A 111,941-nucleotide genomic window follows, 5' to 3' on the forward strand; every position below is an offset into this window, starting at 1 on the left:
CGGCATCCGCGTGATGCCGCAGGACGGCTTTCCGATCTACGACCAGTCGGAGACGCATCCCGGCGCCTTCGTCGCCTGTTGCCATTCCGGCGTGACGCTCGCCTCCAACCACGCCTTCGAGATCGCGCGCATGGTGGCGCAAGGCGCGCTCGAGCCGGAGTTGGTCGGTGCGTTCTCTGCAAGCCGCTTCGGCGGCGCGGGCGCTGCGAACAACAGCGGATATTAGAGATACTGAAGGAGCCAAGAGGCATCCCATGTTTAGACGATCCGAACAGGACAAGCGCCCGCAAGTGCAGATCTTCGTCGATGGCGTCGCCGTCGCGGCGCGTCAGGGCGACACCGTGTCCGCCGCGCTGCTGGCGTCCGGTCAGGACGCGCGGCGCTCGACGGCAGTGAGCGGCGCGCCGCGTCTGCCCTATTGCATGATGGGGGTGTGCTTCGATTGCCTCGTCACCATTGACGGCGTCGGCAATCGGCAGGGCTGCCTCGTGCCCGTCGCCGAGGGCATGCAGATCGAGATTCAGAAGGGCAAGCGGGAGATCGGAAGATGACTGTGGCTCCCAAGCGCGAAGACTACGACGTCGTGGTCATCGGCGCAGGACCTGCCGGTCTTGCCGCTGCCGCGACATCCGCCGAAGCTGGCCTCTCGACGCTGTTGCTCGACGAGAACATCGGCCCCGGTGGCCAGGTGTTCCGAGCCATCGCCTCGACACCTGTGACAGACCGCAATCAACTCGGTGCCGACTATTGGGTCGGTGCCGATCTTGTGCAGGCGCTACGCGCGAGCAGTGCCGAGGTCATTCACCGCGCCACCGTCTGGAGCCTCGATCGCAACCTCGATATCGCTGTCTCGGTCGGCGGCGCGTCCGCTTTCGTCAAGGCCAAGCGCGTAATCCTCGCGACCGGCGCGCTGGAGCGGCCGTTTCCGATTCCCGGCTGGACCCTGCCGGGCGTGATGACCGCGGGCGCGGCGCAGACAATGCTGAAATCATCAGCCCTCGTGCCGGACGGCCGCACCGTGATCGCGGGGCAGGGACCGCTGCTCTGGCTGCTCGCCGCACAGATCCTGCGCCTCGGCGGCCGCATCGACCGCATCCTCGACACCACCGAGCGCGGCAATTATTTCGCCGCGCTGCCCCACGCGTTCGCGTTCCTGACCTCGCCCTATTTCGCCAAGGGCCTGTCGATGATGCGTGAGGTCAAGGCCAAGGTGCAGGTCGTCTCCGGAGTCACCGAGCTTGCGGCATCTGGCGACGGCCAGCTTGCGAGCGTGAGCTATGTTGCGGGCGGCAAACGCGAGACCATTCCTGCCGATCTGCTGCTGCTGCATCAGGGCGTCGTGCCCAACGTTAATCTGGCAATGTCGGCGGACGTCGAGCATCGCTGGGACGATCTGCAATTGTGCTGGTCGCCCGTGCTTGATGCGAGCGGCAATTCATCGATCGCGGGCATTGCGATTGCCGGTGATGGCGCGGGTATCGGTGGTGCCAATGCCGCCGTGGTCCGTGGCCGCATCGCGGCGCGCGCAGCGGTGGAAGCTCTGGCGCCCGTGGCTGCCGCAAAGCTGCCGGCGATGGCAACGCTCCGCGCCGACCTTGCCAAGGCTGAACGCGGCCGGGTCTTCCTCGATACGCTGTTCCGCCCTGCGTCTCAGTTCCGCATTCCCTCAGGCGAGACCATCGTCTGCCGCTGCGAAGAGGTCACCGCCAAGGACGTTCTCGATTCCGTCGCGATCGGCGCGACCGGGCCGAACCAGCTCAAGGCCTATCGCCGCACCGGCATGGGCCCGTGCCAAGGCCGGCTCTGCGGCCTCACCGTCACCGAGCTGATGGCGCAGGCGCGTGGCAAGACTCCGCAGGAGATTGGCTATTACCGGCTGCGCGCGCCGGTGAAGCCGATCACGCTTGCCGAGCTCGCCGCCGTCCCGAAGAGCGAGGCTGATATCAATGCCGTGGTGCGCGGGTGAGCCGAAACGTGGATGCGATCGTCATTGGCGGCGGCATCCATGGATGCTCGACAGCGCTGCATTTGTGCCTTGCCGGCCTGAAGCCGGTGCTGATCGAGAAGGACTATGCCGGCCGTCACGCCTCCGGCGTCAATGCCGGCGGCGTTCGCCAGCTCGCGCGGCACGTCCCCGAGATCCCGCTGTCGATCCGCTCGATGGGGATCTGGGAGAAGATCAAGGATCTCCTCGACGACGATTGCAGCTTCGAGAGCCACGGCCAGGTACTGGTTGCGGAGAATGAGGAGGAGCTCACCGTCTGCCGCACGCGCGTCGCCGAGCTCAACGCGCTCGGTTTTACCCATGAAGAGCTGATCGACGCGGCTGAACTGCGGCGCCTCGTGCCCGCGGTGGCCGAGACCTGTCCCGGCGGCGTGGTCTCGCGCCGCGACGGCGCAGCCAATCCGGCGCAGACCACGACGGCGTTCCGGCGCAAGGCCCAGCAGCTCGGGGCGATTGTGCGCGAGGGCGTCGCGGCCAGCAACATCCGCTATAGCGATGGCCTCTGGTACGTCGATGCCGGCACGGAGACCTTTGCCGCGCCGGTGCTGGTCAATGCCGCGGGGGCCTGGGCCGGCAGGATCGCGGCTGCGCTCGGCGAGCCTGTGCCGGTCGAGACCGTGGCGCCGATGCTGATGATCACCTCGCGCGTGCCGCACTTCATCGATCCCGTCGTGATCCTGCGCGGGCGAAAACTCTCCTTCAAGCAATTCTCCAACGGCACCGTGCTGATCGGCGGCGGCCATCTGGCAACGCCCTATCAGGATCGCAACGAGACAGTGCTGGACTGGCAGAGCCTCGCCGTCAGCGCGCGCACCGTGTTCGAGCTGTTCCCGGTGATGCGAAGTGCCACGATCGTGCGTGCCTGGGCCGGCATCGAGGCGAAGATGAAGGACGACATTCCCGTGTTCGGGCCGAGTAGCCGCCACAGGGGGCTCTACCACCAGTTCGGCTTCTCGCTGCACGGCTTCCAACTCGGCCCCGGCGCCGGCGCCGTGATGGCGGAGCTGATCGTCAACGGCGGCACCCAGACGCGCGTCAGCGATCTCGGTATCGACCGCTTCCATCCCTCCACACTCTAAGAAGAAGACATCATGAGCATCATCCGCAGCATCCGTACGCCCATCATGCACCGCGCGGTCGAAGCCAACGGATTCGTCTTCGTCGGCGGCACCATCGCCGACGATACCTCGGTCTCGATGGGCGACCAGACCCGCAACATCCTCGGCAAGATCGCCGGCTACCTGAAGGAAGCCGGCACCGACAAGAGCCGCGTTGTCAGCGCCTCGATCTTCGTCACGCATCTCTCCAAGAAGAAGGAGATGGATGCAGCCTGGACCGAGTTCTTCGGCGACAATCTGCCGACCCGCGCCACCGTCGGCGTCGCCGATCTCGGCGGCGGGGCGCTGATCGAGGTGGTCGTCACCGCGCTCAAGGGCTGATCCGGTCAGGCAGTTCTGGCGAACATTCCAACCAGGGTCTCGCGCAGCCAGCGCTGCGCGGGAACGGTATCGTTGCGCTGGTGCCAGAACAGGCTGACGATGCGCGCCGGTGCCTGGAGCGGAAGCGGCATCGCGTGCAGAAACGGCGCATGGCGCGACTCGGAGCGGAGGTCGCGCGGCAGGACCGCGATGAGATCGGATTGCCGCACGGTCTCGTAGGCGGCGCTGTAATGGTTCACGGTTGCCACCAGATTGCGCGACATCCCGCGCGAGGCGAGGAACAGATCGTAGGACGGCTGCGTCTTTCCTGCCAGGCTCACATCGACATGCCGCGCGTTGAGAAAGGCGCGCGTGCCGAGCCGCTTCCCGGCGGCGAGCGGATGGCCGCGCCGCATGAAGCAGGCATAATCGACGGTCCAGAGCGAGCGTGAGCGAATGGAGGCCGGCTGCTGCGCCTCGTTGACATAGACGCTCAAGACGCAATCCACCCTGTTGTCCTCGAGTTGGTCGGCGATCTCCACGACGGTGTTCGGGACGGTGTGGACGCGCGACTTCGGTGCGACCTTGTCCAGATGCTTCAGCAGGTCCGGCATCACCAGCGAGGCCACATAGTCCGACATCGACAGGGTGAACTCGGTCTGGGCGCGGCCGGGATCGAACACCTGCTCGTCGAGCGCGCTGCGCATGCTTTCGAGCGCTTCGCCGATCGGCTCCCACAGCACCACGGCGCGCTGCGTGGGGCGGATCCCGGTGCCTGATCGCACGAACAAGGGATCGCCGAGCGCATCACGCAAACGCGCGAGCGCGTTGCTGACTGCGGGTTGGGTCATCGTCAGCGCGCTTGCGGCGCGCGTGACGCTGCCCTCGGTCATCAGCGCCTCGAAGACTTTCAGGAGGTTGAGGTCGAGCGCGCGAAACGACACACATTCACCGTGGTGATATATTAGATCAAGATTATAAATTATGACGATAATGTCACCTTGTCTATGGTTCCCTCCCGAGCGAGGCGCGGCGTACCGCATTCAAGGGGGATTTTCATGTCAATGATCTCGGCGCGCATCGAGCGCCTTCCGTTTGCACGCTTCCACAAGCACCTGCTGCTGATGGGCGGGCTCGGCTACATGTTCGACGCGATGGACGCGGCGGTGCTGGCGTTCATCCTGCCCGTGTTGCGCACGGCGTGGAATCTGTCGAGCGTCGAGATCGGTGTGCTCGGCAGCAGCACCTATATCGGCTTTCTCTTTGGCGCCCTGTTTGCCGGCACGCTCGGTGACCTGATCGGGCGGCGTGCGGTGATGATGTCGGCCCTGGCTCTCTACTGCGTGGCATCCATCGTCAGCGCGATGGTCGATACATGGTCGTCGTTCTTTGTCGCTCGCATCATCGCTGGTATGGGGACCGGTGCCGAGAGCGCGATTATCGCGCCCTATCTCGCGGAGTTCGTGGCGCGGCGTTACCGCGGCAGCTTCACCGGTGCCCTGGCCGGCTTCTTCTCCTTCGGCTTTGTGGCGGCGGCCCTGCTCGGCTACTTCATCGTGCCCTCCTACGATAATGGCTGGCGCATCGTGCTCGTGATCACGGCCGTGCCGGTCGTCATGCTGCTGTGGTGGCGGCGGGCGCTGCCGGAATCGCCGCGCTGGCTCGAAAGCCGCGGGCGGGAGAAGGAAGCTGAAGCCGTGCTGGATCGAATCGAGGCAGGCTTTGCCCGCGAGGGCCGTGTGTTGCCGCCGCCGGTCGTCGAAGCCGCGGCGCCCACCGGCACCGGCGGAACGCTGCTTGCCAATTTCGCCGCACTTTTGGCCGCACGTCAGGCACGCATCACCATCATGACCTGGATCATGTGGCTCGCGATCACCTTCAGCTATTATTCCTTCTTCGTCTGGATTCCCGGCCTTCTGGTCCAGAACGGCATGAGCATCACCAAGAGCTTCGGCTATTCGATCGCAATCTATTGCGCGCAGATCCCCGGCTATTTCAGCGCGGCGTATTTCAACGAGCGTATCGGCCGGCAGGCGACCATTGCGACCTATATGGTGCTCGGCGGCATCAGCGCGCTTGGCCTCGCCTTCGCCCAGACGGATCAGCACATCATACTGGCGGGAATTCTGTTGTCGCTGTTCATGAACGGCACCTATGCGGGCGTCTATGCCTACACTGCCGAGGTGTTCCCGACACCGATCCGGACCACCGGTGCCGGGCTTGCTTCGGCGATCGGTCGCATCGGTGCCATCGTGTCGCCAATCCTGGTCGGCTACCTCTATCCCAATTTCGGCTTCGCCGGCGTGTTCGGCGTCACCACCACGGTGCTGCTGTTGGGAGCTGTCACCGTCGTCTTGATGGGCGTGCCGACGCGGGGTCGTTCTCTGGAAGAGATTGCGACGGGTGAGGTTGCATGACGCGGACCAAAGCCAAGGCCGATCCGGGGCTCTGTGCCGTCGCGGCGGCGCAGAGCAAGGTGGACCAGCCGGGCGCGCTGTTTGCAGCGCTCGACCGGGCCCTCAAGTCGGCGATTGGGCACAAGCTGTTCACGATCCTGACTTATGACGGCGAGGCCGGTGAGGCCGCGCGGATCTATTCCAATCTTCCCGGCTCCTATCCCACGGGCGGACGCAAGCGCCTGGCGCCGGGACCGTGGACAGAAGCCGTGCTTGACCGCGGCGAAGCCTATATCGGCCGCACGCAGGACGATTTGCGCAGCGTATTTTCTGATCACGAACTGATTGCCTCGCTTGGCTGCGCCAGCGTGCTCAACATGCCCGTGCGCTGGCGAGGACGCACGCTTGGTTCACTCAATCTGCTGCACGAGGCGGGCTGGTATGACGAGGACGACGTCGCCGCCTGTCTCCCCTTTGCCCAGATGACATTGCCGGCACTCCTTGCGCCGGCTCTCTGAGAGGAAACCACCATGCCCAGCATCCTCTTCAAGAATGCCGCTCTGCTTGACCCGCTCCAGCCGGAATTGTTGACGGACCATGACGTGCTGGTCGAGGACAATCTGATCAAGGAGGTCTCGGACCGGCCGATCAAGGTCACCGCTGATCGAACCATCGATCTGGAGGGCAAGACGCTGATGCCCGGCCTGATCGACCTTCACGTGCACACCATCGCCATCGAGCTCAACCTGGCGCAGCAGGTCCACATTCCCAACGTGCTGGTGACGCTGCGCTCGACGCTACTGCTGCGCGGCATGCTGCGGCGAGGCTTTACGACCGTCCGCGATGCCGGCGGCGCCGGCCATGCGATGAAGCAGGCCATCGAGACCGGCCTGACCGACGGCCCGCGGCTGTTCGTGTCCGGCCGCGCGCTCAGCCAGACCGGCGGGCATGGCGACATGCGGGCGCGCTCGGATTATCTCGCCAGCGACACGACGTGTCCCTGCTGCGTGCGCGTCGGTGCGCTGGCGCGTGTTGCCGACGGTGTCGACGGCGTGCGCAGGGCGGTGCGCGAGGAGCTGCAGATGGGCGCCGACCAGATCAAGATCATGGCGTCCGGCGGCGTCGCCTCTCCGACCGATCCGGTCGGCGCCTTCGGCTACTCCGAGGACGAGATTCGCGCCATCGTCGAGGAAGCGCAGGGCCGCCAGACCTATGTGCTCGCCCACGCCTATACTGCAGCGGCGATCGCGCGCGCGGTCCGCTGCGGGGTGCGCACCATCGAGCACGGCAATCTCGTCGACGAGGCGGCCGCGCGGCTGATGGCCGAGAAGGGCGCCTATGTGGTCCCGACGCTCGTGACCTATGAGGCTCTCGCCAATGAGGGGGCACAATACGGCCTGCCGCCGGAAAGCGTCGCCAAGATCGCCGACGTCCGCGATGCCGGCCTGCGCTCGCTCGAGATCTATCGCAAGGCCGGGGTGAAGATGGGCTACGGCAGCGATCTGCTTGGACCGTCGCAGCGGCTCCAGAGCGATGAATTCCGCATTCGCGCGGAAATTCTCGGCGCGCGCGAGGTCATCACTAGCGCGACATTGATCGGTGCCGAAGTGCTCGGCATGCAGGGCAAGCTCGGCCGGATCGTGCCCGACGCTCTTGCGGATCTGCTGGTCGTCGATGGCAATCCACTGCGCGACGTTACGTGTCTGCTCGGTCAGGGCGAGCACATTCCGCTAGTGATGAAGGCGGGCAAGGTTCAATTCGACAGGCTGGCCGCGTAGCTGCCGTTTGCGCCAGGTGCGGCTTGATCTCCAACCTCAGCAGGGCTAATTAACAGTTCTCAATCAGGATACTTACAGCCATGGATTTTACCCCCGACCGCAACGCCCACTCGCTTTGCTCACGGGGAATTCCATGCCTGCTTCGATTATCCTGTCGCGCCTGTCGCTGTCCACACCTGACGGCCGCTCGCTTCTCTCCAACATCGATCTGACCTTCGGCGCGGAACGCGCCGGCCTCGTCGGCCGCAACGGCGTCGGGAAGACAACGCTGCTTGCCGCAATCACGGGCGAGCATGTTCCGCGGTCGGGGCGCGTGATTGTCAATGGAACCGTCGGGCTCCTGCGCCAGGACGCTCAACTTCGTCCGGATGCGACGGTCGTCGACCTCTTCGGCGCGCGTGATGCACTGAACGTGCTCCGCCGTGCTGTGCGCGGCGAAGCCTCGGCAGATGAAATTGCCGAGGTCGACTGGACCCTCGAGACGCGGCTGGCATCCGCCCTTGCCCGCGTCGGCTTCGATATCGCGCCCGACACCGCATTGGACCGCCTGTCGGGCGGGCAGGTGACCCGCGTTCGTCTCGCCGCACTGCTCTTTGCGGAGCCTGACTTTCTGCTGCTGGATGAACCCACCAACAATCTCGATCGGGACGGGCGCCGTGCCGTGATCAATCTGCTGGCGAGCTGGCGCGGCGGCGCGATCGTCGTCAGCCACGACCGGTCTTTGCTCGAGACCATGGACGCCATTGTCGAGCTGACTTCGCTCGGAGCCACGCGCTATGGCGGTCATTGGAGCAGCTATCGCGCGCAGAAGGCTGTCGAGCTCGCCGCCGTCAGGCATGACCTCGCGCATGCCGAGAAACATCTGTTCGAGATCGACGGCAAAGCGCAGGAGGCGGCCGAACGCAAGGCCCGCAAGGACAGCGGCGGCAGGAAGAAGGGCGCCAGGGGCGACATGCCGCGTATTCTGGCGGGCGCGCGTAAGGATCGCAGCGAAGACAGCGGCGGCAAGACCGCGCAGATCACCGAGAGGCGGCGCGCGGAGGCGGTCGATGCGGTCGACACCGCTCGCCGGCGCATCGAGATCCTTCAGCCGCTATCCGTAAAGCTGCCCTCGACGCAGCTGCCGGCGGGGAGGGAAGTCGTCCGGCTCGATCGCGTCAGTGCCATCTATCAGCCCGAGCGGCCGGTGTTGCGTGATCTGTCGCTCACGATTGTCGGTCCGGAGCGCGTCGCGATTGTCGGGTCCAATGGCTCCGGCAAGACGACGCTGCTGAAGCTCGTCGCGGGCGAGCTCCGCCCCGTTGCGGGCACCGTGCGGGTCAGGCCGGACTTCGCGCTGTTCGACCAGAAGGTCAGCCTGCTCGATCCCGCGATCTCGATCCTCCATAATTTCGAACGCCTCAATCCAAGAGCCGGCGCGAATGAATGCCATGCCGCCCTGGCGCGCTTCATGTTTCGCGCCGATGCGGCCTTACAGATCGTCGCCAGCCTGAGCGGAGGGGAGCTGTTTCGCGCGGGGCTTGCCTGCGTGCTGGGTGGATCGACGCCGCCGTCACTTCTGATCCTGGACGAGCCGACCAATCATCTGGACCTCGAATCCATCGCAGCCGTCGAAGCAGGCTTGAGCGCCTATGACGGCGCTCTGCTTGTCGTCAGTCATGACGAGACGTTCTTGCAGACCATCGGGATCACGCGGCGGCTCGATCTCAGCGACGCCGTGCTGCGCGCCAATGGCGGGATCACCTGATCCCGCCGCGTCGTTCGTGTAAGGCTCAAAAACCCGACGCTCTGCCCCCAGCGCGCCGGGTGGAATGGATGAATATCAATCGGTGATCCCAACGTCATTGTTGTGACGCGTGCCTCACCAATTTACTACTCCGGGAAACTACCGCGTTGGAACCACGCTGCGACGACGTGCGGCCATCGTTACGCGCTGCCGCCAGGCTCCAGCGCTTCGCCGATCTCCAGCGGATGCGCCAGGGTCTCGTGCAGCGCTTCGCGATCGAGCTCGCCTTCGGAGATGCTGATGACGACACAGGCGACGCCGTTGCCGATCAAATTGGTCAGCGCACGGCACTCGCTCATGAACTTGTCGATGCCGACCAGGATCGCGATCGACTGGATCGGGATATCAGGAACGATCGAGAGCGTCGCGGCCAGCGTGATGAAGCCGGCGCCGGTTACGCCGGAGGCGCCCTTCGACGTGATCATGGCGATGCCCAGAATCCCGAGCTCCTGCCAGATCGTGAGGTGCGTGTTGGTCGCCTGCGCCAGGAACAGCGTCGCCAGCGTCATGTAGATGTTGGTGCCGTCGAGGTTGAAGCTGTAGCCGGTCGGGATGACGAGGCCGACCACCGAGCGCGAGGCGCCGAGACGCTCCATCTTCTGGATCATCTGCGGCAGCACCGTCTCGGACGACGAGGTGCCGAGCACGATCAGCAGTTCGTCCTTGATGTAGGCGATGAAGCGCAGGATCGAGAAGCCGGCGAGGCGGGCGATCGCGCCCAGCACGATCAGCACGAACAGGATGCTGGTGAGATAGAACGTGCCGATCAGGGCGGCGAGGTTGAGCAGCGAGCCGAGGCCGTAGGCGCCGACGGTGAACGCCATCGCGCCGAACGCACCGATCGGTGCCACGCGCACGATGATGCGGATGATGCCGAAGAACATCTTGGCCGCCTTGTCGACGGCCTCCGCGATCGGCTCGCCGGCCTTGCCGAGGAAGGCGATGGCGAAGCCGGAGAGGATCGAAACCAGGAGCACCTGGAGCAGGTCGCCGCGCGCGATCGCACCAAAATAGCTGTCGGGAATAATTCCCATCAGGTGGGCGACGATGCCGTCCTCCTTGGCCTTGGTGACGTAAGTCGCCACCGACTTCGGATCGATCGTGGCCGGGTCGATGTTGAAGCCGTGCCCGGGCTGGAGCACCTCGCCGACCAGGAGGCCGACCGCCAGCGCCACCGTCGAGACCGTCTCGAAATAGATCAGCGACTTCAGCCCGACCCGGCCGACGCGCTTGAGGTCGCCCATCGACGAGATACCGTGCACCACGGTGCAGAAGATCACCGGCGCGATCATCATCTTGATCAGTGCTATGAAGCCGTCGCCGAGCGGCTTCAGCGCCTTGCCGAGATCCGGATAGAAGTAGCCGATCAGCACTCCGAGCGCGATCGCGATCAGCACCTGGACATAGAGAATCTTGTACCAGGACTGGTGCCGGCGGCGGGCGGCTGGCTGGATCGCGATCTGTGTCATAAGCTAAGTCTCGGCGCGCATTGATCTTGCCCGATTTACATCATGTGATGATCGCAGCATAAGCAACAATCACATTTTTGTCGGATCGCACGAAGTTCGATCGCTGCGCTGCAAAGGGGGGAATATGTCGAACGCAACGGGCGCGGACGAGCAGGCGCAGAGCTATTTTCCGCATTGGAAGCTCAAGACCTCGGGCGTGATCATGCCCGAGGAGCGGCTGTCATGGGGCCAGACCATCGTCTCCGGTCTCCAGCATTGCGTCGCGATGTCGGGATCAACGATCATCGCGCCGCTGCTGATGGGGTTCGATCCCAATGTCGCGGTCCTGTTTTCCGGCATCGGCACGCTGATCTTCTTCGTCATCGTCGCGGGACGCGTGCCGAGCTATCTCGGCTCGAGCTTTGCGTTCATCGCCGTCGTCCTCGCCGCCACCGGTTACGCCGGGCAGGGGCCGAATCCCAACATCTCTGTTGCGCTCGGCGGCATTGTCGGCGCCGGAGTGCTGTACGGCGTGATCGCGCTGGTCGTGATGTGGTCGGGGATCGGTTGGGTCGAGCGCTTGATGCCGCCGGCCGTCACGGGCGCCGTGGTTGCCGCGATCGGTCTCAACCTCGCACCTGTTGCGGTCAAGGCGGTGAGTGCAAATGGATTCGACACCGGAATAGGGCTCGCGACCGTCCTGATCATCGGTGTTGTCGCCGTCGCCGCTCCCGGCCTGTGGCGCCGGCTGCCGATCATTCTCGGCGCGATCGGCGGATATCTCTTGTACCTGCTGTTCGCGAACGGCCTCGGCTTCGGCAAGCCGATCGACTTCGCGCAACTCTCGGCCGCGCCGTGGTTCGGCCTGCCGAACTTCACGACGCCGACCTTCCACGCCGACGCAATCTTTCTGATCGCGCCGGTTGCGGTCATCCTCGTCGCCGAGAATCTCGGGCATATCAAGGCCGTCGGCGCGATGACGGGCCGGAGCCTCGATGCCTATCTCGGCCGCGCCTTGTTCGCCGACAGCCTCGCGACCATCGTGGCGGCCTGCGGCGGCGGCACCGGCGTCACCACTTATGCCGAGAACATCGGGGTCATGGCGGCGACGAAGGTCTATTCGACCCTGCTGTTTGCCTTCGCTGCCACGGTGTCGATCCTGCTCGGCTTCTCGCCGAAATTCGGCGCGCTCATCCTCTCGATCCCCGGGCCCGTCATCGGCGGCCTTTCGATCGTGCTGTTCGGTTTGATCGCGGCGATGGCGGGCCGGATCTGGGTCGAGAACAAGGTCGACTTTGCCAGTCCCGCAAATCTGATCACCGTCGCCGTGGCGCTGACCGCGGGTGCCGGCGATCTCACGCTCAAATTCGGTGCGTTCACGATTGGCGGAATCGGCACCGCGACCTTTGGCGCGATCATCCTGTATCAGCTCCTCACCTCCCCGCTCGCGCGCCGCGCGGAATGAATCCCAGCGATGCGCCAGCGGGATGGAACAAAATCTCGGTTCCATCCATGATGAGGCATCCCGGAGAAAACTCATGCCACAGACTGAACTCTCGCTCGCCTTTCCGTCACGCCTCGTCGGCCGACATGCCCTCGTGACCGGTGCCTCCCAGGGCATCGGCCGTGCCGTCGCGATCAGGCTCGCCCAGGAAGGTGCGACTGTCGCCATCAATTACGTCGATCATCCCGAGAAGGCGGAGGAGACGCTTGCGCTTGCCAGGACAGGATCGAGCGATCGTGGCCATGGCAGGCTCGACCATGTCATCGTCAAGGCCGACGTCAGCAATGAACAGGAGGTCGCTGCGATGTTCGAGACGATCCTGGCGCGCTGGAAGCGCCTCGACTGTCTCGTCAACAATGCCGGCTTCCAGCGGGAATCGCCGAGCGAGGCGCTCGACATCGAAACATACCGTCGCATCATCGACGTCAATCTCAGCGGCGCCGTGCTTTGCGCACAGAGGGCGCTCGCGCATTTCGTCACCCGCGGCGGAGGTGGCAGCATCATCAACTGCTCCAGCGTCCATCAGATCATCCCGAAGCCCGGCTATCTCGCCTATTCGATCAGCAAGGGCGGCATGGCCAACCTGACCCGCACGCTGGCGCTGGAGTTCGCCAGCCGCGGCATTCGCGTCAATGCGGTCGGTCCCGGCGCGATCGACACGCCGATCAACGCGGCCTGGACCGGCGATGCAGACATGCGCGGCGTCGTCACCAGCCACATTCCGCTCGGCCGTGTCGGCTCGCCGGAAGAAATCGCCGCGGTGTTTGCTTTCCTCGCTTCCGATGATGCCAGCTATATCACCGGGCAGACCATCTATGCCTGCGGAGGCCTGACGCTGTTCCCCGAGTTCCGCGAGAACTGGGCGAGCTGATTCCCAGCGACGCAGTCTGAGCCCGGCGCCGCGGAGCCGGGTGATCTCAGCCGAACGGTTGATGTGCGATCTGGCCTCCTGTCTCACAGTCCTTGCGGTCTAATACAGTGGTCTTCGAAGGCGCAAATGCCCCGCATGCCGTTTGGAATAATGAAGGTCGGCCGTGAGCTCTGAAGCCGCTTTGCTGTCAGAGCTGATCGGCCTCGTCTACGACGCCGCGCTCGATCCCACCCTGTGGCCGCGCGCGCTGGCGCAGGCCTGCCTGTTCGTCGGCGGCTCCTCCGGAAGCCTGTTTTGGCACGATGCGGCTACGGAGCAATCCGCGGCGCTCCATATGTTCAATGAGGATCCACACTACACGAAGCTCTATTTCGAAAAATATCTGCCGCTCAATCCCTGTTTTCCCGCCGGCGCGTTCATCGAGGCCGGTCTCGTGTGGGGATCCACCGACCTTATTCCCTTCGAGGAAATCGTGGAGACGCGGTTCTACAGGGAGTGGATGAAGCCGCAGGGCATCATCGATGCTCTCGGAGCGAACCTGGAGAAAAGTGCGACGAGCGCCTCAGTCCTTGCCGTCCGAATGCACGAGAAGGACGGCCTCGCCGATGCCGATGACCGCCGTCGTCTCGGGCTGATCGTCCCGCATTTCCAGCGCGCGGTCTCAATTGGACGATTGTTCGACCAGAGCAAAGCGTCGCAGGCGATTCTGACCCAGACGCTCGACAATGTATCGGCGGCCGTCTTCCTGGTCGGTCCCGGCGCCCGCCTCGCCTTTGCCAACGCGCCGGGCCGCCTCATGCTGGATGAGAGCACGCTCCTGACGCAACGGAACGGAGCGTTGGCTGCAACGGCGCCCGAAGTGCAACGTGCGCTGCGCGATGCGCTTCTTGCCGCCGAGAACGGCGACAGCGCGGTCGGAGCGGGCGGTCCGATTCTGATCTCGACGCCTCTCGGCCGCTGGCTGGCCAATGTGCTGCCGCTGACTTCGGGCGACCGGCAGCGCACCGGTGAGCTGCATTCCGCCGTGGCCGCGGTCTTCATGAGCAGATCTTCGCCTGCAAGTCCGCCTCCGCTGGAGGCGCTCGCCAAGCTCTACAAGCTTACGGCGAGCGAAATCCGGGTGATCGACGCCGTGATGAAGGTGAGCGGAGTGAGGGCGCTCGCCGAGCTGCTCGGCTTGACGCAGGCCACCGTCAAGACCCATCTCCACAACGTCTTCCGCAAGACCGGGACGGCGCGGCAGAGCGAGCTCGTCAAGCTGATCGGCGGGTTCGAGCCGTCGGCGCGGGTGTGATCTGGCAAAATGCCGCGACGCAGACTACATCTGCGCCATGGCATACTCTCCGGCGGCAAACCCTCTCCTCCAGGATTTCGTCGGCCGGCACGAAAAACTGTTCGTGCTGACCGGCGCGGGCTGCAGCACCAATTCGGGCATTCCCGACTACCGCGACAGCCATGGCAATTGGAAGCGGACCCAGCCGGTCAACTTCCAGGCCTTCATGTCGGAGGAGCATACCCGCCAGCGCTACTGGGCGCGCAGCCTGATCGGCTGGCGGCGGTTCGGCCAGGCGAAGCCGAACGATGCGCATCGCGCGCTGGCCCGGCTCGAGGCCGGCGGCCGCTGCGAGATGCTGCTTACCCAGAATGTCGACCGGCTGCATCAATCTGCGGGCCACCGGCAGGTGATCGATTTGCACGGGCGGCTCGACCTGGTTTGTTGCATGGGTTGTGGCCGCAAGACGCCGCGCAACGAATACCAGGATGCGCTCGGCCGTGCCAATTCGGAATGGCTGACGCTCGACGCCGCTGATGCGCCCGATGGCGATGCCGATCTGGAGCATGCGGATTTCTCGTCGTTCAGGGTGCCGGCTTGCGAAGCCTGCGGCGGCATTCTCAAGCCTGACGTCGTGTTTTTCGGGGAGAACGTCCCACGCGACGTGGTCGCGACCGCGCAGGACCATCTGTCGCAGGCCGATGCCATGCTGATCGTCGGTTCGTCGCTGATGGTCTATTCCGGCTTTCGCTTCGTGCAAGCGGCGGTGCGCCGGCAGATCCCCATTGCCGCCGTCAATCTCGGGCGTACTCGCGCCGATGATCTTCTGACCCTCAAGGTCGAGGAGCGCTGCGAAGCAGCGCTTGCATTCCTGCTCTGACCGCGCTGGCGGCGAACACGCCTTGCCTATTGCATAGGTGCCAAGCAGAATAGCCGGGCGCGGTGCCGTCCTCGTCGTCCATGGCATGGAAATTGCTGCGTTTTCGCCCTGAGTCTTGACGATCAGCACGGAGAATTCTGGAATGCTTGAGGGAGCCGAGGTGCGGCTTGCCGTTGATATCGGTGGCACGTTCACCGACATTGTGCTGGACGTTGGCGCAGTGCGCAAAACCCGCAAGGTCCTGACGACGCCGCAGCGTCCCGAGCAGGCGGTGCTGGATGGGATGCGTCTCATTCTCACGGACGCACGCGCGCATATCAGCGACATCGACGTCTTCATTCACGGCACTACGCTTGCGACCAACGCCATCATCGAGCGCCGCGGCGCCAAGACTGCGCTGATTGCGACGGACGGTTTTCGCGACGTGCTCGATATCGGCACCGAGAGCCGTTACGACCAGTATGATCTCACAATCGACAAGCCGAAGCCGCTGGCGCCACGCAGCCTCCGCTTCACCGTGCCCGAGCGCGTCGATGCGCACGGTGCCGTCCGCCTCCCGCTCGACGAAGCGGCGGTGCGCGCGCTCGCGCCGAAATTGCGGGAGCTGAAAATCGAGAGCGTCGCGATTGCCTTCCTTCACTCCTATGCCAACCCCGAGCACGAGCGCCGCGCGGCCGCGATCATCAGTGAGGAGTTGCCGGGCATCTCCGTAACTGTTTCGTCGGCCGTGTGCCCGGAGATCCGCGAATATGAGCGGACCTCGACGGCGGTCGCCAACGCCTATGTCCAGCCGCTGATCGACGGCTATCTCGCGCGCATGGCGGATGCCCTGCAGGTCGAGCAGTTCCGCGGCGCCATCTATCTCGTGACCTCCGGCGGTGGTGTCACCTCGATCGAGACGGCGCGGCGCTTTCCGGTGCGCCTCGTCGAGTCCGGTCCTGCCGGTGGCGCGATCTTCTCGGCGCAGATTGCCGCGCGTCTCGGCGAGAGCAAGGTGCTATCCTTCGACATGGGCGGTACCACTGCAAAGATCTGTCTGATCGAAAAATACCAGCCTGAGACCTCGCGCGTGTTCGAAGTCGATCGCGCGGCGCGTTTCCTGAAAGGCTCCGGTTTGCCGGTGCGCATTCCCGTGATCGAGATGGTCGAGATCGGCGCCGGCGGCGGCTCGATCGCCCATGTCGACGCGATGAAGCGCGTCACTGTCGGCCCCGAGAGTGCCTCGTCTGAACCAGGGCCCGCTTGCTACGGCCGCGGTGGCCAGCGCCCGGCTGTCACGGATGCGGACGTGGCGCTCGGCATGATCGATCCCGACGCCTTTGCAGGCGGCACGATCAAGCTTGATCCGGAGCTTTCGAGAAAGGCTTTGCTCGGCAGCGTGGGGGAGCCGCTGGGCATGTCGGCGGAAACCGCGGCCTATGCGGTGCACGAGGTCGTCTGCGAGAACATGGCGAGCGCGGCGCGCGTGCACGCGGTCGAGCGCGGCGAGATCGTCGGCCAGCATACGCTGATCGCCTTCGGGGGTGCCGCGCCGCTGCATGCGGCGCGTGTCGCCGAGAAAATCGGCGTGTCGCGCGTGATCGTTCCGTCGAATGCCGGCGTTGGCTCGGCCGTCGGATTCCTCGCAGCTCCGATCGCCTATGAGCTCGTGCGCAGCCGTCACGTCCGGCTCGATGATTTCGACACCGGGGCAGTCTCCGACCTCTTGCAGGAGATGGTGACCGAGGCGCGTGCGCTGGTCGAGCCCGGCGCGGCCGGAGCGCCCGTGCGCGAACGCCGCGCCGCCTTCATGCGTTACGTCGGCCAGGGCCACGAGATCACCGTCGAGCTGCCGAACCGGCCGCTGACCACGGCCGATCTCGCCGGCCTGCGCCAGAAGTTCGAGGCGGACTATTCTGCGATGTTCGAGCGGCCGATCCCGGGCGCAGCGATCGAGGTGCTGAGCTGGTCGGTGCTTGCCACAACCGAGGCACGCAATCCTCCTGCGGTCGCGGCCGTCGCGCGCAAGCCTGCAGCCAAGGCCTCCGGCAGCCGAAAGTTTTTCGACGGAAGGGCAGGCGAGGTGATCGACATTCCGCTCTATCGCCGCGAGGACATGGCACCGGGTGCGACGATCGCGGGTCCTGCGGTGATCGCCGAGGACGAAACCTCCACCTTCGTCTCGAACAGTTTTGACGCGCATATCGACGGTGCCGGCAGCATCGTCATGGAACGGAAGGCGGCCTGATCATGACCAAGGCAAAAGGCGCGAGCCTGATCGACCTTCAGATCATGTGGCACCGGCTGATCGCCGTGGTCGAGGAGCAGGCGCAGGTGCTGCTCCGCACCGCGTTCAGCCCGATCGTGCGCGAATGCGGCGACCTCTCGGCCGGTGTGTTCGACCTCAAAGGGCGGATGCTGGCACAGGCAGTGACCGGCACGCCCGGCCACGTCAACTCGATGGCGGAATCGGTCAAGCACTTCATCAACCATTTCCCGTTGGAGACGATGAAGGAGGGTGACGCCTACATCACCAATGATCCCTGGATGGGTACCGGCCATCTCAACGACTTCGTGGTGACGACGCCCTGCTTCAAGGACGGCAAGGTCGTCGCGCTGTTCTCCTGCACCAGCCATCTCATGGACATCGGCGGCATCGGCTTCGGCCCCGATGCCACCGACGTATTCATGGAGGGGCTCTACATTCCCATGCTGAAGCTGATCGACCAGGGCGTCGTCAACGAGACGCTGATGGCGATGATCCGCACCAACACGCGTCTGCCGATCGATACCGAGGGCGATACCTATTCGCTGGCCGGCTGCAACGACGTCGGCTGCGAGCGCCTGGTCGAGATGATGACCGAGTTCGGCATCGACACGCTCGACGAGCTCGGCGACTACATCTGCGACCGTTCGCGCGAAGCGGTGCTGTCCGAGGTCGCCAAGCTGCCGAAGGGCAGCTGGCGCAACACCATGGTGGTCGACGGTTATGACGCGCCGGTCAAGCTCGCGGCCACGCTGACGATCTCGGACGAAGGCATCCACGTCGATTTCGACGGCACCTCGGCGGCCTCCAAGTTCGGCATCAACGTGCCGCTGTCCTACACCACGGCCTACACCGTGTTCGGCCTCGGCTGCGTCGTCGCCTCGCAGATTCCGAACAATGCCGGCTCGCTCTCGCCACTGACGGTGTCGGCGCCTGCAGGCGCGATCCTCAACGCGCCGAAGCCGGCGCCCGTCGCCTCGCGCCACATCATAGGCCAGATGCTGCCTGACGTCGTGTTCGGCTGCCTGCGCCAGATCATTCCCGAGCGCGTGCCGGCGGAGGGCACGTCGTGCCTGTGGAATCTCAACGTTCGCGGGCAGACCCGCAGCGGCGTCGGTGGCAACTACGGATTCTCGATGGCGGTCACGTCCAACGGCGGTACCGGTGCGCGTTTCAGCAAGGATGGACTGTCGGCGACCGCCTATCCCAGCGGCGTGCGCGGCACGCCGGTGGAGATCGCGGAGACGCAGACGCCGCTGATCTTCTGGCGCAAGGAGCTGCGTCCCGATTCCGGCGGGGCAGGGCGCACCCGCGGCGGCCTCGGCCAGATCATCGAGGTCGGCAGCGGTGTCGATGCCCCGTTCGACATCCTGGCGGCGTTCGATCGCATCGATCATCCGCCGCGCGGCCGCGACGGCGGCAAGAACGGCGAGGCCGGCTATGTCGGTCTCAAGTCCGGCAAGAAGCTGCGCGGCAAGGGCTTTCAACAGGTGCCGCCGGACGACCGACTGATGGTGCATACGCCCGGCGGCGCCGGCATAGGGGCGCCCGGTGAACGCGATCGTGCCGCGGTTAGGGACGACGTCGAGAGCGGGCTGGTGTCGTCGGACAACGCGGCCGCGGTATACGGCTACACGCGCTGAGGCGCTGAAAAAGTCGTCCCGGTCTCATCGGCCGGGACGATGTCTTGATGAACCGACGTTACGCCGCCGCCTTCTTTCGCGCCTGCTCGGCCTCGTACAGCTCGAACTCCTCCGCGATCGCCTTCGCGACCGACGGCCGCTGGCGCAGGCGCTCGTAATAGGCCTTCACGTTCGGCCATTTCGAAAGCTCGATCGGCGGCGTCGCCATGGTCCAGTTGATGACCGTGACGAGATAGGCATCGGCCACGCTGAAATGGTCGAGCAGGAACTCGCGTCCCTTCAGGTGGTTGTCGAGATAGTCGAGCCGCGACAGATTCTTCTCCAGCGCATAGGCCTTGGTCTCCTGCGGCGCCTTGCGATCGAGCACGGGGATGAACAGGCCCTTGTGCAGCTCGGTGCCGATGAAGCAGAGCCATTGATGCAGCCGGGTGCGATCGATGCCCTGCGCCGCGCCGAGGCCCGATTGCGGGAAGCGGTCGGCGACATATTGCAGGATCGCCGCGTTCTCGGTCAGCACCACGCCCTCGTCGGTACGCAGCGTCGGCACCAGGCCGATCGGGTTCACGGTGCGGAAGTCGGTGCCGTCGTTTAGCACTTTCTTGGTCGGCGGATCGACTTCGAGATAATTCGCCTCGGCACCGGCTTCATAGAGCGCGACGCGCGTCGCCATGGAGCAGGCGAGCGGCGAGAAATAGAGATCCATCTGTAGCCTCCTTGGGCAATTCCTCTTTGGGTGTCGCTCAACCTGGCCAGATTGATTTTTGTACTGTGTTGCATAATATGGACTGGGTCAAGGATTAATTTGCGATATGGTACAAAAATCGAAGCCGCCAGCTGCTGCCAATGAGCCCGAGCGCCGCGGCGAGCCCAAGCGCCGCGGCCGGCCGCGCACCTACGAGCCCGATGTCGCGCTTGGCAAGGCGCTCGATTTGTTCCGTAGGCAAGGCTTTGCCGCGACCTCGCTCGACGATCTCAGTGAAGCGACCGGGATGAATCGCCCGAGCCTCTATGGCGCTTTCGGCGACAAGCGCGAGCTCTACATCAAGAGCTACCAGCGCTATCGCGAGGACGCGCGCGCATCGATGGTCGAGATCTTTCGCGAAGAGATGCCGTTGCGTCAGCGGCTGGAACGCATCTATGCCGCTGCGCTGAACATCTATCTCTCCGGCGAGACCGGCCCGCGGGGCTGCTTCACCGTGGTGACGGCGGCGTCCGAAGCGGTGGGCGACCCGGAGATTCGCGCCATGGTGCTGGAGGGGCTCGCGGAGCTCGACAAGGCGTTCGCGAATTGCTTCCGCCGCGCCAAGGAGAAGGGCGAGCTACCCGCAGGCGCCGATCCTGCCGCGCTGGCGCAACTTGCGTCCGCTACCGTCCACACCATCGCCATCCGCTCCCGCGCGCGCGTGCCGCGCAAGGAGCTGGAGGGAATCGTGAAGGGCGCGATCGATGTGATGGTGGGCGCGGGTACAAGATCCTGAGCTGCCTCCTCGATGCCTTCTTGGGTGCGCCAAGCGCCGGGCGCGGGGCACGTAACCCCAGGAGGCCTCAGGCGACGACCTCGAATTAGGGCTTCGCCCTAAATCTTCTTTGGCGTCATGCCTCCCGGCCGAGTGCCGGCGCCAATGTCGCGGCTTCCCGGAAGGCATCGCGCAGAGAGCCCAGCAGTGTCTGCACGCGAGCGAGGTTGGAGCGCGTTGCGGGAACAAGTGCTTTGACCCAGAGATCGGGGACCTGGAGTTGCGGGAGCACCTCGACAAGCGCGCCGGACTTGAGCCGATCGGCCACAGCTGTGCGCGAAGCAATTGCTATTCCGCTGCCTGCGCACAGGCTGTCGATGACGAGCGCGCCGTTGTTGGTCACGAGGTGCGGCCGAACCGTAACCGTCGTCACGCCGTTGCGCCCTTCGAAGGTCCAGGCCGGCCCGATCGGCGAAAACACGATGCAATCGTGATTGACGAGATCGCGAGCGTGCCGGGGATGGCCGCGCCGCGCCAGATAAGAGGGCGCCGCACAAAGCACGCGTTCGAAGACGTGCAAGGGCTCCTCGAGCACGCCATCGAAGGATGACGGCATCATGGTGAGCACGATGTCGAAGCCTTCCTCGACCGGGTTGACCGTGCGGTCCACCAACACTGCGTCGAGCGTCACGCGCGGGTACTTGATCTGAAACGACGACAGCAATTGCGCGAGGTCGATGATCATCGGCGACGCCGGCGCCTTGATGCGCAACTGGCCTTCGAGCTCGTTCGGGGATCGCATGATCCCTTTCGCCATCTCGTCGTATTCGCGCACGATCTGGCGGACGCTGTCGAGGTAGCGCTCGCCGACTTCGGTCAGTGCAAGACGCCGCGTGCTCCGCCGCAACAGCGTAGCCTTCAGTGACCATTCCAGCTGTCCGACGCGCTTGGTGATGACCGATGGCGCCACCCCAAGCTGCCGGCCCGCCTCCGAGAAGCTTCCGGCCCGCGCCGTCCCCAGAAACGCCTTCATATTCAAAAGGCTATCGGCCATTTAGTCCAACCTGGAAAAGATGATCGTGCAAAATAGCATATTCTCCTCCATTCCCGAAGGAAATAGGCTTCCTGGTACCGCAAGCCGTCACCAAAAAACGAACGGCAAGGGGAGGATGAGCATGAGTGCATCTGACATCATCGATGTCACCGATGTCATCGAGCGTCAGCGCCGCAACGGCCTGGTCCTGACGGTTCTGATCCTGTCCACCACGATGATGTTCCTGGACGGTTATGATCTTCAGGCGATGGCCTTTGCCGCGCCGTCGATCATCCGGGCCTGGGGCATCGACCGGGCCGCGCTCGGGATCGTCTTCAGTGCAGGCATTTTCGGCATCCTCGTCGGCGGCCTCGTGTTCGGATCGCTCGGCGACCGCATCGGCCGTCGTCTGTCGATCGTGGCCTCGATGCTGGTGTTCGGCAGCTTCACGCTGGCGACGGTGTGGGCGAATGATGTCACGAGCCTGATCGTGCTCCGCTTCCTCGCGGGCATCGGCATCGGCGGCTTGTCGCCGCTGTGCTACGCGCTCAACCTCGAATATGCGCCTAGCCGGTATCGCGGCACGGCGGTCGCGATCATCATGGTCGGCTATGTCGCGGGCAGCAGCATCGGCGGCTTCATCGCTGCCGGCCTGGTACCGCAATTCGGCTGGACCATCGTGTTCTGGATCGGCGGCGTGCTGCCCCTGCTGGGCGCTGCGCTTTGCTACTTCGCGCTTCCGGAGTCGATCAAGTTCCTGGTGGTCCGCAATCGCGAGCCCGCGGAAATCGCGCGCATCCTCAACAGGATCGAGCCCTCGCTCCATGCGCAGGCGACGACGCGCTTCGTCCTGCGCGACGAAACAGCCGGAGCTGGCGCCGGCACCGGGCTAATGTCACGGCTTGCGACGCTGTTCGATGGACGACTTGCGATCATGACTCCATTCCTGTGGGTGGCTTACATCGCGAGCTCGATCACGATGTTCTTCCTCAACAGCTGGACGCCGATCCTGGCGGAGGCGTCCGGGCATACGCCCGCGCAGGCGGCCATGGGCTTGACCGTATTCAGCCTCGGCGGTGCCGTCGGCGGTCTCACCATCGGGCGCGTGCTCGATCGTTTTGGCGTCATTGCCATAGCGATCGTGCCGCTGATTGCTTCACCGCTGGTCGCTTCGCTCGGCTGGGTCGGTCTTGGTGACAGCACCTATTTGGCGACGATGGTGTGCGTCGGCTTCTTCGTGGTGGGCGGTCACCAGGGCCTCAACAGCTCGGTCGGACAGTTCTATTCCAGCGCCAACCGCACCACGGCCGTCGGCTGGGCGCTGTCGGTCGCCAAGATCGGCTCGATCAGCGGACCGCTGGTCGCCGGGATACTGCTCGCGCAGCATCTGCCCTTCTCAAACCTGTTCCTGCTCGCCGCTCTGCCGCCGCTGGTGGTGGCGGCTTGCGTCCTGGTGCTGGGAATCGCGCAGCGCAAGCACACGGCAGCCGCACACAAGATCGATCAAACGGCCGCAGCCTAGACGCGTTGGCGCGAAGCGATGGAGTCCGAAAGATGAAAATGCCCTTCGCAGGCGCGATCGATTGCGACCTGCATCCGCCGATGCCGAGCATGGCGCAGCTCTTGCCGTATCTCGACGACTACTGGCGTGACCAGATCACCAACCGCGCGATCGACCGCATGTCGTTCGCGATGATGAGCTATCCGCCGAATGCGCCGATCAGCGCGCGCGCCGATTGGTGCACCGCTCAGGCCGGGCCGAGCGATCTCGATAGGCTGCGTACTCATGTCCTCGATGCTTTCGATCTCCAGTTTGGCATCGCCAACGTGATGCACGGCGCGATCGCGCTCTACAATGACGATATGGCGGCAGCGATCTGCCGTGCCGTGAACGACTGGCTGCGGGCGGAATGGCTGGATCGCGAGCCAAGGCTGCGAGGGTCCATTCTGGTGCCGCCGCAAGATCCGGCGCAGGCTGTTGCCGAGATCGAGCGCCTCGCGCCCGACCGGCGCTTTGTGCAGGTGGTGCTGCCGGTGATGGGCGAAAAGTTGCTCGGTCGGCGCGAGTTCTTCCCGCTCTACGAGGCGGCAGAACGGCACGCGCTTGTCATCGCCGTGCATGCAGGCAGCACCTATCGGTACGCGCCGACGATCGTAGGCTGGCCGTCCTATCAGTTCGAGGACTACGTCGCGCAAGCACAGGCTTTCGCCAACCAAACCATCAGCCTCGTCGCAGAGGGGGTGTTCCGCCGCTTTCCGCGCCTCAAGGTCGTGATGCTCGAGTCCGGCGTGAGCTGGCTGCCGATGACCGTGTGGCGCACCGACAAGACCTGGCGCGGCGCGCGGCCGGAAGTGCCCTGGGTGGACCGCTGGCCGTCCACGATCATCCAGGAGCATTTGCGCTTCTCGATCCAGCCGTTCGATGCGCCGGATGCGACAGCGGTCGCGCAGACGCTCGATCGCATCGGTTCCGACGCGGTGCTGCTGTTCTCCACCGACTATCCGCACTGGCAGTTTGACGGCGATGACGTGCTGCCTGACGGCCTGCCGCCGGACTCGCTGCAGAGGATTCTCGTCGACAATGCGCTCGCAACCTATCCTCGGCTGGCGCAGGGCGCGGCCTCCGCCGCCGAGCGAGCGAAGGAGGACGCGAGATGAACGCACCCTTCGTCGAACAAAAGGCGCGGCAGACCCTCGCGGTCGTCGATTGCGATATCCATCCGGCTCACCGTACGCCGGGCGAGCTCTTGCCCTATCTTGAACCGCGCTGGCGCGAGCACTACGAGACCCATGGCGTCCATGTGCGGCAGGCGCTGCAGAGCGGGCTGATGTATCCGCGCATGATGGCCGCAGGCATGCGCGCCGATTCGCTTCCCGAGAAGGGCGGTCCCGCGGGGTCGGATCTCGATCTTCTGCGCAGGCAGCATCTGGATCCCGTCAATGTCGAGTTCGGCCTGCTGATGGCGCTCAGCAAGGGGGGCATGGAGGAGCGAAATCCCGGACTTGCGGCGGCGCTTTCGCGCGCCACTAATGACTGGCAGATCGATCGCTGGGTGCGCGAGGAGCCGCGCCTTCGTGCCGGCATCGTCGTGCCGCAGGAGTTTCCCGAAGCGGCTGTGGCCGAGATCGAACGTTGCGCCGGCGATCGCCGCTACGTGCAGATCATGCTGTCGTCGCGACCTTCGGATCCGCTGGGTCATCGGCGCTATTGGCCGATCTATGAGGCCGCGGAACGTGCTGGCCTGCCGATCGGGCTGCATCCGGTCGGCTACAATGGCGGTCATCCTTCCACGGGCTCTGGCTGGCCGACCTTCTATCTGCAGGAGCACTATGTCTTCGTGGCCTGCATGGAAGCCCTCGCCAGCAGCCTGATCATCGAGGGCGTGTTCGAGCGTTTCCCGAAGCTGAAGGTCGTGCTGGTCGAGGGCGGCTTCGGCTGGGCTCCGGCGCTGGCGTGGCGCATGGACAAGCATTTTGACAAGTTCCGCAAGGAGGTCGCGCATCTCAAGCGGCGTCCCTCGGAATATCTGCGCGAGCACATCTGGTGGACGACGCAGCCGATCGAGGAGCCGGCGCAGGCACGCCACATCGTCGAGATCATTGATTGGATCGGTTGGGACCGGCTGCTCTACTCATCGGACTATCCGCATTGGGACTACGACAATCCGTCTTTTGCTTTCAAATTCCCGATGACTGAGCCGCAGCGCCGCATGATCTTCAGGGACAATGCGCTGGCATTGTATCGCCTCGCATGAGTCGCCATGTGGTCTGCCCGGCAGCCGAGTTGCCGCCCGGTGCGCGCAAGGTCGTCATCGTCGACGGCCGCGAGATTGGTGTGTTCAATGTCGAGGGGCGCCTGCATGCGCTGCTCAACCGCTGTCCGCACGGCGGGGCTGCAATCTGCTCTGGCGTGGTCACCGGCCTTAGCCAGTCGTCAGGCCCGGGCGACTATCGTCTGGAACGCCGGGGTGAGTTCCTGCGCTGTCCTTGGCACGGCTGGGAGTTCGACATGGCGACCGGCCAATCCTGGTGCGATCCGCGCCGCACCAGGGTGCGCAGCTTCGAGGTGAAGCTTGAGGCCGGTTCCGATCTCGTAATGGGACCGTATGTGGCGGAGCGATATCCCGTCACGGTCGAGGACGCTTATGTCGTAGTCGATTTCTAAGAACCTGGGGCGCGCGCCCCTGCCTAGGCGGCGCGAATATGCGCGAGGAAACGATCCACCTCGTCGCGCAGGCGCTGAGACTGTTTTGACAGCTCAACGGCCGAGGCCAGCACCTCTTCCGCGGCCGTGCCCGTCGCCGCGATGCCGTCTGTGACGCCCGCGATGTTTTGCGAGACCTCACCGGTGCGCGCGGCGGCCTGCTGGACGTTCTGCGCGATCTCCTGCGTCGCCGTCCCCTGCTGGCCGACGGCTGCCGCGATCGCGGCGGAGATCTCGTCGACTTGCTGGATCGTTGCGCAGATTGATTGGATGCCGTCGACCGCGCCGGTGGTCTCGCCCTGGACCGCGGTCACCTGCGCGCTGATCTCTTCGGTCGCCTTGGCGGTCTGGGTCGCGAGCGCCTTGACCTCGGATGCTACCACCGCAAAGCCGCGACCGGCTTCGCCCGCGCGCGCCGCCTCGATCGTCGCATTCAGCGCCAGCAGATTGGTCTGCCCGGCGATGCCGCTGATGAAGGAGACGACGTCGCCGATTTTTTGCGCGGCATCGGCAAGGCTCTGAACGCGCGCATTTGACGCCTGTCCATCGCTCGCGGCCTTACCCACCACTTCGGTCGCATGCGCGAGGCGGCGGCTGATCTCGGTCATCGATGAGGACAATTCCTCCGCCGCGGCCGCGACCGTCTGCACGTTCTCCGAGGCGAGCGCCGAGGCCGACGACACCGTGCGGGTCTGCTGTCGTGACTGCTCGACGATGGCGGACATCGAGCGCGCGGTGTGCTCCATTTCGACCGCAGCCGAAGACACCGTGGTGACGACGTCGCGGATGGACGCCTCGAAATTATCAGCGAGCGCGGCAAAGGCGCGCCGCTTCTCGGCCTCGGATTGCACCTTGGCCTCGAGCTGTTCGGCCTGGAGCTTGCCGAAGTTGACGGCATTGTCGCGGAATACCGCGACCGCCTTCACCATGGCGCCGACTTCGTCGTTCGCTTTGCTTTCGGGAACGGCGACGTCGAGCCGGCCCTCGGCAAGCTCGCGCATGACGTTCGTGATGGAGAGGATCGGCCGCGAGATTCCGCGCGCGATGAGATAGCCGACGATGGCGGCGAGGATCAGCGCGAATGCGGCGATGCCGATCGAAAGCCGCCAGGCGCGATCGGCGGAGGCCACGTAGTCGGAGTTGTCCATCACCAGTTCGACGGCGCCGAGCGGCTTTCCGGAAAAGTCCTTGATCGGTCCGAGCAGCGCGGCGACCGGTGTGGTGTCGAGCGTCGCCTGCCGCACCGTAAAGTCGCCGGCGGCGGCGCGGCCGTAATCGGCTGCCTCGAAGAAGCTCTTGCCCTTCAGTGTGCCGCCGAACAGCTTGAAGCCCGCGCCGTCGGCGAGATGGAAGGCGATATCGACGTGGCGGTTGAGCTTGAAATCGTCGAGGAAGGACTGGCCGAAGCTCAGGCCGAATTCCACCGAGCCGAGATGCTTGCCGGCTTGCGCAATCGGCACCACGCCGCGGATGCCGAGCCCGGCGACGCCGCCTTCGAGGCCGACGACGACCTTGCGCTCCAGATTGGCGTCGACGACGGTCTTGCGGAAGCTCGAGAGGTCGTCGCCGAACTTCGCCGGCTGGTGCACGCGCAGGAAGGATGTCGCGGGCGGCGTATGGAACTGGAACTGCTCGACGCCGTACTCCGATTTGGTAGCGGCGAACACCGGGCCGAACAGGCGCACCAGCGCCTCGCGATCCTGCTTCGCCATCGCCTCCTGCGTCGCCGGCATCGCGGCCACGACCGTGCTCATGGCGGCGGCGCGGTGGGACTCTTCGGCAATTCGCGACAACAAAGCATCGTAATGACTGCGCAGTTCCCGCTGATCGGCGCGGTCGATGATCCCCGCAATGATCCACATCGCGCCGAGCACGGCAATCAGCGCGGTCGCTGCCGCCGTCACGGCCAGTGCCACCGTGATCCGCATCCTGAGGCCGAGGCTCGTCCGCATGTCCGACTCGTTCGTTGAGCGTTGATTAACAACACCTATCAACTTCTCGCTAAGAGAGGGTGAACGGGATACCGGCGGAACAGGGGGTGATGGTTGTGTGATGCTGGCTATCGGCCAAAACATCGCGGGTCATCCCGGCGAAGGCCGGGACCCATAACCACGGGGAGTAGTTTGACGAAGATCGCCGTTCGGTACTCCGACCAACCACGATCGATAGATCACGCGGTAAGGGTCCGGGCCTCCGCCGGGACGACACCGTATGAGCGGCGCGCTACCGAATCCTAGTACCCTCTGCTGCGGTCTACCACGTTCTCCAGCGCTCCCCCCGCCTCGAACCGCGCGATCTGCTCGGCGACATAGGCCGAGATCGCATCCGCGTCGGTGTCGGCGGCGTTGTGCGGGGTCAGCACCACCCTGGGGTGGGTCCAGAACCGGCTGTCGGCGGGCTGTGGTTCCTGCACGAAGACGTCGAGCGAGGCGGCGCCCAGCGTGCCGTCGTCGAGGCAGGCCAGGATGTCGGCCTCGTTCTGCAGGCCGCCGCGGCCGGCATTGATCAGAACGGGCGCGCCGAGCGGGCTCTTGCGGTTGAGTTTTGCAAAGACGTCGCGGTTGAGGATGCCGTGCGTGTCCGGTGTCAGCGGCAGCAGTGAGACCAGGATGTCGGTCTTGCGCAGGAACGCATCCATTCCGGCGCTGCCGTGAAAGCACTCGACACCGGCGATGGTGCGCGGGCTGCGGCTCCAGCCGGTGACTCGGAAGCCGAGCCGCCGCAGCACATCGGCCGCGTCGGCGCCTAACGTGCCCAAGCCCATGACGCCGACCGTGACTGCGCTCGCCGGCCACTGATATTTCGGCTCCCAGCGCTTGGTGCGCTGCGAGTCGCGCAGGTACAGCTCCTGACGGTGATGCATCAGCACGTGCAGCACGACATATTCGGTCATGCGGTTGGTCAGATCAGGCACCGCGACACGCACCAGCGGCACGTTGGGCAGGCTCTTGTCCGCCATCAGCGCATCGACGCCGGCGCCGAGATTGAAGATCGCCCGCAGATTGGGGAATGAGCCGAGATCGCCCGGCACCGGCTTCCACACCGCGGCATAGTGCACTTCGGCCGGATCAAGCCCGGCATCCGGCAGCAGCGCGACGCGGCGGCCGCCGCAGACCGCGTCGAACCGGGCCTTCCAGCGCTCCGGCAGCCAGTTCTGCTGCGTGCTGTTGATCAAGACGGCCAGGGTGCCCAGGGTCATTCGAAGTGCCTCGTCGGTTCCGCTTTCAAGAACCCTCCTTGGCACGATCCGACGGATTTTTCTCGCAAATTTTTTCCGCAGCCGTGTCGGGGCGGGGCATAGTGGATCGTCTTCAAAACAAGCGTTCAGGGAAGGTGCTGCCCATGCTTTATGCGATCCTTTGCTATCATGACGAGGACTTCGTCGGCTCCTGGAGCAAGGACCAGGATGAGGCCGTGATGAAGAAGCTCGCCGTGGTGCAGGAGAAGCTCACGAGCCAAGGGCGGCTCGGACCGGTGGCCCGCCTGCTGCCGACCACGGCGGCCGCGACCTTGCGCAAGGAAGATCCGCCGCTGGTGCTCGACGGCCCCTATGCCGAGACCAAGGAGCAACTGCTCGGCTTCTACATCGTCGATTGCAAGAACCTGGACGACGCGCTCGACGTCGCACGCGACCTTGGCGCGGCCAACCCGGGCGGCGCCTACGAGGTGCGGCCGGTCGGCGTGTTCCGGCCCGGAGGAATTTCGGCGTGAGCGACACCGACACCGCCTGGATCGAGACCGCGCTGACCTCGGCGCGACCTCAGGCGGTTGGCGCACTGCTACGCTATTTCCGCGATCTCGATACGGCCGAGGAGGCGTTTCAGAACGCCTGCCTGCGTGCGCTGAAGACTTGGCCACAGAACGGACCGCCGCGCGACCCCGCGGCCTGGCTGATCATGGTCGGCCGCAATGTCGCGATCGACGAGGTGCGCCGCACCCGCAAGCAGCAGCCGCTGCCCGAGGACGACCAGGCGATCTCCGATCTCGACGACGCCGAAGGCGCGCTGGCCGAGCGGCTCGACGGCTCGCATTACCGCGACGACATTCTGCGGCTGATGTTCATCTGCTGTCATCCGCAATTGCCGGCGACGCAGCAGATCGCGCTCGCGTTGCGCATCGTCTCGGGTCTGACCGTGAAGCAGATTGCGCGCGCTTTCCTGGTTTCGGAAGCCGCGATGGAGCAGCGCATCACCCGCGCCAAGGCAAAGGTCGCGGAAGCCGGGACGCCGTTCGAGGCGCCCGGCGCGGTCGAGCGGTCCGAGCGGCTCGCCGGCGTCGCGGCGATGATCTATCTGATATTCAACGAGGGCTACTCTGCGAGCGGCGACACGGCCGAGATCCGCAAGCCGCTCTGCGAGGAGGCGATCCGGCTGGCGCGGCTGCTGTTGCGGCTGTTTCAGAGCGAGCCCGAGATCATGGGGCTCACAGCGCTCATCTTGTTGCAGCATGCGCGAAGCGCCGCGCGCTTTGCCGAAGACGGTTCGCTCATTCTGCTGGACGACCAGGACCGCTCGCTGTGGAACCGCACCATGATCGCGGAAGGCCTCGCCTTGATCGACAAGGCGATGCGCCACCGCCGCAGCGGGCCCTACCAGATCCAGGCCGCGATCGCCGCACTGCATGCGCGCGCGGCGACGCCGGAGGAGACCGACTGGGCCCAGATCGACCTGCTCTACGGTGCGTTGGAAGTTGTGCAGCCTTCGCCGGTGGTGACCCTCAACCGCGCGGTCGCCGTCTCCAAGGTGCGCGGGCCGCAAGCCGCGCTCGACCTGATCGAGCCGCTGGCGCCGAAACTCGCCAACTACTTCCATTTCTACGGTGTGCGCGGCGCCTTCCTGATGCAACTCGGCTGCAACGACGAAGCCCGCATCGCCTTCGATCGCGCCATCGCGCTCGCCAACACGTCGGCCGAGGCCGCCCACATCCGCATGCACATCGATCGCCTGATCCGGGACAGCCAGCCGAAGAGCGGCGGCGCCCGCCAGGGCGTCAAGGCGAAATAGCGTGCAACTCTCTCCTCGACGTCATGCCCCGGGACAAGCCCGGCCATGACGCGGAGCGGGCACGGTGCAAAAATTTGCTTCCCGTGTGTCGGCCACGGCCACCCCCCTTCGTCTTAATCCCGGATCAAGGGAGTCGTCCATGTTGAGATTCATTGCCATTATCGCTGTCGTGCTCGCGGTCGGGATCGCAGGCATCTTCGTTTTCGCGTCGACCAAACCCGACACGTTCCGTGTCGAGCGCTCGCTCGCGCTGAAGGCGCCGGCCGCGGCGATCTATCCGCTGGTCGCCGATTTCCACTTCTGGACCAACTGGTCGCCTTATGAAGAGCGCGATCCCGCGATGAAGCGCACCTTCGGGGGAACTGCGGCCGGGAAGGGTGCCACTTATGCCTGGGACGGCAACAACAATGTCGGCGCCGGTCATATGGAGATCCTCGAGGCGAGCACGCCGTCGAAACTCCGTATCAAGCTCGATTTCGAGCGGCCCTTCGAAGGCCACAACACCGCGGAGTTCACCTTTGTGCCGCAAGGCGATGCCACACTGGTCACATGGGCGATGTACGGTCCGGCTCCCTTCATGTCCAAGGTGATGCAGGTCTTCGTCAACATGGACAATATGATCGGCAAGGATTTCGAGGCCGGCCTCGCGGGCCTCAAGAAGCTCACGGAGAAGTAACGTCAGTCACCGTCCGGCGAAACGAAGAGGAGAGAAACGATGCTCAATCCCTATCTGTTCTATCAGGACACCTGCGAAGCCGCATTCAATCATTACGCCAAGGTGCTCGGCGGCAAGATCGAGATGATGATGCGTGCGAGCGAAGCGCCCGCCGATATGCGCCCATCGCCTGGACGCGAGAAGATGATCATGCATGCGCGGATGTCGCTGCCCGACGGCAGCGTGCTGATGGCATCCGACTCACCGCCCGAGCATGCCCAAAAGCCCCAGGGCTTCTCGATTTCGCTCACGGTCGCGGACCCCGCGGAGGGCGAGCGCAAGTTCAACGCGCTCGCGGACGGTGGAACCGTCACGATGCCCTTCAGCAAGACGTTCTGGGCCAAGGGCTTCGGCATGTGTGTCGACAAGTTCGGGATTCCCTGGATGGTGAACTGTCCGGCCGAAGGGATGTGAGCACACGGGCGATATGCGTTGAGCGGCGAGACCCTCTCTCCATGTTTGAACAGTTTGCGAGAGAGGGGCGCGCGGAACCGCATCACCCGGCAGGATCTCAGCGGATCGATCCGGTCACGTCCTCGCTTGGCGGCTGCGTCACGCAACTGCGACAGATCACGAGCCTCGAGCCGATCTGCCTGTCGTTCTCGGCCTCGATCTCGTCGTGGACAGCCCACCATGCGTCGGAATAGGGGCGCAGCGTGGCGAGCACCCTTCGCCGCTCCACATTGGGGTCGCTCTCTGGTGCTGTGTGATTGGCAAGGCGATGCTTTGTCACAATGGGACGATTGGGATCACGACCGAGCCCGTCCCATGCGATTGGGCGACGCTCCGCCGCCGGCGCGGCCGAGCATCCCGCGAGCGCTGCGCAAAAACTGAGCAAGACGAAAATGTGCCGGGCCATGCCGAACCTACTGTGCGATACGCCACGCAAATTCGCGTGGAAAACTTTGCATTGCGACGCTTACCTGGGACTTGAGGGAAAACGACGTCGCCAGCATGGCCGAAAGGAGATTCGTGCACGCGCGTCACGTTGCGAGAACTGCGTGCGCGGCTTTGTGACACGAAGCGGATCGCATCGCACAACAACTGGCGCAAGATTAGGCTGTGAACTTCCGCCGGAATCGCTAATCATGTTCACAATAGCTACAAATAAGGGCGGGCGTGACTTGGAAGGGAGCGACCGATGGCGGCGGCGCTACAAATCAATTTTGCTCTGTGGGGAATGCTCATCTGCGCCAGCGTGAAGCTCGCGCCGATGATCCAGATTGCCTTCCCGTAGAGGAACAGCCAGTTTGTGACGGCCGCGGCTCCCTGTGCGAGCATGCAGAGCCAGCCGACCGTTGCGACTGCGCAAGTGATTGGGAACATCAGGGCGAACGCCCGATGGGTTCCTTTCTGCAAGAGTGACGATCATCGACAGCGCGGATAGATCGCGGCGAGATCGCGGCCCTTCAGCAGGAGCAACCGTGAGGTGAGGCCGCCGCGGCGGCTGATCCAGTCGCGGACCGCGCCCGGATAGGCCTCGAGCACGGCTTCGGATGCTTCCGGCTCGGCATAGAACCGACCACGTCGATCGACCGAACGTGCGGCGTGAAAGCCGAGCACCGCGCGCTTCGTGACGCAAATCCGCTCGCCTGGCACGATGCTGAGCACCAGCGTGCAGGCCGACAAGCACGGGCCGTCGATCACCACGCGCTGGCCGCTCGCGCGCACCTTCTCGAACAGATCAAGGAACGGTCCGACCTGCCCGCCAGGGGACTGGATGATCCGGATCTCGGCCGCGGCAGGTGCGGAAGCGAGCAGGGCGGCAGCGAGTGCAACGGCTTTGGGGACAGTGACGCGTCGCATGAAGCACTCCACGAATTCAGTGCCGTAGGGTGGGTTAGCCGAAGGCGTAACCCACCATCTTTCGCGCCGCGCGAGAAGAGGTGGGTTACGCGCAGCGGCCGCGCTTCGCGCAGCCGCAGTGCTAACCCACCCTACAAGGTTCTACCCGTTCCGCCGTTCGCCGCGCAAGGTCGGCAGGCCGATGCCTGCCGCATCGAAGCCGCCATCGACGGCCAAAATTTGGCCGGTGATATAACTCGCGCTTCCGGAGCACAGGAAGAAGATCGCTTCCGCGAGTTCCTCCTCCAGGCCGTAGCGGTTGAGCGGGATGGCGTCGTGATAGTCGGCGCGGATCTCCTTGGTGTGCACCTGCTTCGCCATCGCGGTGTCGACCGGCCCCGGCGCGACCGCATTGACGCGGATGTTGAGCGAGGCGAGCTCGACCGCGAGCTGCTTGGTGAGATGTGCGAGCCCGGCCTTGCTGGTGCCGTAGGCCGAGCGCAGCGTCGAGGCGCGCACGGCCGAGATCGAGGTGATGTTGACGATGGCGCCGCCATCGCTGTCGCGCATCAACGGCACTGCCGCCCTGGTGCAGAGGAACGGGCCCGTGAGGTTGACCTCGAGCACGCGGCGCCAGTCGGTCTCCGGCGTCTCCATCAGCGGAGCGAATACCGCAATGCCCGCGTTGTTGACCAGCGCATCGAGCCGGCCGAAACGTTGCTCGACCGTCTTCATCGCGGCACCGACCGCGGCGCCGTCCGAGACGTCGCAGACGAGCGCCTGCGTGTCGTCGCTCTTGCCGATGTCGGCGACGGCCTCGGCGAGCAGCTCGCCCTCGATATCGAGCAGCCCGACGCGCCAGCCTTCCGCGAGAAACTTCTTCGCGGTCGCAAGTCCGATGCCGCGCGCGGCACCGGTGACGAGGGCGACTTTCTGCGGGGAGGCTGGCATGGGCTGGTTTGTCCTGTGTCGAAACGAGGTGGGCGTGTAGGTACCCACTCCTTTTACTGCGCTTTAGTCCTAGCGAGGAAGAGGGCAGACGATGAGTGAATACAGCCGGCAGACTGGTCAGATCCGCCCCCCCCCCGAGGTGACCGCTTCTTGGCGGCCCTCGAAGGATGACGGTGATAGAGTGGAAGCTAAGACAGTTCCGCCGACGCGCGCTGCATGTTCGCGGACATGTCCGAGGTCACGATGCTCTGCTCCTCGACCGCGGCGGCGGTGGAGGCGATGAACTCGTTGACACCGGCGATTGCGACCTTGATGGCGGTCAGCGAGCTCGCGACGTCGCCGGAGATGGTGTTCAGCGCGTCGATTTCCGACGTGATCGTATCGGTCGCCTGCTTGGCCTGACCGGCGAGGTTCTTCACCTCGGACGCTACCACCGCAAAGCCGCGGCCGGCTTCGCCGGCGCGCGCCAATTCGATCGTGGCGTTGAGCGCGAGCAGGTTGATCTGGCTGGTAATGCCGGCGATCATCTCGACGATGCCGGTCATGGCCTGCGCGGCTGCGTTCAGCTTCTGGGCCTGGAGGTCGGCGGCGTCGACCCGCGTGGTCGCGGTCTTGGAGTTCTCGCGCGACTTCGCCATGGTCTCGGAGATCTCGCGGATCGAGGCGCTCATCTGCTCGCTGCCGGCGGCGACCGCCTCGATCAGCCCGCGGGCATTGTCGGCCTTCTTGCGGCCGCCTTTGGCGATCCGCTTGAACTCGGCCGCCTCGAACTCGCCGCGGTTCAGACTGGCCCAGAAATCGCGATAGCGCGCGCTCTCGCGCTCGGCCGGGCTGACGAAGATGCTGTGGTGCTTACCCTTGATCTCCGCGAGCGAGTAGCCGCTCATCTTCAGGAGATTTTCGTTGGCATCGAGAATGGTGCCGTCGAGGCCGAACTCGATCATGGCCTGCGAGCGGTCGAGCGCTTCGACCTCGGCGACCGCGTGCCTGACCTTCTTGCTTTGAAAATTGAACACCTCAGCCCCGCAACGTTCCCAACGCGAATCGGCAGGATTGCCGTCCCGTTTGCCCTCAGCCGAAAAGTTGCATGAGCTGCTTGAGCAACTGCAAATTCTTGCAGGAACCGGAATCGGCGCCGTAATTGAACGTGCTCCGGCCATGTCCTTCGGGGCGCACACGTTCCCGATTCTTATGCACGGTAGGATTCATAAGTAGGGTCGTATTTGTACGGGGGCTCATTTGCGCGGCGCGTTGACGCAGCGCGCTCCAACAGTCGCGCCGGCCCCAGGCAATGACCTCCGAAATAATTTTCCCGGCCGTGTCGGCCTTGTAGAAGGCCGTTCGTCTTAGAAGTGAGCGCGGGTCGGACGGCTCGCTCGTGAGGAACCGCATGCGATTCATGATGCTGATGATCCCGCTCGGCTACGAGACAGCGCCGGCGGACGTGCAACTCGATCCCGAACGGGTCGCCGCGATGATGCGCTACAACGAGGCGCTGAAGGATGCCGGCGTGCTGATCACGCTGGACGGCCTGCATCCGCCGTCGATGGGCGCCCGCGTCTCGTTTGCGACCGGCGTGCCCGTCGTGACCGACGGCCCCTTCGCGGAAGCCAAGGAAGTGCTGGGCGGTTACTGGATGATCGAGGTGGCCTCGCGCGACGAGGCGATTGCCTGGGCTAAGCAGTGCCCGGCCTCAGCCAATGAGATCATCGAGATCCGTCAGGTGCAGGAGATGAGCGACTTTCCGCCCGACGTGCAGGCGGCTGCGGCCGGCCTCGACGACCTGAAAAACTAATCGAGCAAGGGAGAAAACCGATGAGCACCGATACCTATCTCGCCGTCTTCCTCGGCAGCAAGAGCGGCCCGAAATGGGCTGCGTGGAACGCGATGTCCGAGGCCGAGCGCAAGGCGAAGGAAATGGAGGGCATGGCGGCCTGGAAGGGCTGGGTCGAGAAGCACCAGGGCGCGATCCAGGCGATGGGCGGTCCGCTCGGCAAGACCAAGAGGGTCGACGGCAAGGGCGTCGCCGACATCGCCAACGAGATGGGCGCCTTCACCGTGGTCCGCGCCGCCTCGCATGAGGCCGCTGCCAAGATGTTCGAAAATCACCCGCACTTCGCGATCTTCCCGGGCGAGCGCGTCGAGATCATGCCGGTGCTGCCGATCCCGGGCGGCTAGGGCTCATCGGATCGTCGCAGACGTACAAGTCCGGGTTCACCAAAACCCGTTGCCGCTAGTGACCTTCACCACCAGCTCATGTAAAGATCGTTCACATGAGCTGGCGCAAGGAGCAGCGCCGCGCCGAGCGCGGCTATCACCACGGCAATCTGAAGGAAGCACTTCTGCAGGCCGCCCTCGGGCTGATCGCCGAGAAGGGCGCGGCCGGCTTCACCTTTGCCGATGCCGCGCGCATGGCGGGCGTCAGCGCGGCGGCGCCTTACCGGCATTTTCGCGACCGTGACGAGCTGTTGTCCTCGATCGCCCAGCGCGGTTTTGAGCAGTTTGAATCGCGGCTGACCGCAGCCTGGGACGACGGGCGCCCGGACACCGTCACGGCGTTCGAGCGCGTCGGCCGGGCCTATCTCGCCTTTGCCCGCGAAGAGCCCGCTTTCTACAACGCGATGTTCGAATCCGGTCTGCCCGTCGATGCCAATGCGGCGCTCCAGGCCGCAAGCGAGCGCGCTTTCAACGTCATTCGCGCCGCCGCCGAGCGGCTTGCGGCGCTCGCCCCGCCCGGCACGCCGCGCCCGCCGGCGATGATGATGGCGCTGCATATCTGGTCGATGGCGCACGGCGTCGCCTCGTTGTTCTCGCGTGGGGACGCCGCGCGGCGAAAACTGCCGATGTCGCCGGATGAACTGCTGGAGGCCGAAGTGCTGATTTATCTGCGCGGCCTTGGCTTCCCGACCGACCGCAGGCCGAAAGCGAAAAGCGCCGAGCCGCCGCCGGTGCCACCGGAGGCGGCCTCCGGTTCCGGCGTGCCGCCGGGCGGCGCTCCAGCTGGTCCTTGGGGCAAGCCGAAATAAAATTGCGCAAATAATTCCGCGGGCGTGCCGGGCCGCCAGCTTGACAAAATCGCGGGATGGTCTAGCTATGTAAATGTTATTTACATTCACAACGGCGCGATGCCGTGATGGAGAAGGGAAATGGCCTACACCGCTGATGTCAATCGCTGGCGCGGCCCCTCGGACCAACAGCAATCGTACGAGCGGCCTCACATGCTCGATACACCCTGGCATCCTGGCTGGATTGCCGTGACCATCCTCGGCTTCATCATCTGGTGGCCGATCGGACTTGCCCTTCTCTTTTTCACACTCGGGAGCAGAAGAATGTCGTGCTGGAGCAACTCGGATCGCTGGCAGAACAAGATGGAGCGGATGCAGTACAAGATGGACCGCATGCGCGACCGCATGGAGCGCCGCGGCTTCGGCGGCTTTGGCTTCGGCCCGCCGACCTCCGGCAACCGCGCCTTCGACGAATATCGCAGCGAGACGTTGCGTCGGCTCGAGGAGGAGCAGGTCGAGTTCAAGAACTTCCTCGACCGTCTGCGTCACGCCAAGGACAAGGAAGAGTTCGACCAGTTCATGGCTCAGCACAAGACGCGTCCGACCCCGCCGCCGACCGACCAGCAGCAGGGCTGATACCTCTCAAAGCCTTCAGGCGCATGCCCCCAAAGTCCTGATGGCCCCGAGCCGCCCGCCTGCGCACCCCGCAGGCGGGCGGTTTGGTTTTTCACCTCGCCCCGATTGCGGAGAGAGGTCGAATTCGATCGCAGATCGAATTCGGGTGAGGGGGTACAGGTCCATCGTCGATCGAGCGTCTGGAGAGAGGCCCCCTCTCACCCCAACCGTCTCCCCGTAAGAACGGGGAGACGGAGACGATCGAGCGTCTGAGGGGCTCCGCGGAGCCAGAACCTCGACTGCGCTACCCGACACTAAGACTTGCGTGTGCCGCTTCGGCCGACACACATCTCATGTCTGGGTCAAGCGCGTCATGGACTTCACCACCCGCCTGCTGCTCGGCGTCACCGCCTTGGTGGTGCTGGGCTATATCAGCTTCGTCTATGGCAGCTGCGCGGGCGATCCCGACTGCCATTTGCGCGTCTGCGGCCGTCAGTTTTGCGGTGTCGTATCCAGCCATGCCCAAGATCGCCCGGCGCCATAGAACCTGTTTCCCGCGGGGCACGACCAACCCCTGACAACGCTGCCCAGCGCGCTAACAGGTCCCACCATGACCAACGCCGAACGCAAGCAGATCGACCAGCGCATCGCGCTGCTGGAGCGCGTCAGCGCGCTGTTCGACCGGTTCGGCGGCTTTATTCCGATGGCGATCGCATTCCTCAATCGATGGCCGACCAAGGTTGAGCTCTATCCGCATTGGCAGGTCGGCGAATCCTGGAAGTTCTTTCTCGGCTGCTTTCTCTATTTTCTGGCCTCGCTTGCGCTCAGCCGCGCCATCATTTTTGCGAAAGCGGGCCTCGAGCCATGATCCTGCTCAGCGATATCGCGCTCTTCATCCTGCCCGCCCTCGTCGCGGCGGGTGGCTGGCTCTATGCGTTCGATTTGCGCAAGCGAACGCGGACAGGCAACGCGCGCGATGACCGCGCGCTTCAGCGCACTGTCGCGAGCTGCGCGCGCACCGACGTGAGGAAGTGCTCGTAAGCGTGGTCGACGATCTCGTTGAGGGATCGCGTTCGCGCGAACATCGCCTTGGCTTCGGTGAGGAACTCGTCGCGGGTCGGAATCTTCGGCAGATGCAGATGCGTGAGCGCATCGACGCCATCATGCGCGCGATTGAGGATGTCGTGCAGCGTCGGCAGGTGCAGTTGGGCGGGATCGGCCCGGTGCAGGGCCGACGAGATCGCGTGCGCCAGAGCGTGCGCATCGAACCGCCCGGCAAGCTCGCGGGCGGCGCGATTGATGACGCGCGCGCCGAGCGGCTGCTCGTTGCGCAGCACCTGCTCCGGCGGCGCCTTCATGTTCCAGACGATGCCGAACCAGGACAGGATCGTCAGGACGTAAAAGGTCACATCGATTTCCCACCGGCGAAAACCCTGCCGCACGCTGCTCTGGTAGGCGTGGTGATTGTTGTGCCAGCCTTCACCGAGCGTGAACAACGCCAGCAGCCAGTTGTTGCGGGAATCATCGCCCGTCACGTAGCGCTTGCGTCCATGCACATGGGCCAGCGAATTGATGCAGAAGGTGGCGTGATAGACCAGCACTGTGCTCCAGAGGAAGCCGACGACGAGGCCCGACCATCCCGCGACCAGGAAGCAGAGCCCTGCAAGCACGAAGGCTGGCAGAAGCTCCAGCCGATGCAGCCACATCAGCTCCGGATAGACTGCGAGATCGCCGACCTTCACGAGGTCGGTCGTGTCGTGCTCCCGATAAAAGATCCAGCCGAGATGGCTGTACAGGAAGCCGCGCTGACGCGGCGAATGCACGTCGTGTTCAGTATCGGAATGCAGATGATGATGTCGGTGCTTGGCCGCCCACCACAACACGCTTTTCTGTGCGGTGCTTTGCGCAATGAAGGCCAGGATGAACTGAAACACCCGGCTGGTCGCATAAGCCTTGTGGGAGAAATAGCGGTGATAGCCCGCCGTGACCCCGAACATGCGCACGACATACAGCGAACCGCAGATCGCGACGGCTTGCCACGTGACGCCCGACCAGATCGCCGCAAAGCAGCCGAGATGGACCAGCAGGAACGGCACGGCGGAGGGGTACATGATGTCGTCGTGCTGGTCGTCGGCGGGCGCGTTGGGCGACATGTTCTTGGCGTAACCTCGGATGAGGGGATCAGGGACTGGTGTGTCGGTAGCGCAGGAGGCCACCGGGTACGAAAAACCCGCGGATGGCGGACCACCGCGCGGGCTTGAGATGCTTTCGACATTCCCGGCCAACACAGCGTCGGCCGAAAATCCGCCGGACTATAGGGTCGCGGGCCTCTGGCATGCAAGCTCGTAGCCTCACGGGGAGCTGCGGCATCATGCTCGGCTCGGCGGTGCCGCTGGCGCTGCTTTGCCCACGACCTATATTGGGAAGCATCAAAATACCGGAGGCGACGATGGCGGAAGCTGCGATCATGGCGAGCGACAGCCTCTGGCGAAGCATTCGCGACGAAGCGGAGCGCGCCGCCGCCGCGGATCCAATCTTTGGCAAGGCCGTTGCCGGCGCCATTCTTGCCCATGATGATTTCGCGGCGGCGCTCGCTGATCTGATCGGACGCCGGCTTGGCGCCAGCGCCGCGGAGCGCGAACGTTTCACTGCATTCTCCCGCGATGCCTTTCGCAGCCAGCCGGATCTGATCGAAGCGGCCAGCCATGATTTGCAGGCCATCGTACGCCGCGATCCCGCCATTGCCGGCCTGTTGCCGCCGCTCCTGCATTTCAAGGGATATGTCGCGCTGCAAGCCTGGCGCGTCTCGCACTGGCTCTGGCGTCATGACCATCGTGATGCGGCGCTGCTGTTTCAGAACGAGTCCTCGAACGTCCTGCAGGTCAGCATTCATCCCGCCGCGACGATTGGATCGGCGGTCTATCTCGACCATGCCACCGGCATCGTCATCGGCGCCCATGTCGTGATCGGCGACGAGGTCACCATCCTGCAAAACGTCAGCATCGGCCGCAGCAGTGAATTGCCGACGCGCTCGCCGCGTATCGGCCGCCATGTCTATATCGGCGCCGATGCCAGCGTTCTCGGCGACATCCGCATCGGCGATTTTGCCAAGATCGGCGCCGGCACGGTCGTGACATCGGATGTCCCCGGCGGCTGCACCGCGGTTGGCAATCCTGCGCGGCTGGCCAATTGCGCTGAACGCGTGGCCTGACGCGCGCCTCGCTCAAGCCGCGCGGCGGTGGCAAATCCTCGCCAAGAGTGATTTCGGGCCAATTCTCTGGGGAGGGGCTGGTTCCTCCGGGCGACGCGACAGGTCCTGGCCGTGCCTGCTGCAAGGCTCAATACGCGGCGCAGCACGCCGCACCCTGCGACCTCCGGCCCCGCGCCCGACACGCGCCATCCCCCTGCGCTGCCTTCCTTTCCCGCAGCCAAATTCGTCCCTGGTAACCCGGCATTAACCATCGCCGGGCTCTGGTAATCATGGACAATCGCGCCCGGAGCTGTCGTCGAGGCCCTTAGTTTTGACATCTTGGCAGGGAATGCAGGCGGCGGCTTTGGACAAGCCCCCTGTACCCCAGAAAGACAAGGCTTTGAGCGGGCTTGCCGGCCGCGCCGGTTCTAGCGCGGCTATTGGGGAACCGCTCGCCATTTGGCTAGCCGGGACATAGGTAACGATCGCCAAAAACGATCGTCTTGAGAGGATATTACTGATGAATCCGGCCGAAATGGCTCAGTCCGCCCTTCCGGTTGCCGCCTCCGCCGACGTGTCGCTGATTGCGCTGTTCTGGCAGGCTCACTGGATCGTGAAATGCGTCATGCTGGGCCTTTTGTCCTGCTCGGTCTGGGTCTGGGCCATCGCGATCGACAAGATCTTCCTCTATGCCCGCACACGCCGCTCGATGGACCGCTTCGAGCAGGCGTTCTGGTCCGGGGAGTCGATCGAGGAGCTCTATCGCACGCTCTCGGCCAAGCCGACCCATTCCATGGCGGCCTGTTTCGTCGCCGCGATGCGCGAATGGAAGCGCTCCTTCGAGAGCCACGCCCGCTCGGTCGCGGGCTTGCAGATGCGCATCGACAAGGTCATGAACGTCTCGATCGCCCGCGAGGTCGAGCGGCTGGAGCGCCGCCTGCTGGTGCTCGCCACCGTCGGCTCCGCCGGCCCCTTCGTCGGCTTGTTCGGCACGGTCTGGGGCATCATGTCGAGCTTCCAGTCGATCGCTGCGTCGAAAAATACCTCTCTGGCGGTCGTGGCGCCCGGTATCGCGGAAGCGCTGTTTGCGACCGCGGTCGGCCTTATCGCCGCCATTCCTGCCACTATTTTCTACAATAAGTTCACCTCCGAGGTGAACCGGCAGGCCCAACGGCTCGAGGGTTTCGCTGACGAGTTTTCGGCCATCCTGTCCCGCCAGATCGACGAGCGGGGCTGAGGGACGGGAGGTATAGTGTGAAGGCGGGATTGGGCACCAAGCCATGGGCATGAACGTCGCGAGTTCGTCCGGAGGCGGCGGGCGCCGTGGCCGGCGCAAGCCGGTCGTGGCCGAGATCAACGTTACGCCGATGGTCGACGTGATGCTGGTGCTGCTCATCATCTTCATGGTGTCGGCGCCGATGTTGACGGTCGGCGTGCCGCTCGACCTGCCCCAGACCCAGGCCAAGAGCCTCGAAAACAATGACCAGAAGCCGCTTCAGATGTCGATCGACATCAACGGCAAGGTCTTCATCAATGACGCCGAGGTCGCGCTGAACGAACTGATCCCGAAGCTGAAGGCGATCACGGACGCGCGCGGCGGCCTCGAGGAGCGCATCTATCTGCGCGCCGACAAGAAGGCGGATTACGGCACGGTGGCCAAGGTGATGGGCCAATTGTCGGGGGCGGGCTTCAAGAAGCTGGCGCTCGTCACCGAAGCGGATCAGGGGACTTGAAGCGGTGAAGGTGAACGTCGACAAGACACTCGTTGCGTCGATTGCCCTCCACGTCCTCGTGATCGGATGGGGGCTGCTCACCTTTAGCAGCAAGGCCTTCATCGCGCCCGAAGAATCGCTGCCGATCGACATCATCTCCAGCGACCAGCTCGCGCAGATCACCAACGGCCAGAAGACCGGCAAGAAGGAAGAGCCGAAGCCCAAGGTCGAGAAGATCGCCGAGGCCAAGCCCGAGGAAGATGCCGTCGGCAAGGTCACCGAGAAGAAAGAGCTGATCAAGACCAACTCGACCCCCGACACGCCGCCGCCGAAGCCTGTCGAAAAGCCGGTCGAGAAGAAACCCGATCCGCCGAAGCCGGTCGCGGAGGCCAAGCCGAAAGAAGAGCCGAAGCCGCAGGAAAAGAAGCCTGATCCGGCCAAGGAAGATCCGATCGCCGAGCTCCAGAAGAAGCTGGACACCAAGAAGCCGCCGCCGAAGCCCGTGGAGCAGAAGGTCGCGGCGGTGCAGCCGCAGCAGCAGCCGAAACCCAAGGAGCGCACCTTCGATCCCGCACAGATTGCCCGCGACCTCGACAAGCGTGCTGCGACCCGGCACGAACTCACCGGCTCGGCGCTGAACGCGTCGGCGTCGCTTGGCTCGACATCAGGGACAGCCGCCAACAATGTCGCGACCTGGCAAGGTGCATTCCAGGGCGCGGTCAAGCGCTGCTTCACGCCCACCTATAACGGGCAGGACGCCAACCAATACGAAGCCGACATCGACATTCCCATGAGGATCGACGGATCGCTCGCATCCGAGCCGGTCATCGTCGCGGTGCGCGGACCGTCGCGGTCGATCGCCCAGGCGGTGGCGGAGAGTGCCAAGCGTGCCATCGTGCAGTGCCAAGTCTATTCGTTCCTGCCGAAGCAGCAATACGACAGCTGGAAGCTCATTCCGATGACTTTCGGCCTGAAAGACATGTTGTGACATCCGGACAAAAGAATTTTGCAATGAATGACGTTCGATCGATGAACCGCCGCCACTTCATGACCCTGACCGGTTCGACGCTCGCGATGCTCGGGGGCGGACAGGCCTTCGCCCAGGGCCAACCGCCGCGCCTCCGCATTGATCCCACCGAGTTTCGTCCGATCCCGATTGCGATCACCAATTTCGTGCCGGGCTCGCCCGCGGACGGCGATGTCAGCAACGGCGTCACGCAGGTCATCACCAACAATCTGAAGCGCTCGGGCCTGTTTGCGCCGATCGACCAGGCCGCCTTCATCGAGCGCGTCAGCAACATCGACGTCGCGCCGCAATTCGAGAACTGGAAGACCCTCAACGCGCAGGCCCTCGTCACCGGCCGCATGACGCGGCAGCCGGACGGCCGGCTCAAGGCCGAATTCCGCCTGTGGGACGTGATCACCGGCCAGCAGCTCGCGGGCCAGCAATATTTCACGTCGCCGGAATATTGGCGCCGCATCGCCCACATCATCTCCGATCAGATCTATGAGAAGCTGACCGGCGAAAAGGGCTATTTCGACAGCCGCGTCGTGTTCGTCGACGAGTCAGGGCCGAAGGAGCGCCGCGTCAAGCGGCTTGCGATGATGGATCAGGACGGCGCCAATGTGCGCTATCTGACCCGCGGCTCCGACCTCGTGCTGACGCCGCGCTTCTCGCCGAACTCGCAAGAGATCACCTACATGGAGTTCGGGCAGGGCGATCCGAAGGTCTATCTGTTCAACATCGAGACCGGCCAACGCGAGATCGTCGGCAACTTCCCCGGCATGACCTTTGCGCCGCGCTTCTCGCCGGACGGCCAGCGCGTCATCATGAGCCTGCAGCAGGGCGGCAATTCCAATTTGTTCGTGATGGATCTGCGCTCGCGCTCGACCACGCGCCTCACCGACACGCCGGCGATCGACACGTCTCCGTCCTATTCGCCGGACGGCACCCGCATCTGTTTCGAGTCCGATCGCGGCGGCAGGTCGCAGATCTATGTGATGGCGGCGGGCGGCGGACAGGCGCAGCGCATCTCCTTCTCCAAGGACGACAACAACGCGACCTATTCGACGCCGGTATGGTCGCCGCGCGGCGATTACATCGCCTTCACCAGGCAGGGCGGCGGACAGTTCTCGATCGGCGTCATGAAGCCTGATGGCTCCGGCGAGCGGCTGCTCACCTCAGGCTTCCACAATGAAGGCCCGACCTTCTCGCCGAACGGGCGCGTGCTGATGTTCTTCCGCGATCCCGGCGGCAATGCCGGACCGTCGCTCTATTCCGTCGACATCTCCGGCCGCAACGAGCTGAAAGTGCCGACGCCGGGCTTCGCGTCCGATCCGGCGTGGTCGCCGCTGCTCTCCGCGACCGCGGGTCAATAGATCCATCGCGCGTTTCGCAACGCGCGATGTTGTCGAAAACAAGCGCCGATTTTTCGGAGTTCTGCGCGCGCGGCAAGCTTTCCTTCACCTTGTGCTCGGCAAGCCTTGCCTAGTTGCTTGATATTTCAGCAGAAATAGCTTCGCTATTGCCGAGAAACAACTCGACTTTAACGATGTTCCCTCAGAAAGGCTTCATCTGGTCTGGGTAAAAGTACGCGTCAGACAGGACGCGCGTACAAAAACAGATGCAGTTCGCAAGCCACAGCGGAGAGCCCGACAAACGGCAGGCCTCGCCGATAATTTCGGCGGCGCTGAACGATTCCCTGTTCGAGGCGCCCGGTCCGCTGTTTGCGGGCATCGTCTTCGTGGCCATCGGCGCTGCCATCACCGCGCTGAGGACCGGACAAAGTGTCACCTGGGCCACGGTGGCGCTGATCATCCTGGCCGGAGCTATCCGGTTGTTGGACTTGCGGCGATTCCTGCCTCGCAAAGCGACCCTGACCGCCCGAGAAGCCGAGCTCTGGCAAAAGCGCTACCTGGCCGGGGCGCTGATCCAGGCCGCGGCCATTGGAATCTGGTGCTCCCTGGCATTGGTGAGCACTGACGACGCTGTCGTCCATATGATCGCTCTGTCCATCACCACCGGGATTGTCGGTGGAGGTGCGGGACGCGCTTACGGACGGCCGTCGATATACCGTCTGCAGGCCGGGCTCATGTTCGGTCCGGCGGTCATCGCGCTGGCATCGCATGGCACGCCCTACTACATCGCAATGTCGTTCGTGAGCGCCGCATTCTTGCTGGCGATCATGCAACTCTCGGCCAATCTGCACAAAATATTCATGCGGGCGGTCGTGGCTCGTGAACGCGAAGCTGCGCTCGCCGGCCAGTTCGACACCGCCCTGAACAACATGCCGCACGGCTTGTGCATGTTCCGCGTCGACAGGCAGCTCGCGGTGATGAACCACCGGTTCGGCGAGATGCTGAACCTTCCCGACGATCTCATTCGGGGCGGCACCAGCGCGCGCGATATCCTGACGGCTTGCGCCAGCTCCGGCGCCATCTCGGCCGCGAGCGCCGAGACGATCATCGCCGAGATCGAGAACTCACAGGCGAGGGAAATCGTTACCGTCGACCCTGACGAGGCGAGAAACCGGTCATTGTCCTGGACGGTCCAGCCGATGGCCGATGGCGGTGCGGTGCTGCTGCTCGAGGACGTGACCGAGCGGCGCAACGCCGAGGCCAAGATCACGCATCTTGCCCGCTATGATGAGCTGACGGCGCTCCCCAACCGCGTCCATTTCCGCAACGAGATCGAATCCCTGCTGGCGGCCTCGCGTCATTCCGACCGGCTCTGCGCGCTGCTGTTCATCGACCTCGACCAGTTCAAGCAGGTCAACGACACGCTCGGCCATCCCTGCGGCGACCAGCTCCTCTGTGCGGTGGCCAACCGCCTGCGCGAGATGCTGCGGCCCGAGGACTTCGTCGCCCGCTTCGGCGGCGACGAGTTCGTCGTGTTCCAGCAGAATATCAACGCGGCAGAGGATGCCGCGAGTCTTGCCCGCCGTATCGTCGAGCGCCTGAGCGAGCGCTACCGGATCGACAATCACCTGGTCGAGATCGGCGCCAGCGTCGGCATCGCGCTGACTTCGCCGGAGGGCATCAGCGCCGACACGCTGCTCAAGAACGCCGACATGGCGCTCTACCGCGCCAAGGCCGACGGCCGCGGCACCTTCTGCTTCTTCCGCGACGAGATGGCCGCGACCGTCGAGGCCCGCCGTATCCTCGAACTCGACCTGCGCAAGGCGCTCGCCAACGAGGAATTCGAGCTGTTCTACCAGCCGCTGGTCAATCTGAAGTCCGGCAAGATCACCACCTGCGAGGCGCTGCTGCGCTGGAATCATCCGGTGCGCGGCACCGTATCGCCGATCGACATCATCCCGGTCGCCGAGGACATGGGCCTGATCGTCGATCTTGGCCGCTGGATCCTGCGCCGCGCCTGCATGGAGTGCATGAAGTGGCCCGAAGGCGTCAGCGTCGCCGTCAACTTCTCGCCGCAGCAGTTCCACCAGCGCGACGTGCTGAGCGAGATCCGCTACGCGCTCGAAGTGTCGGGCCTGCCGGCGCATCGTCTCGAGATCGAGATCACCGAATCCTCGTTGTTGCGCAACACCCAGCTCACGCACGACATCCTGTCACAGCTTCACGCGCTCGGCGTGCGCATCTCGCTGGATGATTTCGGCACCGGCTATTCCAGCCTCAGCTACCTGCATAACTTCCCGATGCAGAAGGTGAAGATCGATCGCTCCTTCCTCGAAGGCATCGATACAGATCGGCCGCTGACGCTGCTGCGCGGCGTGGCGCGGCTGTCCGCCGATCTCGGCATGTCGGTCGTGGTCGAGGGCATCGAGACCAACGAGCAACTCGAACTGATCAGTGCGGACGGCACCGTCTCGGAAGGGCAGGGCTACCTGTTCAGCCGACCGGTTCCGGCGATCCGAATTCGTCAATTGCTCGACGCTTCCCATGGTCGTCGCATCGCGGACGCTCAGGTCGTCGCGATTTCCTCGCGGTCGTTCGCCTAGCTTCACGCACTCGCCTGCGATGTTTTCTCGCTATTTCCTGCAGATTTCTCTTGCGTTTCCCCGGGTTATTACGGGGGCCGTTCTTAACCCTAACGATTCGAACCCTTTGCATTTCGGTTAAGGAGTCATTAATCTTTCGGATGCTCGCGGAAGTTGCCCGGGCGGCGGGAGTATCAGATGAAGTCAGGAGCCGAGTCGCGTGCGCCGCTCGAAATTCGTGGAGCCGCGTTGTTCGACCGCGTCGACTACCGCCTCATCGAAACTCCCGAGGATCGCGATGCTGTCTACGCGATGCGCTACAGGGCCTATCTGCATGGCGGATTGATCTCCCCATCCGCGTCTCAGCGGATCGTCGATACATACGACGACGCACCCAACGCCTGGATATTCGGCGTCTATCTCGACGGGGAGCTCTGCAGTTCTCTTCGCCTTCACGTCCTGACATCAGAATTGCGGATGTCCTACACCACCGAGTTGTTCGGCGATGTTCTCAACTCTCGCCTCGATCGTGGCGAGGTTTTCGTCGATCCCGCGCGCTTTGCTGCAGACCCGGAAAAGAGCCAGCGGTTTCACGAGCTTCCCTATCTGACACTGAGGTTGGCCTATCTGGCCTGCGATCATTTCAATGCAGATCTCGGACTTGCCATGGTGCGAACGGATCACCAGGCGTTCTATCGCCGGATCTTCCTTCATGAGACCCTGACGGAGCCGCGCCCGTTTCCAGGCTGGCACTCCAGGAAGGTGGTCCTGATGGCCTCCGATTTCGCGAATCTCAAGGAACGGGTCTTGAGGCGCTTTCCAATCATGCGCTCGAGCGCGTTCGAGCGACGGATGCTGTTCGATCGCGCCGCCCAGACTCAGGCCGTCTCCCGGCCGACGCTCGTTCCGAGCGCGCGCGGTGTTTCGGCCGTCACCCTGGCCTGATCGGCAGCAGTTCCGCCCGTCGCCGCGTTGTCGGGCCATCAAGGCTCAGAATTCCGGCGGAATCGGCAGTTTCCCGCTTGACGCGGCTTGCCTTCACCCTCGCGCCACATTTACAACCCATTAACCATGATGGGTGCTTTTCGCGGGTTGGGGGCATTTGACCGGCTGAGGCAAGGTTCCGTCAAGGTTGACGGAACGTTCGCTTAACCAACCCCCTGTAGACCGGACAGCAGTGGACGAACGTGAGCGTGGAGGCTCCGGAATGAAATATCCTATGCGTATCCTCCAGGGATTGAAGCTGGCCGCGGTGCTTGCCATCGCCCTGTCGATGGGCGCCTGCGCCAACAAGAACATGGGGATGGATGCCAATGCCAGCGCGGCGACGCCGGGCAGCCAGCAGGACTTTGTGGTGAACGTGGGCGACCGCGTGTTCTTCGAGAGCGACCAGACCGATCTGACCCCGCAGGCGATCGTGACGCTGGAGAAGCAGGCGCAGTGGCTGCAGACCTATCCGCGCTACTCCTTCACTATCGAAGGTCATGCCGACGAGCGCGGCACCCGCGAATACAACATCGCGCTCGGCGCTCGCCGCGCCCAGTCGGTGCGCTCGTTCCTCGCCTCGCGCGGCATCGATCCGAACCGCATGCGCACGATCTCCTACGGCAAGGAGCGCCCGGTGGCCGTGTGTAACGACATCTCCTGCTGGTCGCAGAACCGTCGTGCTGTGACCGTGCTGAACGCGAGCTCCTGACGCTTCAGGCGCCGTTCATCTTTGGCAACCGAATATACCGGCGCCCTCACGGGCGCCGGTTTCGTTTCAGCGATCTGTGACCTAAAACCCCTTGGTAGCAGCCACAGTTTTGGCGTACTCCCCTTCAATGTGTGGCGCGTCGCATGTTCCGTCGCAGGCCATTTCGCTTTCGTCGTCAGGGCAAGATGTCATCCAGATTTAAGGTCTTTACCGGCACCGTGGCCATCGCCGCGCTGCTCCCCTTGTGCTCGCCCGTCTTCGCCCAGCAGGACGATGATCCCGAGATGCGGATCGAGCGGCTGGAGAACCAGCTGCGCCAGCTCACCGGCCAGAACGAAGAGCTGCAATATCGCAACCGCCAGCTCGAAGAGCGGCTGCGGGCGCTCGAGGGCGGCGCGCAAGGCGCGCCTGGCCAGGCGCCGGTCCAGCCCAATGTCGCCGCCGTCCCGCCCGCGCAAGTCGCGCCGGCCTATCGTCAGCAGCCGCCGCAGCAACAGGCGGTGCAGCCGAATTACGAGCAGCCGCAGATCGCGTCTCCCGCGCCGATCGTCCAGGAGCAGCCGGGCCCCGGTGCGCCCGGCAGTCGCCGCCGCGGCGATGCCTTTGATCCGAGCCAGAGCCCGAATGCGCCCGGCGCACCGCGCGCGCTCGGCGGCGGCCAGCAGCCGATGCAGGCCGGCGGCGCGCCCGGCGGACGCGGCGCCGGCGAGCCGCTCGACCTCAACAACAATGGCGGCCGCTATCCGCAGGCAGCGGCGCCAGTCCAGCCCGGCTATCCGCCGGCCCAGCAGGGCTCTCCGCCGCAGGCCGGTGGTCCGGCGCTCGCCACCCTGCCGCCCTCGGCGACGCCGCGCGACGAGTTCGACCTCGGCATCGGCTACATGCAGCGCAAGGACTACGCGCTCGCCGAACAGACCATGAAGAATTTTGCCGCGAAATATCCGAGCGACCCGCTGCTCGGCGACGCGCAATATTGGCTCGGCGAAAGCTATTTCCAGCGCCAGCAATATCGCGATTCCGCCGAGGCCTTTCTCGCCGTCACCACCAAATATGACAAATCGGCCAAGGCGCCGGATGCGCTGCTGCGGCTCGGCCAGTCGCTCGCCGCGCTGAAGGAGAAGGAGGCCGCCTGCGCCGCCTTCGGCGAGGTCGGCCGCAAATATCCGCGCGCCTCGGCCGGCGTCAAAGCCGCCGTCGACCGCGAGCAGAAGCGGGTGAAGTGCTGACGCACGACGCTGCTCGCTGACAAGGCGGATGGTGCTGCGCTAAAGTCATGCCCGCCATTCCGCTGGGCCGCGTCATGTCAGACGACGACAATTCTCCGATCTCCGCGCACGCGGCGAAGCAGCTCTTCGCCGAGCTGAAAGCTGCGCCGGCGCTGGTGCTCGCCGTCTCCGGTGGCCCCGACTCGGTCGCGCTGATGTGGCTCGCGGCGCGCTGGCGCCGCAGCCTCGCGCGCGGCCCCGAGCTCACCGTCGTCACGGTCGATCACGGCCTGCGCGCTGAGGCGGCGCGCGAGGCGCGCGAGGTCAAGCGGCTGGCCGCCGAGCTCGGCCTGACGCACCGGACCCTGCGTTGGCGCGGCGCCAAGCCGAAGACGGGACTTCCCGCGGCGGCGCGCGAGGCGCGCTACCGCTTGCTGGCGCAAGCCGCGCGCGCAGCCGGCGCGAGCCATGTGCTGACCGCCCATACCCGCGACGACCAGGCCGAGACGCTTCTGATGCGGCTGCTCCGCGGCAGCGGCATTGCCGGGCTTTCGGCGATGGCGCGCCACACGAGGCGCGACGGTCTCGTGCTGGCGCGGCCGCTGCTCGACGTCCCGAAATCGCAGCTCATCGCGACCCTGAAGCGGGCCAGGATCAGCTTTGCCGACGATCCCACCAACCGCGACGCGTCCTTCACGCGGCCGCGGCTGCGGGCGCTGCTGCCGCAGCTCGCAGCCGAGGGCGGCGATACCCGCACACTGGTGCGGCTTTCGATGCGGCTCGCCCGCGCCAATGCGGCGGTCGAGGTGCTGACCGACGGCGCCGAGCGCTTCCTCCGCTTGCGGGATCGCGGCGTTGCGCCGCAGCCGGGCGTTCGCAGCTTCGAAGCCGCGGCCTTCGCCACCTTGCCGGAAGAAGTCCGACTGCGGCTCCTGCTGCGGGCCATCGACGGGCTCGGGCACGAAGGGCCGGCGGAACTCGGCAAGGTCGAGACCCTCTTGGCCGCGCTCGATCAGGCCATGCTCGATCAGGGCCTGCTCGGTCAGGCCTTGGCTGCCCGCGCACCGGCAAATGGGCGCGCCATCCTGAAGCAGACACTGGCGGGAGCCTTGATCAGCCTTGCCGGGGGGCGTATCCACATCGCGCCTGCGCCGGCCCGGCGGTCCAGGATTGGGCCCAAGGGGGGCGGATGAGGGCGGATCATGACACCGGCCGTTTCTGCGGCCTGCCGTCAGGACGCCTTAACCAGGCAGGAAAAACCCCGGCTTTGGTGCCATTATTTCAGCGGGAATCGCTCTAAGATGGGCTAAATAGTCCCATCTCGTTCCCTTGGCAGCGAGCGGGGCGGCACCTAAATTGTATGCGTCTAACGATGAGGATTCCTTGGGGATTTCCTCGTAAAGCCCAAGGATGAGGCCGCGATCCGCGCGACCACGAAGGAAGATCGATGAACGCCAATCTGCGCAATTTCGCCCTCTGGGTCATCATTGTTTTGCTGCTGTTGGCGTTGTTCACGCTCTTCCAGAATCCGGGTCAGCGGGCCTCCTCGCAGGACATCGCTTTCTCCCAGCTGCTGAGCGACGTTGACCAGGGCCGTGTCCGTGACGTCGTGATCCAGGGGCCTGACATCCATGGCACCTTCACCAATGGCCAGAGCTTCCAGACCTACGCGCCGAACGACCCGACGCTGGTGAAGCGCTTGTATGACAGCAAGGTGCAGATCACCGCGAAGCCGCCCGGCGACAACGTGCCGTGGTTCGTCTCGCTGCTGGTCTCCTGGCTGCCCTTCATCGCGCTGATCGGCGTCTGGATCTTCCTGTCGCGGCAGATGCAGGGCGGCGCCGGCAAGGCGATGGGTTTTGGCAAGTCGCGCGCGAAGATGCTGACGGAGGCCCACGGCCGCGTCACCTTCGAGGACGTCGCCGGCGTGGATGAAGCCAAGCAGGATCTGCAGGAGATCGTCGAATTCCTGCGCGATCCCGGCAAATTCCAGCGCCTCGGCGGCCGCATTCCGCGCGGCGTGCTGCTGGTCGGCCCTCCCGGCACCGGTAAGACCCTGATCGCACGGGCGGTCGCGGGCGAAGCCAACGTGCCGTTCTTCACCATTTCCGGTTCGGACTTCGTGGAAATGTTCGTCGGTGTCGGCGCCTCTCGCGTCCGCGACATGTTCGAGCAGGCCAAGAAGAACGCGCCCTGCATCATCTTCATCGACGAAATCGACGCCGTCGGTCGTCACCGTGGCGCCGGTCTCGGCGGCGGCAATGACGAGCGCGAGCAGACGCTCAACCAGCTGCTGGTCGAGATGGACGGCTTCGAGGCGAACGAGGGCGTGATCCTGATCGCCGCGACCAACCGTCCCGACGTGCTCGATCCCGCGCTGCTGCGTCCCGGCCGCTTCGACCGCCAGGTCGTGGTGCCCAATCCGGATGTCGTCGGCCGCGAGCAGATCCTGAAGGTGCATGTCCGTAAAGTTCCGCTGGCCCCGGATATCAACCTCAAGACCATCGCGCGCGGCACTCCGGGCTTCTCCGGCGCCGACCTGATGAACCTCGTCAACGAAGCCGCTCTCACCGCCGCCCGCCGCAACAAGCGCATGGTGACCCAGGCCGAGTTCGAGGAAGCCAAGGACAAGGTGATGATGGGCGCCGAGCGCAAGTCGCTCGTCATGACCGAGGAAGAGAAGCTGCTCACGGCCTATCACGAGGGCGGCCACGCCATCGTCGGCCTCAACGTGCCCGCGACCGACCCGATCCACAAGGCGACCATCATTCCGCGCGGCCGCGCGCTGGGCATGGTCATGCAGCTCCCCGAGCGCGATAAGCTGTCGATGTCTCTGGAGCAGATGACCTCGCGTCTCGCTATCATGATGGGCGGCCGCGTCGCCGAAGAGCTGATCTTCGGCCGCGAGAAGGTGACCTCCGGTGCCGCCTCCGACATCGAGCAGGCCACCCGCCTTGCCCGCATGATGGTGACGCGCTGGGGTCTGTCCGAGGAGCTCGGTACGGTGTCCTACGGCGAGAACCAGGACGAGGTGTTCCTGGGCATGTCGGTCTCGCGGACGCAGAACGCGTCGGAAGCGACGGTCCAGAAGATCGACTCCGAGATTCGCCGCCTGGTCGAGGAAGGCTACAAGGAAGCGACCCGCATCCTCACCGAGAAGCACGCCGATCTCGAAGCCTTGGCCAAGGGCCTGCTCGAGTTCGAAACGCTCTCCGGCGACGAGATCGTCGATCTGCTCAAGGGCAAGAAGCCGAACCGCGAGTCCGTGCTCGAGCCGACCACGCCGCGCGCCTCCGCGGTGCCTCCGGCCGGCAAGTCGCCGCGCCCGCGGCCCGATGCGGATCCCGGCCTGGAGCCGCAGCCGCAGGCGTAACGCTTAGCGTCACATGGCCGGCTACTCCGGCAAACCGTTAGTGCAAAAGCTCGGCATCAAGCCGGGCTTTTGTATTTTCGTGGACGGTCTTGCGACGCCCTATCGCGACATCGTCGGCGAATTGCCTGATGGTGTGACCATCGCCACGACCTCCAAGCCGCCGCTCGACATGGTGCATCTCTTCGCAGCCGAGGCCAAAGGCCTCGCCGCAAAACTGCGCCGCTACCGCGAGGCCATCGCGCCGGATGGCATGATCTGGGCGTCGTGGCCGAAGAAGGCCTCAGGCGTCGTGACCGACGTGACGGAAGCCCTGGTGCGCGAAGCCGCGCTCGCGAGCGGCCTCGTCGATATCAAGATCTGCGCCGTCAGCGACATCTGGTCGGGACTGAAACTCGTGATCCCCGTGAAGGACCGCGCGAAGCAAGCGAAGTAGCATCGGCCCGCAACACCGGTCTCGTCGCATGAGCAAAGGCGCGAAAGCGCCATGCCCCCACCATTCCGCACCGCGTCCGGGCCAAGTGACGACGTCGTGCCGCCATGACCCGGCCCGTCGTCTCATGACGACAAGCGAAGCCAGACGTCCTTGCTCGCCAACGTACCGTCAGGCGTGGCGATCTCCAAGTCGACCACGTGCAGAGAGCCGGGCGCGTCTCCATAGATGTATTTGAGGTGCCACACGCCCCCCAGGTCCGGCGTAATGACAAAATCGTCCAGCCCGTCGGTGATCGCCCGGACGGCCTCACGGTGCGTCATGGGCGCGGAAAACATCGCGTCGATCAGGTTGGCGAGGGTCATGCCTTCGACCAACATCATTCGTGCGATGTCGTCACCGTGGACGTGGCGAAGCGCTGACACGATGGCAGCGATTGCGTCCGGATTTTTCAATGACACGGAAATGCGAGCCTCCGCCTTCATGATGCCGGAGGCGGATCAATGTGTGCAAGCCGTCTCTTATCAAGTCGTCTCTTATCAAGTCGTCTCTCAACACGTCGTCTCTCGCCGGCGCCGCGGAGCAAAGGCTCGCTGGCCGGCGCGCCCTCAGTACCGATGCCTCCAGTTGCCGCGGCCGCGATACCATCCATAGTGATGGCCGCGATTGCCGTGCCATCCATGGCCGTGGCCGTGGCCGTGCCCGCCCCGGACCTGGATGACCGCTTCGTCATCCGCCACAGCAGGCAGGCCGATCCTTGCCGAAGCGGGACTGGCAAGCATGAACAAGGGCAGAAAAATTGCGGGAATGATCGGAAGGAAGCGCATTGTCGACCTCTCTCGGCATTGTTTGCAGCAGGGACGGCACGACGCAGGAAAATGCCCGCCGGCAGGATCGGCGGGCATCGGCGGCACTCAATCTATCTCTTGGTGTGGCTGCTTGCCGTGCCGGACGCCGAGCCGGTCGTTTGACTGGGCGCATATCCCGACGCGCCAGGCGAGCCAGCCTTGGCGCCTTTTGCCTGCATTTCGTGCCCTGGCGAATAACCGGATGCACCGGTGGTACCGGCCTTCGAACCCTTGCGCTGCATCTCGTGACCGGGCGTTTTCGTCGAGGTGCTGCTCTGCGCAAGAGCCGCGCCAGCGAGGGCGACCGTCGACAGCAAGACAATAGCGACCTTCATGGATTTGTCCTCCTTCTGTGCAGGCACCTAACCGGTAGAACCTGTCCCTGTTCCAGAATTCGGGAAAAATATGCAAAAGCGATCCTGACGCTTCTTCAAGGGGCCAGCGCCGGACGCCTCCCGCGATGAGCACGACGGGCCGTTGAAAATGGAATTCGCGCTCGCTTACTTGCGCACGCGCCAGACCGTCCAGCCGGGTTTCGACACGGCCTGCACTCGCGCCAGATAGTCCGGAGCATCGCCGCGCCCGAGATGCGCGGCAAGGCCCTCCGGCGCGATGCGGACGAGATCGTCCTGATCGAAGGAGCCGTTGCACGTCAGGATGTAGTCGACCTGCCGTGCACGGAGCAGCTCGCGCGCGGCGTCCGGTGTGTCCGTCATCGTATGCAGCAGGACGAGATTGCCGTCATTGTTGCGGTGGTAGGGACCAGCGAAGACGGAATGTTCTGTCGCGGCCAGGATCGCAGGACCCGAATCGATCGGCGCCATCACCCGCCCGGGCGGCAGGCCGGCGAGCGGCGCGGCGCTGGAGATGGTCTGGCAGGACGCGACGGGATCGGGCATCGCGATCTTTGGTCCGCCCGTACCGGCGGCGAGCGCCGGCCAGACCGCAAGGCCGATGCCGCCAAGCGTCGCCGGCGACACCAGCAGCGCCACACGTACCAGCCGCCAGCCGGCCACGACATTGGTGTGAAGCCTGACAATTCCGGCGACGCAGAGCGGGGCGGCAACGATGTTGGCGGCAGCGGCGCCGCGCAATTCCCAAAGGCTCTCGCCGAACAGCGTTGCGAGCGTGACGGTCGAGACGATCCAGCGAAAGCGCGTTTGCGGTGCGCAGCCGATCATGGCAGCCACACACAGGCCGAGCGTCAGCAATGGAAAAGCATAATAGCCCAGCAGCTTTTGTGGTTGCATCTGTGCCAGCTCCGTCACCGGCATGGTCTCGACGACGCGGCCCAACCAGAAGCTGACGAGCTGGGGATCGACCTGCGCGTAGGGTGATGCCACGCAGCTCGGATATGACTTGAAGAATGCGCCCAGCAGGAGCGCACCGGCGAGCGTGCTCGCCATGAGCCGTGTCCACAAGCCCGCGCGCAGCCGGCTGACACCGGCAATTGCGAGCAGCGCGACGCCGCCGCCCGCGCACAAGAGCAGGATGGGCCCTCCGAAGGCATCGCAGACCGGCGTGTGGAGACTGTTCATCGGGAGCAGCAGCAGCGCCAGCAGCAGCGACGACCCGGCAAGGCCTGCACCAAAGGCGCAGGCGGGACGCAGCACGTCATTGCCTTTCCACACCAGGAGTCCCACGACGGCCGCGCTCGCCATGGCGATGGCGGGCAGCATTTCCAATCCGATCGACAGCGACAGCGCCGCGAGGAATCCCGCCCAGGCCGCCTTGGCTGCACGATGTTCCAGGTCGCAGATGCAGAGCACGAAGCCGAGCAGCAGCACGATCTGTAGATTGTGATGGTCGATCGCGCCGGCGCGGAAGTGGATCAGGGCAGGGATCGACAGCGCCGTGACCAGAATCGCCGCAAGCTGTGTCCGCGGCCTGTCTGCCGGGGCGCCTGCCTGACTCGCGATCGACGCTGCGAGCCAAAGCGCCGCCCCCATCAACAGCGACGGCCACAGCACCAGCGTGAGCGCTTCGGCATGGTGCTGGCCGAGCAGCGGGCGGAACAGGAGGATCAGCATGGCCAGGGGCGCATCGACGATGCGGGACCAGTGCATCGCAATTCCCGGCGGGTCGAGCCGGTATTGGGTCAGGTCGAACCAGCCCTGGCCGGCCAAGAGATCGCGCACTTCGACCAGACGCAGGGCGTCGTCGGTCGACAGCGTGTCGAACACGCCGGCCTTGATGGCGGGGAGTCCGAGCGCCAGCACGATCGTCGCCCAGGCCAGCGCGAGCACGATCGCAGGCTTCGGCTCCGCGGTCGATCGTTGCCCGGTCGGTGGGACGAGCGGCGACATTGTCCGGCGTCTCAGTTGGATGACGCTGGCATGGGCGTATCGCCCGTGCCCGGCCGGTCATCGCGCACATGGATCACGGCGATGTTGTCGGCGTAGAGCCGCTTCCAGCCCTTGAGGTGATCGAGGAATTGCGGACCCGGCGTATCGGCTCCCAGCAGCGTCGCGTCGATCTTGTACTCGTCCAAAAGGCGCGGCAGCAATTCGGGCTTCTTGCCTTCGGTGGCCTTGAAGAAGTCCATCACGAACTTCTCGCCATAGAGCTCGGCGCGGCCGTCGACGAACACCGGCACGTCGCGTGAGATCAGATAGCCGCCGAATTGATAGCCGTTGAAGATGCGTTGCGCCTTGCGCTCCTGGAGCAGGTCGACGGCGGCGACCGGCGTCTGGTCCATCGTGAAGGTGAAGCGATGATGCGCCATGTAGATCGAGGTCGAGGTCCAGGCTGCGGCTGCGATCATCAGCGCGCCGGTGATGGTGACGTAGCGCGCCGGCCAGCTCTCGCCGGCTTGCGCGAGTTGCGGCCGCGGCGAATTCTCACCGAGCGGCTTGGCCAGCACCAGGGGCACCAGGAAGGCAAAGGCCTCGATGCTCCTGACATGGGTGAGCCCCATCCAGGTGAGCAGCAGGATCAGCAGGATGCGCGGCAGCGACAGCGTGAGGCCGCTGAACAGGCCGATCGCGATGAGGCCGAGGATCGCGGCTTCAAATGCGGAGAACGACGCGAAATTCGCCGGCGTCCATTCGGAGATGACCGACAGCAGTTCGCCGAGATTGAGGATGTTGGTCGCTCCGAGCAGCGTGCGCCAACCATAGGGCGTGACGCAGGCGGCGAGCATCGCGGCGACGCCGAACGCGAACCAGCGCGCGAGCAGCCGGACCTGCTTGCCGGACTCCAGCGTCCAGATCGCCTCCAGCGCCATCGGGCCGATCAGCGCGAGGCCGAGCACGAAGCCGCCGTGCAGGTTCGCCCACAGCGACATCAGCGGCAGCCAGATCCAGGACGGCGTGACCTTGCGGTCGGCCGCATTCATCAGGATGCCGACCCATGCAATCATCACCGGCAGCGCCAGGATATGCGGGCGCGCCAGGATGTGGTGCAGCGACAGCACCACGGCCAGCATCGCGAACAGCACTGCGCGCGGAATTTCCAGATGCGCCTCGAGCAGATAGACGAGGATCGCGGCCGATGCCGCGATCGCAAGCGCGGTGAGGACCACCGGTCCGGCCCAGTCCCATTGCCCGTAGGAGACGGCGAACAGAATTTGCGACAGCCAGGACGTCGAGATCCAGGGCTCCCCTGGCCGCGTGAAGGAATAGAAGTCGGTATAGGGCAGGGCGTGATGATCGAGGATCCACTGGCCGATCTTGATCTGCCAGAACGAGTCGGAGTCCTGGAGCAGCGTGCCGCCAAGATGGAGGAAGAAGAGATAGGCGCCCGCGCCGACGCACAGCGGCACCAGCGCTCGCGCGCGGCCCTGCACCGCAATGCTGTTGGTAAAGGAAAGCGACATGCCGCCTCGTCTTGTTCTTGGTCCTGTTGGCCGAGCGGGCGGCATTGGACCATGGCGGTCATAACTTCCAGTAAATCAGCGGAACCAAAGCGGCATCTGATGGGGGACTCGACCAGTGCTGCGACGTAGGTACGTTCCCTCCCCCCTTGTGGGGGAGGGAACGGAAAGAGCGCCGCTGTGTCTCCGCGCAATTTAACTGATTGTTTTAGATTTCGGTTTACCATCGGCGAATACACGCAAACGGTTCCAAGTTTACGCGGCCGAATTAACTGCGGCGCAATTCTTTGCATTTAAGTTCGGTTCCATGGTCAGGCGGCGCTGGGAAGCCGAGAAGACCAGACCATTGAAGCCTCGTGTACCTTTTGGGAGCAGTCTATGAAGAACCTCGTTTCGCGTTTCGTGAAGGACGAATCCGGCGCCACCGCCATCGAATACGGCCTGATCGCCGCCGGCATCGCGCTGGCGATCATCACCGTCGTCAACAACCTCGGCTCCACGCTGAACACCAAGTTCGGCTCGATCTCGTCCAGCCTCAAGTAAGCTAGACGATCGCCGGAATTACGAAGAGCCCCGTCATCGACGGGGCTCTTTTGTTTTGCCCGAGAGTAGCCGCGCGGCGCATTCGACAATCGGGCCTTAAGCCTCCTTCAAGCCACCGGGTGTATGGCTTAGACGCATCTGCGTTACCGTATTGCGTCAAAGGAAGCCGCATGGCCGAAGCTTCGTCCGTCCCGCCTGCCGTTGGTCGTCACGGCGCAATCCCTGCGGCGCTTCTCAACGTCTCCTTCGTGCTGGCGATCGTCACGCTGGCGTATTTTCCGGCGGCCTATCTCGCCCATGCGTGGATCTTTGGCGCGGACGGGCGCGGCATCCCGACGGACTTCGTCAATGTCTGGGCGGCCGGAAAGCTGGCGCTCGAGGGGCATCCCGCGCAGGCCTGGGATTGGGATATCCAGAAGCAGGTCGAGCTTGCGCTGCTCAAGCAGGATTTCGTCGGCCATTTCGCCTGGCATTATCCGCCGCCCTTCCTGTTCGTCGCATCTTTCCTCGCCCAGTTTCCCTACGCAGTGGCTTTCATCGGCTGGGCCGCGTTCAGCATGGTGCCCTATCTCGCCGTGATGCGCGCGATCATCGGGCGTAACGCCGGGCTTGTGCTTGCGATCGGATTTCCCGCCGCCTTCATCAACATCCTGGTCGGGCAGAACGGCTTCCTCACCGCGTCTCTGATCGGCGGCATGCTCTATCTGCTGCCGACGCGACCGGTGCTGGCTGGCATTTGCCTGGGCCTTCTGAGCTACAAGCCGCAATACGGACTGTTGTTTCCGTTGGTGCTGATCGCCGCCGCCGAGTGGACGGTACTTTTCACGGCCGCCATCGTCACCGTGGGAATCGCAGTCGCATCCTGGCTCGCATTCGGGACCGAAAGCTGGCAGGCCTTCTTCCACTGGATCCCGATGTTCTCGCAGGCCTTCCTGACCGAAGGACGGGCGCCCTGGTTCAAGATGCAGAGCATCTTCGCGCTGGTGCGCTATGTCGGCGGCACCGAGCAGCTCGGATGGATCTTCCAGTGGGTGTTGACGGCAGCGGTTGCGGTCGTGCTGGTCGCGATGTGGCGGAGCAGGCTGCCCTACGCGCTGAAGGCGGCGATGCTCGCGGCGGCAACGCTGCTCACGACGCCCTATCTCTTCATGTACGATCTGGTGGTTCTGGGAATCGCGGTGGCCTTTCTCATCCGTGCCGGCCTCGATGACGGTTTCGCGCGCCATGAGGTGATGGCCCTGGCTCTCGTCTTCGCGCTGCTTGCGACGTTCCTGTTTCTCGGGATGCCGGTGGGCTTCCCGGCGATTCTGATCGTCTTCGGCCTGATCCTCGGCCGCTGCGCAGCCTGGCGGGCCGCCGAGGCTGCATCGCTGCAGCTCGCGGCGACGAGGCAATAGCGCAACCCTTAGCCGTCAAAGATCCTCGAACGCGACCCCGATGAGATTGTCACTCGACCAGACCCATCGGCAAGCTCGGACGACGCGATCCTTCTCGAACATGAGTTTGAATGTGGAGTTCACGTATTGCTTCGTCGGAAGCTCGATTGCTGCGCCCTGATCCGACATGTTGACCACGCGGCAACGCAAGCTGGCGCCGTCGCCGAAGATGTAGGCGACTTCGTCGACATCGATGCGCTCGAGCTTTCGACGTTCCATCACTTCATGCCGCCCAAAATTAGCTCATCTGTCCGATGTGCAGCTTGTCTCAAGCAGCCGAAATTGTCGTGCGATCTGCGTTGCCAATTTCGATCGCTCGGTCGCGAGGCTTCTTCTTTGCTCGCTCACGTCGTGTCCGTCTCGTTCAAGCACGTCAATCAACGCAGTTTGGTTTTCAATGTGGCGTTGCGTGGATGCAATTTCTCGGGCGATGGTTGCTAATTCAGCGTCGCAATGGGTACTCATGGCAATCCCAAAAGCTGGCCTGTCGGCGAGTAAAGTCACATCCTACCCGGCCTATCCTGCGAAAATGTTACCTGAGCTTCCCGGCTCGGTGCACGAAGCGGACACGAGGCCCGTCGGACGTGCATCCTGTTACCGCCGTGCGCCTTTCCGAACTTCAGCCAGCGACCGACCGCGCTTGCCCTTCGGTTAATCGTCGGTTGGGCCAGCCGTTTGCGTGCGGCTTGCCGAGGATGAAAAGCCGACCTGGCCAGCCGGGCCTAATTGACGGTCGCCAACATGGCGCGGCATTCCCCGAACTTGTCGTCCTCACTGTCCTTCAGGTCGCGGCCTGGAATCTTTTGCCCGGCCTTGAGCGGAAAGAAACTCTGGGCCAAGACCCTGTCTTCCGCCGTCTCCTGCCCTCGATTGACGTAGAACATATGCGTCTCGCCATCGAAGGCGATTTCGGATCGCTGATAAAATCCCCGCGCAAGTCGTTGACGAAGCTCCGCCAGAAAATCGAACATCTCGAGGTTGCGGGGCGGGACCGACGAACGATCCTTGGCCCATCGGAAATAATAGGTCGGGTCTGCCAGGAAGAAGATTTCAAGCGCAGTCGCGATATCGCATTTCTCTTGCCGGATGATCCATAGCAGCGGCGCGTGGCTGTAATCCCAATTCCAGCTCGTCGCCACGATGTGCCAGACATCGGGATCGGAAGTGGCCATGAGCCAACGGGCGAACCTGACAAATCTCTGGGGCGTGTACTCGTTCCAAGGCGAACGATGCTCGGCCCAGCTAAGCAGCATCTCATCCCTGTTTTCGACGGATTTCCATTTGTTGGCGAGCTCCCGCTTGCGATTCGTTTCGGCACGTCGTTCGGCCTCTTGCCGTTGCCGCCGCTCCCGCACCTCGGCGATGTCGGCCCGATACAGGCCGAACGAATACACTTCCCCGTTCTTTATGGAGACCTCGATTCTCGCATGCAACGCGGCTGGTTCGGACTGATACCTGATAAACCCGTGCTCGTTGGGCTTGCCGGTCTGGCCGTCCGCCAAACGCAGATCAGGCAGGGCCTTCCGCAGGGCGTCGACCGTCATGCCGATCTGTACGCCGCACACCGCCACGTCCCGGGGGAAATTAGACATGGCCGAATAGAAGATGGAATCGATGACCCCCTCTGCATGCGAAAAATCTACAGACACGCCAGTGGTTCTCTGAAAGCCGCCGAACGTATCGAGCGCCCGCTTCGTTTCCTCCGGCCCAATAAGCGCTTCAATTTCGGCCGGGACCATCAGGGGACGGAGTTGCGACAATTGCTGAGCGAGGGACATCGGGAGCCTCGAAACGGACGGAAATTCCGGCGATTCTTGTGCCAAAATAATGGTTGAAGCGTTACGTCAATTCGTAACATTGGTTGCGGCGCTCGAATAGCTGAACTCCGAGAAGGCTAACTCTTCGCCAAGGCGCTTCAGTTCACCAATGTTGGGCAATTGCGCGAGCCGAGTGGGGATATTTGGCTGACACGTCGAATGTCGGATATTTGGCCCATCTACCGCGAGGCCCGCTCGATCAGCGGGCAACTTTCGAGGATCGTGCCGGGGCGGGCGCCCTCGATGGTGACGCAGGGCCGCGAGGGATCGATGGCAAGTGCGTAGCGGTCCAGCAGCGCGCTGCGGTCGGGTTCGCCGCGCATGTGCAACTCGCGGAGACCACCGGGCAGGGGAGCTTTCAGCCCGGCGCGAATACGCTGGTCGAAGATGCCGCCGGGGACGATGGGCACACCGATATCGGCGAGCAGGTAGAAGCGCGACTGCGGCGGAAGCTGCGGCGCGATGTAGGCGAGCGGCTTGCCGAGGATGAAGTAGGTCGCGGGCTGATCGAGCTCGCCCGCGATCTTCGGCCTATAGGTATCGGACCATGAGCGGTGCCACCAATCCGCCGGCTGTGACCACAGTGCGATTGCTGCTGCAACCGTCAGCATCACCGCGTTCAGCGGAACGGAGGACGTCGCAGGCCATGTCGACCGCGCGCTCGCCGCGAGGCGCGCGAGCAGCAGAACGATGATCGGGCCGCACAACAGTTCGAGAACGACCGCATAGCGCTGGATCGAGAACAGGCCGAGCCACGCCAGGTATGAGACGACGAACAGCACCACCAGCTGCACGTCGCGTCGTGTGAGGATCGCAGTGCCTCGCGTCATGCGCGCGACCAGGCCGAGCACGAACAAAACAGTCACGACCGCGAAGCGCGCGTCGCGGAACGGATGCTCTGCGCCTCTGTGATCGCCCATCAGCCAGTAGAAGGGATAGGCCAACGCGTCGAGCACGCCGTGGGGCATGAACTGCGCATCCATCAGATTGATGGCCGCCACTTCGCCTGACTGGAAGACTGCATTGAACAGCGGGAAGATCGGATTGCCGGTGTCGCGCCAGGCGATCAGGCACCATTCGCCGCCGGTGAGCGCCGCGCCGACGATGCCGCCGAGTCCAAGAAGGACAGTGGCCTTGAGTGGACGCGAGGCGGCCAGCACCGCAGCCGCTGCGCCCACGGCGTAGACGACATTGGTCAGCTTCAATCCAACCGCAGCGCCAATCAACAGCCCGGCCAGCAGGTGGCTGGCTGTGGGCGATCGGTCTGCGGCGAGGATCAGCAGGAAACCACCGATCACCGGCAGTGCAAGAAGCACGTCGGAAAAGCTCGTCCCCACCTCCGAAAGCGTCATCGGACCGAACGCCGCGATCGCAACCGCCGCTGCGATCGCCGCGATGGTTGCGGCCTCGCGCAGGATCACGCGCGTAAACAGGCAAATGAGCGCGAGGTTGAGGCCGTGAATGGCGCCGATGATCATCAGCCCATAGGGCGATGGCAGGAAGTGGCGGAGATAGTAGACCGGAAAATAGACGATCGGATTGAAGTAGGTCTGGAAGCCCGGCGGCACCGCATCGACGCCATAGCGGCCGTTGAGCACGGCCCAGACATTGTATTCGTGGTAGTTCTGCCAATCCCAGTTGACGTCCTCACCCATCGCAAGCGTGTAGAGAGCGCCTGCGAGCATCGTGCAGACGACAATGGCGACGGGTGCAAGGGCCTTCCCGCGCAGGTCCATTGTCCACGGGTGCCGCAGGCCTCCGGCCGCGGGCGTGGAATTGGCGTCGGGCAAGTCAGCAGGGGTTGTCGTGCGCTGCAGCATCAAGACGCCACGTCTGATGGCAGGGCCTTTTCGAAAACGGGATGCGACGCAAAAAATATGCTTGTAGGGCGCATTGCCGAATTCCGGTTGATCCCCGTAGGACTATGACCAGCCAGTTAAGGTTGCATGAATCGATGCAGCGAGCGCTTACCTGGCGCGCGAACGATCCATCACACATTTGGTTCTTGTCATCCCTTCTGAATAGTTGTTCAGTCCTTGCGGGGCGATTTGCAATCTCTTGCAGTGACGAAGCGTTCGGCCGCGGGCGTGCGGCAAGCGTTGTGGGACAGGAAGCGCGCCATGGTTTATCGGCGGACGCATCAAGTGGTTAAGCGCCTTGCGGCTCGGCGCAGCGCCATCCTGGCGGCGGCAAGGGAAGCCGCAGCCGAAGGCGGCATGGCAGCGGTGCAGATCGCACCGGTTGCGGTCCGGGCCAATGTGGCGGCCGGCACCGTCTATCGTTACTTCCCCTCAAAGGCCGAGCTGATCTCCGAGCTGATTTCCGAGGTATCCCGCGACGAGCTCGCGGCGATCCGGCGCGCGGCGGATGCCGCGCCGGGGCCGTCCTCGGCGCTGGCAGCGGCCGTCACCACGGTGGCGGTCCATACGCTGTCGCAGCGCCGGCTGGCCTGGGGCATTCTGGCTGAGCCTGTCGATGTCGATGTCAGCGCCTCACGGCTGGCCAGCCGCCGCGAGATTGCCGGCGAGATCGCCGCGCGGATCGACGCTGCGGTGCGTGCCGGTCATCTGCCGGCGCAGGACACCGCGTTGGCCGCGACCGCGCTGCTGGGCGCACTGCATGAGGCGCTGGTCGGGCCGCTCGCGCCCGACAATCTCGAAGATCCCGTCAAGATGCGCGATGCGGTGCAGACCGTGACGCTGCTCGCGCTGCGCGCCGTCGGCGTCATGGACGCCCGCGCCCGCGGTCTCGTCGTGCAGCAGACGTTGCTGCCGACGACCAAGGCGCTGGTCGGAGCTTAAGACGTCGTTGCTGTCGGGGTGGGGGCCTGATCGTGCTCAGGCCTTTGCCTGAGCACGTTTTTCGCACAACCCGGGCAAAGCAGCCGGACGGGCCGGCTACTGTGCATGGGGTTGTTTTCGAGCTTTTTGTTTGTCGCGGTCCGGTGGACCTAGATACTCGCGTCGCCCTCGGGGCCGACGGAGGCGATGCGCACCATGTTGGTGGTGCCGGGAATGCCGAGCGGCACGCCGGCGACGATGATCACGCGCTGGCCGGCGCGAACAAAGCCATCGCGGAACGCGATCTGCCCGGCGCGGCTCACCATGTCGTCCTGGTCGCGCGCGTCCTCCGCCACCACGCAATGCACGCCCCAGACCGCGGCGAGCCGGCGTCCGGCGGTGATGTTCGGCGTGATCGCCACGATCGGCGGCTTCGGCCGCTCGCGCGCCACGCGCGTCGCGGTCGAGCCGGAGCTGGTCCAGCAGATCAAGGCGGGCAGGTCGAGCGTCTCGGCGATCTGCCGCGCGGCGTCGGCGATGGCGTCGCCCGCGGTGGATTCCGGCGCGGGGCGCTGGGCGGTGATGACCGAGCGGTAAGTCGGGTCGCGCTCGACCTCCTCGCCGATGCGGTTCATGGTCGAGACCGCCTCGACCGGGAATTTGCCGGCCGCCGATTCCGCCGACAGCATGATGGCGTCGGCGCCCTCATAGACGGCGGTGGCGACGTCGGAGACTTCGGCGCGGGTCGGCACCGGCGACTGGATCATCGATTCCAGCATCTGGGTTGCGATCACCACCGGCTTGCCGGCGCGGCGCGCCATGCGCGTCATCTGCTTCTGCAGGCTCGGCACGCGCTCCAGCGGCAGTTCGACGCCGAGGTCGCCGCGCGCCACCATCAGCGCGTCGGAGGCCTCGATGATGTCGGCGAGGCGGTCGATCGCCTGCGGCTTCTCGATCTTGGCCATGACGGCGGCACGGCCGCGGATCATCTTCTTGGCCTCGATCACGTCATCGGCGCGCTGCACGAAGGACAGCGCGATCCAGTCGACGCCGGTGACCAGCGCCGCCTCGAGGTCGGCGCGGTCCTTCGGCGTCATGGCGGAGACCGGCAGGTCCGTGTCGGGCAGGCTGACGCCCTTGCGGTCGCTCATCTTGCCGCCGACCACGACACGCGTCACCGCGTGCTCCTTCGTGGTCTCCTCCGCGATCAGCCGCACCTTGCCGTCGTCGAGCAGCAGCGCATGGCCGGGCCGGAGCGCAGCGAGGATCTCGGGGTGGGGAAGATTGACGCGGTTGGCATCGCCCGGCGTCTTGTCGGAATCCAGCGTGAAGGTCTGTCCGTTCTGAAGCTGGACCGAGCCTTCGGCGAAGGCACCTAACCGGAGCTTCGGGCCCTGGAGATCGACCAGGATGCCGATCGGGCGGCCGTAGCTCGATTCGACATTGCGGATCGTCGCCACCAACTCCCGCATCTTGTCATGCGGGGTGTGGCTCATATTGATGCGGAACACATCGGCGCCGGCCTCGAACAGGCGGCGGATCATCGCGAGATCCGAAGAGGCAGGTCCGAGGGTCGCGAGAATCTTGATACGGCGAAGACGCCTCATGGCTTATTTCCAGGCGGGGGCGGGGGCGGGGCGGCGGCCGGTGGCAGGCCGGGCGAGCCCGGGGGCGTAGCACCGGGCGGGCTATTGGGCAAACCCGGAACGCCGCCACCAGGGCCAACAGGGCCGGGCATCCCGGGGACACGTTGCTGCGACGGCTGCTCGTTGGCGTCGGTCAGCTGCACCGTCCAGGCCCGCTGCTCGCCGGTGTCGACTTCGAAATAGCCGGTCCGGTCATAGCCGCGCGCCAGGCAGTCCTCGGTGCCGCGGATGGTGAATTCCTTGTCGCGCGAGCACATGAAGGCCTGCCCCGACCATTCGCCGCCGCGGTCATAGTCGATCGCGTAGATGTAATAGTAACGGGCGACCAGCGTTCCCCTGAGCAGGGTCTCGCAGGAGCGGGACGAGATGTTCCACCAGCCTTCGGTGGTCCAGCCGTCGGCATCCTTGTAGCCGAGCGCGATACCGACCCGGCTCGACGTGTTGTTGCAGAGCCGGAAATCGGCCGAGGCCGGGCTGGCCCAGAGGCACAGCAGACCAACCATCAGCGCCGGGACCAACCGGGCGAGCAGGCGAAGGGGGGAGCGGGGAGATTCGGCGATCATTGTCGCGGAACGTATACCAGATGATTGACGATTTGGCGTAGGGGCGGGGAACGGCCCATTTGTCGGCTCAGCGGCCGTTTGCTCCGCGATATGGCAAAATCTGTGACAGGACCCCACCTGATCCCGTAAGGGTGACCACCATCTAGGTCACAGCCGAGAGGTCCAGCCATGGCAATTGACGACAAAACCAGAACGGAGCTCGAAGCGGCCGCTTTCCGGCGCTTGGTCGATCATCTGAAGACGCGGACCGACGTCCAGAACATCGACCTGATGAATCTGGCCGGCTTCTGCCGCAACTGCCTGTCCAACTGGCTCAAGGACGCCGCCGACGCGCAAGGCGTGTCCTTAAGCAAGGACGAGAGCCGGGAGGCCGTTTACGGCATGCCCTACGAGACCTGGAAGTCGAAGTACCAGGGCACGGCGACACCCGAGCAGATCGAGACTATGAAGAAGGTCCATCCCCACAGTCACTGAGGGAGGACTGCCGGGCACGCGCGCTGAGTCGCATTACACAACAGCTTTCTTGGCTCCCGCGCAGGAAGGTGTGGGCGCGCTGTGGACGAGCGCGATGCTTGCTTGAACGCAGTCCGCACGAACCCTAAGGGTTCTGCCAGCACGCGCGGTGAGGATGCCGGCGTCACCTCGTTTTGCCAGTTCCATTGGGAGTACCAAGATGGCCACCTCCGCCGCCGTCCGCGACGACGAGCCCGCGACGAAATTTGCCAAGGACCAGCTCAAATCCATCATCGAGCGCATCGAGCGGCTGGAGGAAGAGAAGAAGGCGATCTCCGACGACATCCGTGACGTCTATGCCGAGAGCAAGGGCAACGGCTACGACGTCAAGGCGCTGCGCACCATCGTGCGCCTGCGCAAGCAGGACCCCAACGAGCGTGCCGAGGCCGAGACGATTCTCGAGACCTACATGCAGGCGCTGGGGATGATCTGAGGCGTTTGTGCCTCGAACATCGCTCGGGCTACACATTGCGGCTGTTGCACTTCGTTTGTGAACGGAGACATCAGTGACTGCTCCACCGCCGCCGCGTGACGTGAACCGTGCCTTCGGCGCTCTTCCTGCGCCGATCGGCAAGCGGCTGCTTCAAGTGCGTGACCTGATCTTCGCGATCGCCGCGAAGGATGGCGAGGTCGGCCGGCTCACCGAAACGCTGAAATGGGGGGAGCCCGCTTATTTGACTGAGGAGACGGGCAGCGGCTCGACCATCCGGCTCGGCCGCCTCAAAGACTCCGACAAGGCCGCCATTTTGTTCAATTGCAAGACGACGCTGGTCGACACCTTTCGCGAGCGCTTTCCCGATGGGTTCGAATATCGGCAGACCAGGGCGCTGCTGCTGCCGGTGGCGGGCAAGCTGCCGAAGCAGGAGCTGTCAGTCTGCCTGTCGCTGGCGCTGACCTATCATCTGGACCGGCGGGCTAAGAAGGCGCGGTAGGCGATCAGCCTTAGCGCAGCGCGGCCGTGCGCACGACGAACGATGTCGTCTCCAGCTTGGTGGTGGCGCTGCCCGAGAAGCTATCGCAGGACAGGCCCTGCATCGGATCCTCGACAAAGCCCATCGCGACGACGGTCTGCGGCTTGACGAAATAGGCGCGCATCGCGGCCATGTCGAGCTCACCCATCAGCGTCACCGACATCGCGCGGCTGGCGCTCGGCGACAGCATCACGATCTTGAGCCAGATGCTCTCGCCCTTGGCGGCGGAAAGCCGGGTCGCGGTGGCGATCATGCCGTCGGTGCTCTTGCTGACGACGGTATTGATTTCCGTGGCCGGCGCGGCGTTGCGGGCTACGGGACGCACGCCGCGCGGGATCGGAGCGGAGGCGGCGACGACCTTGGCGCGATCGACCGGGGAGGCGGCCGGCGCGTAAGCCAGCGCCTGAAGGGTTGCGTTGGAGACGCTCGCGGTCGCCTGCGGCTCGGTGGCGGCGGCAAGCGCCTGGCGCGCCTTCAGCGCAGCGACCTGAGCTGGCGTCGCCTGCTGCGGCATGGCCGGTGCATCCCAGAAGCCGCGGGCATTGATGATGTCGGCGGGGGTCTCGGGCTTTCCGTCAGAAGATTTGCCGGCAGCCGGCTTGTCAGCCACGGGCGCGGGCTTCGGCTTGGGCGGCGCAACGAGTTGCGCATCGGCCGAGGCGAGCTGGATCGCGGCGGCGGCGACGGACGGCTTGGCGCGGGGCGTCGGCACCGGATCAGCCGGCTTCGCGGCCGCTGCGACGACGGTGGGCGGCCTCCCGGCCGCGGCAGGGGCGCCCTCATCATCCTCGTCGGCGCTGGCAGCCGGGGCCTGCTTGCTCTTGAACAGGGCGGCAAAGAAGCCCGGCTTGCTGGCGCCGTCGTCGCCGCCGCCCCGGCGCTCAATCTCGACCTTGGCGAGTTCATAGCCCTTCAGCGGGACGCCGTCGGTCGGCAGGTGCACGGTCTTTCCGTCCGGGAACACGCGCGCGAGCTGATCATGCGTCATGCGCGGCCAGTGCCGGATGCTGCCGGTGTCGAGATGCACGAAAGGCGAGCCGGAGGTCGGATAGAAGCCGACGCCGCCGCGCTGTAGGCGGAGGCCCGCGAAGCGGATCTGCTCCAGCGGCACGTTCGGAATGTAGAAGTCCATCGCATGGCCCAGCATGTGCTGGCTGAAGCGCGCCACGCCCGAGGAGCGGCGGCGGAGCATGGCGTTGGTGGCGGGGGAGCGATAGGACGAGATGATCTGGATCGGCTGCTTGCCGTCGACGTCGCGATAGACTTCCCAGAGGATGTCGAAGAGGTGACGATCCATCACCGTCTCGTCCTGGGTGCGCCAGTCGCGCAGGAAGTGGTTGAGCGTCTTCAGCGCGGCTTCGTCGTAGCGGCCATCGCGCTTGAAGGTGACGGTGAGGTCTTCGCCCGAATGGGTGTGGTGGAAGGAGAGCGTCTTGGTCTCGTTCAGCGCGGCAGCGTTATGGACCGAACCGGCAGCCGCGAGCAGCACCAGCGAGGCGAGGCCGATCCGAGATCCGACCTTCACTCCCGCATGGGACAACGACAGCACAGCAAATTGGCGTGCGAAACCAGCCAGCACGTATGAGCCCACCCAGTCGACGAGCGTTCAAAATGGACTCTCCCGCCAACCCCGTTTAGCGCGCGAAAGAGGATGAACGCTTTCTTAAAGCGAGAAGGTTAATTCGAGGTTGACCTTCCCGCCCCCAAACCAAGTCAGACTACAATCCTAACCGGCTGAGTGTGGCGAAAAAACGCCCGCGGCCGGAACTCGGGAGGAGAATGGTTAACGTTAAACGACCCCATCCTTGGGACGGGGTCGTTGATCTTATTGAAGAATTTGAGGGGCTGACGCCCTTGGCCGAAGCTCAGCGAGTGAACACCCGCTGCGGCGGCCGGCGGCCGACCGGAGCCGGCGGCGGGGTCGGAGCCCCGAACAGGCGCTCGAAGAAGCTCGGGCCGGACGAGCCGAAGCCGCCGCCATTGTTGGCCACTGCCACGCCGGACGGCAGGGTTGTTGCCGGGCGCGAATAGCTCGGCTGCGAGTGCGCGACGACCGCCTCGAGATCCTTGCCGCGGCCGTTCTTCAGAATGTTGATCATGGTCGCGTCGCGGCCATAGACGTCCTTGCGGAATTGCAGCTTGCCGGCGTCGTCCACGAACGCGGTCTGGTAGGTGATGTTGACCGGGATCGGCGTCGGGAATTTCAGATCGATCTCACCCGAGCCGTACATGCTGCGCACGCGCTCCGGCGTGTACTTTTCGTTCGGCATGGCGATGTTGAGCAGCACCGAGGCGTACTGGTCCGGATATTGGACGCGCATGCAGCCATGGCTGAAGGCGCGATCTTCCCTGGCGAACAGGTTCTTGTCCGGCGTGTCGTGCTGATAGACCAGGAACTTGTTCGGGAAGTTGAAGCGGATGCGGCCGAGCGCGTTGGCTTCGCCGGGCGGCTGCGAGATGTGCACCGAGCCGTCGCGATTCTGCTCGAGCTTGAGGCCCATGCGCTGAAGCACGGTCGGGTCCTGCTGCAGCGCCGGCAGATATTCGCCATAGACGATCGACGGCGGCACGTTCCAGGTCGGGTTCACCGTGATGTACTTCATCGTCTCGGTCAGCAGCGGCGTCGCGTGCTGGCCCGGCTTGCCGGTGACGACGCGGGTGGTCCAGACCTGCTGGCCGCGCTGCATCACCTTCAGAGTGTAGTCGGGAATGTTGAGAATGACATAGGCGTCGCCCAGCGAGGGCACGCCGAGGTCGCGCGGCAGCCAGCGCCAGCGCTCCATGTTCACCAGCACGGTATCGATCTGCTTGTCGCGCTTCGGACTGTTGAGCGCCTTCACGGTCGGCGCGTCGAGCACGCCGGTTGCCTTCATCTCGGCACCGTCCTGGAATTTGCGCACGGCTTCCGCGACCGTTGCGTCGTAATGGTCGTCGCTGGCGTTCTCGGTGATGCCGAGCTTGGTGCGGAGCTGCGGCACGCGCGGATCCTGCACGACGATCTCAGCCTGCTTCTTTCCCTTGGCTGGCGTGTACTTCAGTGCCGGGCCCTCGGTGATCTCGATCACCGGGCCGTCGCCCTGGCCGCGCAGCTGTGCGAGCTTTGCCTTCAGCTCCTTGTAGAGCTTCTGCGGCGGATTGTAGCTGTCGAGCGCCGCGGAGGCATCGGCTGCGCTCGTGACCTTGGTGAGCACGTCGTTCGGATCGACCGGATGCTCGGGATAGAGGATGTCGGCGCTGACCTGGGACCAGTGCATGCGGCCGCTCTGCGCCTGGCGCGCATAGTCGAACATGCCGGCGGTGAGCTTCAGCTCGGCATCGGCCAGCGCGTCGGGCGTGGTGGCGGCGGCGAAATCCGGCACCGGATAGTCGGCGGGATTGAGACCGTCGGAGGCCGCATCCTTCAGCCGCGCGATCACGCCCTTGGCCGCAGCAGTGAGGCTGCCGCCCTGGGTCCAGACCGGCGCGAAGTCACGCGCGCCATAAAACTTCTCGACGGCGGCCCGCTCGTTCTTGCGGTCGAAATGGCGCGAGGTTTTGGCGCCGATGATGTCCTTGATTTTGTCGGCGACCGGCTGGTCGGCGGCGGGGACGTTGCTCGCGGCCTTCACCGGCTCGGCGGCCGGGGTCGTGGCTGCAGCCGCAGGAGCGGCGGGAGCAGCCGCCGGTGCTACCGCTGTGTCAGTCTTGGCTGGCTCCGATTTGGCAGGTTCAGATTTCGCGGGCTCGGTCTTGGCCGTCTCGCTCTTCGGCGCGTCGGCTGTGGGCGTGGTGGCGACGTCGGACGACTTGGTCTCGACCTTGTCGGGGGCCGGAGCTGCCTCGGCCTTGACCGGCTCCTTCGCAGTTTCCTTCGGCGCGTCCTGCACCGTCGCGGTGGTGTCGAGCTTGATGTCGGATGCGGTCGGGGGCGGGACGTTCGCAGGCTCGGGGCGCGGGATCGCGGCTTCGATCGCGAGCTCGGCGGCGCTGCTGCGCGCCTGATCCTGGGCCAGGGCTGAGCCGGCCGATACCGTGAGGAAGGTCGCTGCGACCGTCATCAAGACACGGTCGAAGCCTGCACGGTGGTTCAAACAGTCACGCATTGTGTCGCACCCCTTGGGTGAACTGTCCCTCGTGGAACAGCTTTCGTTGTCGCCAAATTGAGCTTCGGCCAAACCGCGCCGGCCTCTCGGAAGTTGCACGCCTGCACGCAACGATTCATACGCCGACGATATACAGGCCCCGTTTTTGCAGCTAGCGCTACCCCGGGAAACTCACGACAAACTGACTTCAAGACAGACCGTTTGCAACGGATTGTGCGGTTTCACCGCACGCTTTTCCCAGTGTCTGTCACTTCCAAGTCACGGTTTGGCTCGCCGCCGAATTTTGCCGTAATTCAACGGCTTGCGGGCGCAAATGTCCGCTCGCGCGGACCTCCGTTCGCATGAGGTTCAGTGCGTCTCTTCACCGCTTTTCCCGCCATGGCCGGGAACCCCGGCTTCGTCGAGTTTGCGGTAGAGCGTGGACCTGCCGATCTTGAGGCGACGTGCCACCTCCGACATCTGTCCGCGGTAGTGCGAGATTGCGAAGCGGATGATCTCGCTCTCCATGTCCTCGAGCGGACGGACGTCGCCGGTGGGGGTCAACATCGAGAGGGAGCCGACCTGGGGAAGTGGCGCGATCGGTATTTCGTTACCTGATACGACCGAGGGCGCGGCGATCGGCTCGATCATGAGCGGCGCGGTCGGAATCTCCGTCGCGGTGTGCGGATGCGAGGCCACCAGCGGGAAATCGTCGAGACCGAGCTGGTCGCCCTCGCTCATCACCACCGCGCGGTACACGGCGTTTTCGAGCTGGCGGATGTTGCCGGGCCAGTCGAGCTGGGCGAGATGCGCCACGGCCTCGCCACTGACGCCGGAGATCGGGCGGTTTTCCTCGGCGGCAAAGCGCGCCAGGAAATGCCTGAGAAGGTGCGGGATGTCCTCGCGCCGGGCCCTGAGCGAAGGGATCGTCAACGGCAGCACGTGCAGGCGATAGAACAGATCTTCCCGGAAGTGACCCTGCTTGACCCGCTCCAGCAGCTTGCGATTGGTCGCGGAGATGATGCGGACGTCGACCTTCACGGGCTTGCGGCCGCCGACTGCCTCGACCGCACCTTCCTGAAGTGCGCGGAGCAGCTTGACCTGCGCGGTCAACGGCAGCTCGCTGACCTCGTCCAGAAACAGCGTGCCGCCATGGGCCTCGAGGAATTTGCCCATATGCCGTTCAGTTGCGCCGGTGAAGGCGCCTTTCTCGTGGCCGAACAGGATGGACTCGACGAGATTGTCGGGGATCGCGCCGCAATTGACCGCGACGAACGGCTTTGCCTTGCGCTCGCCGCTGCCATGGATGGCGCGCGCGAACATCTCCTTGCCGACGCCGGACTCGCCTTCGATCAGCACGGGAATCGAGGAGTTCGCCGCCTTTTGCGCGGCGCGCATCACGCCCGCCATTGCTTCGGCGCGCGTGATGATGTCGGAAAAAGTCAGCCGGCCTTCGCGGCTGTGACGGATGCGCTGCAATTCGCCTTTGAGCGCGGAGGCGTTAAGTGCGTTACGCAGGGACACCTGGAGCCGCTCCAGGCCGACCGGCTTGACCACGAAGTCGGCGGCGCCGGCGCGCATCGCCGAGATGACATTGTCGATGCCACCATGGGCGGTCTGCACGATGACAGGTACGCTAAGGCCCGCTTCGCGGATCTTCGCCAGCACGCCCATGCCATCGAGGCCGGGCATGACCAGATCGAGGATCACGCCGTCGATCGCAGGTGCGTCAGGAGCGGTGAGGGCGGCGACCGCGGCGTCGCCGGACTCGACGACGATCGTCTGATAGCCGCATTTCTGCACCATGTTCTCGACCAGGCGGCGGGCCACAGCGTCGTCATCGGCGATCAAAATACTGGCAGCCATGGTGTTCCCCGCACGCTACTACTATCTGTCTCGAATCGGGGCACTCTGGCCGAAGCCGATTAACGCACTCTTAAACCTTGATGCCCCCGCCCGCCGTCGCGCTTGTTGAACACAGGTTTCCCACACAATGAATTCGCGCTCCAAGCCCGCTCTCAAGAAGACCGCTCTCCGCAAATCAACTGTCGCCAAGAAATCCGCTGCCAAGGCAAAGCCCTCCAAGCCTTCACTGGCCAAGTCTTCACTGGCCAAGTCGTCACTGGCCAAGTCGTCGACAAAGCCTGCGAGCAAGACCGGTAAGCTTCCAGAGTGGAACCTCGCCGATCTCTATGTCGGGATCGATGCGCCGGAAGTGGCGCGCGATCTTGCAAAGATGGATGCCGATTGCGTCGCGTTCGAGGCCGACTACAAGGGCAAGCTCGCAACAGGCACAGCAAACGAAGATGGCGGAAAATGGCTCGCGGAAGCGGTGCGGCGGTATGAGGCGATCGACGATCTCGCCGGCCGTCTTGCCTCCTTTGCGGGTCTCGTTCACGCCGGCGACAGCGTTGATCCCAAGATTTCAAAGTTTTACGGCGACGTCTCCGAGCGGCTGACGGCGGCATCGACGCATCTTCTGTTCTTCGCGCTCGAGCTCAACCGTATCGATGACGATATTTTGAACCGCGCGATGCAAGCCGCCGAGCTTGCGCATTACCGTCCGTGGATCGAGGATCTGCGCAAGGAGAAGCCGTATCAGCTCGACGACAAGCTCGAGCAACTGTTCCTGGAGAAGGCTCAGACCGGCTATTCTGCCTTCAACCGTCTGTTCGACCAGACCATCTCGGGTCTTCGCTTCAAGGTGGGCTCCAAAGAACTGGCGATCGAGCCGACGTTGAATTTCCTGCAGGACCGCGACGGCGCCAAGCGAAAGGCTGCGGCGGAAGCGCTGGCAAAGACCTTCAAGGCCAATGAGCGCACCTTTGCGCTGATCACCAACACGCTCGCCAAGGACAAGGATATTTCCGACCGCTGGCGCGGCTTCCAGGACGTTGCGGATTCCCGCCACCTCAACAACCGCGTCGAGCGCGAGGTGGTGGATGCGCTGGTCGCTTCCGTGCGCGCGGCCTATCCCAAGCTGTCGCACCGCTATTACGCGCTGAAGGCGAAATGGTTCGGCAAGAAGCGGCTCGCTTATTGGGACCGCAACGCGCCGCTGCCGTTCGCGGCGACGGACGTGATCGGCTGGCCCGATGCGCGCAACATGGTGCTGACGGCCTATCGCGGTTTCTCGCCCAAGATGGCCGACATCGCCGAGCGCTTCTTCACCGACCGCTGGATCGATGCGCCGGTGCGGCCGGGCAAGGCGCCGGGCGCGTTCTCGCATCCGACCACGCCGTCGGCGCACCCCTACGTGCTGATGAATTACCAGGGCAAGCCGCGCGACGTGATGACGCTCGCGCATGAGCTCGGTCACGGTGTGCATCAGGTGCTCGCGGCGAAGAACGGCGCGCTGATGGCGCCGACGCCGCTGACGCTGGCCGAGACCGCGAGCGTGTTCGGCGAGATGCTGACTTTCAGGCGGCTCCTGGCGCAGACCAAGAGCGCAAAGCAGCGTCAGGCGCTGCTCGCCGGCAAGGTCGAGGACATGATCAATACCGTGGTGCGGCAAATCGCGTTCTATTCCTTCGAGCGCGCGGTCCACACCGAGCGCAAGAACGGCGAGCTCACCGCGACGCGCCTCGGCGAGCTCTGGCTGTCGGTGCAGGGCGAGAGCCTGGGGCCGGCGATCGAGATCAAGGCGGGCTATGAAAGCTACTGGATGTACATCCCGCACTTCATCCACTCGCCGTTCTACGTCTACGCCTATGCTTTCGGCGATTGCCTCGTGAACTCGCTCTATGCGGTCTACGAGAACGCGGCCGAAGGGTTCGCCGAGCGCTATCTCGACATGCTCGCCGCCGGCGGGACCAAGCACTATTCCGAGCTGCTGCGCCCGTTCGGGCTCGACGCCAAGGACCCGAAATTCTGGGACGGGGGGCTCAGCGTCATCGCCGGCATGATCGACGAGCTGGAGGCGATGGGCTGAGGGCGAGTGCCTGAATTTAGGGCAGGATCGGCGCGCGGGATCAGTTGAACTGTGGTTCAGCGAGGGCAATCGGGCGGCCCGGATCCGCGATAATCGGGATTCCAAATGAGCCTATTTGCTGGAAAACCGCGCCTTCGTGCCGTTGCCCTGCCCGAAGGTTTAAGGTATCCCAGCCGAAGAATTCGACTTTCGACTGGGGACAATCATGGCAGATCATAGCGAAGTTGCGTACAGCACCGCCGATGGCAACGACTACGTTGCGCACGAGCAGACCTATGAGGGCTTCATCAAGCTGGTGAAGTACGGCACGGCATCGGTCGCGCTGATCGTGATTCTGATGGCGATCTTCCTCACCTAAATCGACTTTGGCAGCTGCCCACGCTTGCGGCGGCAGCTGCCCACAAATTTTGCAAACAAGCCGGTTCTAAAGCCGGTATGCAACGCTGCGGGAGTAACGCTACTTTTTTGTGCGCGCGCTGTCCCGCGCCGCCGGAGGACCTATGAAGATCGCCGTTGCCAAGGAAATTGATCCGTCTGAACCGCGGGTCGCGGCTTCGCCCGATACGGTGAAGAAGTTTAAGGCGTTGGGCGCCGAGATCGCCGTCGAGCCGGGCGCAGGCATCAAGTCGGGCCTCCCGGATTCCGAATTCACCGCTGTGGGGGCCACTGTCAGCGCCGATGCGCTGAAGGACGCCGACATCATCATCAAGGTGAAGCGTCCCGAGGCCTCCGAGCTTGCGCAATACAAGCGCGGTGCGCTCGTCATCGCCATCATGGATCCCTATGGCAACGAAGCCGCGCTGAAGGCGATGGCCGATGCCGGCGTTTCCGCCTTCGCCATGGAATTGATGCCGCGCATCACGCGCGCACAGGTGATGGACGTGCTGTCCTCGCAGGCCAACCTCGCCGGCTACCGTGCCGTGATCGAGGGGGCCGAGGCCTTCGGCCGCGCCTTCCCGATGATGATGACCGCCGCCGGCACCGTGCCCGCTGCAAAGGTGTTCGTGATGGGTGTCGGCGTCGCCGGCCTGCAGGCGATTGCGACTGCGCGCCGCCTCGGCGCCGTCGTCACCGCGACCGACGTCCGTCCCGCCACCAAGGAGCAGGTGGAATCGCTTGGCGCAAAATTCCTCGCCGTCGAGGACGAGGAGTTCAAGAACGCACAGACCGCCGGCGGCTACGCCAAGGAAATGTCGAAAGAGTATCAGGCCAAGCAGGCCGCGCTCACCGCCGAGCACATCAAGAAGCAGGACATCGTCATCACCACCGCGCTGATTCCGGGTCGGCCCGCGCCGAAGCTCGTCTCCGGCGAGATGGTCAAGTCGATGAAGCCGGGGTCGGTGCTGGTCGATCTTGCCGTCGAGCGCGGCGGCAATGTCGAGGGCGCCAAGGCCGGCGAGGTCGTCGATCTCGATGGCATCAAGATCGTCGGTTACACCAACGTCGCCGGCCGCGTCGCGGCCTCGGCGTCCAGCCTCTACGCACGCAATCTGTTCTCCTTCATCGAGACCATGGTCGACAAGAAAGAGAAGAAGCTTGCCGTCGACTGGGACGACGAGCTCGTCAAGGCCACCGCACTGACCAAGGACGGCGCCGTGATCCACCCGAACTTCCAGCCGAAGGTTTAAGGAGAGCCGTCATGGAGCATGCTGCACAGGTCGTCGACCCCTTCATCTTCCGGCTGTCGATTTTCGTTCTCGCCGTCTTCGTCGGCTATTTCGTGGTGTGGTCGGTGACCCCGGCACTGCACACGCCGCTGATGAGCGTCACCAACGCGATCTCCTCGGTGATCGTGGTCGGCGCGCTGCTTGCCGGCGGCGTTGCCAACGTCTCGAGCGGTTCGGGCTGGGCGCGTGCCTTTGGCTTCGTCGCGCTGATTTTTGCCTGCATCAACATTTTCGGCGGCTTCCTTGTCACCCAGCGCATGCTGGCGATGTACAAGAAGAAGTCGAAGTAAGCGGCCACCTCGGGCTGATGGGATCAATGGGGACCTGAGATGAGCGCTAATCTCTCTGCATTCTTGTATCTCGTGGCGGGGGTGCTGTTCATCCTGTCGCTGCGCGGACTTTCGAGCCCGGCGTCGTCGCGCCAGGGCAATCTGTTCGGCATGATCGGTATGGCGATTGCGGTCGCCACCACGCTGGCCAATCATCCGCCAGCCGACGGTCTCGCCTGGGTGCTGGTGATTGTCGGTATCGCCATCGGTGGTGCGATCGGTGCGGTAATCGCGCGCCGCGTGCCGATGACCTCGATGCCGGAACTGGTCGCTGCCTTCCATTCGCTGGTCGGTATGGCCGCGGTGCTGGTCGCCGCCGGCGCGTTCTACGCGCCCGAGGCGTTCGACATCGGCACTCCCGGCAACATTCATGCGCAGAGCCTGGTCGAAATGTCGCTCGGCGTCGCCATCGGCGCGCTGACCTTCACCGGCTCGGTGATCGCGTTCCTGAAGCTGTCCGCGCGGATGAGCGGTGCACCGATCATCCTGCCGTTCCGTCACATCATCAACATCGGTCTCGCGATCGCGCTCGTCGTTTTCATCGTCGGGCTGGTGATGTCGGGCAGTGCCTTCGACTTCTGGATGATCGTCATCCTGGCGCTGGCGCTCGGCGTGCTCATGATCATCCCGATCGGCGGCGCCGACATGCCGGTCGTGATCTCGATGCTGAACTCCTACTCGGGTTGGGCCGCGGCAGGCATCGGCTTCACGCTCGGCAATTCCGCGCTGATCATCACCGGCGCACTGGTCGGCTCGTCGGGCGCGATCCTGTCCTACATCATGTGCCACGCGATGAACCGCTCCTTCGTCTCGGTCATCCTCGGCGGCTTCGGCGGCGAGACCGCGGCGGCCGGCGGCGGAGCCGGCGGCGAGCAGAAGCCCGCCAAGCTCGGCTCGGCGGATGACGCGGCCTTCATCATGAAGAACGCCTCGAAGGTCATCATCGTGCCCGGCTACGGCATGGCGGTGGCGCAGGCCCAGCATGCGCTGCGCGAAATGGGCGACATCCTGAAGAAGGAAGGCGTCGAGGTGAAGTACGCGATTCACCCGGTTGCGGGCCGCATGCCCGGCCACATGAACGTGCTGCTGGCCGAGGCCAACGTGCCCTACGACGAGGTGTTCGAGCTCGAGGACATCAACTCCGAATTCGCGCAGGCCGACATCGCCTTCGTGATCGGCGCCAACGACGTCACCAACCCGGCGGCCGAAGAGGACAAGACCTCGCCAATCTACGGCATGCCGGTCCTCCAGGTCTGGAAGGCCGGCACGGTGATGTTCATCAAGCGGTCGCTGGCGTCTGGCTATGCCGGTATCGACAACCCGCTGTTCTACCGCGACAACACCATGATGCTGCTCGGCGACGCCAAGAAGGTCACCGAGAATATCGTCAAGGCGATGTAACGCGAGGGGACGCGGACCGTGGCCCTGAACAGGGAGTGGCACCGGTCCCATCGCATGCCGACGAAGGCGACGCGCGAGCAGCGTGTCGCCTGGCACGCGGCCCATGCCGCGGCGGGCGGCTGCCGCGAGATCCCTCTGAGTATCCGCGCCGACGTCCTCGAACTGCTCGAGAGCCGCGCCAAGCCCTGAACTCCGGAATGAGGGGGCCGCGATGACGTTGCTCAAATGGATCGCCATCATCCTCGCAGCCGGCTATTGCGCCGGCCTCGTCCTGCTGTTCGCGAAACAGCGCACCATGCTGTTTCCGATCCCGACCACCGAGCGCACCACACCTGCCGCCGCTGGATTTCCGGACGCGGAGGAACACATCCTGACCACGTCCGACGGCGAGAAGGTCATCGTCTGGCACATGCCGCCAAAGCCCGGCCATGCCGTGGTCCTGTTCTTCCACGGCAACGGCGATTTTCTCGCCGGCCTCGCCGGGCGCTTCAAGGCGATCACCGCCGACGGCACCGGTCTGGTCGCGCTGTCCTATCGCGGCTATGCGGGATCCAGCGGGGCGCCGAGCGAAGACGGCCTGCTGCGCGACGGGGCGGCGGCGTATTCGTTCGCGACGGCGCGCTATGACGCGCAGCGCATCGTCGCCTGGGGATTCTCGCTCGGGACCGGCGTTGCCGTTGCGATCGCGTCCGAACATCCCATCCGAAGGCTGATCCTCGAGGCGCCCTATACGTCGATCGCCGACGTCGCGGCCGCGCAATTCCGCTTCGTCCCGGTCCGCCTCTTGATCCGGGATCCGCTTCACTCCGACCAGCGCATCGCACGCGTCACAGTGCCGCTGCTGATCGTCCATGGTGCGCAGGATCAGACCATCCCGATCGCCTTCGGCGAGAAGCTGTTCGCACTGGCGCAAGAACCAAAGCAGTTCGTTAGGATCCCTGCGGGCGGGCATGACGATCTCGGCAATTTCGGCATCGTCGAGATCGCGCGGGGTTTCATCAACGGTTCCTGAGGGCTGACGGGCGCGATCTTCTCGCGCATAATCGGTCCGTCTAACGAAGGAATCGCCTGCATGAGTGCGCACGGACCGATGCCGCGGTCGTCCTGGATCTTTCCCGCCCTGGCGGTGCTGCTGTTCCTGATTGTCACCGTGACGGGCTACGGTTTCACCCTGTCGGCCGGCGGCGGTGTGTTCGCGGTCGTGCTGCTGGTGATTTTGTTCGGAACCGTGTTCGCGGCCGTGCATCATTCCGAGGTGATCGCGGAGCGGATCGGCGAGCCGTTCGGCACGCTGCTGCTCACGCTTGCGGTGACCATCATCGAGGTCGCGCTGATCACCACGATCATGCTGGGCGACAAGCCCGCGCCGACGCTCGCCCGCGACACCGTTTTCGCGGTGGTGATGATCGTCTGCAACGGCCTCGTCGGCCTTTGCGTCTTCATCGGCGGACTTCGCTACCGTGAGCAGGGTTTTCAGGTCTCCGGCGCCAACGTCTATCTCAGCGTGCTGATTGCACTCGCGACGCTCACGCTGATCATGCCCAACTACACGCTGACCACGCCGGGCCCGATCTATTCGACGCTCCAGCTCGGCTTCGTCGACCTCGTGACCATCGTGCTCTATGGCGTGTTCCTCTATACCCAGATCGTCCTGCACAAGGACTACTTCGTTCACGAGCGAACGGACGGCGAGGGCGGGGAGACGCATTTGTCAGGCAAGATGCTGGCCCTGAGCATCGCGCTGCTCCTGATCTCGCTTCTGGCCGTCGTTCTTCTCGCCAAGAAATTCTCGCTGGTGGTGGACGCCGTCGCCGACAGGATCGGCGCCCCGCCGGCGTTCGCCGGCCTCCTGGTCGCGCTGCTGATCCTGATGCCGGAAGGCGTCTCCGCGGTCACCGCGGCCCGTAAGAATGATCTCCAAAAGAGCATCAATTTGGCGCTCGGGTCTTCCCTGGCCACCATCGGCCTCACCATTCCGGCGGTCGGGCTCGCCACCTACGTCATCGAGCAGCCGCTGGTGCTGGGCCTCAATCCCCAGAACACGGCCCTGCTGTTCCTGACATTCTTGCTGAGCATGCTGACCTTCGGCACGGGCAGGACCAACGTCCTGTTCGGCCTGGTCCATATGGTGGTATTTGCCGTCTACGTGTTCATGGTGTTCGTGCCCTGAACCGATTCTCCAGGAGAGTTCCGATGCTTGCCGCCAAGTCCGAGGTTCAGGTCGACAATGACGAGGTCCGGGTGACCGAATGGCAGCTTGCGTCGGGCAGCGCGACCGGGCATCACACCCACGGAATGGATTACGTGATCGTTCCCGTCGTCGCTGGCGAAATGACCATCGTGGCGCCCGATGGCGGGCGTTCCAAGGCACAGCTCGCGGCCGGAAAATCCTACTTCCGCAAAGCCGGCGTCCAACACGACGTACTTAACGAAACCTCAACCGAGATCGTGTTCCTTGAGATTGAGCTGAAGCCGTAAGGCACGCGTAAACTTTGCCATCGATCCGTCGCAGTTGATCCCTTACAATGCCCCAAAGTTCCCGCATCAGAACGCGCGGGGAGTGGCCGAGAAATGCTGAAATACCTCGCTAAAATCTCGATGGATATTTTCCCCTCGGTGCTCGCGACGATCATCGGGGCTTACATCGTTAACCACTACATCAACGCCAGGCCGGCGGCGGATACCCCCGCCGCGGTGGTGACGCCTGCCGATGCCGGCAAGAACGGCAAGCCCGCCGACGTGGCCAACCTCCCGGCCCCCGGCGTCAAGGCCAAGGGCGTCCCCGAGAAGAGCATTTCCGAGAAGGCCGCGTCGGACAAGCCGGCTGCCGAGACGAAGCCTGCCGAGACCAAGGCCGCGGACGTCGCTCCCGGCGAGGCATCGCGCGGCCGTACTCCGGCGCATGAGAAGGCGGCCGCGAAGTCCTCCTCGGTCGCGTCCACTCCGGCTGCGCCCGCCGCGGCGCCGGTGGTTGAGGCCAGTTCAGCGCCGGCTGCGGCTTCCCCAGCCGCGACTCCCGACGCCAACGATCTGGCGCGAGCCGCCATCGAGCGCCTGCGCAAGTCGCCTGAGGGCAAAGCCGCTGAGAAGGCAGCCGAGGCCAAATCGACCGAGGTCAAGCCTGCCGAGGCCAAAGCGGCCGAGAGGACGCCGGACCAGCCGGCGGTTCAGGAAGCCTCCCGTGTTCCGGAGGCTCCCCGTGTCGTGACTGCGGTGCCGTCGACGGTGCGCCCGTTGCCGCCGCCGATCAATGTGTCGACGCCGTCGCCCGAGGCCTACGGCAATGGTGGCCCGTCGCAGGCGAATCCCCCCTATACGGCCTCGATCGGCAATGACAATCCGAATCGGCTGACGCCGCCCGCCGACATTCCGGTGCCGGTGATCGCGCCGCCGCTCGATCTGCGCGCCGACGCTGGTGCGGCCGCGCCGCGACCCAAGACCAATGTCGCCGACGATATGCTGTCGGGCATGAAGTCGATGTTCCACGCGGTTCTGCCGAAGGGCGCCACCCCCGATTAACCAGGATGGCGCCTGCGCTGTCCGATAACTTTCAGCCGCCGACGCGGGCCAAGCCGCTGCGGGCGGCGTCATCGCGTGGGCGCAATGCGACGGCCTTGTTGTAGGACGCAGCCGCCTTGGTCTTGTCGCCGAGCCGCTCATAGACCTGCCCGCGCGTCGTCCAGACCTGGGCGTTGTGCGGATCGGCCTCGGACGCCTCATCGAGGTCGGCTGCTGCCTCCTTGACCTTGCCGATGGCGAGATAGCTGACAGCGCGGCCGAGCAGTGGCTCGGCCTTCTGCGGATTGAGTCCGCTCGCAGCACCGAAATCGGCAATCGCGAAGTCGTGCTCGTTGTTGCCCTGGTAGAGGAGGGCGCGGCCGTAGAGAGCCTGTGCGTTGTAGGGATCGAGCGCGACGGCGCGATTGAATTCGTCCAGCGCTGCCTGCGTCTCGCCCGACTTGGCGAGTGCCTGGGCCTTTGCGGTGTGGGTCTGGGCCTCGGCGACGTTGGCGGCACTCACGGCGCTATCCGGGGCGGCCGCCGCCTTGGGCGTTTCCTGCGGCTTGTCCTTTTCCGGTGTCAGCGAGCCCAGATCGAAGGAGCATCCGCACAGCGCGATCCCCACCAAGGTCAGCGCGAGCGGTTGGCGCCAGATCTGGCGTAGCCGCGCCAAGCCGGGCTCAGGGATAGGGGAGGCCATCTACGGTTCGCTCGCGCTAGAGCATGATCCGGAAAACTGTGCAGCGGTTTTCCCTCGCGACAAACGCGGAATGCGTTTGCGCGGAGACCATGCTCAAACAACAAAGCTAAGGCGCGATGATGAATCTCAGTCTCATCGCGCTTTAGCGCCGCATCGGTAGTGCCCCGTCCCAGAAAGGCACCGCTCACAAAATAATAACGCGGGCCAGGAGCCCGCGTTATTGAAAACTCAGTCTTGAAATATCGGCAAGATCAGCGCGGTCCGCGCGGACCTGCACCGGGGCCGCCACGGCCACCGCGCTCGCCGCCGGGGCCAGCACCGAACACCGGCTTCGGCTTCATCGGCAGCAGGCCTTCGCGCTGCAGCTTCTTGCGGGCCAGCTTGCGCGCGCGGCGCACGGCTTCGGCCTTTTCGCGGGCCTTCTTCTCGGAGGGCTTCTCGTAGTGACCGCGGAGCTTCATCTCGCGGAAAATGCCCTCGCGCTGCATCTTCTTCTTCAGCGCCTTGAGGGCTTGGTCGACATTGTTATCGCGAACGAGAACCTGCACGCGGCATCCTCTTCAGTGGATCGGATTTGAATTCTGGTAAGTCAAAGGGGATGGCAAAAAGCGCAAGCCCTTAACCTTGAGGGCGCGGATGTATCAGACAAAACCCTGGATGTCCACCTGCCAAGCGGGATTTCGGGCCAAGTTCAGCCACTAAATGCGGCGAAAATGCCCCCTTGCGGCCCTGATTTGGGAGAATCGGCGCTAAGAAGGGCCGTAGCGGACATTGTTCCGGAATCTTTGAAATCAGGGGAGATGCCACATGGACATGAAGAAATATGCTGCCGAGGCCATCGGCACGTTTTGGCTCACATTCGCAGGCTGCGGCAGCGCGGTGATTGCAGCCGGCTTTCCGCAAGTCGGTATCGGCCTGGTCGGCGTGTCCCTGGCCTTCGGGTTGAGCGTCGTCACCATGGCCTATGCGATCGGCCATATCTCGGGCTGCCATCTCAATCCGGCCGTCACGGTCGGCCTTGCCGCCGGCGGGCGGTTTCCGGCCGGCCAGATCCTGCCTTATGTCATCGCGCAGGTCTGTGGTGCGATCGTCGCCGCCGAGCTGCTTTATGTGATCGCCAGCGGTGCGCCGGGATTCGACGTCACCAAGGGCTTTGCCTCCAACGGCTATGACGCGCATTCGCCCGGCCAGTACAGCATGATCGCCTGCTTCGTCACCGAGGTGGTGATGACGATGATGTTCCTGTTCGTCATCATGGGCGCGACCCACGGCCGCGCGCCCGCGGGTTTCGCGCCGCTCGCGATCGGGCTTGCGCTGGTGATGATCCATCTCGTCAGCATCCCCGTCACCAACACGTCGGTGAACCCGGCGCGCAGCACGGGGCCTGCGCTGTTCGTCGGTGGTTGGGCGCTGTCGCAGCTCTGGCTGTTCTGGGTTGCGCCGCTGATCGGCGGCGCACTGGGCGGGGTGATCTATCGCTGGCTCAGCGAGGAGCCCGCAGGCGTCGTCGTGGGCGCGAAGACGGCGTGATGATGCACAGGGATCGCAGCTTTGCTGCGGTCCCCTCACTTGCTCTTTGACGGCCGGACTTCGGTGACGTGGCCCATCTTGCGGCCGGGGCGCGGCGCGCCCTTCCCGTAGATGTGGACGGTCGCGCCGGGCACGCTCAGCCAGCTCTCGTAATCGTTGATCTCGTCGCCGATCAGGTTGGTCATGGTGACGACCTCGCCGTGACGCACCGGCTTGCCGAGCGGCCAGCCGGCAATGGCGCGGATGTGCTGCTCGAACTGAGAGACCGACGCGCCGTCGAGCGTCCAATGTCCGGAATTGTGCACGCGCGGAGCGATCTCGTTGACCAGCACCTTCGATCCGCCGCCGTTCGCGAGCACGAACATCTCCACGGCCAGTACGCCGACATAGTCAAGCGCGGTCGCGATCTTGCCGGCGATGCTGCGCGCCTCTTCGGCGAGCCCATCCGGGATCGGCGCGGGCGCGCGGGAGATCTTCAGAATGTGGTCGCGATGCTCGTTCTCGGTGACGTCGAAGCATTCGACCTGGCCCGATGCAGCACGCGCCGCGATCACGGAGATCTCGCGCTCGTACGGGATGAAGGCTTCCAGGATCGCCGATTTGGTGGCGAGGCTGGTCCAGACCTTCGCGATGTCGTCGCCCTCGCGGATGATGGCCTGGCCCTTGCCGTCATAGCCGAACCGGCGGGTCTTCAGCACGGCGGGGAGGCCGATCTTGACGATCGCCTCGCGCAGCGATGCGACTGACGTCACGTCCGCATAGGCTGCGGTGCCGATGCCGAGCCGGGTGACGAAATCCTTCTCGGCGAGCCGGTCCTGAGTGGTCTCGAGGATCTTGCGGTTGGGCAGCACCGGGCGGCGCGCGTCCAGCACCATGGCGGCTGCCGCCGGAACGTTCTCGAATTCGTAGGTGATGACGTCGACGTCGTGGGCGAACAGCTCGAGCGCCTCGACGTCGGCATATTCGGCGCAGGTCGCGTTCAGCACGACGTCGAAGGCCGGCGAATCCGGATCGGGCGAGAACACCTGGCAGCGCAGGCCGAGCCGTGCCGCAGCCATGGCCAGCATCCGTCCGAGTTGTCCGCCGCCGAGGATTCCGATGGTGTCGCCGGGCTTCAGCTTCACCTGCTTTGCGTCAGTCACGCCTTGTCCTCCGGGCGCTCGGCAACGGCCTCAGTCTGCGCCTTGCGCCAGGCGGCCAGGCGGTCGGACAGGGCCTGATCGGACAGCGCCAGCACGGACGCCGCGAGCAGCGCCGCGTTGATCGCGCCGGCTTTGCCGATCGCAAGGGTGCCGACCGGAATGCCGGCGGGCATCTGGACGATCGAATAGAGCGAATCGATGCCCTTGAGTGTCCTGGACTCGACCGGCACGCCGAATACCGGCAGTTCCGTCAGCGCAGCGGCCATGCCGGGCAGATGCGCAGCGCCGCCAGCGCCGGCGATAATGACCTTGAAGCCGGCCGACTTGGCGCCCTTGGCGAAGGCAAACAACCGGTCGGGGGTGCGGTGGGCCGAAACGATGCGGGTGTCGGAGGCGACGCCGAGGGCTGCAAGCGTGTCGGCAGCGTGCCGCATCGTCTCCCAGTCCGACTGGCTTCCCATGATGATGGCGATCGGCGCGGTCATGACGTCAATTGTGCTCGGAAAACAGAAAGATAGGCCAGATTAACGGTTCCGGCCGGCGGCTCGCAAGGCGGTGGCAAGGAGAAGGGAATGCACTATCCTGTCTTGGTGAATCCCCGCAAGCCTTCATTGAGCAGGATGCCCATGAAGAAACCAAAAAGGGCGACCGCCGCGAAGGCCAAAAAGGGCCGAAAAACCAGCGGAAGCCGAACGAAAACCGCACCCAAGCGGCTCGCGGCTGTGGCGGGGCGCCGTGCGTTCGCCGGCGCGGCCAAAGCCACGAACAAGGACACCAGCAAGGCGATCATCCGTGGCCTGCGGACCAAGCTGACGCAGGCGCTGCGGCGCGTCGCCGAGCTCGAGGCCGCGGCCGACACCGATTTCCTGCTGGACATTCCGAACCGGCGCGGCTTCGAGCGCGAGCTTCACCGCGCCATCGCCTACATGAAGCGCTACCGCGCCAGCGGCGCACTGATCGTGCTCGACGTCGACCGGCTGAAGCCGATCAACGATTCCTTCGGCCACGCCGCCGGAGACGAGGTGTTGAAGTCGATCGCCGCGACCCTGGCGCGGCAGATCCGCGCCTCGGACGTGGTCGGCCGTCTCGGCGGCGACGAGTTTGCTCTGCTGTTGTGGAATCTCAGCGAGACCGATGCGAAGGCGAAGGCAGCTGTCTTCGAGCAGGCGATCGACGATTTGTCGTTCACCTTTCGCGGCCAGCACGTGACCGCGGGCGCCTCCGCCGGTGTTGCACCGCTCGGCGCGCAATCCGATTCCGCCCGCGCACTGGAGGAGGCCGATGCCGCCATGTATGTGCGCAAGGCACAAAGGCGGCACGAGCCGCGGATCAGGCTCGTGAGCAGCTGACTCTATAGCGTGGCCAGATCTTCCGGCACGTTGCCGAATTTGCGCAGCAGCGTGGCGTCGCCGAATTCGCCGGTCATGGGATCTCCACTGCGGCTGAATGCGACCGCGCCGATATGGCCGGCTCCGTGCGCCAGCGCCTCGGCGCGCCGCAGCGCGGCTGTCGAGCTCTGGCATTCCTCCGCGGCGCCCGCGACGGGCGATCCGTCGGCATCGATCAGGAAGGGCATTGCAACGTAGTAGGTCACATCTGACATGGCGTTGCTCCGGTGATCAAAACTATGCGGCGCTGCCCTTGCCTCGCGTCCAGCTGCGCGAGGTCTCGGGAATGCAGCCGGCCGAAATCGCTGCCTGCAGCTCTTCCAGCTCGGCCTCCAGATATTCGTTGGCCATGATCAGCGCCTTGATGGTGCTGCGCAGATTGCCGTCGCACATCGCGATCGCCTGATCGCAGGCTTGTTCGTAATAGCTGTTGTCCAAAAGGGCAGTTGCCGACATCTGCATTGTCCTCGCGGGGGTTGCTTGGGGCGTTTCTCGGGGCGTTCCTTGGGGGCCTTCCTCGGGCGATTTCTGGGCCGTTGGAGTAATTAAATGTTCCTATTTTGTTCTTATTGAGTCAAGCGGATTCAAGCGCGGCAGACCGCGACCGCTGTGGATCAGGCGATAATGTCGGGCGTGATCTGGTCTTCGATGAAGGCGATACGGTCGCGCAACAACAGCTTGCGCTTCTTCAACCGCTGCAACCGCAACAGGTCGGGGGCGGGCGATTGATGCAGTGCATCGATCGCCGCATCGAGATCTCGGTGTTCCTGCTGCAACCGGGTGAGCTCGGCTTCGAGCTCACGCTCGTCTTCATGGGTCATGTCTGCGGTGGCCGAAAACCGATAGGCTTGAGATTAAGGCTGTGGATGCCCTGTGGAAATTATCGTCCTTGCGCGGCGTGACCGCAAGCGATCTACGGCCTTCGCTCACCGCTCTCTCGCAAGATATTGCAACGATTCGCAGCAGTGTCGCGCAAGCACATTGATATCATGGATTTTTCGCCGCGTGGTTCCTTACTCACGGTTCGTTACATATGAATTTTCAAAAATGACGGTGCGACGACGGATACCCATCGACAGAACGAATCGGTGATGTACACTTCCTCGTCCGGATCGAATCCAAGGTTCACCCCTACCGAGGAGGTTTCGAATGACAATTCAGGCACATCTGGTTGAATTGGAACGGAAGCACAAAACTCTCGAAAACGAATTGCACGAAGCTCTCGTGCACCTTTCAACAGACGACCTGCAAATTGTTGAGTTGAAGCGCCGCAAATTGATGGTCAAGGACCAGATCGAGCGTCTGAAGCAAACCGGCGACACGCTTCACTAGTAACCCCCGTAACAGCGTAGAGTTTGATCATATCCTTTCAGGCAGGGATGAGAGCCTTTGCACTCATCCCTGGCTGTAGGGTGCGCGCTGCGCGATGATGGTCGCGATTGCGTCGGTCTTGCTCGGACGCCGCCTGAAAACGCTCCCTAGATTTCCGCGAGCTCCGCGACGTGGTCGGCGATCGCAAGCGACGATGTCAGTCCCGGCGATTCGATGCCGAACAGATTGACCAGTCCTGCGACGCCATGGTCGCGCGGACCCTGCATCAGAAAATCCTGCGTGGCCACGGCCGGCGGCACGATCTTCGGGCGGATGCCCGAATAGCTCGGCATCAGCGCGCCGTCGGGCAGCGCCGGCCAGTATTTGCGGATTGCCGGGTAGAAGCGCTCGGCGCGTGACGGATCGACTTCATAGTCGATGGTCTCGATCCATTCGACGTCGGGGCCGAAGCGCGCCTGTCCTGCCATGTCCAGCGTCAAATGGACGCCGAGCCCGCCGGGCTCAGGCACGGGATAGATCAGGCGCGAGAACGGGGCGCGCGCGTTGCAGCTGAAATAATTACCTTTGGCGAGATAGGCCGGCGGAATCCGGTCGACCGGCATGCCGTCGATGTGACGCGCTACGGTCGTGGCCGAAAGCCCCGCAGCGTTGACGAGCAGACCGCATTGCAGTGTCATCGGCGCTTCGCCGCCGGTTTCGATCTCGATCATTCCGGCGTCGGCCTTGGCGCGGATCAGCGGCGTGTGAAACGCAAAGGCGGCGCCGGCGTCCTCGGCCTCGCCGCGCAGCGAGAGCATGTAGGCATGGCTGTCGATGATGCCGGTCGACGGCGACAGCAGCGCGGCGTCGCAGGCCAGCGCCGGCTCCAGCGCACGCGCGGCCTCGCCCGAGAGCAGCTGCATGTCGAGCACACCATTGGCCTCGGCATGCGCCTTGATCGATTGCAGCTTCTCGGTTTCCTTCGCATTGGTCGCGACGATCAGCTTGCCGCAGTTCTTGTGCGGGATGCCGCGCTCGCCGCAATAGCGATACAGCGCTTGCTTGCCGCCGACGCACATCCGCGCCATCCAGCTTCCGGCGCGGTAATAGATCCCGGCGTGGATCACTTCGCTGTTGCGCGAGGAGGTGACGGTGCCGATGGCCTCGGCCTGCTCCAGCACGATCACCTCGCGCCCGGCCTGCGCGAGCCTCCTTGCCACCGCGAGCCCGACGACGCCGGCTCCGATGACGACGCAGTCGACCTTATCCATGTTTGTGCAGAAGTCCCGCTGAAGGTGCCGGGGGCGCCGGTTTGCTTGGGAAACGTGCCGCGCGACCATTTTCCGTTAAGGAAGCATTTATCATGTCAGGGCAATTGCCGTAATTCACGTCACATTTTTCTGTTGGGCGTACAGGCGTTTACCCGATCCAAACCCGTGAAGCCAGACAATCCGCAGTTGAAATCGCGGGTGGCTGATGGCTGAGAAGAACTGGCACGAAGGCAGCATGCTTCCGATTGCTGTGCAGGCCGTCGTGTGCCTGGCCAGCGCGGTCGCGCCTTCGCGTGCCTATGCGAACAGCCTCATTCCGCCGAGTCATCTTGGCGATGTCGACCCCAATCTGGCCTGGGAAGCCCTGATCGGGGGCGTTGTCATCTGCGCGTTTCTGGTCGCCATCGCGCTGTGGATCCATTCCGCGCTGCGCCGGAGCAAGCGTTCGCAATTGCGGCGCAACGCCTTCGTCTCCTCCGCCATGAACAATCTCAACCAGGGCGTGGTGATGACGGATGCGCAGCGGCGCATCATTTTCTGCAACGACCGCTATCTGGAGATCTACGGCCTGACGCGGTCGGACCTCCGGGCCGGCATGAACGGTCACGAACTCCTCGAGCTCCGACGCAAGCGCGGGGTGCTGGGCGCCTCCGACGACGAATTTTTCGACAAGGCGTCGAGCTCCAATGGCCTGATCACGGAACTGCCGGACGGACGGGCTATCCTCGTGAAATATTTCGTGCTGCCGAACGGCGGCTCGGTGGCGACGCATCTGGACGTCAGCGAACAGCGCAGGCTGTCGCGACAGCTCGCTTCCACCAAGCAATTCCTGGAATCGGTGCTGGACCACGTGCCGGCCTGCGTGGCCGCCAAGAACATCGAGGACGGCTGCTATATCTTCGCGAACAGCGCCTATGAGCGGTTCTGGGGATTGTCGCGGGACTTTGCCGTCGGCAGGAACGCGCGGGAGCTGTTTGGACCCGGCTCGGCGGCCAGCATCGAGGCGGCCGACCGGGCAGCGCTCGATTCGCCGGACGGCCAGTACCGCAATGAGTTCGAGGTCGATCGTGCCGGCGCGCGGCGCATGGTCGCCTCGATCCGCATCGTGGTTCGCAACGAGAGCAACAAGCCAGAATTTCTGCTGGTGGTGTTCGAGGACATCACCGATCGGCAGTCGCTGTCGCAGGAGCTGGAGAGCACCAAGAAATTCCTCGAGCTCGTGGTCGACAACATCCCGGTGGCGCTGATCGTGGAGCAGGTCAAGGATGGCCGCTATCTGCTCGCCAACCGCAGCGCCGAGACGATCCTCAATCGCAGGCGCGAGGAAGCCACCGGCCTGACCGCCTCCGACATCTTCAATGCCAAGGAAGCCAAGCTGATCATCGCGCGCGACGAAGCCGCGATCAAGAAACGCGGGATGATCACCGAGGAGCATCCGATCTCCACCAAGGACGGCCTGCGCCTGTTCCTGACCCGCCGTGCCACGGTGCTCAACGACGCCGGCGAGCCGCAATATCTGATCAAGACCCACGAGGACGTCACCAACCGCCGGCAGACCGAGTCGCGCATGGCGCACATGGCCTACCATGACGGCCTCACCGACCTGCCGAACCGTGCCGCCTTCCTTCAGGCGCTCAACCAGATGATCGAGGCCTGCGAGGGGACCGACGAGGAATTCGCGGTCCTTTGCGTCGATCTCGACGGCCTCAAGGAAGTCAACGACGTGTTCGGCCATGCGCTGGGCGACAAGCTGTTGGTCGAGGTGGCCCAGCGGCTCCAGGACACCGCACGCGGCGGCCTGGTGGCGCGTCTTTCCGGCGACGAATTCGGCCTGATCATCGACGGCAAGCAGCCCGACGTGGGCCTCGCGCTGGCCCAGCAGCTTGGCGAGGCGCTGGCCCCGGAATTCCACATCGACGGCCGCGCTGTCCGTGCCGGCATCACCACGGGCATGTCGATCTTCCCGCACAACGGCCCCGACGGCGCCGCGCTGCTCGCCAATGCCGGTGCGGCTCTGTTCCGCGCCAAGCAAAAATCGCGCGGCACGATCAGCCTCTACCAGCCTGAGATGGACCAGCAGATCCGCGACCGCCGCGTGCTGCACCAGGACCTGTCGAAGGCAATCAAGAACGGCGAGCTGTCGCTTGCCTTCCAGCCGCAGGGGATCGCGCGCAACAGCGTCGCCGAGAGCGAGATCATCGGCTTCGAGGCCCTGGCACGCTGGCAGCACCCGGTGCGCGGCCAGGTCTCGCCGGCCGAATTCATCCCGATCGCGGAAGAAAGCGGCCTGATCGTCGAGATGGGCGAATGGATACTGCGGGAGGCCTGCCGCGAGGCGGCGTCGTGGCCGAAGCCGCTCCAGGTCGCGGTCAATCTGTCGCCGGCGCAGTTCATGCACGGCGACGTGGTCGGGCTCGTCCATTCGATCCTGATCGAGACCGGGCTAGCGCCCGGCCGGCTCGAGCTCGAAATCACCGAGGGCGTGCTGATCGAGGATTTTGATCGCGGCCTGGCGTTGCTGCGCCGGCTGAAGGCGCTGGGCGTCCGCATCTCGATGGACGATTTCGGCAGCGGCTATTCCTCGCTGAGCTATCTGCAGGCATTCCCGTTCGACAAGATCAAGATCGACCGCGCCTTCATCATCAATCTCGGCCGCAACCCGCAATCGGCGGCGATCGTCCGCGCCGTGATCGACCTCGGTCACGGCCTCGAAATGTCGATCATCGCCGAGGGCGTCGAGACGATCGACCAGCTCGCCTTCCTCGCCAGGGAAGGCTGTGACGGCGTGCAGGGCTATCTGCTCGGCAAGCCGCTTCCGATCGGGCAATATGCCGGCCTCGTCGGCCGCGTCGAGGCCTTGGAGCTTGCGCTCAAGACCGGCTAAAGCGTCGTCAAGCGAAGTAGCGGCCGGTTCACGTCAAGAAAACGCGTCGAAATAGCAATCAAGGGCCCCGTTCCGATTTCATCGGAACGGAAATGGTTCTAGTGATGGAGCGCTTCGCTCCCATTCGACGGTCTCATGGCGCACTACGATCTCGCGATCATCGGCGGCGGCCTGAACGGCGTCAGTCTCGCCCGCGATGCCGCCGGCCGCGGGCTGCGGGTGATCCTGATAGAGCAGGGCGATCTGGCCGCTGCCGCCTCGTCGGCGACGCCACGATTGATCCATGGCGACTTGGCGGTGCTGGAGCGGCGCGGCTTCCGGCGGGTGCGCCGGGCGCTGGCCGAACGCCGGACCTGGCTCAGAATCGCGCCGCATCTGGTGCGGCCGATGCGCTTCGTGATCCCCGCCCATTCCGACGAGCGTCCGCCATGGTTGTTGCGTGCGGGCCTGTATGTTTACGACGCTCTCACGAACCGCGGCGGCCTCTCGGGATCGACGACCCTCGACATCACGCATCATCCGGTCGGCAACGCGCTGAAGCGTCCGTTCGGTATCGCCTTTGAATACGCCGATTGCGTCGTCGACGATTCGCGCCTGGTGGTGCTCACGGCGCTGGATGCCGCCGAGCGCGGCGCCGCGATCCGCACTGGCGCGCGTTGCGTGCGCGCCGACAGAACCGACATCTGGCGACTCGCTCTGGTCGATCGCGGCCATCGCCGAGTGATCACGGCGAATGCGCTCGCCAATGCCACCGGCGGCTGGACGTCGATGGTTGCGGAGACCGTGCTGCGGCAGCCGCGGCCGCCGATGGTGGCGATGCAGATGAGCCAGATCGTCGTGCCGAGGCTGTTTGAATCCGACAACGTCTATGTGTTCCAGAACAATGATGGTCGGCTGATTTTTGCCAGCCCGTTCGAGCGGGATTTCACGCTGGTTGGCACGGTCACGCGCGACTTCATCGGCGATCCCGCGATCGTCGCGATGCCGGGGGCCGACGTCAGCTATCTCTGCGACGCCGCGAGCCGCTATTTCCGCGAGCGCGTTGCTCCGACCGACGTGGTGCGCACGGCTTCCGGCGTCAATCTGACGCTCGCGTCCGCGCGGCGGCGCGACGGGACGACGTTGTTTCATGCGCGCCGGCGCAAAGCGCCGCTGCTCACCATGTTCGGCGGCGACGTCACGACCTCGCGCTTTCGCGCCGAGCGGGCAGTGACGCGGCTGACGCCGTTCTATCCGATGTCGCGACCTTGGACTGCCGGCGCAGCATTGCCGGGAGGAGATTTCGCCTGGGATCGTTTCGAGACCGAAGTCGATCACGCCTGCCATCGTTGGCGCTTTCTCTCTGAACCGCAGGCCCGGCGCCTGGTTGCGGCCTACGGCACGCGATTGCCGGCCGTGCTGGGCGAGGCGAAGACGCGGGACGAGCTCGGCCCGGGCTTTGGTCCCGAGCTGACCGGCGTCGAGGTGCGTTATCTCATGGCCCGCGAATGGGCGCGCTTCCCCGAGGACATCCTGTGGCGGCGTTCCAAGCTCGGCCTGACCATGCCCGCGGGGGACCGCGACGCACTGGCTGTGTTCATGGCGGATCCGCCTCGAACCGGTTGAGCAAAGCACGATCCGCCGCTAGCGTGCGGCGGCATCGGGGTTGGCAGGGACCATGACGGACGAATTGCCCAAAACGGACGCCGTGGCTGGAGACAGTCAGCCGACTGGGGGTGAGCCGCTGCTGCGGATCGAGAACGTGGCGAAGAGATTCGGGACGTTCCGTGCCGTGGACGGCGTGTCGCTCGACATCAAGGCCGGCGAGTTTTTTGCGCTGCTGGGTCCGAGCGGCTGCGGCAAGACCACGCTGCTGCGCATGCTCGCGGGCTTCGAAGCTCCCGATGAAGGGCGCATCCTGCTCGGCGGCAAGGATATCGCGCAGGCGCTGCCGCATGAGCGGCCGATCAACATGATGTTCCAGAATTACGCGCTGTTTCCGCATTTGTCGGTGCGCGACAACATTGCCTTCGGCCTCAAGCGCGCCGGTATGGGGCGCGCCGATATCGCGACGCGCGTCGCGGAGATGATCGCGCTGGTAAAGCTCGAGGGACTGGAGAAGCGCAAGCCCGACCAGCTTTCCGGCGGCCAGCGACAGCGCGTCGCGCTGGCCCGCGCGCTGGCGCGCCGGCCGCAATTGTTGCTGCTCGACGAGCCGCTCGCCGCCCTCGACAAGAAGCTGCGCGAGAGCACGCAAGGCGAGCTGATGGAGCTGCAGCGCCGTCTCGGAATGACCTTCATCATCGTTACCCACGACCAGGAGGAGGCGATGACGATGGCTGATAGAATCGGCGTGATGAACGCCGGCAAGCTCGTCCAGGTCGCTGGCCCCCGTGAGCTCTATGAGGCGCCGCGGTCACGCTGGATCGCGGAGTTCGTCGGCGACATCAATCTGTTCGACGCCGAGTCCAAATTGCGAGACGGTCATCGCCTGGTCGTTGGCACGCGCGATGCTGGCACGCTGGTGGTGGCCGAGCCGCGCCAGCCCGTCGGTGAAAGCCGATTTTCGGTCGCGATCCGCCCCGAGAAGATCAAGCTGTCGCGTCGTGGCCCCGTGAGCGAAGCCGGTCGTGAAGCCGCGATCAACCGGCTCGACGGCGTGATCGCCGACATCTGCTATCTCGGCGGCACCACCACCTACAAGGTGAAGCTCGATTCCGGCGGCCTGGTGCAGGCGTCCGTCGCCAACAGCGCGCGCCTCGATGTCGATGCCTACAGCCTGAACCAGCATGTCGTGGCCTGGTTTACGCCCGACGACTGCGTGGTGCTGCCGTCATGAGCGCCCGCCGGATTTTCGCGCGACCGGCGCGCTTCGCCGCGATCGCGCCCTATGTCTGGATGGTGCTGTTCTTCCTGGTGCCGTTCGGCTTCGTGCTGAAGATCAGCCTGTCGCAAACTGCGATCGCGCAGCCGCCTTACGAGCCGGTGTTCGACCTGACGGCGGGATGGACGGCGATCCGGGCGGCCTTTGCCGCGCTCTCGATCGACAATTTCAGACTGCTCACCTCGGACGACCTTTATGTGTTCGCCTACCTGCGCAGTCTCATCGTTGCCGTCACGGCGACCGCCTTGTTGCTGCTGATCGGCTATCCCATCGCCTATGGCATGGCGCGACTGCCGAAGCGCTGGCAGGCGGTGGCGATGGTGCTGGTGATCGTGCCGTTCTGGACCTCGTTCCTGATCCGCATCTATGCCTGGATCAACATCCTCCAGCACGACGGCCTGCTCAATCAGATCCTGCTGGCGCTGAATCTGGTTGGCGAGCCCGTGGTGTGGCTCTCCACGGACACTGCGATGTATATCGGCATCGTCTATTCCTATCTGCCGTTCATGATCCTGCCGCTTTACGCCACGCTCGCCAAGATGGAGCCGGCACTGGAGGAGGCAGCCGGCGATCTCGGCGCGCCACCCTGGCAGGTGTTCTGGCTGGTGACGTTCCCGTTGTCGCTGCCGGGCGTCGGCGCCGGCGTGCTCTTGTGCTTCATCCCGATCGTCGGCGAGTTCGTGATCCCGGATCTTCTGGCCGGCTCCAATTCGCTGATGATCGGCCAGACGCTGTGGCTGGAATTCTTCACCAATAAGGACTGGCCGGTTGCCTCGAGCGCCGCGATCGTGCTGCTCGTGGTGCTGCTGCTGCCGCTTCTGCTCTACGAGCGGCTGCAGCGGCGGCAGCTGGAGGAGCGGTGAGATGCGCCAGTTCTCCCGCCTGTCCCGTTTCAATGTCGCCTCGCTCGCGCTGGGGCTCGCCTTCCTTTACTTGCCGATCCTCATTCTCGTCATCTACTCCTTCAACGCCTCGCGGCTGGTGACGGTGTGGGGTGGCTGGTCGCTGCGCTGGTATCACGAGTTCTTTGCCGACAGCGCCATGATCGAGGCCTCCTGGATGAGCCTGCGGGTCGCGACCACGTCTGCGACCATCGCCACGCTGCTCGGCACGCTCGCCGCGGTGGCGCTGTCGCGCGGCGAACGCTTTCGCGGCCGCACGTTGTTCTCCGGCATGCTCTATGCGCCGCTAGTGATGCCGGAGGTGATCACGGGCCTGTCGCTTCTGCTGCTGTTCGTGGCGCTGAACGCCGAGCGCGGCTTCTGGACGGTGACGATCGCCCACACCACGCTGACGATGTGCTTCGTCGCCGTGGTCGTGCAGTCGCGCCTCGGCTCGCTCGACCGCTCGCTGGAGGAGGCGGCGATGGATTTGGGCTGCGCGCCCGTCCGCGCCTTCCTGTCGGTGACGCTGCCGCTGATCGCGCCTGCGATCGTCGCCGGATGGATGCTTGCCTTCACGCTCTCGCTCGACGATCTCGTGATCGCGAGCTTCACCACGGGGCCGGGGTCGGCAACCTTGCCGATCCGGATCTATTCAGAGGTGCGGCTGGGCGTGAAGCCGGAGATCAACGCGATTTCCACGCTGGTGATCGCCCTGATCGCAGTCGTCATCGTCATCGCCTCGCTTGCCTCGAAATTGTCGAGCTCGCAGGGCGAGAGCGCCGCCCCGCTGTAGGGAGGAACGGATCATGATGTTCGCCTATCAGATACTGGTCCATACGCCGCCTTGGGTCTGGATCCTGTTCGCCTACCTGGTCTGGCAGGGCATCAAGGCGATGCAGCCGCGCAAGGCGCCGATCTGGCGTGCGCTGATCGTGCCGGTCGTTTTCATCGTGTGGGGAATCTCGCGGATCGGATTCGGACAACAGGCCAACGCCTGGCCGCTCGTCGCGTGGATCGCGGCAGCGCTCGTGCTCCTGCCGCTCGGCGTACTGACGCCGCGTCCGTTCGATGTCGATCACAAGACGGGCGAGATCATCCGCCCCGGCAGCGCGTTTGCGCTGGTCCGCAATCTGATCGTGTTCTCGCTGCAATATGCCGTCGGTGTGATCTCGGCGATCGATGCCGGCGACCGTGCGCTCGCAATCATCGTTGGCCGCGCCATCTCGGGCGCGACCGCCGGCTACTTCTTCGGCTCGATGATCGCGCTCCTGATTGCCTACCGCAGGAAGCGCGCAGCCGATGCTTGAAGCTTGAGCATGGTCTATTCGGAAAACCGCGTCACGCTTTTCCGGACCATGCTCTAGGACTTCACGGCACCCGCCGTCAGACCGCCCACCATGTAGCGGCGGAAGGCGTAATAGACCGCGGCCGGCGGCAGCGCGTAGATGAAGCCGGTGGTCATCAACAGCTCCCAGGGCGAATCGTCGGCGGCGAGGAAGTTGCCGAGTGCGACGGGAAGCGTGATCTCGCGGTCGTTCGAGAGCAGCAGGAACGCATAGAGATATTCGTTCCAGGCGAGCAGCACCGCATAGGTGCCGATCGCGACCAGCGAGGGCATCATCAGAGGCAGGTACACCAGGCGGAAGATCTGCAGCGTGGTGGCGCCGTCCATCACCGCGGCTTCATCCAGCTCGACCGGGAGCTTGTCGGAGGCCTGCTTGAGCACCCAGATCGCGTAAGGGCTGGCGATCGTCACCATCGCCAGGATCAGCGACCAGTGATTGTTGAGCAGGCCGTAATTGCCCATGGTGCGGTACATCGGCACGGCGAGGAATGCCGCGGGGATGAAATAGGTGAACAGCGCGAGGTTCAGCACCATGCGACCGCCCGGCACTTTGAGCCGCGAGATCGAGAATGCCGCGGACGTGGCGATGAACAGCGTCAGCACGCCGACCGAAGCCGCGATCAGCGTCGAATTCCAGAACTGGACGTAGAAGTCGCGCAGGAAATAGTGCTGCTGCTTGAACACGATCTCGAAGTTGTGCAGCGTCGGATGATCCGGCCACAGCTTGCCCGAGAACGCATCTTCCTTCGGGGAGATCGCGAACAGGAACATGTGGTAGATCGGAATCATCGTCCACAGGAAGACGGGAATGCCGATCAGCAGCAACCGGGCTTCGGTCGCGACGTCGCGCCAGGAAAACTCGCTTACGCCGGGAAGCTTCATCGCGACAACCGTTTCATCATGAAGTACACGAGCGGCAGGACGAACGGCATCGCGCAGACGATGGAAGCCATCGCGAGCGAGAGCTGGTCGAGCCGGAGATAGCGGATGCCGAGCGTCGACAGCACATGCGTGAGGTCGGCCGGACCACCGCCGGTGAGCAGATAGACGCTGTTGAAGTCACCGAGCGTCCAGATCATCGAGAGCAGTGTGCAGGTCACGTAGAGCGTCTGCATCGACGGCCAGGTGATGAAGCGGAATTTCTGCCACCAGCTGGCGCCGTCGACCTCGGCGGCCTCGAACAGGTCGTGCGAGATCGCGAGACGTCCGGTGATCAGGATCAGCGTCCAGAACGGCAGCGACTTCCAGATGTGCACGGCGATCGCCATGGTCAGCGCCACGGTGGGATCGTTCAGCCAGTTCGGACCGTCGTCGCCGGTGAAGGAAAAGATGAAATGGTTCACCATGCCCCATTCGGGGTTGAGCATGAAGCGTACCGACAGGATGGTCGGGATCGACGGCACCGCCCAGGGCAGGATGAAGATCACCGAGAGCCATTTGATCCAGGGGCGCTGCTGCGCGAAGAAGCCGGACAGGAACAGCGCGATCAGCATCTTGATGTTGATGCCGATGACCAGGAAGATCAGCGTGTTGACCGCGGCGCGCGCGAAGATCGGGTCGTTATAGAGCGCGACATAGTTCGACGGCGCCCGCGCCAGCCACAGCCCGTAGCAGACGGGATAGACGACGAAGGCGAGAAAAACGAGCAGATAGGGCGCAAGCAGCACGATGCCCCACACCTGCGCCGGGGTCAGCCGCGGCGACAAGGGCGGAGCGGGGATCGACTGATCGCCAGAGAGCGTGATCGCCATTCTTTGGGACTCTTTGAAAGGACTTCCGGCCGCACGAGGCGGCCGGTGTTAGCGCTTTGCCTCTCCCCGCGCCAGCGGAGAGAGGAAGAAAGAGAACTTAGCCTGCAACCTGCTTGATGCGGGCGATCAGCTCGTCGACGGCCTTGTCGACCGGGACCTTCTCGCTGACGACCCGGTTCATGGCCTTCGCCCACACGTTCTCGTTGTTCAGGATCGTGAACTTCCAGTTCTTGGTGAAGTCGAACGGGGCGGTGCCGCCGGTGAACTGGGCATAAACCGCTTTGCGGTGCTTGTCAGCCTGCCAGAACGGGCTGGCCTGGCTTTCCTTGGTCACCGGGAACCAGCGGCCGAGCGCGCCCTCGATATAGGGACGGACGTTCTCCTCCTGCAGCAGGAAGCTGATGAACTGCTTGGCCTCGGCCTTGTTCTTCGCTGCGGTGAAGATCAGCCCGGTCTTGACGTCGGAGCGATAGCGAATGGTTGAACCATCCGGCGCCTTCGGGAAGGACGCGGTGATGATGTCCTGCTCATAAGCCTTCTTGCCGGCGTCGCGCTGCTCCTGGGTGAGGGCCTGATTCTGCGAGTCCTCGTACCACTTCGCCGCGATCGAGATCGTGAAATTGTGGGTCATCACGATCGTCTTGTTGTGGAAGGCGACGTTGTTGTCCGGATCCTTCCAGGTCGTCGAGGACGGCGGGGTGCAGCCCTTGATGTAGGTGTCGGTGTAGTCCTTCATCGCCTTGATTAGGCCGTCGCGGACCTTGGGGTCGTCGACCAGAAGCTTGCCGTCGTCATCGACCAGCTTGACGTGATAGGCGTCCATGAAAGTGTAGAACGACTGGAAGGCGTCGGTGGATTCGACACCCATCGGCTGGCCGACGGCGTAGATCCGCTGGCCGGTGGCCTTGCGGATCGCCGGCTGCACCTTGTCGCACCAGAAGGTCCAGTAGCCTTCCCAATCATTCGGGATGTCGCTCTGCTTGAAGCCCGCCTTCTCCAGCATGTCGTTCCAGATCTGGACGTGCATGCTCTGCTGCTTCAGCGGGAAGCCGTAATAGGCCTTCTTCTTGGTGACGTCGTTATAGAGGATCGAGGCGTCCAGCGTGTTCTGCACGAACCGACCCTTGATCGGCTCCATGACATCCGTGAGGTCCTCGAGCTTGCCCTCGTAGGCCCACTTGCCCTGCGCCTGCACGTCATAGGAATCGGAATAGGCGACGTCGGGCACGGTGCCGGCGTCGAGCGCGGCGACCGTCTTCGGAATCATGTCCTGAATCGCGTACTGCGACAATTCGACCTTGATGCCGGTCTTGGCTTCGAACTTCTTGATCGTCTCGAGCAGCGCATCGTCTTCGGAGCGGTAGAAGCCCTTGCCCCACCAGACCGTAATTGTCTTCTGCTGCGCAAAGGCGGGTGCAGTGGCCGCGAACAGCCCAACCGCAGCGACCGCCAATGATACTGCGCCAATAACCTTGGATCTCACGTTTTTCTCCCTCAAACGGCCGGTGTTTTTAACCGGTCGTATAAAACACTAGCCCATGCCCGCTATCCGATCTAGCGCCATGTTGTCAGACCTAGGTCGAGGGGTGCCGGGCTCTCGGAGATGCTTAATGCGCGCATCGATCCAATCACCGCATCAATTCCCGGCAATCAATTCGCCTCTTGCGTTCCGGCCTCGACCGACCATTCGCTCCCGACATACCTGCTCGCCGCCAGCGAAAGACCTGCCTGCTGGAGGCCTCTGCGGAACGCTCTTGCGCCGCTGCGCGCGCGAGCCATCAGCGTTTCCCCTTTGGGCCGATCGCCTCAGCGGAACGAGGCTTGCCATGTCCGCTCGTCCGGGATGGCGAGCGCCATGCCTCGAGGAGCATCTCGAGAAACTGGCTGGCATGAGGCGATAGCGTCGCTCCGCGCCTGCGCACGATTCCGATCGTTCGCGACACCTCCGGCTCGATCAGCCGAACGGTGTGAATGATCGGATGGCCGGCGGCGGGCGTCGCGAGCCTCGGCAGCACGGCGATGCCCAGTCCCGCTTCGACCAGGCCGAGCGAGCCGGAGAGGTGAGCGACTTCATAGGACCAGTTCAGCTGCAGGCCCTGTCGCGCCAGCGCATTGTCGATCAACGCGCGGTTGCCGCTGTTGCGACCGACAGTGATGACCCGGTGCGATACGATCTCCGACCAGCTGACCTGTTTGCGCGATGCCAGCGGATGATCATGGCGGCAGGCCAGGACGAAAGGATCCTCGACCAGTTTCTCAAATTCGATTTCGGCATGCGAAGCGCCGATGAAATTGATGCCGAAGTCGACTTCTCCGCGCGCGACCGCCTCCAATCCCTCATTGGCACCGATGTCCAGAATCCGGATGCGAATGCGGGGATACGCTTCGGCAAACCGGCCGATCGCATGCGGCAGGAAGTAGAACACCGCCGTCGGCACTGCAGCCACCGAGACCAAACCCGAACTCCGCGCGCCGATATCATGGATGGCGAGCACCGAGGTCTCGAACTCGTCGATGAGGCGGCGCACCTTCGGAAGGAAGTCGCGGCCGGTCATGGTGAGATTGACGTGACGCGTCGAGCGTTCGAGCAACGGCGCACCGAGACTTTCTTCCAGCTTCTGAATGCGTCGACTGAGCGCCGGCTGAGACAGGTTCAGCGCCTTGGCGGTCCGCACGAAGCTTCCCGTCTCCGCGACGGTGATGAATGCCTTGAGGTCGAGCAGCTCTGCGTTCATGGGCTCGCTCCATTATGTCGATAAGCGGAATAATACCTCAGATATTTGCATTTCACAAAATAGTTGAGAGCGAGGATGTTCTGGCTCGGACGAAGATGTCGCCGAACGGAACAGCTCCATGAACGATCAGATTGCCATTCCCTGTGTGGTCATGCGCGGGGGGACCTCACGGGGCCCGTTTTTCCTGGCCCGCGATCTTCCCGCCGACCCCGGCCTGCGCGATGCACTTCTGTTGTCCGTGATGGGAAGCGGACACGACCTCGGGATCGATGGAATCGGCGGCGGCAATGCCGTCATCAACAAGGTCGCGATCGTCGGACCGGCATCGGTCCCGGGCGCCGACGTCGACTATTTGTTTGCCCAGGTGCGCGTTCGGGAAGGGATCGTCGATACGTCACCGAACTGCGGAAACATGCTGGCGGCCGTAGGGCCGTTCGCAATTGAAGCCGGCTTGGTCGCGGCCGCCGGCGATCGCACCCATATACGCATCCACAACGTCAACACCGGCAAGCTGATTGATGCGACGGTTGCCACTCCCCGAGGGCGGGTGACCTATGAGGGCGAGGCGCGGATCGACGGTGTGCCGGGAACGGCGGCACCCATCGAACTGTCGTTCCCGAACGCGGCCGGCGCGCGCACCGGTCGCCTCCTTCCCACGGGACGGCCGGTCGATCGCATCGACGGGATCGACGTGACCTGCATCGACGCGGCCATGCCGGTCATGCTGGTCCGCGCGGCGGATATCGGCTGCAGCGGCCGTGAGGCACCGTCGGATTTCACCGACAGCTGCTTCCGCGCGCGTCTCGAACATCTGCGCATCGAGGCCGGTCGCCTCATGGGCTTTCCAAATTCGGCGGCAATGGTGATCCCGAAACCGGTTCTGATCGCGCCTGCAAACGAGGCGACGCTGAACGTCAGGTACTTCATGCCGCACGACTGCCATGGCGCGCTCGCGGTGACCGGCGCCGTCGCGATCGCGACGGCCTGTATCACGGCAGGGACGATTGCCGCAGAGACGGTGGGGCCGCTGGCTCTGCCGGCGCCGATCACGCTGGCCCATCCGTCCGGCCAACTCGTGGTTCGGCTGGAGCCGGGTCCGGTCGCCCGGGTGCAGCGGACAGCCCGGCGAATTTTCGAGGGGCACGTCTTCGCCCGCCGATCGCACCTGCCGCAATCGGTACTGGCGGCCTGACGCCGGACCGCCTTCGAAGCCTTCAATAATCAGACCCAAGGGAGAAACGAGCATGCAGATGCAAGCGCCGGCTGAGCCCGCGAACGGCGAGCTGCGAAAGCCATTCTACCGGATTCTCTACGTCCAGGTGCTGATCGGCCTCGTGCTGGGCGTCCTCACGGGCCATTTCTGGCCGGAATTTGGTGCCGCGCTGAAGCCCTTTGGTGATGGCTTCGTCAAGCTCGTCAAGATGATGATCGCGCCGATCGTGTTCTGCACCATCGTCAGCGGCATCAACAGTGTCAGCGATTCCCGCGAGGTCGGCCGCACGCTGGTGAAATCCATGGCGCTGTTCTACCTGCTGACCGTGCTCGCTCTGCTGGCCGGGCTGATCGCGGTGTCGCTGATCCAGCCGGGCGTCGGCATGCATGTGTCCGTCAATACGCTGGATCCTTCGGTGGCTGCGAAATTCACCAAGCAGGCAGCTGCGACCGGATTTGCGGACTTCATGCTGCACATCATCCCGCATTCCTTCTTTGGCGCGTTTGCCGATGGCGAGGTGCTGCCGGTCCTGCTGATCTCCATCCTGATCGCCTTCGGCCTCGGCCGTGCCGGTGACGGTGGTGCCGTGGTGACGAAGGCAGTCGAGTCGTTCTCGCAGGTGCTGTTCGTGTCCTTCAGCTTCATCATGAAGCTCGCTCCGCTCGGCGCCTTCGGCGCCATGGCGTTCACGGTGGGCCGCTATGGCATCCGTTCGATCGGCTCGCTCGGACTGCTGATCCTGACCTTCTATATCGCCTGCTTTGTCTTCGTCGTTGTCGTGCTTGGTACGCTGGCGCGGCTGAACGGCTTCAGCCTGTGGAAGACCATCCGCTACTTCAAGGAAGAGCTGCTGATCGTGCTCGGCACGTCGTCGTCGGAGCCGGCCCTGCCTGGCGCGCTGCGCAAGCTGGAGCAGCTCGGATGCCGAAAAGGCGTATCAGGGCTCGTGCTGCCGATGGGCTATTCTTTCAATCTGGACGGCAGCGCCATTTATCTCACCCTGGCGTCCATCTTCATCGCGCAGGCCTGCGACATTCATCTGTCCTGGGGACAGGTTGCGGCAATGCTCGGACTGATGCTGCTGACGTCGAAAGGGGCGGCCGGAGTCACCGGCAGCGGCTTCGTCGCGCTGGTCGCGACTCTCTCCGTCATGCCGGACCTGCCCGTGACCGGCGTGGCGCTGCTCGTCGGCATCGACCGCTTCATGTCGGAGGCGCGGGCGCTGACCAGCATGATCAGCAACTGCGTCGCGGCCATCACGGTTTCGCTGTGGGAGAACGCCTGCGACCGCGAAGTGCTGGCCCGCGAACTCGGACAGCATGGCGCTCTCGAGGTCGCGGTCGGGACCACGATCGAGGTAGCACCAGCGATGCAGGAGAACGAGAGCTGGATTTCGACGACGAAATCGGCCGCTTGATGCCGCTTTGGACGAAACGGTCGTCGTATTCAGTTTGGCAAGGCAGCCTGTGGCGTCCTTAGTTGGACTTGGCGTTGTCCTTCGCATTCTCCGCCGTCGGCGATCCCTCCGGCGCCTGTCGCTTTCCGCCGGTGATGCGCTGCTTCAAGAGGTCGAGGAAAGGAGACGCCGCAGGCGATTGCCGGATCAGGGCCTCGGGGTCGGGGAAGATCAGCGGATCGTCCCACGGACCCTGCACCATGAAGGGCAATTGAAAGCCGGACGTCGTGTTGAGGCTCGCCACGCCTTTCATGTCGTATTCGCGCGTCGGCACCGACGCGGTGCCGGTCAGCGTAATCTTCGCCGAAGGGCCTTCGATGCGGATGTCCTCGGCGGTGGCGATGCCGTCGGCGAATTTCACTGCGATCGTGAGGCTGTCATAGGGCGTCGAGCCGTTGCGGAAATTGCCGCCGCCGGACAGCGGCCGACGCTCGAGTCGCTTCAAGAGCTGCTCGGCATTGAAGCCTGAGATCGCGCCGTCATGCCCGGTCACGGTGGCGGTGCCGTCGAGCGACTGCACCAGGCCGAACGGGCTCGAGCCGGAGGCGAGCAGGGACACGTTGATGTTGCCGCGGCCGGACAGCTTGTTGAGGCCGAACAGCTCGGTGGCACAGGCCTGCAGGTCGACGTCGGTGAACTGGAACTGTGCCTTGATGTCGGCAACGCTGTCGGAGCGCGAGATGCCGAACGAACCCTTGGCAATGCCGCCATAGACCTGCGCCTCGCCGACCGAGAGCGCCAGAGTGCCGTTGCGCAAATTGGCGCCGATCGCGGTGCGGCCGAGCTTGGTCGGGCCGACCGTCAGCCTGGCTGCCGATAGGCGCATGTCGAGGTCGGTGGTCGAGAGGCCGTTGAGGTCGAACAGCTGCCTGTTCCAGTCGCGCGCGCCGCTTGCGAGCAGGCGGAAGGTCGAGATGTAAGGCGTGAAGTCGAGCGCATCGGCGGCGAGCGTCGCCTGCAGCGTCTGCCGGCCGTTATTGGCATAGGTCATTACGCCTTCGGCGGCATTGCCGTCGAGCTCGACATTGACGTTGGTGAGCGCGATCGAGGCGCCCACGACGTTGGCGCGCGCCTTCAGCGTGAAGCGGCCGAAGCCGCCGCTGCCGGGCTGCGGCTGCCCGGTCCAGCGCAGCGCGTTGCGCAAGGACGGGCTGTCGATGGTGAGGGTGCCTTCCATCATCGGGCTGGTGCGGTTGGCGACACTGCCGTCAAAGGCGAGCTTGAGCGGAGCGCTCGCGATCCGCGCCTTCAGCCCGGAACGGTCGCCGGACAGGGCGGCGACGAAGTCGGCAAAGCTGATCGAGCCGTCGACGCGCTCGCCGCGCCAGTCGAACTGCCCGGTCGCGGCGAAGGAGCGCGAGATCGAGGGCCAGGCCAGCGACAGGTCGATGTCGTCGAACTGCTCGGTGGCGTGCGTGGCCGCGTCCTCGTAATGGAGCACGCCGTCCTGAATCCTGATTTCGGAGAACGACACCTGATTGTCGGCGCCGGGCTTCATTGTGCGCGCAATGGTCTGGATGAAGGGCGTCCAGTTGCTCTCGCCATCCGGTTTCAGGCTGACATGGATGTGCGGCCGGAGCAGCGTCAGGTCGGCGATCTCGAAGCGCTGCAGCAGCAGGGGCAGGAGCCTGAGATTGGCGGTGAGCACGTCGACATGGAGCGCGGGGTCGGCAGTGCCGCCGCCCTTCAGGCCGACGTCATGGAAGGAGATGTAGCTCGCCGGCAGCACGGAAATGTCGATGCTGCCTGCCACGCTGAGCTCGAGCCCGGTGACGTCGCGGATCTGCGCTTCCACCGCCTTGCGCAGCGCGTCGCGGTTGATGAGCCAGGAGGTCGCGATCAGGGCGATCAGCGCGACGCCGAGCAGCGCCGCGATCGGCGTCCCGAGGCGCTTCATTCCTTGGGCCATGGTCAATGGCATGTCCTGATCGGGTTGGTCGTTGGAGCCGGAAGGGCGGGCCGGGAAACCTGCGCGCCCCACGCCCAAGTCCTGTTAGGTTAAGTCCTGTTAGTTAAGTGCCGCAACTTGATGGGTTTTCTTGTCGCTTTCAAGGCCGGGGACGGGTCTGCCCACGGCGTGGGCAGCTTCTACCACCGGCTCTCGGAACGGAGAACCCCGTATCATTGACGGCTTCGGACGATTTCGCCTAATAATCGCCGCCAATAAGGGCGCGACGCCTGCAAGCTGCAGCTTCAGTCGAGGTTTTTTTGCATGAACAAGGTCTATCCCGACGCCAAGTCGGCTCTTGAGGGCATTCTCAAGGACAACATGATGATCATGTCGGGGGGCTTCGGCCTCTGCGGTATCGCCGAGTCGCTGTCGGATGCGATCCGCGACTCCGGCGTCAAGGGGCTGACCGTGGTCTCGAACAATGCCGGCGTCGACGGCATTGGGCTCAGCCGCCTGCTGGAGACCCGCCAGATCAAGAAGATGATCTCGTCCTATGTCGGCGAGAACAAGCTGTTCGCCCAGCAATTCCTGGCCGGCGAGCTGGAGCTCGAATTCAACCCGCAAGGCACGCTCGCCGAGCGCATCCGCGCCGGCGGCGCCGGCATCCCGGCCTTCTACACCAAGACCGGCGTCGGCACGCTGATCGCCGAAGGCAAGGAAGTGAAGGAGTTCGACGGCGAGAAGTACCTGATGGAGCGCGGCCTGTTCGCCGACCTCGCCATCGTGCACGCCTGGAAGGGCGACACCGCCGGCAACCTCATCTACCGCAAGACTGCGCGCAACTTTAACCCGATGATGGCGACCGCCGCCAAGATCACGGTGGCCGAGGTCGAGCATCTCGTTCCCGCCGGTGAACTCAATCCCGACCACATCCACACGCCCGGCATTTTCGTGAAGCGCATCGTCGAGGTCGGCACGGCCACGAAGCGCATCGAATTCCGCAACACCCGCCCGCGCCCGACCAGCGCACCCGCGGCCGGAACAGGAGTTGAAATCTGATGGCCTGGACCCGTGAACAGATGGCTGCGCGCGCCGCGAAGGAATTGCGTGACGGCTACTACGTCAATCTCGGCATTGGCATCCCGACGCTGGTCTCGAACTACATTCCCGACGGCGTCGACGTTAGCCTCCAGAGCGAGAACGGCATGCTCGGCATGGGCCCGTTCCCCTACGAGGGCGAAGAGGACGCCGATCTGATCAACGCCGGCAAGCAGACCGTGAGCGAGCTGCCCTCGACCTCGTATTTCTCGAGCGCGGACTCCTTCGGCATGATCCGCGGCGGCCACATGGATCTGTCGATCCTCGGCGCCATGCAGGTGGCCCAGAACGGCGATCTCGCCAACTGGATGATCCCGGGCAAGATGGTCAAGGGCATGGGCGGCGCGATGGACCTCGTTGCCGGCGTCAAGCGCGTCGTCGTGGTGATGGAGCATTCGGCCAAGGACGGCGCCAAGCTCCTGAAGAAGTGCAATCTGCCGCTGACCGGTGAGCGCGTCGTCGACATGGTCGTCACCGATCTCGCCGTCTTCACCATCGACAAGCACGGTGACGGCGGCATGGCCCTGATCGAGCTCGCCGACGGCGTCACGCTCGACGAGGTCAAGGCCAAGACCGAAGCCGAATTCCGCGTCGCACTGAAGAACACGTAAGCGGGCGATCGCAATCATCGTGAAATGGCCGGGCTTCGTCCCGGCCATTTTCGTTTGTCTCGCCACAAACAGCCCTCGTCATTCCGGGGCGCGACGTAGTCGCGAGCCCGGAATCCATGAACCACGAGCCGGGTTTATGGATTCCGGGTCTGCGTGCTTGCGCGCGCATCCCGGAATGACGAGGCTGAGAATCGGCTACGACCTCGCCGCCCAGACCTTGCTCCACCGCGCCGACACGCTCGCCACCCACGACCGCTCCTCGCGCACCAGGCGGAAGCCGAGATTGGCGGGCGGTACGCCTTGCGCGCAGCCGCCGGCGCGGGCGTCGCGGATGAAGTCGGTGACATAGGCGCGGTGCGCGCCCTCTGCGACGCGCACGCCGCAATTCACCGTCGGCCGGCCGGCATTGCCGGCCTCGTCGACACGCGAGCGCACGAAGCAGGTTGACGTCCACTCCCAGACATTGCCGGCGAGATCGGAGACGCCGCGCTCGTTCAGGCCGAACTTGCCGAACGGGTAGGCTGTGGTGTCGGAGAGGTCGCGCTCGGATTCTCGCTCGTAGCGGCTGATCCAGCGCTTGGACGGGTCGTTCGCGTCGACCGCAACGCCGTCGTCCTTGAACCGGCTGCCCGCCGCAAAGGCCCATTCCTCGTCGCTCGGCAGGCGATAGTGCGCGCCGGTCTTGCGCGAGAGCCAGGATGCGTAGGCTTCGGCATCGTGCCAGCTGACCTGCACGGCCGGGCGGTCGGGTGCGATGGTCATATCGCGATCGAGTCCGCGGCACCCGCCGTCCCGGACGCAAAGCTGGTAGTCAGCGGAAGAGACCTGCTCGCGCATGATGTGAAGCGGCCGCGTGAACTGCAATGCGCGTAGCGGCGCCTCGGCCTGCCGCCCGGCGCGCGTGAAGTCGCCCGCTTCGCGATAGGCGAAGCTGCCGGCGGCGATCTCGACGATTGCGGGCTCGCCCTGCGCGCCGTGCGTCGTCATCTCGGAAACCAGCGGCGCAACGGCCAGCGGTCCCGCGAAGCCGGCAGCACAGGCAAGTGCCAGTTTGAGCTTGAATGCAATCAGCATGGTCGTTCCCCCGAAAGAAGAAGGGGCCGGTGATTGCCGGCCCCTTCACGCCATTTAGTTGGTGCTGGCGGCCGGTATGTCCGCAGGCGCCTTCACCTGGGTCATCAGGTCGTCGTTCCACTTGCCCTCGACCTTGAAGTGCGCGGTGGCGCCGAGGTCGGCGGCTTCGATCAGATTATGCGTGACATAAGCGTAGATGCCGGGTTGCAGGAACTTGTACAGCGCCGCTCCCGCCGAGCCGCCGCGGATGAACCAGGTCTCGAGTCCGGTCTCCGGCGGATTGGAGAACTTGCCGGTCTCCCAGACATAGTCGCCATGGCCGCCGATCAGATGCGGACGGCTGTCGCGGTTGGCCTGCGAGTGCACGATCAGCACGTTCTCGCCGACATTCGCGGTCAGCGCGTTCTTGCCG

Annotated in this window: 108 protein-coding genes and 1 pseudogene (2 of these 109 only partly in view); 71 read left to right on the forward strand and 38 right to left on the reverse strand. The window is 64.4% G+C overall.

Annotation, left to right across the window (positions count from 1 at the left end):
• The 5 genes in view from JQ587_RS15945 to JQ587_RS15965 are tightly spaced (at most 28 nt apart) and all read left to right on the forward strand, a layout consistent with a single transcriptional unit that may run on beyond the window.
• Positions 1–226 carry the 3' end of an NAD(P)/FAD-dependent oxidoreductase gene (locus JQ587_RS15945; protein ID WP_212425894.1) on the forward strand. The gene continues 911 nt to the left of window position 1, outside the view, so the window shows 226 of its 1,137 coding nt (coding positions 912–1,137); its start codon lies off the left edge, out of view; its stop codon occupies positions 224–226.
• A gap of 28 nt (positions 227–254) precedes the next feature.
• Positions 255–551 carry a (2Fe-2S)-binding protein gene (locus JQ587_RS15950; protein ID WP_018641635.1) on the forward strand — a complete coding sequence of 99 codons (297 nt, stop codon included), beginning with the start codon at positions 255–257 and terminating at the stop codon, positions 549–551.
• Positions 548–1,966, forward strand: a complete 1,419-nt coding sequence (locus JQ587_RS15955) for an FAD/NAD(P)-dependent oxidoreductase (RefSeq protein ID WP_212425895.1) — start codon at positions 548–550, stop codon at positions 1,964–1,966. The genes JQ587_RS15950 and JQ587_RS15955 overlap by 4 nt, the downstream gene beginning before the upstream one ends.
• Positions 1,963–3,084: an NAD(P)/FAD-dependent oxidoreductase gene (locus JQ587_RS15960; RefSeq protein WP_212425896.1), complete on the forward strand. Its 1,122-nt coding sequence runs from the start codon at positions 1,963–1,965 to the stop codon at positions 3,082–3,084. The genes JQ587_RS15955 and JQ587_RS15960 overlap by 4 nt, the downstream gene beginning before the upstream one ends.
• 12 nt (positions 3,085–3,096) lie before the next feature.
• Positions 3,097–3,444: a RidA family protein gene (locus JQ587_RS15965; protein WP_212425897.1), complete on the forward strand. Its 348-nt coding sequence runs from the start codon at positions 3,097–3,099 to the stop codon at positions 3,442–3,444.
• A 5-nt stretch (positions 3,445–3,449) separates the two neighbouring features.
• Here JQ587_RS15965 and JQ587_RS15970 read toward each other — a convergent pair whose 3' ends face one another.
• Positions 3,450–4,316, reverse strand: coding sequence for a LysR family transcriptional regulator (locus JQ587_RS15970; protein WP_249149270.1), 867 nt, complete (start codon positions 4,314–4,316; stop codon positions 3,450–3,452).
• A gap of 165 nt (positions 4,317–4,481) precedes the next feature.
• On the opposite strand from JQ587_RS15970, the gene JQ587_RS15975 reads away from it, so the two are divergent.
• From JQ587_RS15975 to JQ587_RS15990, 4 genes are all read left to right on the forward strand, one after another.
• On the forward strand, positions 4,482–5,840 hold the full coding sequence (locus JQ587_RS15975) for an MFS transporter (RefSeq protein WP_212425898.1): 1,359 nt from the start codon (positions 4,482–4,484) through the stop codon (positions 5,838–5,840).
• Positions 5,837–6,337, forward strand: coding sequence for a GAF domain-containing protein (locus JQ587_RS15980; RefSeq protein ID WP_212425899.1), 501 nt, complete (start codon positions 5,837–5,839; stop codon positions 6,335–6,337). Before JQ587_RS15975 ends, JQ587_RS15980 begins: the two co-directional genes overlap by 4 nt.
• Positions 6,338–6,349: 12 nt before the next feature.
• The gene (locus JQ587_RS15985; protein ID WP_212425900.1) at positions 6,350–7,597 is read left to right on the forward strand and encodes a metal-dependent hydrolase family protein; all 1,248 of its coding nucleotides are present in this window, start codon (positions 6,350–6,352) and stop codon (positions 7,595–7,597) included.
• A 133-nt stretch (positions 7,598–7,730) separates the two neighbouring features.
• On the forward strand, positions 7,731–9,344 hold the full coding sequence (locus JQ587_RS15990) for an ABC-F family ATP-binding cassette domain-containing protein (RefSeq protein ID WP_212425901.1): 1,614 nt from the start codon (positions 7,731–7,733) through the stop codon (positions 9,342–9,344).
• Between the two features lie 179 nt (positions 9,345–9,523).
• Here JQ587_RS15990 and JQ587_RS15995 read toward each other — a convergent pair whose 3' ends face one another.
• Positions 9,524–10,852: a dicarboxylate/amino acid:cation symporter gene (locus JQ587_RS15995; RefSeq protein ID WP_212425902.1), complete on the reverse strand. Its 1,329-nt coding sequence runs from the start codon at positions 10,850–10,852 to the stop codon at positions 9,524–9,526.
• Between the two features lie 124 nt (positions 10,853–10,976).
• Here JQ587_RS15995 and JQ587_RS16000 point away from each other — a divergent pair, with 124 nt between their 5' ends.
• The 6 genes from JQ587_RS16000 to JQ587_RS16025 all read left to right on the forward strand — a co-directional run bounded on the left by JQ587_RS16000 (position 10,977) and on the right by JQ587_RS16025 (position 19,247).
• On the forward strand, positions 10,977–12,296 hold the full coding sequence (locus JQ587_RS16000) for a solute carrier family 23 protein (protein WP_212425903.1): 1,320 nt from the start codon (positions 10,977–10,979) through the stop codon (positions 12,294–12,296).
• A 73-nt stretch (positions 12,297–12,369) separates the two neighbouring features.
• Entirely contained in the window at positions 12,370–13,206 is an 837-nt protein-coding gene (locus tag JQ587_RS16005) for an SDR family oxidoreductase (protein ID WP_212425904.1), read from the forward strand.
• Positions 13,207–13,369: 163 nt separating this feature from the next.
• A complete protein-coding gene (locus tag JQ587_RS16010; RefSeq protein ID WP_212425905.1) occupies positions 13,370–14,500 on the forward strand; it encodes a helix-turn-helix transcriptional regulator in 1,131 nt (376 codons plus the stop codon).
• Positions 14,501–14,537: 37 nt separating this feature from the next.
• The gene (locus tag JQ587_RS16015; protein ID WP_212425906.1) at positions 14,538–15,359 is read left to right on the forward strand and encodes an NAD-dependent protein deacetylase; all 822 of its coding nucleotides are present in this window, start codon (positions 14,538–14,540) and stop codon (positions 15,357–15,359) included.
• A gap of 142 nt (positions 15,360–15,501) precedes the next feature.
• Complete coding sequence (locus tag JQ587_RS16020; RefSeq protein WP_212425907.1) at positions 15,502–17,586, forward strand: hydantoinase/oxoprolinase family protein; 2,085 nt, start codon at positions 15,502–15,504, stop codon at positions 17,584–17,586.
• Between the two features lie 2 nt (positions 17,587–17,588).
• A complete protein-coding gene (locus tag JQ587_RS16025; RefSeq protein ID WP_212425908.1) occupies positions 17,589–19,247 on the forward strand; it encodes a hydantoinase B/oxoprolinase family protein in 1,659 nt (552 codons plus the stop codon).
• A 58-nt stretch (positions 19,248–19,305) separates the two neighbouring features.
• On the opposite strand, the gene JQ587_RS16030 is transcribed toward JQ587_RS16025, so the two are convergent.
• Entirely contained in the window at positions 19,306–19,950 is a 645-nt protein-coding gene (locus JQ587_RS16030; RefSeq protein WP_212425909.1) for a glutathione binding-like protein, read from the reverse strand.
• 106 nt (positions 19,951–20,056) lie between these two features.
• On the opposite strand from JQ587_RS16030, the gene JQ587_RS16035 reads away from it, so the two are divergent.
• Positions 20,057–20,725 (forward strand): TetR/AcrR family transcriptional regulator, encoded by a 669-nt coding sequence (locus tag JQ587_RS16035; RefSeq protein WP_212425910.1) that lies wholly within the window; start codon positions 20,057–20,059, stop codon positions 20,723–20,725.
• A gap of 115 nt (positions 20,726–20,840) precedes the next feature.
• On the opposite strand, the gene JQ587_RS16040 is transcribed toward JQ587_RS16035, so the two are convergent.
• A complete protein-coding gene (locus JQ587_RS16040; RefSeq protein WP_212425911.1) occupies positions 20,841–21,758 on the reverse strand; it encodes a LysR family transcriptional regulator in 918 nt (305 codons plus the stop codon).
• Between the two features lie 121 nt (positions 21,759–21,879).
• Here JQ587_RS16040 and JQ587_RS16045 point away from each other — a divergent pair, with 121 nt between their 5' ends.
• From JQ587_RS16045 to JQ587_RS16060, 4 genes are read left to right on the forward strand one after another with little or no spacing between them, the layout of a single operon-like run.
• Positions 21,880–23,259 carry an MFS transporter gene (locus JQ587_RS16045; RefSeq protein WP_212425912.1) on the forward strand — a complete coding sequence of 460 codons (1,380 nt, stop codon included), beginning with the start codon at positions 21,880–21,882 and terminating at the stop codon, positions 23,257–23,259.
• A gap of 32 nt (positions 23,260–23,291) precedes the next feature.
• Positions 23,292–24,395, forward strand: coding sequence for an amidohydrolase family protein (locus JQ587_RS16050; protein WP_212425913.1), 1,104 nt, complete (start codon positions 23,292–23,294; stop codon positions 24,393–24,395).
• On the forward strand, positions 24,392–25,492 hold the full coding sequence (locus tag JQ587_RS16055; RefSeq protein ID WP_212425914.1) for an amidohydrolase family protein: 1,101 nt from the start codon (positions 24,392–24,394) through the stop codon (positions 25,490–25,492). Before JQ587_RS16050 ends, JQ587_RS16055 begins: the two co-directional genes overlap by 4 nt.
• On the forward strand, positions 25,489–25,902 hold the full coding sequence (locus JQ587_RS16060; protein ID WP_212425915.1) for a Rieske (2Fe-2S) protein: 414 nt from the start codon (positions 25,489–25,491) through the stop codon (positions 25,900–25,902). The genes JQ587_RS16055 and JQ587_RS16060 overlap by 4 nt, the downstream gene beginning before the upstream one ends.
• 23 nt (positions 25,903–25,925) lie before the next feature.
• Here JQ587_RS16060 and JQ587_RS16065 read toward each other — a convergent pair whose 3' ends face one another.
• Together JQ587_RS16065 and JQ587_RS16070 are read right to left on the reverse strand one after the other, a co-directional pair.
• On the reverse strand, positions 25,926–27,893 hold the full coding sequence (locus JQ587_RS16065; protein ID WP_212425916.1) for a methyl-accepting chemotaxis protein: 1,968 nt from the start codon (positions 27,891–27,893) through the stop codon (positions 25,926–25,928).
• Positions 27,894–28,174: 281 nt separating this feature from the next.
• Positions 28,175–29,140: a 2-hydroxyacid dehydrogenase gene (locus tag JQ587_RS16070; RefSeq protein WP_212425917.1), complete on the reverse strand. Its 966-nt coding sequence runs from the start codon at positions 29,138–29,140 to the stop codon at positions 28,175–28,177.
• Positions 29,141–29,283: 143 nt separating this feature from the next.
• On the opposite strand from JQ587_RS16070, the gene JQ587_RS16075 reads away from it, so the two are divergent.
• The 4 genes from JQ587_RS16075 to JQ587_RS16090 all read left to right on the forward strand — a co-directional run bounded on the left by JQ587_RS16075 (position 29,284) and on the right by JQ587_RS16090 (position 32,073).
• Complete coding sequence (locus tag JQ587_RS16075) at positions 29,284–29,652, forward strand: YciI family protein (RefSeq protein ID WP_194466203.1); 369 nt, start codon at positions 29,284–29,286, stop codon at positions 29,650–29,652.
• On the forward strand, positions 29,649–30,944 hold the full coding sequence (locus tag JQ587_RS16080) for an RNA polymerase sigma factor (RefSeq protein WP_212298255.1): 1,296 nt from the start codon (positions 29,649–29,651) through the stop codon (positions 30,942–30,944). Before JQ587_RS16075 ends, JQ587_RS16080 begins: the two co-directional genes overlap by 4 nt.
• 139 nt (positions 30,945–31,083) lie before the next feature.
• Positions 31,084–31,620, forward strand: a complete 537-nt coding sequence (locus JQ587_RS16085; RefSeq protein WP_212425918.1) for an SRPBCC family protein — start codon at positions 31,084–31,086, stop codon at positions 31,618–31,620.
• 39 nt (positions 31,621–31,659) lie between these two features.
• Positions 31,660–32,073 (forward strand): VOC family protein, encoded by a 414-nt coding sequence (locus tag JQ587_RS16090; protein WP_212298253.1) that lies wholly within the window; start codon positions 31,660–31,662, stop codon positions 32,071–32,073.
• Positions 32,074–32,170: 97 nt separating this feature from the next.
• Here JQ587_RS16090 and JQ587_RS37175 read toward each other — a convergent pair whose 3' ends face one another.
• The 4 genes and pseudogenes from JQ587_RS37175 to JQ587_RS16110 all read right to left on the reverse strand — a co-directional run.
• Entirely contained in the window at positions 32,171–32,326 is a 156-nt protein-coding gene (locus JQ587_RS37175) for a hypothetical protein (RefSeq protein WP_433995295.1), read from the reverse strand.
• 701 nt (positions 32,327–33,027) lie between these two features.
• Positions 33,028–33,465, reverse strand: coding sequence for a hypothetical protein (locus JQ587_RS16100; RefSeq protein ID WP_212298251.1), 438 nt, complete (start codon positions 33,463–33,465; stop codon positions 33,028–33,030).
• 141 nt (positions 33,466–33,606) lie between these two features.
• Positions 33,607–34,395, reverse strand: coding sequence for an SDR family NAD(P)-dependent oxidoreductase (locus JQ587_RS16105; RefSeq protein WP_212425920.1), 789 nt, complete (start codon positions 34,393–34,395; stop codon positions 33,607–33,609).
• A 188-nt stretch (positions 34,396–34,583) separates the two neighbouring features.
• A pseudogene (locus JQ587_RS16110) lies at positions 34,584–35,354 on the reverse strand (methyl-accepting chemotaxis protein); the annotation flags it as partial.
• Positions 35,355–35,785: 431 nt separating this feature from the next.
• Here JQ587_RS16110 and JQ587_RS16115 point away from each other — a divergent pair.
• The 6 genes from JQ587_RS16115 (at position 35,786) to JQ587_RS16140 (ending at position 38,883) form a co-directional block, all read left to right on the forward strand.
• Positions 35,786–36,190 carry a YciI family protein gene (locus JQ587_RS16115; protein WP_212425921.1) on the forward strand — a complete coding sequence of 135 codons (405 nt, stop codon included), beginning with the start codon at positions 35,786–35,788 and terminating at the stop codon, positions 36,188–36,190.
• A 20-nt stretch (positions 36,191–36,210) separates the two neighbouring features.
• Positions 36,211–36,573 carry a YciI family protein gene (locus JQ587_RS16120; RefSeq protein ID WP_212425922.1) on the forward strand — a complete coding sequence of 121 codons (363 nt, stop codon included), beginning with the start codon at positions 36,211–36,213 and terminating at the stop codon, positions 36,571–36,573.
• Positions 36,574–36,668: 95 nt separating this feature from the next.
• The gene (locus JQ587_RS16125) at positions 36,669–37,421 is read left to right on the forward strand and encodes a TetR/AcrR family transcriptional regulator (RefSeq protein ID WP_212425923.1); all 753 of its coding nucleotides are present in this window, start codon (positions 36,669–36,671) and stop codon (positions 37,419–37,421) included.
• A gap of 120 nt (positions 37,422–37,541) precedes the next feature.
• Complete coding sequence (locus tag JQ587_RS16130; protein WP_212298246.1) at positions 37,542–38,036, forward strand: DUF2852 domain-containing protein; 495 nt, start codon at positions 37,542–37,544, stop codon at positions 38,034–38,036.
• 352 nt (positions 38,037–38,388) lie between these two features.
• The gene (locus tag JQ587_RS16135; RefSeq protein ID WP_212425924.1) at positions 38,389–38,559 is read left to right on the forward strand and encodes a hypothetical protein; all 171 of its coding nucleotides are present in this window, start codon (positions 38,389–38,391) and stop codon (positions 38,557–38,559) included.
• Between the two features lie 66 nt (positions 38,560–38,625).
• Positions 38,626–38,883: a hypothetical protein gene (locus JQ587_RS16140; RefSeq protein ID WP_212425925.1), complete on the forward strand. Its 258-nt coding sequence runs from the start codon at positions 38,626–38,628 to the stop codon at positions 38,881–38,883.
• A 121-nt stretch (positions 38,884–39,004) separates the two neighbouring features.
• On the opposite strand, the gene JQ587_RS16145 is transcribed toward JQ587_RS16140, so the two are convergent.
• Positions 39,005–40,168, reverse strand: a complete 1,164-nt coding sequence (locus tag JQ587_RS16145) for an acyl-CoA desaturase (RefSeq protein WP_212425926.1) — start codon at positions 40,166–40,168, stop codon at positions 39,005–39,007.
• A 296-nt stretch (positions 40,169–40,464) separates the two neighbouring features.
• Between JQ587_RS16145 and JQ587_RS16150 the strand changes: the two genes are divergently transcribed.
• The 12 genes from JQ587_RS16150 (at position 40,465) to JQ587_RS16205 (ending at position 54,564) form a co-directional block, all read left to right on the forward strand.
• The gene (locus JQ587_RS16150; RefSeq protein ID WP_212425927.1) at positions 40,465–41,226 is read left to right on the forward strand and encodes a serine acetyltransferase domain-containing protein; all 762 of its coding nucleotides are present in this window, start codon (positions 40,465–40,467) and stop codon (positions 41,224–41,226) included.
• 499 nt (positions 41,227–41,725) lie between these two features.
• Positions 41,726–42,442: a protein TolQ gene (tolQ, locus tag JQ587_RS16155; RefSeq protein WP_057759169.1), complete on the forward strand. Its 717-nt coding sequence runs from the start codon at positions 41,726–41,728 to the stop codon at positions 42,440–42,442.
• A 43-nt stretch (positions 42,443–42,485) separates the two neighbouring features.
• Positions 42,486–42,938 (forward strand): protein TolR, encoded by a 453-nt coding sequence (tolR, locus tag JQ587_RS16160; RefSeq protein ID WP_212298242.1) that lies wholly within the window; start codon positions 42,486–42,488, stop codon positions 42,936–42,938.
• A 4-nt stretch (positions 42,939–42,942) separates the two neighbouring features.
• Positions 42,943–43,905 carry a protein TolA gene (locus JQ587_RS16165; RefSeq protein WP_212298241.1) on the forward strand — a complete coding sequence of 321 codons (963 nt, stop codon included), beginning with the start codon at positions 42,943–42,945 and terminating at the stop codon, positions 43,903–43,905.
• 41 nt (positions 43,906–43,946) lie between these two features.
• Positions 43,947–45,296: a Tol-Pal system beta propeller repeat protein TolB gene (gene tolB / locus JQ587_RS16170; RefSeq protein ID WP_212298643.1), complete on the forward strand. Its 1,350-nt coding sequence runs from the start codon at positions 43,947–43,949 to the stop codon at positions 45,294–45,296.
• A gap of 245 nt (positions 45,297–45,541) precedes the next feature.
• Positions 45,542–47,878: a putative bifunctional diguanylate cyclase/phosphodiesterase gene (locus JQ587_RS16175; protein ID WP_212298240.1), complete on the forward strand. Its 2,337-nt coding sequence runs from the start codon at positions 45,542–45,544 to the stop codon at positions 47,876–47,878.
• Between the two features lie 177 nt (positions 47,879–48,055).
• Complete coding sequence (locus JQ587_RS16180; RefSeq protein ID WP_212298239.1) at positions 48,056–48,802, forward strand: N-acyl amino acid synthase FeeM domain-containing protein; 747 nt, start codon at positions 48,056–48,058, stop codon at positions 48,800–48,802.
• 262 nt (positions 48,803–49,064) lie between these two features.
• Positions 49,065–49,553 (forward strand): peptidoglycan-associated lipoprotein Pal, encoded by a 489-nt coding sequence (gene pal / locus JQ587_RS16185; RefSeq protein WP_212298238.1) that lies wholly within the window; start codon positions 49,065–49,067, stop codon positions 49,551–49,553.
• Positions 49,554–49,738: 185 nt separating this feature from the next.
• Entirely contained in the window at positions 49,739–50,779 is a 1,041-nt protein-coding gene (gene ybgF / locus JQ587_RS16190) for a tol-pal system protein YbgF (protein WP_212425928.1), read from the forward strand.
• A gap of 74 nt (positions 50,780–50,853) precedes the next feature.
• A complete protein-coding gene (gene tilS, locus JQ587_RS16195) occupies positions 50,854–51,951 on the forward strand; it encodes a tRNA lysidine(34) synthetase TilS (RefSeq protein WP_212425929.1) in 1,098 nt (365 codons plus the stop codon).
• 254 nt (positions 51,952–52,205) lie between these two features.
• On the forward strand, positions 52,206–54,131 hold the full coding sequence (gene ftsH, locus JQ587_RS16200; RefSeq protein ID WP_212298235.1) for an ATP-dependent zinc metalloprotease FtsH: 1,926 nt from the start codon (positions 52,206–52,208) through the stop codon (positions 54,129–54,131).
• Positions 54,132–54,171: 40 nt separating this feature from the next.
• On the forward strand, positions 54,172–54,564 hold the full coding sequence (locus JQ587_RS16205) for a DUF3052 family protein (RefSeq protein WP_349629507.1): 393 nt from the start codon (positions 54,172–54,174) through the stop codon (positions 54,562–54,564).
• A gap of 122 nt (positions 54,565–54,686) precedes the next feature.
• On the opposite strand, the gene JQ587_RS16210 is transcribed toward JQ587_RS16205, so the two are convergent.
• The 4 genes from JQ587_RS16210 to JQ587_RS16225 form a co-directional block, all read right to left on the reverse strand.
• Positions 54,687–55,022, reverse strand: a complete 336-nt coding sequence (locus JQ587_RS16210; RefSeq protein ID WP_433995296.1) for a hypothetical protein — start codon at positions 55,020–55,022, stop codon at positions 54,687–54,689.
• A gap of 458 nt (positions 55,023–55,480) precedes the next feature.
• Entirely contained in the window at positions 55,481–55,744 is a 264-nt protein-coding gene (locus JQ587_RS16215) for a hypothetical protein (RefSeq protein ID WP_212298232.1), read from the reverse strand.
• Between the two features lie 165 nt (positions 55,745–55,909).
• The gene (locus tag JQ587_RS16220; protein WP_212425931.1) at positions 55,910–57,715 is read right to left on the reverse strand and encodes a hypothetical protein; all 1,806 of its coding nucleotides are present in this window, start codon (positions 57,713–57,715) and stop codon (positions 55,910–55,912) included.
• A gap of 11 nt (positions 57,716–57,726) precedes the next feature.
• Positions 57,727–59,226 (reverse strand): hypothetical protein, encoded by a 1,500-nt coding sequence (locus tag JQ587_RS16225; RefSeq protein ID WP_212425932.1) that lies wholly within the window; start codon positions 59,224–59,226, stop codon positions 57,727–57,729.
• 375 nt (positions 59,227–59,601) lie between these two features.
• On the opposite strand from JQ587_RS16225, the gene JQ587_RS16230 reads away from it, so the two are divergent.
• Both JQ587_RS16230 and JQ587_RS16235 read left to right on the forward strand, forming a co-directional pair.
• Positions 59,602–59,766 carry a Flp family type IVb pilin gene (locus JQ587_RS16230; protein ID WP_128949876.1) on the forward strand — a complete coding sequence of 55 codons (165 nt, stop codon included), beginning with the start codon at positions 59,602–59,604 and terminating at the stop codon, positions 59,764–59,766.
• 170 nt (positions 59,767–59,936) lie between these two features.
• The gene (locus JQ587_RS16235) at positions 59,937–61,163 is read left to right on the forward strand and encodes a glycosyltransferase family 87 protein (RefSeq protein ID WP_212425933.1); all 1,227 of its coding nucleotides are present in this window, start codon (positions 59,937–59,939) and stop codon (positions 61,161–61,163) included.
• A gap of 15 nt (positions 61,164–61,178) precedes the next feature.
• Here JQ587_RS16235 and JQ587_RS16240 read toward each other — a convergent pair whose 3' ends face one another.
• The 3 genes from JQ587_RS16240 to JQ587_RS16250 all read right to left on the reverse strand — a co-directional run bounded on the left by JQ587_RS16240 (position 61,179) and on the right by JQ587_RS16250 (position 64,755).
• Positions 61,179–61,421, reverse strand: coding sequence for a PilZ domain-containing protein (locus tag JQ587_RS16240; RefSeq protein WP_249154345.1), 243 nt, complete (start codon positions 61,419–61,421; stop codon positions 61,179–61,181).
• 503 nt (positions 61,422–61,924) lie between these two features.
• Positions 61,925–62,980 carry a DUF4274 domain-containing protein gene (locus tag JQ587_RS16245; RefSeq protein ID WP_212425934.1) on the reverse strand — a complete coding sequence of 352 codons (1,056 nt, stop codon included), beginning with the start codon at positions 62,978–62,980 and terminating at the stop codon, positions 61,925–61,927.
• Between the two features lie 218 nt (positions 62,981–63,198).
• Positions 63,199–64,755: a glycosyltransferase 87 family protein gene (locus JQ587_RS16250; RefSeq protein WP_212425935.1), complete on the reverse strand. Its 1,557-nt coding sequence runs from the start codon at positions 64,753–64,755 to the stop codon at positions 63,199–63,201.
• A gap of 384 nt (positions 64,756–65,139) precedes the next feature.
• Here JQ587_RS16250 and JQ587_RS16255 point away from each other — a divergent pair, with 384 nt between their 5' ends.
• Positions 65,140–65,820 (forward strand): TetR/AcrR family transcriptional regulator, encoded by a 681-nt coding sequence (locus tag JQ587_RS16255; protein WP_200469738.1) that lies wholly within the window; start codon positions 65,140–65,142, stop codon positions 65,818–65,820.
• Between the two features lie 149 nt (positions 65,821–65,969).
• Here the strand turns inward: JQ587_RS16255 and pyk are convergent, their stop codons facing one another.
• Together pyk and JQ587_RS16265 are read right to left on the reverse strand one after the other, a co-directional pair.
• Positions 65,970–67,406, reverse strand: a complete 1,437-nt coding sequence (gene pyk / locus JQ587_RS16260; protein ID WP_212298225.1) for a pyruvate kinase — start codon at positions 67,404–67,406, stop codon at positions 65,970–65,972.
• Entirely contained in the window at positions 67,403–68,008 is a 606-nt protein-coding gene (locus JQ587_RS16265) for a DUF1036 domain-containing protein (protein ID WP_212425936.1), read from the reverse strand. The genes pyk and JQ587_RS16265 overlap by 4 nt, the downstream gene beginning before the upstream one ends.
• Positions 68,009–68,176: 168 nt before the next feature.
• Between JQ587_RS16265 and JQ587_RS16270 the strand changes: the two genes are divergently transcribed.
• From JQ587_RS16270 to JQ587_RS16280, 3 genes are all read left to right on the forward strand, one after another.
• A complete protein-coding gene (locus tag JQ587_RS16270; protein WP_212425937.1) occupies positions 68,177–68,482 on the forward strand; it encodes a DUF1244 domain-containing protein in 306 nt (101 codons plus the stop codon).
• Between the two features lie 199 nt (positions 68,483–68,681).
• Complete coding sequence (locus JQ587_RS16275) at positions 68,682–68,954, forward strand: DUF2312 domain-containing protein (RefSeq protein WP_008546273.1); 273 nt, start codon at positions 68,682–68,684, stop codon at positions 68,952–68,954.
• Positions 68,955–69,027: 73 nt separating this feature from the next.
• Positions 69,028–69,453, forward strand: a complete 426-nt coding sequence (locus JQ587_RS16280) for a DUF1801 domain-containing protein (RefSeq protein WP_212298222.1) — start codon at positions 69,028–69,030, stop codon at positions 69,451–69,453.
• A gap of 10 nt (positions 69,454–69,463) precedes the next feature.
• On the opposite strand, the gene JQ587_RS16285 is transcribed toward JQ587_RS16280, so the two are convergent.
• The 3 genes from JQ587_RS16285 to JQ587_RS16295 all read right to left on the reverse strand — a co-directional run bounded on the left by JQ587_RS16285 (position 69,464) and on the right by JQ587_RS16295 (position 75,419).
• On the reverse strand, positions 69,464–71,083 hold the full coding sequence (locus JQ587_RS16285; RefSeq protein WP_212425938.1) for a peptidoglycan L,D-endopeptidase MepK: 1,620 nt from the start codon (positions 71,081–71,083) through the stop codon (positions 69,464–69,466).
• A gap of 274 nt (positions 71,084–71,357) precedes the next feature.
• The gene (locus JQ587_RS16290; protein ID WP_212425939.1) at positions 71,358–73,574 is read right to left on the reverse strand and encodes a L,D-transpeptidase family protein; all 2,217 of its coding nucleotides are present in this window, start codon (positions 73,572–73,574) and stop codon (positions 71,358–71,360) included.
• 348 nt (positions 73,575–73,922) lie between these two features.
• On the reverse strand, positions 73,923–75,419 hold the full coding sequence (locus tag JQ587_RS16295) for a sigma-54-dependent transcriptional regulator (protein ID WP_212425940.1): 1,497 nt from the start codon (positions 75,417–75,419) through the stop codon (positions 73,923–73,925).
• A 127-nt stretch (positions 75,420–75,546) separates the two neighbouring features.
• On the opposite strand from JQ587_RS16295, the gene JQ587_RS16300 reads away from it, so the two are divergent.
• The 10 genes from JQ587_RS16300 to JQ587_RS16345 all read left to right on the forward strand — a co-directional run bounded on the left by JQ587_RS16300 (position 75,547) and on the right by JQ587_RS16345 (position 84,400).
• Positions 75,547–77,484 (forward strand): M3 family oligoendopeptidase, encoded by a 1,938-nt coding sequence (locus JQ587_RS16300; RefSeq protein WP_212425941.1) that lies wholly within the window; start codon positions 75,547–75,549, stop codon positions 77,482–77,484.
• Between the two features lie 205 nt (positions 77,485–77,689).
• A complete protein-coding gene (locus JQ587_RS16305) occupies positions 77,690–77,842 on the forward strand; it encodes an aa3-type cytochrome c oxidase subunit IV (RefSeq protein ID WP_018317799.1) in 153 nt (50 codons plus the stop codon).
• Positions 77,843–77,984: 142 nt separating this feature from the next.
• The gene (locus JQ587_RS16310) at positions 77,985–79,112 is read left to right on the forward strand and encodes a Re/Si-specific NAD(P)(+) transhydrogenase subunit alpha (protein ID WP_212425942.1); all 1,128 of its coding nucleotides are present in this window, start codon (positions 77,985–77,987) and stop codon (positions 79,110–79,112) included.
• An 11-nt stretch (positions 79,113–79,123) separates the two neighbouring features.
• Positions 79,124–79,441 (forward strand): proton-translocating transhydrogenase family protein, encoded by a 318-nt coding sequence (locus JQ587_RS16315; protein ID WP_014492434.1) that lies wholly within the window; start codon positions 79,124–79,126, stop codon positions 79,439–79,441.
• A 39-nt stretch (positions 79,442–79,480) separates the two neighbouring features.
• The gene (locus JQ587_RS16320) at positions 79,481–80,881 is read left to right on the forward strand and encodes an NAD(P)(+) transhydrogenase (Re/Si-specific) subunit beta (protein WP_212425943.1); all 1,401 of its coding nucleotides are present in this window, start codon (positions 79,481–79,483) and stop codon (positions 80,879–80,881) included.
• Positions 80,882–80,899: 18 nt separating this feature from the next.
• Complete coding sequence (locus JQ587_RS16325) at positions 80,900–81,070, forward strand: hypothetical protein (RefSeq protein WP_212425944.1); 171 nt, start codon at positions 80,900–80,902, stop codon at positions 81,068–81,070.
• A 22-nt stretch (positions 81,071–81,092) separates the two neighbouring features.
• Positions 81,093–81,893, forward strand: a complete 801-nt coding sequence (locus JQ587_RS16330; RefSeq protein WP_212425945.1) for an alpha/beta hydrolase — start codon at positions 81,093–81,095, stop codon at positions 81,891–81,893.
• A gap of 60 nt (positions 81,894–81,953) precedes the next feature.
• On the forward strand, positions 81,954–83,051 hold the full coding sequence (locus JQ587_RS16335) for a calcium:cation antiporter (protein WP_212298214.1): 1,098 nt from the start codon (positions 81,954–81,956) through the stop codon (positions 83,049–83,051).
• Between the two features lie 23 nt (positions 83,052–83,074).
• On the forward strand, positions 83,075–83,359 hold the full coding sequence (locus JQ587_RS16340; RefSeq protein WP_212425946.1) for a cupin domain-containing protein: 285 nt from the start codon (positions 83,075–83,077) through the stop codon (positions 83,357–83,359).
• Between the two features lie 93 nt (positions 83,360–83,452).
• Complete coding sequence (locus JQ587_RS16345) at positions 83,453–84,400, forward strand: hypothetical protein (RefSeq protein WP_212425947.1); 948 nt, start codon at positions 83,453–83,455, stop codon at positions 84,398–84,400.
• Between the two features lie 31 nt (positions 84,401–84,431).
• Here JQ587_RS16345 and JQ587_RS16350 read toward each other — a convergent pair whose 3' ends face one another.
• Positions 84,432–85,082: a tetratricopeptide repeat protein gene (locus JQ587_RS16350; protein ID WP_212298211.1), complete on the reverse strand. Its 651-nt coding sequence runs from the start codon at positions 85,080–85,082 to the stop codon at positions 84,432–84,434.
• A 251-nt stretch (positions 85,083–85,333) separates the two neighbouring features.
• Entirely contained in the window at positions 85,334–85,630 is a 297-nt protein-coding gene (rpsU, locus tag JQ587_RS16355; RefSeq protein ID WP_027545547.1) for a 30S ribosomal protein S21, read from the reverse strand.
• Between the two features lie 259 nt (positions 85,631–85,889).
• Between rpsU and aqpZ the strand changes: the two genes are divergently transcribed.
• Complete coding sequence (gene aqpZ, locus JQ587_RS16360) at positions 85,890–86,612, forward strand: aquaporin Z (protein WP_212298210.1); 723 nt, start codon at positions 85,890–85,892, stop codon at positions 86,610–86,612.
• Between the two features lie 35 nt (positions 86,613–86,647).
• Here aqpZ and JQ587_RS16365 read toward each other — a convergent pair whose 3' ends face one another.
• Entirely contained in the window at positions 86,648–87,754 is a 1,107-nt protein-coding gene (locus JQ587_RS16365) for a 5-(carboxyamino)imidazole ribonucleotide synthase (protein WP_212425948.1), read from the reverse strand.
• Complete coding sequence (gene purE, locus JQ587_RS16370) at positions 87,751–88,239, reverse strand: 5-(carboxyamino)imidazole ribonucleotide mutase (RefSeq protein WP_212298208.1); 489 nt, start codon at positions 88,237–88,239, stop codon at positions 87,751–87,753. Before purE ends, JQ587_RS16365 begins: the two co-directional genes overlap by 4 nt.
• A gap of 141 nt (positions 88,240–88,380) precedes the next feature.
• On the opposite strand from purE, the gene JQ587_RS16375 reads away from it, so the two are divergent.
• Complete coding sequence (locus JQ587_RS16375) at positions 88,381–89,103, forward strand: GGDEF domain-containing protein (protein ID WP_212425949.1); 723 nt, start codon at positions 88,381–88,383, stop codon at positions 89,101–89,103.
• Positions 89,104–89,105: 2 nt separating this feature from the next.
• Here the strand turns inward: JQ587_RS16375 and JQ587_RS16380 are convergent, their stop codons facing one another.
• The 3 genes from JQ587_RS16380 to JQ587_RS16390 all read right to left on the reverse strand — a co-directional run bounded on the left by JQ587_RS16380 (position 89,106) and on the right by JQ587_RS16390 (position 89,963).
• On the reverse strand, positions 89,106–89,357 hold the full coding sequence (locus tag JQ587_RS16380) for a hypothetical protein (RefSeq protein WP_148753968.1): 252 nt from the start codon (positions 89,355–89,357) through the stop codon (positions 89,106–89,108).
• Between the two features lie 22 nt (positions 89,358–89,379).
• Complete coding sequence (locus tag JQ587_RS16385) at positions 89,380–89,598, reverse strand: hypothetical protein (protein ID WP_212425950.1); 219 nt, start codon at positions 89,596–89,598, stop codon at positions 89,380–89,382.
• 158 nt (positions 89,599–89,756) lie between these two features.
• Positions 89,757–89,963, reverse strand: coding sequence for a YdcH family protein (locus tag JQ587_RS16390; protein WP_018641547.1), 207 nt, complete (start codon positions 89,961–89,963; stop codon positions 89,757–89,759).
• 328 nt (positions 89,964–90,291) lie between these two features.
• Between JQ587_RS16390 and JQ587_RS16395 the strand changes: the two genes are divergently transcribed.
• Positions 90,292–90,474 carry a YdcH family protein gene (locus JQ587_RS16395; protein ID WP_057757317.1) on the forward strand — a complete coding sequence of 61 codons (183 nt, stop codon included), beginning with the start codon at positions 90,292–90,294 and terminating at the stop codon, positions 90,472–90,474.
• A 146-nt stretch (positions 90,475–90,620) separates the two neighbouring features.
• Here the strand turns inward: JQ587_RS16395 and JQ587_RS16400 are convergent, their stop codons facing one another.
• Positions 90,621–91,724 carry an NAD(P)/FAD-dependent oxidoreductase gene (locus JQ587_RS16400; protein WP_212425951.1) on the reverse strand — a complete coding sequence of 368 codons (1,104 nt, stop codon included), beginning with the start codon at positions 91,722–91,724 and terminating at the stop codon, positions 90,621–90,623.
• A 205-nt stretch (positions 91,725–91,929) separates the two neighbouring features.
• Here JQ587_RS16400 and JQ587_RS16405 point away from each other — a divergent pair, with 205 nt between their 5' ends.
• From JQ587_RS16405 to JQ587_RS16430, 6 genes are all read left to right on the forward strand, one after another.
• Positions 91,930–94,608, forward strand: coding sequence for a sensor domain-containing protein (locus JQ587_RS16405; RefSeq protein ID WP_212425952.1), 2,679 nt, complete (start codon positions 91,930–91,932; stop codon positions 94,606–94,608).
• A gap of 135 nt (positions 94,609–94,743) precedes the next feature.
• Positions 94,744–96,213, forward strand: coding sequence for a glycerol-3-phosphate dehydrogenase (locus tag JQ587_RS16410; RefSeq protein WP_212425953.1), 1,470 nt, complete (start codon positions 94,744–94,746; stop codon positions 96,211–96,213).
• 52 nt (positions 96,214–96,265) lie between these two features.
• Positions 96,266–97,426, forward strand: coding sequence for an ABC transporter ATP-binding protein (locus tag JQ587_RS16415; protein WP_212425954.1), 1,161 nt, complete (start codon positions 96,266–96,268; stop codon positions 97,424–97,426).
• Entirely contained in the window at positions 97,423–98,334 is a 912-nt protein-coding gene (locus tag JQ587_RS16420; RefSeq protein ID WP_212425955.1) for an ABC transporter permease, read from the forward strand. The genes JQ587_RS16415 and JQ587_RS16420 overlap by 4 nt, the downstream gene beginning before the upstream one ends.
• A 1-nt stretch (position 98,335) precedes the next feature.
• Positions 98,336–99,148, forward strand: coding sequence for an ABC transporter permease (locus tag JQ587_RS16425; RefSeq protein ID WP_212425956.1), 813 nt, complete (start codon positions 98,336–98,338; stop codon positions 99,146–99,148).
• Positions 99,149–99,161: 13 nt separating this feature from the next.
• On the forward strand, positions 99,162–99,662 hold the full coding sequence (locus JQ587_RS16430) for a DUF6622 family protein (RefSeq protein ID WP_212425957.1): 501 nt from the start codon (positions 99,162–99,164) through the stop codon (positions 99,660–99,662).
• 53 nt (positions 99,663–99,715) lie between these two features.
• On the opposite strand, the gene JQ587_RS16435 is transcribed toward JQ587_RS16430, so the two are convergent.
• The 4 genes from JQ587_RS16435 to JQ587_RS16450 all read right to left on the reverse strand — a co-directional run bounded on the left by JQ587_RS16435 (position 99,716) and on the right by JQ587_RS16450 (position 104,186).
• Complete coding sequence (locus tag JQ587_RS16435) at positions 99,716–100,582, reverse strand: carbohydrate ABC transporter permease (protein ID WP_212298198.1); 867 nt, start codon at positions 100,580–100,582, stop codon at positions 99,716–99,718.
• Positions 100,579–101,451 carry a carbohydrate ABC transporter permease gene (locus JQ587_RS16440; RefSeq protein WP_212298197.1) on the reverse strand — a complete coding sequence of 291 codons (873 nt, stop codon included), beginning with the start codon at positions 101,449–101,451 and terminating at the stop codon, positions 100,579–100,581. The genes JQ587_RS16435 and JQ587_RS16440 overlap by 4 nt, the downstream gene beginning before the upstream one ends.
• Before the next feature lie 97 nt (positions 101,452–101,548).
• Positions 101,549–102,934: an ABC transporter substrate-binding protein gene (locus JQ587_RS16445; RefSeq protein ID WP_212298196.1), complete on the reverse strand. Its 1,386-nt coding sequence runs from the start codon at positions 102,932–102,934 to the stop codon at positions 101,549–101,551.
• A 295-nt stretch (positions 102,935–103,229) separates the two neighbouring features.
• Complete coding sequence (locus JQ587_RS16450; protein ID WP_212425958.1) at positions 103,230–104,186, reverse strand: LysR family transcriptional regulator; 957 nt, start codon at positions 104,184–104,186, stop codon at positions 103,230–103,232.
• Between the two features lie 118 nt (positions 104,187–104,304).
• Here JQ587_RS16450 and JQ587_RS16455 point away from each other — a divergent pair, with 118 nt between their 5' ends.
• Positions 104,305–105,378, forward strand: a complete 1,074-nt coding sequence (locus JQ587_RS16455; RefSeq protein ID WP_212425959.1) for a 4-oxalomesaconate tautomerase — start codon at positions 104,305–104,307, stop codon at positions 105,376–105,378.
• 52 nt (positions 105,379–105,430) lie between these two features.
• Complete coding sequence (gene dctA, locus JQ587_RS16460) at positions 105,431–106,816, forward strand: C4-dicarboxylate transporter DctA (protein WP_212425960.1); 1,386 nt, start codon at positions 105,431–105,433, stop codon at positions 106,814–106,816.
• Between the two features lie 58 nt (positions 106,817–106,874).
• Here the strand turns inward: dctA and JQ587_RS16465 are convergent, their stop codons facing one another.
• Complete coding sequence (locus tag JQ587_RS16465; protein WP_212298642.1) at positions 106,875–108,764, reverse strand: AsmA family protein; 1,890 nt, start codon at positions 108,762–108,764, stop codon at positions 106,875–106,877.
• 303 nt (positions 108,765–109,067) lie between these two features.
• On the opposite strand from JQ587_RS16465, the gene JQ587_RS16470 reads away from it, so the two are divergent.
• Positions 109,068–109,805: a CoA transferase subunit A gene (locus JQ587_RS16470; protein WP_212298192.1), complete on the forward strand. Its 738-nt coding sequence runs from the start codon at positions 109,068–109,070 to the stop codon at positions 109,803–109,805.
• Positions 109,805–110,455, forward strand: coding sequence for a CoA transferase subunit B (locus JQ587_RS16475; protein ID WP_212298191.1), 651 nt, complete (start codon positions 109,805–109,807; stop codon positions 110,453–110,455). Before JQ587_RS16470 ends, JQ587_RS16475 begins: the two co-directional genes overlap by 1 nt.
• Positions 110,456–110,650: 195 nt before the next feature.
• Here JQ587_RS16475 and JQ587_RS16480 read toward each other — a convergent pair whose 3' ends face one another.
• Positions 110,651–111,529 carry an SUMF1/EgtB/PvdO family nonheme iron enzyme gene (locus tag JQ587_RS16480; RefSeq protein WP_212425961.1) on the reverse strand — a complete coding sequence of 293 codons (879 nt, stop codon included), beginning with the start codon at positions 111,527–111,529 and terminating at the stop codon, positions 110,651–110,653.
• A gap of 54 nt (positions 111,530–111,583) precedes the next feature.
• Positions 111,584–111,941, reverse strand: partial view of a copper-containing nitrite reductase gene (gene nirK / locus JQ587_RS16485; protein ID WP_212298189.1) — the end only. Its footprint extends 740 nt past the window's final position; the window shows 358 of its 1,098 coding nt (coding positions 741–1,098); the start codon falls outside the window, past its right edge; its stop codon occupies positions 111,584–111,586.

It is taken from the genome of Bradyrhizobium manausense (assembly GCF_018130615.1).
Lineage (GTDB): Bacteria > Pseudomonadota > Alphaproteobacteria > Rhizobiales > Xanthobacteraceae > Bradyrhizobium > Bradyrhizobium manausense_A.

What these genes read in the sequence shown, in the direction of transcription:
- JQ587_RS15950 (WP_018641635.1), top strand. Translation starts at nt 255, where the DNA reads ATGTTTAGACGATCCGAACAGGACAAGCGCCCGCAAGTGCAGATCTTC.
- JQ587_RS15955 (WP_212425895.1), top strand. Translation starts at nt 548, where the DNA reads ATGACTGTGGCTCCCAAGCGCGAAGACTACGACGTCGTGGTCATCGGC.
- JQ587_RS15965 (WP_212425897.1), top strand. Translation starts at nt 3,097, where the DNA reads ATGAGCATCATCCGCAGCATCCGTACGCCCATCATGCACCGCGCGGTC.
- JQ587_RS15970 (WP_249149270.1), bottom strand. Translation starts at nt 4,316, where the DNA reads ATGACCGAGGGCAGCGTCACGCGCGCCGCAAGCGCGCTGACGATGACC.
- JQ587_RS15975 (WP_212425898.1), top strand. Translation starts at nt 4,482, where the DNA reads ATGTCAATGATCTCGGCGCGCATCGAGCGCCTTCCGTTTGCACGCTTC.
- JQ587_RS15980 (WP_212425899.1), top strand. Translation starts at nt 5,837, where the DNA reads ATGACGCGGACCAAAGCCAAGGCCGATCCGGGGCTCTGTGCCGTCGCG.
- JQ587_RS15985 (WP_212425900.1), top strand. Translation starts at nt 6,350, where the DNA reads ATGCCCAGCATCCTCTTCAAGAATGCCGCTCTGCTTGACCCGCTCCAG.
- JQ587_RS15990 (WP_212425901.1), top strand. Translation starts at nt 7,731, where the DNA reads ATGCCTGCTTCGATTATCCTGTCGCGCCTGTCGCTGTCCACACCTGAC.
- JQ587_RS15995 (WP_212425902.1), bottom strand. Translation starts at nt 10,852, where the DNA reads ATGACACAGATCGCGATCCAGCCAGCCGCCCGCCGCCGGCACCAGTCC.
- JQ587_RS16000 (WP_212425903.1), top strand. Translation starts at nt 10,977, where the DNA reads ATGTCGAACGCAACGGGCGCGGACGAGCAGGCGCAGAGCTATTTTCCG.
- JQ587_RS16005 (WP_212425904.1), top strand. Translation starts at nt 12,370, where the DNA reads ATGCCACAGACTGAACTCTCGCTCGCCTTTCCGTCACGCCTCGTCGGC.
- JQ587_RS16015 (WP_212425906.1), top strand. Translation starts at nt 14,538, where the DNA reads ATGGCATACTCTCCGGCGGCAAACCCTCTCCTCCAGGATTTCGTCGGC.
- JQ587_RS16020 (WP_212425907.1), top strand. Translation starts at nt 15,502, where the DNA reads ATGCTTGAGGGAGCCGAGGTGCGGCTTGCCGTTGATATCGGTGGCACG.
- JQ587_RS16025 (WP_212425908.1), top strand. Translation starts at nt 17,589, where the DNA reads ATGACCAAGGCAAAAGGCGCGAGCCTGATCGACCTTCAGATCATGTGG.
- JQ587_RS16030 (WP_212425909.1), bottom strand. Translation starts at nt 19,950, where the DNA reads ATGGATCTCTATTTCTCGCCGCTCGCCTGCTCCATGGCGACGCGCGTC.
- JQ587_RS16035 (WP_212425910.1), top strand. Translation starts at nt 20,057, where the DNA reads ATGGTACAAAAATCGAAGCCGCCAGCTGCTGCCAATGAGCCCGAGCGC.
- JQ587_RS16040 (WP_212425911.1), bottom strand. Translation starts at nt 21,758, where the DNA reads ATGGCCGATAGCCTTTTGAATATGAAGGCGTTTCTGGGGACGGCGCGG.
- JQ587_RS16045 (WP_212425912.1), top strand. Translation starts at nt 21,880, where the DNA reads ATGAGTGCATCTGACATCATCGATGTCACCGATGTCATCGAGCGTCAG.
- JQ587_RS16050 (WP_212425913.1), top strand. Translation starts at nt 23,292, where the DNA reads ATGAAAATGCCCTTCGCAGGCGCGATCGATTGCGACCTGCATCCGCCG.
- JQ587_RS16055 (WP_212425914.1), top strand. Translation starts at nt 24,392, where the DNA reads ATGAACGCACCCTTCGTCGAACAAAAGGCGCGGCAGACCCTCGCGGTC.
- JQ587_RS16060 (WP_212425915.1), top strand. Translation starts at nt 25,489, where the DNA reads ATGAGTCGCCATGTGGTCTGCCCGGCAGCCGAGTTGCCGCCCGGTGCG.
- JQ587_RS16065 (WP_212425916.1), bottom strand. Translation starts at nt 27,893, where the DNA reads ATGCGGACGAGCCTCGGCCTCAGGATGCGGATCACGGTGGCACTGGCC.
- JQ587_RS16070 (WP_212425917.1), bottom strand. Translation starts at nt 29,140, where the DNA reads ATGACCCTGGGCACCCTGGCCGTCTTGATCAACAGCACGCAGCAGAAC.
- JQ587_RS16075 (WP_194466203.1), top strand. Translation starts at nt 29,284, where the DNA reads ATGCTTTATGCGATCCTTTGCTATCATGACGAGGACTTCGTCGGCTCC.
- JQ587_RS16085 (WP_212425918.1), top strand. Translation starts at nt 31,084, where the DNA reads ATGTTGAGATTCATTGCCATTATCGCTGTCGTGCTCGCGGTCGGGATC.
- JQ587_RS16090 (WP_212298253.1), top strand. Translation starts at nt 31,660, where the DNA reads ATGCTCAATCCCTATCTGTTCTATCAGGACACCTGCGAAGCCGCATTC.
- JQ587_RS16100 (WP_212298251.1), bottom strand. Translation starts at nt 33,465, where the DNA reads ATGCGACGCGTCACTGTCCCCAAAGCCGTTGCACTCGCTGCCGCCCTG.
- JQ587_RS16105 (WP_212425920.1), bottom strand. Translation starts at nt 34,395, where the DNA reads ATGCCAGCCTCCCCGCAGAAAGTCGCCCTCGTCACCGGTGCCGCGCGC.
- JQ587_RS16115 (WP_212425921.1), top strand. Translation starts at nt 35,786, where the DNA reads ATGCGATTCATGATGCTGATGATCCCGCTCGGCTACGAGACAGCGCCG.
- JQ587_RS16120 (WP_212425922.1), top strand. Translation starts at nt 36,211, where the DNA reads ATGAGCACCGATACCTATCTCGCCGTCTTCCTCGGCAGCAAGAGCGGC.
- JQ587_RS16125 (WP_212425923.1), top strand. Translation starts at nt 36,669, where the DNA reads ATGAGCTGGCGCAAGGAGCAGCGCCGCGCCGAGCGCGGCTATCACCAC.
- JQ587_RS16130 (WP_212298246.1), top strand. Translation starts at nt 37,542, where the DNA reads ATGGCCTACACCGCTGATGTCAATCGCTGGCGCGGCCCCTCGGACCAA.
- JQ587_RS16135 (WP_212425924.1), top strand. Translation starts at nt 38,389, where the DNA reads ATGGACTTCACCACCCGCCTGCTGCTCGGCGTCACCGCCTTGGTGGTG.
- JQ587_RS16140 (WP_212425925.1), top strand. Translation starts at nt 38,626, where the DNA reads ATGACCAACGCCGAACGCAAGCAGATCGACCAGCGCATCGCGCTGCTG.
- JQ587_RS16145 (WP_212425926.1), bottom strand. Translation starts at nt 40,168, where the DNA reads ATGTCGCCCAACGCGCCCGCCGACGACCAGCACGACGACATCATGTAC.
- JQ587_RS16150 (WP_212425927.1), top strand. Translation starts at nt 40,465, where the DNA reads ATGGCGGAAGCTGCGATCATGGCGAGCGACAGCCTCTGGCGAAGCATT.
- tolQ (WP_057759169.1), top strand. Translation starts at nt 41,726, where the DNA reads ATGAATCCGGCCGAAATGGCTCAGTCCGCCCTTCCGGTTGCCGCCTCC.
- tolR (WP_212298242.1), top strand. Translation starts at nt 42,486, where the DNA reads ATGGGCATGAACGTCGCGAGTTCGTCCGGAGGCGGCGGGCGCCGTGGC.
- tolB (WP_212298643.1), top strand. Translation starts at nt 43,947, where the DNA reads ATGAACCGCCGCCACTTCATGACCCTGACCGGTTCGACGCTCGCGATG.
- JQ587_RS16175 (WP_212298240.1), top strand. Translation starts at nt 45,542, where the DNA reads ATGCAGTTCGCAAGCCACAGCGGAGAGCCCGACAAACGGCAGGCCTCG.
- JQ587_RS16180 (WP_212298239.1), top strand. Translation starts at nt 48,056, where the DNA reads ATGAAGTCAGGAGCCGAGTCGCGTGCGCCGCTCGAAATTCGTGGAGCC.
- pal (WP_212298238.1), top strand. Translation starts at nt 49,065, where the DNA reads ATGAAATATCCTATGCGTATCCTCCAGGGATTGAAGCTGGCCGCGGTG.
- ybgF (WP_212425928.1), top strand. Translation starts at nt 49,739, where the DNA reads ATGTCATCCAGATTTAAGGTCTTTACCGGCACCGTGGCCATCGCCGCG.
- tilS (WP_212425929.1), top strand. Translation starts at nt 50,854, where the DNA reads ATGTCAGACGACGACAATTCTCCGATCTCCGCGCACGCGGCGAAGCAG.
- ftsH (WP_212298235.1), top strand. Translation starts at nt 52,206, where the DNA reads ATGAACGCCAATCTGCGCAATTTCGCCCTCTGGGTCATCATTGTTTTG.
- JQ587_RS16215 (WP_212298232.1), bottom strand. Translation starts at nt 55,744, where the DNA reads ATGAAGGTCGCTATTGTCTTGCTGTCGACGGTCGCCCTCGCTGGCGCG.
- JQ587_RS16220 (WP_212425931.1), bottom strand. Translation starts at nt 57,715, where the DNA reads ATGTCGCCGCTCGTCCCACCGACCGGGCAACGATCGACCGCGGAGCCG.
- JQ587_RS16225 (WP_212425932.1), bottom strand. Translation starts at nt 59,226, where the DNA reads ATGTCGCTTTCCTTTACCAACAGCATTGCGGTGCAGGGCCGCGCGCGA.
- JQ587_RS16230 (WP_128949876.1), top strand. Translation starts at nt 59,602, where the DNA reads ATGAAGAACCTCGTTTCGCGTTTCGTGAAGGACGAATCCGGCGCCACC.
- JQ587_RS16235 (WP_212425933.1), top strand. Translation starts at nt 59,937, where the DNA reads ATGGCCGAAGCTTCGTCCGTCCCGCCTGCCGTTGGTCGTCACGGCGCA.
- JQ587_RS16240 (WP_249154345.1), bottom strand. Translation starts at nt 61,421, where the DNA reads ATGGAACGTCGAAAGCTCGAGCGCATCGATGTCGACGAAGTCGCCTAC.
- JQ587_RS16245 (WP_212425934.1), bottom strand. Translation starts at nt 62,980, where the DNA reads ATGTCCCTCGCTCAGCAATTGTCGCAACTCCGTCCCCTGATGGTCCCG.
- JQ587_RS16250 (WP_212425935.1), bottom strand. Translation starts at nt 64,755, where the DNA reads ATGGACCTGCGCGGGAAGGCCCTTGCACCCGTCGCCATTGTCGTCTGC.
- JQ587_RS16255 (WP_200469738.1), top strand. Translation starts at nt 65,140, where the DNA reads ATGGTTTATCGGCGGACGCATCAAGTGGTTAAGCGCCTTGCGGCTCGG.
- pyk (WP_212298225.1), bottom strand. Translation starts at nt 67,406, where the DNA reads ATGAGGCGTCTTCGCCGTATCAAGATTCTCGCGACCCTCGGACCTGCC.
- JQ587_RS16265 (WP_212425936.1), bottom strand. Translation starts at nt 68,008, where the DNA reads ATGATCGCCGAATCTCCCCGCTCCCCCCTTCGCCTGCTCGCCCGGTTG.
- JQ587_RS16270 (WP_212425937.1), top strand. Translation starts at nt 68,177, where the DNA reads ATGGCAATTGACGACAAAACCAGAACGGAGCTCGAAGCGGCCGCTTTC.
- JQ587_RS16275 (WP_008546273.1), top strand. Translation starts at nt 68,682, where the DNA reads ATGGCCACCTCCGCCGCCGTCCGCGACGACGAGCCCGCGACGAAATTT.
- JQ587_RS16290 (WP_212425939.1), bottom strand. Translation starts at nt 73,574, where the DNA reads ATGCGTGACTGTTTGAACCACCGTGCAGGCTTCGACCGTGTCTTGATG.
- JQ587_RS16295 (WP_212425940.1), bottom strand. Translation starts at nt 75,419, where the DNA reads ATGGCTGCCAGTATTTTGATCGCCGATGACGACGCTGTGGCCCGCCGC.
- JQ587_RS16300 (WP_212425941.1), top strand. Translation starts at nt 75,547, where the DNA reads ATGAATTCGCGCTCCAAGCCCGCTCTCAAGAAGACCGCTCTCCGCAAA.
- JQ587_RS16305 (WP_018317799.1), top strand. Translation starts at nt 77,690, where the DNA reads ATGGCAGATCATAGCGAAGTTGCGTACAGCACCGCCGATGGCAACGAC.
- JQ587_RS16310 (WP_212425942.1), top strand. Translation starts at nt 77,985, where the DNA reads ATGAAGATCGCCGTTGCCAAGGAAATTGATCCGTCTGAACCGCGGGTC.
- JQ587_RS16315 (WP_014492434.1), top strand. Translation starts at nt 79,124, where the DNA reads ATGGAGCATGCTGCACAGGTCGTCGACCCCTTCATCTTCCGGCTGTCG.
- JQ587_RS16320 (WP_212425943.1), top strand. Translation starts at nt 79,481, where the DNA reads ATGAGCGCTAATCTCTCTGCATTCTTGTATCTCGTGGCGGGGGTGCTG.
- JQ587_RS16330 (WP_212425945.1), top strand. Translation starts at nt 81,093, where the DNA reads ATGACGTTGCTCAAATGGATCGCCATCATCCTCGCAGCCGGCTATTGC.
- JQ587_RS16335 (WP_212298214.1), top strand. Translation starts at nt 81,954, where the DNA reads ATGAGTGCGCACGGACCGATGCCGCGGTCGTCCTGGATCTTTCCCGCC.
- JQ587_RS16340 (WP_212425946.1), top strand. Translation starts at nt 83,075, where the DNA reads ATGCTTGCCGCCAAGTCCGAGGTTCAGGTCGACAATGACGAGGTCCGG.
- JQ587_RS16345 (WP_212425947.1), top strand. Translation starts at nt 83,453, where the DNA reads ATGCTGAAATACCTCGCTAAAATCTCGATGGATATTTTCCCCTCGGTG.
- JQ587_RS16350 (WP_212298211.1), bottom strand. Translation starts at nt 85,082, where the DNA reads ATGGCCTCCCCTATCCCTGAGCCCGGCTTGGCGCGGCTACGCCAGATC.
- aqpZ (WP_212298210.1), top strand. Translation starts at nt 85,890, where the DNA reads ATGGACATGAAGAAATATGCTGCCGAGGCCATCGGCACGTTTTGGCTC.
- purE (WP_212298208.1), bottom strand. Translation starts at nt 88,239, where the DNA reads ATGACCGCGCCGATCGCCATCATCATGGGAAGCCAGTCGGACTGGGAG.
- JQ587_RS16375 (WP_212425949.1), top strand. Translation starts at nt 88,381, where the DNA reads ATGAAGAAACCAAAAAGGGCGACCGCCGCGAAGGCCAAAAAGGGCCGA.
- JQ587_RS16380 (WP_148753968.1), bottom strand. Translation starts at nt 89,357, where the DNA reads ATGTCAGATGTGACCTACTACGTTGCAATGCCCTTCCTGATCGATGCC.
- JQ587_RS16385 (WP_212425950.1), bottom strand. Translation starts at nt 89,598, where the DNA reads ATGTCGGCAACTGCCCTTTTGGACAACAGCTATTACGAACAAGCCTGC.
- JQ587_RS16390 (WP_018641547.1), bottom strand. Translation starts at nt 89,963, where the DNA reads ATGACCCATGAAGACGAGCGTGAGCTCGAAGCCGAGCTCACCCGGTTG.
- JQ587_RS16395 (WP_057757317.1), top strand. Translation starts at nt 90,292, where the DNA reads ATGACAATTCAGGCACATCTGGTTGAATTGGAACGGAAGCACAAAACT.
- JQ587_RS16400 (WP_212425951.1), bottom strand. Translation starts at nt 91,724, where the DNA reads ATGGATAAGGTCGACTGCGTCGTCATCGGAGCCGGCGTCGTCGGGCTC.
- JQ587_RS16405 (WP_212425952.1), top strand. Translation starts at nt 91,930, where the DNA reads ATGGCTGAGAAGAACTGGCACGAAGGCAGCATGCTTCCGATTGCTGTG.
- JQ587_RS16410 (WP_212425953.1), top strand. Translation starts at nt 94,744, where the DNA reads ATGGCGCACTACGATCTCGCGATCATCGGCGGCGGCCTGAACGGCGTC.
- JQ587_RS16415 (WP_212425954.1), top strand. Translation starts at nt 96,266, where the DNA reads ATGACGGACGAATTGCCCAAAACGGACGCCGTGGCTGGAGACAGTCAG.
- JQ587_RS16420 (WP_212425955.1), top strand. Translation starts at nt 97,423, where the DNA reads ATGAGCGCCCGCCGGATTTTCGCGCGACCGGCGCGCTTCGCCGCGATC.
- JQ587_RS16425 (WP_212425956.1), top strand. Translation starts at nt 98,336, where the DNA reads ATGCGCCAGTTCTCCCGCCTGTCCCGTTTCAATGTCGCCTCGCTCGCG.
- JQ587_RS16430 (WP_212425957.1), top strand. Translation starts at nt 99,162, where the DNA reads ATGATGTTCGCCTATCAGATACTGGTCCATACGCCGCCTTGGGTCTGG.
- JQ587_RS16435 (WP_212298198.1), bottom strand. Translation starts at nt 100,582, where the DNA reads ATGAAGCTTCCCGGCGTAAGCGAGTTTTCCTGGCGCGACGTCGCGACC.
- JQ587_RS16440 (WP_212298197.1), bottom strand. Translation starts at nt 101,451, where the DNA reads ATGGCGATCACGCTCTCTGGCGATCAGTCGATCCCCGCTCCGCCCTTG.
- JQ587_RS16450 (WP_212425958.1), bottom strand. Translation starts at nt 104,186, where the DNA reads ATGAACGCAGAGCTGCTCGACCTCAAGGCATTCATCACCGTCGCGGAG.
- JQ587_RS16455 (WP_212425959.1), top strand. Translation starts at nt 104,305, where the DNA reads ATGAACGATCAGATTGCCATTCCCTGTGTGGTCATGCGCGGGGGGACC.
- dctA (WP_212425960.1), top strand. Translation starts at nt 105,431, where the DNA reads ATGCAGATGCAAGCGCCGGCTGAGCCCGCGAACGGCGAGCTGCGAAAG.
- JQ587_RS16465 (WP_212298642.1), bottom strand. Translation starts at nt 108,764, where the DNA reads ATGGCCCAAGGAATGAAGCGCCTCGGGACGCCGATCGCGGCGCTGCTC.
- JQ587_RS16470 (WP_212298192.1), top strand. Translation starts at nt 109,068, where the DNA reads ATGAACAAGGTCTATCCCGACGCCAAGTCGGCTCTTGAGGGCATTCTC.
- JQ587_RS16475 (WP_212298191.1), top strand. Translation starts at nt 109,805, where the DNA reads ATGGCCTGGACCCGTGAACAGATGGCTGCGCGCGCCGCGAAGGAATTG.
- JQ587_RS16480 (WP_212425961.1), bottom strand. Translation starts at nt 111,529, where the DNA reads ATGCTGATTGCATTCAAGCTCAAACTGGCACTTGCCTGTGCTGCCGGC.